This window comes from Pseudomonas sp. SJZ078 (assembly GCF_007828255.1).
GTDB lineage: Bacteria > Pseudomonadota > Gammaproteobacteria > Pseudomonadales > Pseudomonadaceae > Aquipseudomonas.
The window spans coordinates 57,672-173,014 of the sequence record NZ_VIUG01000001.1 but is presented as its reverse complement, the minus strand read 5'-3'; the positions used below and the strand labels follow the sequence as shown (position 1 = coordinate 173,014).

The 115,343-nt window shown below is 60.8% G+C and carries 96 protein-coding genes, 1 tRNA gene and 2 pseudogenes (1 of these 99 only partly in view); 67 read left to right on the top strand and 32 right to left on the bottom strand.

Annotation, left to right across the window (positions count from 1 at the left end):
* The 3 genes from FBY02_RS00740 to FBY02_RS00730 all read left to right on the top strand — a co-directional run.
* A protein-coding gene (locus FBY02_RS00740) for a lipopolysaccharide assembly protein LapB (RefSeq protein WP_144921964.1) crosses the window boundary here: on the top strand, window positions 1-512 show its 3' end. 544 nt of this gene lie to the left of the window's left edge; the window shows 512 of its 1,056 coding nt (coding positions 545-1,056); its start codon lies off the left edge, out of view; the stop codon is at window positions 510-512.
* Between the two features lie 134 nt (window positions 513-646).
* Window positions 647-2,149, top strand: coding sequence for an ATPase domain-containing protein (locus FBY02_RS00735; protein WP_144921961.1), 1,503 nt, complete (start codon window positions 647-649; stop codon window positions 2,147-2,149).
* Complete coding sequence (locus FBY02_RS00730) at window positions 2,146-3,816, top strand: response regulator (protein ID WP_144921958.1); 1,671 nt, start codon at window positions 2,146-2,148, stop codon at window positions 3,814-3,816. The genes FBY02_RS00735 and FBY02_RS00730 overlap by 4 nt, the downstream gene beginning before the upstream one ends.
* Before the next feature lie 253 nt (window positions 3,817-4,069).
* Here FBY02_RS00730 and FBY02_RS00725 read toward each other — a convergent pair whose 3' ends face one another.
* From FBY02_RS00725 to FBY02_RS00705, 5 genes are read right to left on the bottom strand one after another with little or no spacing between them, the layout of a single operon-like run.
* Window positions 4,070-4,447 (bottom strand): response regulator, encoded by a 378-nt coding sequence (locus FBY02_RS00725; protein WP_144921953.1) that lies wholly within the window; start codon window positions 4,445-4,447, stop codon window positions 4,070-4,072.
* Window positions 4,440-5,720 (bottom strand): hybrid sensor histidine kinase/response regulator, encoded by a 1,281-nt coding sequence (locus FBY02_RS00720; RefSeq protein ID WP_144921946.1) that lies wholly within the window; start codon window positions 5,718-5,720, stop codon window positions 4,440-4,442. The genes FBY02_RS00725 and FBY02_RS00720 overlap by 8 nt, the downstream gene beginning before the upstream one ends.
* Window positions 5,721-5,725: 5 nt before the next feature.
* Window positions 5,726-6,313, bottom strand: coding sequence for a chemotaxis protein CheB (locus FBY02_RS00715; protein WP_144921939.1), 588 nt, complete (start codon window positions 6,311-6,313; stop codon window positions 5,726-5,728).
* Window positions 6,310-7,125 carry a protein-glutamate O-methyltransferase CheR gene (locus FBY02_RS00710; RefSeq protein ID WP_144921933.1) on the bottom strand — a complete coding sequence of 272 codons (816 nt, stop codon included), beginning with the start codon at window positions 7,123-7,125 and terminating at the stop codon, window positions 6,310-6,312. The genes FBY02_RS00715 and FBY02_RS00710 overlap by 4 nt, the downstream gene beginning before the upstream one ends.
* Window positions 7,125-10,613, bottom strand: coding sequence for a response regulator (locus tag FBY02_RS00705; protein WP_144921927.1), 3,489 nt, complete (start codon window positions 10,611-10,613; stop codon window positions 7,125-7,127). The genes FBY02_RS00710 and FBY02_RS00705 overlap by 1 nt, the downstream gene beginning before the upstream one ends.
* Before the next feature lie 254 nt (window positions 10,614-10,867).
* Here FBY02_RS00705 and FBY02_RS00700 point away from each other — a divergent pair, with 254 nt between their 5' ends.
* The 11 genes from FBY02_RS00700 (at window position 10,868) to FBY02_RS00650 (ending at window position 22,759) form a co-directional block, all read left to right on the top strand.
* Complete coding sequence (locus FBY02_RS00700; RefSeq protein ID WP_144921920.1) at window positions 10,868-11,239, top strand: response regulator; 372 nt, start codon at window positions 10,868-10,870, stop codon at window positions 11,237-11,239.
* Window positions 11,240-11,317: 78 nt separating this feature from the next.
* Window positions 11,318-12,619 carry a glycosyltransferase gene (locus FBY02_RS00695; RefSeq protein ID WP_144921915.1) on the top strand — a complete coding sequence of 434 codons (1,302 nt, stop codon included), beginning with the start codon at window positions 11,318-11,320 and terminating at the stop codon, window positions 12,617-12,619.
* Window positions 12,620-12,734: 115 nt separating this feature from the next.
* On the top strand, window positions 12,735-13,640 hold the full coding sequence (locus tag FBY02_RS00690; protein WP_047703227.1) for an AraC family transcriptional regulator: 906 nt from the start codon (window positions 12,735-12,737) through the stop codon (window positions 13,638-13,640).
* A 223-nt stretch (window positions 13,641-13,863) separates the two neighbouring features.
* Window positions 13,864-15,174 carry a sugar ABC transporter substrate-binding protein gene (locus FBY02_RS00685; RefSeq protein ID WP_144921908.1) on the top strand — a complete coding sequence of 437 codons (1,311 nt, stop codon included), beginning with the start codon at window positions 13,864-13,866 and terminating at the stop codon, window positions 15,172-15,174.
* Between the two features lie 150 nt (window positions 15,175-15,324).
* Window positions 15,325-16,260 (top strand): carbohydrate ABC transporter permease, encoded by a 936-nt coding sequence (locus tag FBY02_RS00680; protein WP_144921903.1) that lies wholly within the window; start codon window positions 15,325-15,327, stop codon window positions 16,258-16,260.
* 10 nt (window positions 16,261-16,270) lie between these two features.
* Window positions 16,271-17,101 carry a carbohydrate ABC transporter permease gene (locus tag FBY02_RS00675; protein ID WP_144921896.1) on the top strand — a complete coding sequence of 277 codons (831 nt, stop codon included), beginning with the start codon at window positions 16,271-16,273 and terminating at the stop codon, window positions 17,099-17,101.
* A 39-nt stretch (window positions 17,102-17,140) separates the two neighbouring features.
* Window positions 17,141-18,244, top strand: coding sequence for an ABC transporter ATP-binding protein (locus FBY02_RS00670; protein WP_144921889.1), 1,104 nt, complete (start codon window positions 17,141-17,143; stop codon window positions 18,242-18,244).
* A 15-nt stretch (window positions 18,245-18,259) separates the two neighbouring features.
* The gene (locus tag FBY02_RS00665; RefSeq protein ID WP_144921882.1) at window positions 18,260-19,735 is read left to right on the top strand and encodes a mannitol dehydrogenase family protein; all 1,476 of its coding nucleotides are present in this window, start codon (window positions 18,260-18,262) and stop codon (window positions 19,733-19,735) included.
* 129 nt (window positions 19,736-19,864) lie between these two features.
* On the top strand, window positions 19,865-21,352 hold the full coding sequence (gene xylB, locus FBY02_RS00660; RefSeq protein ID WP_144921875.1) for a xylulokinase: 1,488 nt from the start codon (window positions 19,865-19,867) through the stop codon (window positions 21,350-21,352).
* 12 nt (window positions 21,353-21,364) lie between these two features.
* A complete protein-coding gene (locus tag FBY02_RS00655) occupies window positions 21,365-22,303 on the top strand; it encodes a carbohydrate kinase (RefSeq protein WP_144921868.1) in 939 nt (312 codons plus the stop codon).
* A gap of 192 nt (window positions 22,304-22,495) precedes the next feature.
* The gene (locus FBY02_RS00650; protein ID WP_144921860.1) at window positions 22,496-22,759 is read left to right on the top strand and encodes a DUF2790 domain-containing protein; all 264 of its coding nucleotides are present in this window, start codon (window positions 22,496-22,498) and stop codon (window positions 22,757-22,759) included.
* Window positions 22,760-22,841: 82 nt separating this feature from the next.
* Here FBY02_RS00650 and FBY02_RS00645 read toward each other — a convergent pair whose 3' ends face one another.
* The 3 genes from FBY02_RS00645 to FBY02_RS00635 form a co-directional block, all read right to left on the bottom strand.
* Window positions 22,842-23,123: a DUF1652 domain-containing protein gene (locus FBY02_RS00645; protein WP_144921857.1), complete on the bottom strand. Its 282-nt coding sequence runs from the start codon at window positions 23,121-23,123 to the stop codon at window positions 22,842-22,844.
* 385 nt (window positions 23,124-23,508) lie between these two features.
* The gene (gene ilvA / locus FBY02_RS00640; RefSeq protein ID WP_144921855.1) at window positions 23,509-24,516 is read right to left on the bottom strand and encodes a threonine ammonia-lyase, biosynthetic; all 1,008 of its coding nucleotides are present in this window, start codon (window positions 24,514-24,516) and stop codon (window positions 23,509-23,511) included.
* Window positions 24,517-24,759: 243 nt separating this feature from the next.
* The gene (locus FBY02_RS00635) at window positions 24,760-25,881 is read right to left on the bottom strand and encodes a TetR family transcriptional regulator (protein WP_178115343.1); all 1,122 of its coding nucleotides are present in this window, start codon (window positions 25,879-25,881) and stop codon (window positions 24,760-24,762) included.
* 151 nt (window positions 25,882-26,032) lie between these two features.
* On the opposite strand from FBY02_RS00635, the gene FBY02_RS00630 reads away from it, so the two are divergent.
* Together FBY02_RS00630 and FBY02_RS00625 are read left to right on the top strand one after the other, a co-directional pair.
* Window positions 26,033-27,244 (top strand): multidrug effflux MFS transporter, encoded by a 1,212-nt coding sequence (locus FBY02_RS00630; protein WP_144921850.1) that lies wholly within the window; start codon window positions 26,033-26,035, stop codon window positions 27,242-27,244.
* 59 nt (window positions 27,245-27,303) lie between these two features.
* Window positions 27,304-28,008, top strand: coding sequence for an SDR family oxidoreductase (locus FBY02_RS00625; RefSeq protein ID WP_144921847.1), 705 nt, complete (start codon window positions 27,304-27,306; stop codon window positions 28,006-28,008).
* A 133-nt stretch (window positions 28,009-28,141) separates the two neighbouring features.
* On the opposite strand, the gene FBY02_RS00620 is transcribed toward FBY02_RS00625, so the two are convergent.
* Window positions 28,142-29,290 (bottom strand): PQQ-dependent sugar dehydrogenase, encoded by a 1,149-nt coding sequence (locus FBY02_RS00620; RefSeq protein WP_144921844.1) that lies wholly within the window; start codon window positions 29,288-29,290, stop codon window positions 28,142-28,144.
* 32 nt (window positions 29,291-29,322) lie between these two features.
* Window positions 29,323-29,664: a hypothetical protein gene (locus FBY02_RS00615; RefSeq protein WP_144921841.1), complete on the bottom strand. Its 342-nt coding sequence runs from the start codon at window positions 29,662-29,664 to the stop codon at window positions 29,323-29,325.
* 223 nt (window positions 29,665-29,887) lie between these two features.
* Between FBY02_RS00615 and FBY02_RS00610 the strand changes: the two genes are divergently transcribed.
* Both FBY02_RS00610 and ligD read left to right on the top strand, forming a co-directional pair.
* Window positions 29,888-30,778, top strand: a complete 891-nt coding sequence (locus FBY02_RS00610; protein ID WP_144921837.1) for a Ku protein — start codon at window positions 29,888-29,890, stop codon at window positions 30,776-30,778.
* A 33-nt stretch (window positions 30,779-30,811) separates the two neighbouring features.
* Window positions 30,812-32,770: a DNA ligase D gene (ligD, locus tag FBY02_RS00605; RefSeq protein WP_144921833.1), complete on the top strand. Its 1,959-nt coding sequence runs from the start codon at window positions 30,812-30,814 to the stop codon at window positions 32,768-32,770.
* A gap of 33 nt (window positions 32,771-32,803) precedes the next feature.
* Here the strand turns inward: ligD and lpxO are convergent, their stop codons facing one another.
* Complete coding sequence (gene lpxO / locus FBY02_RS00600) at window positions 32,804-33,703, bottom strand: lipid A hydroxylase LpxO (RefSeq protein WP_144921830.1); 900 nt, start codon at window positions 33,701-33,703, stop codon at window positions 32,804-32,806.
* Between the two features lie 399 nt (window positions 33,704-34,102).
* Between lpxO and FBY02_RS00595 the strand changes: the two genes are divergently transcribed.
* The gene (locus FBY02_RS00595; RefSeq protein ID WP_024781069.1) at window positions 34,103-35,689 is read left to right on the top strand and encodes an ABC-F family ATPase; all 1,587 of its coding nucleotides are present in this window, start codon (window positions 34,103-34,105) and stop codon (window positions 35,687-35,689) included.
* Window positions 35,690-35,980: 291 nt separating this feature from the next.
* Window positions 35,981-37,174, top strand: a complete 1,194-nt coding sequence (locus tag FBY02_RS00590; RefSeq protein WP_144921827.1) for an MFS transporter — start codon at window positions 35,981-35,983, stop codon at window positions 37,172-37,174.
* Here FBY02_RS00590 and FBY02_RS00585 read toward each other — a convergent pair.
* Both FBY02_RS00585 and FBY02_RS00575 read right to left on the bottom strand, forming a co-directional pair.
* Window positions 37,168-38,205 (bottom strand): dienelactone hydrolase, encoded by a 1,038-nt coding sequence (locus tag FBY02_RS00585; RefSeq protein WP_144921823.1) that lies wholly within the window; start codon window positions 38,203-38,205, stop codon window positions 37,168-37,170. The genes FBY02_RS00590 and FBY02_RS00585 overlap by 7 nt on opposite strands.
* 289 nt (window positions 38,206-38,494) lie before the next feature.
* Entirely contained in the window at window positions 38,495-39,103 is a 609-nt protein-coding gene (locus FBY02_RS00575) for an FMN-dependent NADH-azoreductase (protein WP_144921816.1), read from the bottom strand.
* A gap of 128 nt (window positions 39,104-39,231) precedes the next feature.
* On the opposite strand from FBY02_RS00575, the gene FBY02_RS00570 reads away from it, so the two are divergent.
* Both FBY02_RS00570 and FBY02_RS00565 read left to right on the top strand, forming a co-directional pair.
* Complete coding sequence (locus tag FBY02_RS00570; RefSeq protein WP_144921813.1) at window positions 39,232-40,140, top strand: LysR substrate-binding domain-containing protein; 909 nt, start codon at window positions 39,232-39,234, stop codon at window positions 40,138-40,140.
* Window positions 40,137-40,490 carry an MmcQ/YjbR family DNA-binding protein gene (locus tag FBY02_RS00565; RefSeq protein WP_144921810.1) on the top strand — a complete coding sequence of 118 codons (354 nt, stop codon included), beginning with the start codon at window positions 40,137-40,139 and terminating at the stop codon, window positions 40,488-40,490. Before FBY02_RS00570 ends, FBY02_RS00565 begins: the two co-directional genes overlap by 4 nt.
* 2 nt (window positions 40,491-40,492) lie before the next feature.
* Here the strand turns inward: FBY02_RS00565 and FBY02_RS00560 are convergent, their stop codons facing one another.
* On the bottom strand, window positions 40,493-40,921 hold the full coding sequence (locus FBY02_RS00560) for a DUF1294 domain-containing protein (RefSeq protein ID WP_144921807.1): 429 nt from the start codon (window positions 40,919-40,921) through the stop codon (window positions 40,493-40,495).
* Window positions 40,918-41,748, bottom strand: a complete 831-nt coding sequence (locus tag FBY02_RS00555; RefSeq protein ID WP_144921805.1) for an undecaprenyl-diphosphate phosphatase — start codon at window positions 41,746-41,748, stop codon at window positions 40,918-40,920. The genes FBY02_RS00560 and FBY02_RS00555 overlap by 4 nt, the downstream gene beginning before the upstream one ends.
* Before the next feature lie 249 nt (window positions 41,749-41,997).
* On the opposite strand from FBY02_RS00555, the gene FBY02_RS00550 reads away from it, so the two are divergent.
* From FBY02_RS00550 to FBY02_RS00510, 9 genes are all read left to right on the top strand, one after another.
* Window positions 41,998-43,632 (top strand): methyl-accepting chemotaxis protein, encoded by a 1,635-nt coding sequence (locus FBY02_RS00550; RefSeq protein ID WP_144921802.1) that lies wholly within the window; start codon window positions 41,998-42,000, stop codon window positions 43,630-43,632.
* A gap of 181 nt (window positions 43,633-43,813) precedes the next feature.
* On the top strand, window positions 43,814-44,377 hold the full coding sequence (gene pnuC, locus FBY02_RS00545) for a nicotinamide riboside transporter PnuC (protein WP_144921799.1): 564 nt from the start codon (window positions 43,814-43,816) through the stop codon (window positions 44,375-44,377).
* The gene (locus FBY02_RS00540) at window positions 44,374-44,898 is read left to right on the top strand and encodes an AAA family ATPase (RefSeq protein WP_144922602.1); all 525 of its coding nucleotides are present in this window, start codon (window positions 44,374-44,376) and stop codon (window positions 44,896-44,898) included. Before pnuC ends, FBY02_RS00540 begins: the two co-directional genes overlap by 4 nt.
* 348 nt (window positions 44,899-45,246) lie before the next feature.
* Window positions 45,247-45,693 (top strand): hypothetical protein, encoded by a 447-nt coding sequence (locus FBY02_RS00535; RefSeq protein WP_144921796.1) that lies wholly within the window; start codon window positions 45,247-45,249, stop codon window positions 45,691-45,693.
* 1 nt (window position 45,694) lies between these two features.
* Window positions 45,695-46,273 (top strand): adhesin, encoded by a 579-nt coding sequence (locus FBY02_RS00530; RefSeq protein WP_144921793.1) that lies wholly within the window; start codon window positions 45,695-45,697, stop codon window positions 46,271-46,273.
* Window positions 46,274-46,338: 65 nt separating this feature from the next.
* Window positions 46,339-47,316, top strand: a complete 978-nt coding sequence (locus FBY02_RS00525) for a heme utilization protein (RefSeq protein ID WP_144921790.1) — start codon at window positions 46,339-46,341, stop codon at window positions 47,314-47,316.
* 66 nt (window positions 47,317-47,382) lie between these two features.
* Window positions 47,383-48,063, top strand: a complete 681-nt coding sequence (locus tag FBY02_RS00520; RefSeq protein ID WP_144921787.1) for a C39 family peptidase — start codon at window positions 47,383-47,385, stop codon at window positions 48,061-48,063.
* 58 nt (window positions 48,064-48,121) lie between these two features.
* Window positions 48,122-48,868 carry a hypothetical protein gene (locus FBY02_RS00515; RefSeq protein ID WP_144921784.1) on the top strand — a complete coding sequence of 249 codons (747 nt, stop codon included), beginning with the start codon at window positions 48,122-48,124 and terminating at the stop codon, window positions 48,866-48,868.
* Window positions 48,869-48,913: 45 nt separating this feature from the next.
* Window positions 48,914-50,197, top strand: a complete 1,284-nt coding sequence (locus FBY02_RS00510) for a transporter (RefSeq protein ID WP_144921781.1) — start codon at window positions 48,914-48,916, stop codon at window positions 50,195-50,197.
* 302 nt (window positions 50,198-50,499) lie between these two features.
* On the opposite strand, the gene FBY02_RS00505 is transcribed toward FBY02_RS00510, so the two are convergent.
* Entirely contained in the window at window positions 50,500-51,825 is a 1,326-nt protein-coding gene (locus tag FBY02_RS00505) for a sigma-54 dependent transcriptional regulator (protein ID WP_144921778.1), read from the bottom strand.
* 340 nt (window positions 51,826-52,165) lie between these two features.
* On the opposite strand from FBY02_RS00505, the gene FBY02_RS00500 reads away from it, so the two are divergent.
* The 3 genes from FBY02_RS00500 to nhaB all read left to right on the top strand — a co-directional run bounded on the left by FBY02_RS00500 (window position 52,166) and on the right by nhaB (window position 55,525).
* On the top strand, window positions 52,166-52,432 hold the full coding sequence (locus FBY02_RS00500; RefSeq protein WP_041023194.1) for a hypothetical protein: 267 nt from the start codon (window positions 52,166-52,168) through the stop codon (window positions 52,430-52,432).
* A gap of 199 nt (window positions 52,433-52,631) precedes the next feature.
* On the top strand, window positions 52,632-53,921 hold the full coding sequence (locus FBY02_RS00495; protein WP_144921776.1) for a hypothetical protein: 1,290 nt from the start codon (window positions 52,632-52,634) through the stop codon (window positions 53,919-53,921).
* Between the two features lie 101 nt (window positions 53,922-54,022).
* Window positions 54,023-55,525: a sodium/proton antiporter NhaB gene (nhaB, locus tag FBY02_RS00490; protein WP_144921773.1), complete on the top strand. Its 1,503-nt coding sequence runs from the start codon at window positions 54,023-54,025 to the stop codon at window positions 55,523-55,525.
* A 127-nt stretch (window positions 55,526-55,652) separates the two neighbouring features.
* Here the strand turns inward: nhaB and FBY02_RS00485 are convergent, their stop codons facing one another.
* The 3 genes from FBY02_RS00485 to gnd are packed head-to-tail and all read right to left on the bottom strand — an operon-like array spanning window position 55,653 to window position 58,992.
* Window positions 55,653-56,474: an HAD family hydrolase gene (locus FBY02_RS00485; RefSeq protein ID WP_144921770.1), complete on the bottom strand. Its 822-nt coding sequence runs from the start codon at window positions 56,472-56,474 to the stop codon at window positions 55,653-55,655.
* Complete coding sequence (gene zwf / locus FBY02_RS00480) at window positions 56,471-57,991, bottom strand: glucose-6-phosphate dehydrogenase (protein WP_144921767.1); 1,521 nt, start codon at window positions 57,989-57,991, stop codon at window positions 56,471-56,473. Before zwf ends, FBY02_RS00485 begins: the two co-directional genes overlap by 4 nt.
* Complete coding sequence (gene gnd, locus FBY02_RS00475; RefSeq protein WP_256662457.1) at window positions 57,988-58,992, bottom strand: phosphogluconate dehydrogenase (NAD(+)-dependent, decarboxylating); 1,005 nt, start codon at window positions 58,990-58,992, stop codon at window positions 57,988-57,990. The genes zwf and gnd overlap by 4 nt, the downstream gene beginning before the upstream one ends.
* Window positions 58,993-59,292: 300 nt before the next feature.
* On the opposite strand from gnd, the gene FBY02_RS28025 reads away from it, so the two are divergent.
* Together FBY02_RS28025 and FBY02_RS00470 are read left to right on the top strand one after the other, a co-directional pair.
* On the top strand, window positions 59,293-59,466 hold the full coding sequence (locus tag FBY02_RS28025) for a DUF6026 family protein (RefSeq protein WP_178111855.1): 174 nt from the start codon (window positions 59,293-59,295) through the stop codon (window positions 59,464-59,466).
* 259 nt (window positions 59,467-59,725) lie between these two features.
* Complete coding sequence (locus tag FBY02_RS00470) at window positions 59,726-61,465, top strand: phosphoethanolamine transferase CptA (RefSeq protein WP_144921761.1); 1,740 nt, start codon at window positions 59,726-59,728, stop codon at window positions 61,463-61,465.
* Between the two features lie 134 nt (window positions 61,466-61,599).
* On the opposite strand, the gene FBY02_RS00465 is transcribed toward FBY02_RS00470, so the two are convergent.
* From FBY02_RS00465 to FBY02_RS00450, 4 genes are all read right to left on the bottom strand, one after another.
* Window positions 61,600-62,094, bottom strand: coding sequence for a GNAT family N-acetyltransferase (locus FBY02_RS00465; RefSeq protein WP_144921758.1), 495 nt, complete (start codon window positions 62,092-62,094; stop codon window positions 61,600-61,602).
* A 67-nt stretch (window positions 62,095-62,161) separates the two neighbouring features.
* Window positions 62,162-63,283, bottom strand: coding sequence for a cell division protein ZapE (gene zapE / locus FBY02_RS00460; protein ID WP_144921755.1), 1,122 nt, complete (start codon window positions 63,281-63,283; stop codon window positions 62,162-62,164).
* 123 nt (window positions 63,284-63,406) lie between these two features.
* Entirely contained in the window at window positions 63,407-63,748 is a 342-nt protein-coding gene (locus FBY02_RS00455; RefSeq protein WP_144921752.1) for a nuclear transport factor 2 family protein, read from the bottom strand.
* A gap of 51 nt (window positions 63,749-63,799) precedes the next feature.
* Entirely contained in the window at window positions 63,800-64,516 is a 717-nt protein-coding gene (locus FBY02_RS00450) for a YafY family protein (RefSeq protein ID WP_144921749.1), read from the bottom strand.
* A 192-nt stretch (window positions 64,517-64,708) separates the two neighbouring features.
* Here FBY02_RS00450 and FBY02_RS00445 point away from each other — a divergent pair, with 192 nt between their 5' ends.
* A complete protein-coding gene (locus FBY02_RS00445) occupies window positions 64,709-65,179 on the top strand; it encodes an LEA type 2 family protein (protein WP_144921746.1) in 471 nt (156 codons plus the stop codon).
* Window position 65,180: 1 nt separating this feature from the next.
* Here the strand turns inward: FBY02_RS00445 and FBY02_RS00440 are convergent, their stop codons facing one another.
* Window positions 65,181-66,104, bottom strand: a complete 924-nt coding sequence (locus FBY02_RS00440) for a carbon-nitrogen hydrolase family protein (RefSeq protein WP_144921743.1) — start codon at window positions 66,102-66,104, stop codon at window positions 65,181-65,183.
* Between the two features lie 86 nt (window positions 66,105-66,190).
* On the opposite strand from FBY02_RS00440, the gene FBY02_RS00435 reads away from it, so the two are divergent.
* The gene (locus FBY02_RS00435) at window positions 66,191-67,099 is read left to right on the top strand and encodes a LysR family transcriptional regulator (RefSeq protein WP_144921740.1); all 909 of its coding nucleotides are present in this window, start codon (window positions 66,191-66,193) and stop codon (window positions 67,097-67,099) included.
* A 3-nt stretch (window positions 67,100-67,102) separates the two neighbouring features.
* Here FBY02_RS00435 and FBY02_RS00430 read toward each other — a convergent pair whose 3' ends face one another.
* Window positions 67,103-67,357, bottom strand: coding sequence for a hypothetical protein (locus FBY02_RS00430; protein WP_003181187.1), 255 nt, complete (start codon window positions 67,355-67,357; stop codon window positions 67,103-67,105).
* 163 nt (window positions 67,358-67,520) lie between these two features.
* Between FBY02_RS00430 and FBY02_RS00425 the strand changes: the two genes are divergently transcribed.
* On the top strand, window positions 67,521-67,838 hold the full coding sequence (locus tag FBY02_RS00425) for a YqjD family protein (protein WP_144921737.1): 318 nt from the start codon (window positions 67,521-67,523) through the stop codon (window positions 67,836-67,838).
* 123 nt (window positions 67,839-67,961) lie between these two features.
* On the opposite strand, the gene FBY02_RS00420 is transcribed toward FBY02_RS00425, so the two are convergent.
* Entirely contained in the window at window positions 67,962-68,993 is a 1,032-nt protein-coding gene (locus FBY02_RS00420) for an Ldh family oxidoreductase (RefSeq protein WP_144921734.1), read from the bottom strand.
* A 244-nt stretch (window positions 68,994-69,237) separates the two neighbouring features.
* Here FBY02_RS00420 and FBY02_RS00415 point away from each other — a divergent pair, with 244 nt between their 5' ends.
* From FBY02_RS00415 to FBY02_RS00410, 3 genes are read left to right on the top strand one after another with little or no spacing between them, the layout of a single operon-like run.
* Window positions 69,238-74,052, top strand: a complete 4,815-nt coding sequence (locus FBY02_RS00415) for a dermonecrotic toxin domain-containing protein (RefSeq protein WP_144921731.1) — start codon at window positions 69,238-69,240, stop codon at window positions 74,050-74,052.
* The gene (locus FBY02_RS28255; RefSeq protein ID WP_256662443.1) at window positions 74,049-74,174 is read left to right on the top strand and encodes a hypothetical protein; all 126 of its coding nucleotides are present in this window, start codon (window positions 74,049-74,051) and stop codon (window positions 74,172-74,174) included. Before FBY02_RS00415 ends, FBY02_RS28255 begins: the two co-directional genes overlap by 4 nt.
* A gap of 34 nt (window positions 74,175-74,208) precedes the next feature.
* Window positions 74,209-74,589 carry a fe2+ zn2+ uptake regulation protein gene (locus FBY02_RS00410; RefSeq protein ID WP_144921729.1) on the top strand — a complete coding sequence of 127 codons (381 nt, stop codon included), beginning with the start codon at window positions 74,209-74,211 and terminating at the stop codon, window positions 74,587-74,589.
* A 3-nt stretch (window positions 74,590-74,592) separates the two neighbouring features.
* On the opposite strand, the gene FBY02_RS00405 is transcribed toward FBY02_RS00410, so the two are convergent.
* On the bottom strand, window positions 74,593-74,781 hold the full coding sequence (locus tag FBY02_RS00405; RefSeq protein WP_144921726.1) for a hypothetical protein: 189 nt from the start codon (window positions 74,779-74,781) through the stop codon (window positions 74,593-74,595).
* A 539-nt stretch (window positions 74,782-75,320) separates the two neighbouring features.
* Here FBY02_RS00405 and FBY02_RS00400 point away from each other — a divergent pair.
* The 21 genes and pseudogenes from FBY02_RS00400 (at window position 75,321) to FBY02_RS00305 (ending at window position 106,555) form a co-directional block, all read left to right on the top strand.
* The gene (locus tag FBY02_RS00400) at window positions 75,321-76,547 is read left to right on the top strand and encodes an MFS transporter (protein WP_144921723.1); all 1,227 of its coding nucleotides are present in this window, start codon (window positions 75,321-75,323) and stop codon (window positions 76,545-76,547) included.
* Between the two features lie 29 nt (window positions 76,548-76,576).
* The gene (locus FBY02_RS00395; protein WP_144921720.1) at window positions 76,577-77,704 is read left to right on the top strand and encodes an acyl-protein synthase; all 1,128 of its coding nucleotides are present in this window, start codon (window positions 76,577-76,579) and stop codon (window positions 77,702-77,704) included.
* 1 nt (window position 77,705) lies between these two features.
* Complete coding sequence (locus FBY02_RS00390; RefSeq protein ID WP_144921717.1) at window positions 77,706-80,114, top strand: aldehyde dehydrogenase family protein; 2,409 nt, start codon at window positions 77,706-77,708, stop codon at window positions 80,112-80,114.
* A gap of 52 nt (window positions 80,115-80,166) precedes the next feature.
* Window positions 80,167-81,441 carry a phenylacetate--CoA ligase family protein gene (locus FBY02_RS00385; protein ID WP_144921714.1) on the top strand — a complete coding sequence of 425 codons (1,275 nt, stop codon included), beginning with the start codon at window positions 80,167-80,169 and terminating at the stop codon, window positions 81,439-81,441.
* Window positions 81,438-82,382, top strand: coding sequence for a GNAT family N-acetyltransferase (locus FBY02_RS00380; RefSeq protein WP_144921709.1), 945 nt, complete (start codon window positions 81,438-81,440; stop codon window positions 82,380-82,382). The genes FBY02_RS00385 and FBY02_RS00380 overlap by 4 nt, the downstream gene beginning before the upstream one ends.
* A gap of 39 nt (window positions 82,383-82,421) precedes the next feature.
* A pseudogene (locus FBY02_RS28625) lies at window positions 82,422-83,639 on the top strand (cache domain-containing protein); the annotation flags it as partial.
* A 333-nt stretch (window positions 83,640-83,972) separates the two neighbouring features.
* A pseudogene (locus FBY02_RS28620) lies at window positions 83,973-84,500 on the top strand (methyl-accepting chemotaxis protein); the annotation flags it as partial.
* Between the two features lie 199 nt (window positions 84,501-84,699).
* Window positions 84,700-85,146: a DUF411 domain-containing protein gene (locus tag FBY02_RS00370; protein ID WP_144921701.1), complete on the top strand. Its 447-nt coding sequence runs from the start codon at window positions 84,700-84,702 to the stop codon at window positions 85,144-85,146.
* Between the two features lie 135 nt (window positions 85,147-85,281).
* On the top strand, window positions 85,282-86,313 hold the full coding sequence (locus FBY02_RS00365; protein WP_144921696.1) for an alpha/beta fold hydrolase: 1,032 nt from the start codon (window positions 85,282-85,284) through the stop codon (window positions 86,311-86,313).
* Between the two features lie 11 nt (window positions 86,314-86,324).
* On the top strand, window positions 86,325-87,287 hold the full coding sequence (locus FBY02_RS00360) for a D-2-hydroxyacid dehydrogenase family protein (protein WP_144921690.1): 963 nt from the start codon (window positions 86,325-86,327) through the stop codon (window positions 87,285-87,287).
* Between the two features lie 549 nt (window positions 87,288-87,836).
* Window positions 87,837-89,408 (top strand): glycogen synthase GlgA, encoded by a 1,572-nt coding sequence (glgA, locus tag FBY02_RS00355; protein WP_144921687.1) that lies wholly within the window; start codon window positions 87,837-87,839, stop codon window positions 89,406-89,408.
* A gap of 8 nt (window positions 89,409-89,416) precedes the next feature.
* Window positions 89,417-91,219: a malto-oligosyltrehalose trehalohydrolase gene (treZ, locus tag FBY02_RS00350; protein WP_144921683.1), complete on the top strand. Its 1,803-nt coding sequence runs from the start codon at window positions 89,417-89,419 to the stop codon at window positions 91,217-91,219.
* Complete coding sequence (gene malQ / locus FBY02_RS00345; protein WP_144921676.1) at window positions 91,216-93,294, top strand: 4-alpha-glucanotransferase; 2,079 nt, start codon at window positions 91,216-91,218, stop codon at window positions 93,292-93,294. The genes treZ and malQ overlap by 4 nt, the downstream gene beginning before the upstream one ends.
* Window positions 93,291-96,077: a malto-oligosyltrehalose synthase gene (locus tag FBY02_RS00340; RefSeq protein WP_144921673.1), complete on the top strand. Its 2,787-nt coding sequence runs from the start codon at window positions 93,291-93,293 to the stop codon at window positions 96,075-96,077. The genes malQ and FBY02_RS00340 overlap by 4 nt, the downstream gene beginning before the upstream one ends.
* Before the next feature lie 20 nt (window positions 96,078-96,097).
* Window positions 96,098-96,439: a DUF2934 domain-containing protein gene (locus tag FBY02_RS00335; protein ID WP_144921670.1), complete on the top strand. Its 342-nt coding sequence runs from the start codon at window positions 96,098-96,100 to the stop codon at window positions 96,437-96,439.
* A 212-nt stretch (window positions 96,440-96,651) separates the two neighbouring features.
* Complete coding sequence (glgX, locus tag FBY02_RS00330) at window positions 96,652-98,805, top strand: glycogen debranching protein GlgX (protein ID WP_144921667.1); 2,154 nt, start codon at window positions 96,652-96,654, stop codon at window positions 98,803-98,805.
* A gap of 269 nt (window positions 98,806-99,074) precedes the next feature.
* Window positions 99,075-99,839 carry a PIG-L deacetylase family protein gene (locus FBY02_RS00325; protein WP_144921664.1) on the top strand — a complete coding sequence of 255 codons (765 nt, stop codon included), beginning with the start codon at window positions 99,075-99,077 and terminating at the stop codon, window positions 99,837-99,839.
* A gap of 273 nt (window positions 99,840-100,112) precedes the next feature.
* On the top strand, window positions 100,113-100,913 hold the full coding sequence (locus tag FBY02_RS00320; RefSeq protein WP_144921660.1) for an endonuclease/exonuclease/phosphatase family protein: 801 nt from the start codon (window positions 100,113-100,115) through the stop codon (window positions 100,911-100,913).
* 180 nt (window positions 100,914-101,093) lie between these two features.
* Window positions 101,094-103,517: an autotransporter outer membrane beta-barrel domain-containing protein gene (locus FBY02_RS00315; protein ID WP_144921657.1), complete on the top strand. Its 2,424-nt coding sequence runs from the start codon at window positions 101,094-101,096 to the stop codon at window positions 103,515-103,517.
* A gap of 300 nt (window positions 103,518-103,817) precedes the next feature.
* A complete protein-coding gene (locus FBY02_RS00310) occupies window positions 103,818-104,723 on the top strand; it encodes an autotransporter outer membrane beta-barrel domain-containing protein (RefSeq protein ID WP_144921653.1) in 906 nt (301 codons plus the stop codon).
* Window positions 104,724-104,929: 206 nt separating this feature from the next.
* Complete coding sequence (locus FBY02_RS00305) at window positions 104,930-106,555, top strand: NADP-dependent glyceraldehyde-3-phosphate dehydrogenase (RefSeq protein ID WP_144921650.1); 1,626 nt, start codon at window positions 104,930-104,932, stop codon at window positions 106,553-106,555.
* A gap of 6 nt (window positions 106,556-106,561) precedes the next feature.
* Here the strand turns inward: FBY02_RS00305 and FBY02_RS00300 are convergent, their stop codons facing one another.
* A complete protein-coding gene (locus FBY02_RS00300; RefSeq protein WP_055128325.1) occupies window positions 106,562-107,455 on the bottom strand; it encodes a DMT family transporter in 894 nt (297 codons plus the stop codon).
* Window positions 107,456-107,588: 133 nt separating this feature from the next.
* Here FBY02_RS00300 and FBY02_RS00295 point away from each other — a divergent pair, with 133 nt between their 5' ends.
* Window positions 107,589-108,026 (top strand): Lrp/AsnC family transcriptional regulator, encoded by a 438-nt coding sequence (locus FBY02_RS00295; protein ID WP_144921647.1) that lies wholly within the window; start codon window positions 107,589-107,591, stop codon window positions 108,024-108,026.
* Between the two features lie 41 nt (window positions 108,027-108,067).
* On the opposite strand, the gene FBY02_RS00290 is transcribed toward FBY02_RS00295, so the two are convergent.
* Together FBY02_RS00290 and FBY02_RS00285 are read right to left on the bottom strand one after the other, a co-directional pair.
* The gene (locus FBY02_RS00290) at window positions 108,068-109,408 is read right to left on the bottom strand and encodes a hypothetical protein (RefSeq protein WP_144921643.1); all 1,341 of its coding nucleotides are present in this window, start codon (window positions 109,406-109,408) and stop codon (window positions 108,068-108,070) included.
* Between the two features lie 393 nt (window positions 109,409-109,801).
* Window positions 109,802-110,473 carry a Bax inhibitor-1/YccA family protein gene (locus FBY02_RS00285; RefSeq protein WP_041022045.1) on the bottom strand — a complete coding sequence of 224 codons (672 nt, stop codon included), beginning with the start codon at window positions 110,471-110,473 and terminating at the stop codon, window positions 109,802-109,804.
* Between the two features lie 123 nt (window positions 110,474-110,596).
* Here FBY02_RS00285 and FBY02_RS00280 point away from each other — a divergent pair.
* The 3 genes from FBY02_RS00280 to FBY02_RS00270 all read left to right on the top strand — a co-directional run bounded on the left by FBY02_RS00280 (window position 110,597) and on the right by FBY02_RS00270 (window position 113,730).
* A tRNA-Ser gene (locus tag FBY02_RS00280) sits at window positions 110,597-110,684 on the top strand.
* A 124-nt stretch (window positions 110,685-110,808) separates the two neighbouring features.
* On the top strand, window positions 110,809-111,663 hold the full coding sequence (locus FBY02_RS00275) for a prohibitin family protein (protein ID WP_047698608.1): 855 nt from the start codon (window positions 110,809-110,811) through the stop codon (window positions 111,661-111,663).
* 273 nt (window positions 111,664-111,936) lie between these two features.
* On the top strand, window positions 111,937-113,730 hold the full coding sequence (locus FBY02_RS00270; protein WP_144921640.1) for a DAHL domain-containing protein: 1,794 nt from the start codon (window positions 111,937-111,939) through the stop codon (window positions 113,728-113,730).
* Window positions 113,731-113,950: 220 nt separating this feature from the next.
* Here the strand turns inward: FBY02_RS00270 and FBY02_RS00265 are convergent, their stop codons facing one another.
* Both FBY02_RS00265 and FBY02_RS00260 read right to left on the bottom strand, forming a co-directional pair.
* Window positions 113,951-114,142 (bottom strand): DUF2188 domain-containing protein, encoded by a 192-nt coding sequence (locus tag FBY02_RS00265; protein ID WP_144921637.1) that lies wholly within the window; start codon window positions 114,140-114,142, stop codon window positions 113,951-113,953.
* 89 nt (window positions 114,143-114,231) lie between these two features.
* Window positions 114,232-115,131, bottom strand: a complete 900-nt coding sequence (locus FBY02_RS00260) for a polysaccharide deacetylase family protein (RefSeq protein ID WP_144921634.1) — start codon at window positions 115,129-115,131, stop codon at window positions 114,232-114,234.
* Window positions 115,132-115,343 lie beyond the last annotated feature (212 nt).

The following is a 115,343-nucleotide window of genomic DNA, read 5'->3' as shown; positions in this document are numbered from 1 at the left end:
CCCGCCTGTACCTGCACAACGCCGAGCTGAAAAAAGCTCAGCAAGCACTGGAACAAGCCTTGCGCCTGCAACCCAACAACTTGCCGGCGGTGGTCATGCAGATCGAGGTACTCGACAAACAGGGCCAGGGCGAAGCCGCGCGACAATTACTCGCAAGACAGTTGCAAAGCCAGCCCCAGTCAGCTTACCTGCAACATGCGCTGGGCATGTGGTTGCTGCAGCACGGCCAGAGTGAGTACGCGGTGCTCGGCCTGGCAAAAGCCGTGGAGCTCGAGCCCGACAATCGTCATTACCGTTACGACCTGGCAACCACCCTGCATGCCGAGCAGGAATTGGAAGCCGCGCAGAAGCAGTTGCAGGAAATTGTCCAGCGCTACCCCGCCGACCGTAAGGCGCGGGTGCTGCTGATCAATTACTGGAAGGAAACCGGACAACTGCAGAATGTGCAGATATTGTTGGCGAAACTGGAGCAGCTGAACCCGGACGACCCGGCGTTGCAGCAGGGGTTGTAGAAAGCCCTGGTCGCTCCGAAAGCTGTGCAACTTCACAGGTTTTGTGCCGGGAGTGGAACCGCTATCACCGCCAAGGGTCAAGTATTCAGACACTTCAACCTGCTTTACTTCCTTGGCCATTGAGGGGGCTATTTTTGTCTACATTGAACGAGTTGATCGACGCCAAAGCCGCCACCGGTATCGAAGGGCTGGACAATATCCTCTCCGGTGGCTTGTCCCGCGGCCATGTGTTCCTGTTGGAAGGGGAACCCGGCACCGGCAAGACCACGGTCGCGTTGCATTTCTTGCTGGCCGGCGCCAAAGCCGGCGAGCGCTCGTTGTACATCACGCTCTCGGAAACCGAGCGTGAATTGCGCCAAGGCGCGGCCTCCCACGGGTGGACCCTGGATGACCACATCCACATTTTCGAACTGACGCCGCCTGAAAGCCTGCTCAATGCCGAGCATCAGCAAAGCCTGCTGTACTCATCGGACCTGGAGCTGGGGGAGGCGACGCGACAGATCTTCGAGGTGGTCGAACAGGTCAAGCCTACCCGGGTCGTACTCGACAGCCTGTCGGAGATCCGCCTGCTGGCGCAGAGCTCCCTGCGCTATCGGCGGCAGATCCTGGCGATCAAGCACTACTTCGTGCGCTACGACGCCACCGTCCTGCTGCTCGATGACCTGACTACCGAATCCCTGGACAAGACCGTGCACAGTGTCGCCCACGGGGTGATTCGCCTAGAAGAGCTGACGCCCAATTATGGTGCCGAGCGGCGACGGATCCGGGTGGTCAAGTATCGCGGGCAGAAATACCGTGGCGGCTTCCACGACTTCACCATCATGGGGGACGGTCTTCATGTCTTCCCACGCCTTGTGGCGGCCGAGCACCGCGGGCAATACCTGCGTCTACAACTCTCCAGTGGCATTGCGGAAATGGATGCCCTGCTGGGTGGCGGTATCGAAACCGGTTCAAGCACCTTGATCCTCGGGCCGGCCGGTACCGGGAAGTCGCTGATTTCGATGATCTTCGCCGCAGCGGCCGTGCATCGGGGGGAAAAGGCAGCACTGTTCATTTTCGACGAAGAGCTTGGCCTGCTGCTCGAACGCATGAAAAATATCGGTATCGACCTCCAGGCACTGCAAAAAACCGGCAACCTGCTGATCGAACAGGTGGACGCCGCCGAGCTGTCCCCCGGTGAGTTCTCCCATCGGGTACGCCGTTGCGTCGATGACGGTGATATCAAGACCGTGGTGATCGACAGCATCAACGGCTATCAGGCTGCCATGCCAGAAGAAAACGCGCTGGTGCTGCACATGCATGAGCTGTTGCTGTACCTCAATCGCAAGGGAGCAGCGACCTTCATGACCGTCGCGCAACATGGCCTGGTAGGCGACATGCAGGCACCGGTGGACATTACCTATCTTGCCGACACCGTGATTCTGTTGCGGTATTTCGAGGCTCTGGGCAAGGTCCGCCGAGCGATCTCCATTATCAAGAAACGCACCGGCAGCCACGAATCGACGATCCGCGAGTACCGCATCAGCGGGCAAGGCATGACGATCGGTGAGCCACTTGAAGCCTTCCAGGGTGTCTTGCGTGGGGTACCGACCTATATGGGAGCGGACCAACCGCTGCTCAAGGATGAGCCCCGGTGATTTTGGTGGAGCCCCTGTCGGAGCGGGCATTGATCCTCGCGCCGCTGGGACGGGACAGCCGGATCGCCCTGATGATCCTGAATGAAGCCGGATTCACCGGTCTCATTTGTCGCCATCTAGGGCAACTGTGCGACGAGCTCGAGCATGGCGCCGGCCTCTTGGTCATCTCGTCGGAAGCCCTGGTGGGGCCCGACCTGGAAAAATTGTTCCAGCAGATTGAACAACAACCGGCATGGTCGGACCTGCCCATCGTCTTGCTGACCCATCATGGTGGTCCGGAACAGAACCCGGCGGCACGTATCGGCATGCAACTGGGCAACGTAACGTTCCTGGAGCGCCCTTTCCATCCGGTAACCCTGGTCAGCCTGGTCACCACCGCCTTGCGTGGACGACGAAGGCAATACGAGGCCCGGGAACGCCTGATCGATCTCAGCAACAGTGAGTTGCGCCTGCAGAACACCCTCGAAACTCTTGAACAGCAGGTAGAAGAGCGCACCGCTCAGTTGCGCCACAATGAAGAAGCCTTGCGTCAATCGCAGAAAATGGAAGCCGTCGGCCAACTGACGGGGGGTATTGCCCACGACTTCAACAATATGCTGACCGGGATCATCGGTAGCCTCGAGCTGCTGCGCAGGCGCCTGGCCCGGGGTCGCACCGAAGACCTGGACAGCCTGATCGACCTGGGCGTGACCTCGGCCAACCGCGCCGCCGGCCTGACTCATCGCCTGCTGGCGTTCTCCCGACGCCAGTCGCTGGACTCCAAGGCCGTGCAGATGAACACGCTGGTGCTGTCCATGGGGGAACTGTTGCAGCGCAGCCTCAACGAAAGCATCCGACTGGACGTGCAACTGGACGAGCAACTCTGGATCGCCGAGGCCGATCCCAATCAACTGGAAAGCGCCCTGCTCAACCTCGTCCTCAATGCCCGCGATGCCATGCCGGAAGGCGGAATGCTGGTTGTACGCACCTTCAACAAACATCTGGATGCCGGTTTCACCGATGCGTACAGCAACCTGGAGCCCGGCGACTATGTGGTGCTGAGCGTGCAGGACAGCGGGTGCGGCATGCCCGAATCGGTCATCAATCGCGCATTCGATCCATTCTTCACCACCAAGCCCATCGGCCAGGGCACTGGACTGGGCCTGTCGATGATCTATGGGTTCAGCAAGCAGTCACGTGGTCATGTGGCGATCGACAGTGACGTTGGCAAAGGCACGACGGTCAATCTTTATCTGCCGCGTTTCCTGGGCGAAGAAACACCCGAGTCATTGGTCGACAAGCAGCATGCAGCCCCCGCGCAGGCCGGCGAGACCGTGCTGATCGTCGAAGACGATCCGGCAGTGCGGGTACTGGTCAGCTCGGTACTGGGGGAACTGGGCTATACCTTCCTTGAAGCCAGCGATGCCAACGGTGCGGTGCCGATTCTCCAGTCAGGCCAGCGCATCGATCTGTTGATCAGCGACGTGGGATTGCCCGGCATGAATGGCCGGCAGCTGGCGGAAGTTGGCCGGCAGATCCGTCCGGACCTGCGGGTGCTATTCATCACCGGCTACGCTGAGCACGCCGCAGTACGCGGCGGATTCCTCGACCCGGGTATGCAGATGATCACCAAACCGTTCACGTTTGATCTATTGACGGCCAAGGTCCGGGAGATGATCGGGGCTTGAAGCCCGCACCCTGTGGGAGCGGGCTTGCTCGCGAAAGCGGTATGTCTGTCCCAGTGATGCTGAATGTGCCGCCGTCTTCGCGGGCAAGCCCGCTCCCACAGGTTTTGGCATACACAAAGCTGCATACGCCGCAGGACCCAATGTGGGAGCGAGCCTGCTCGCGAAAGCGGTATGTCTGTCCCAGAGATGCTGAATGTGCCGCCGTCTTCGCGGGCGAGCCCGTTCCCACAGGGATCTGTGGTGGATGCAGGCCTCAGGACAACATCGAGCGCATGATGCTCTGCAATTCGTCCAGGTCGAACGGTTTGTCCAGAATCGGCGCCTTGCGGGTGATGGGACTGTCGGTGTCGCGCACTTCCTGGGCGTAACCACTGATGAAGATCACTTTCAGTTCAGGACGCAGCTTGACCGCCGGTTCGGCGATCTGCACCCCGGAAATAACGCCCGGCAGACGGAAGTCGGTGATCATCATGTCCAGGTGGGGCTTGCTTGCGAGGATTTCGAAGGCCTTGTCACTGCTCTCGGCCTCCAGCACCCGATACCCCACTCCTGACAGGTAGGCGGACAATACCGTCATGATTGACGGGTCATCCTCGACGACCAATACAACATCTTGCGCATCTTCACTCATGAGAAGCCTTCGTTCGATCAATAGCTGCTGATACGACCGTAGGACCATTCAGAGGTTGCGTCAACGCAACGTTTTTTGGAAGGACGGCGTCCTGCAAGGGCAGGCAAACGCGGAACAACGCGCCCTCGTTGATACGACTGTTGACCGAGATAGTCCCTCCATGAGCCGTGACGATCTGCTCGGAAATGAACAGGCCCAACCCCAAGCCGGCGGCGACCGCCTTGGAGGTCACCCGCTCGAACTGCTGGAAGATGCGTTTCTGGTTCTCCTCGCTGATACCGATGCCACGATCCTGAACCTCGATGCAAGCATGCTCGGGCGTCTTGTAGACACGCACATCGATCGGACTCTTGCCCCCATAGCGCAGCGCGTTAGTCAGCAGGTTCGACACCACCTGCTCGATCCGAAACTCATCCCAGAGCCCTTCCACCAATGGTTCGGCGGTGTAGTTCAACGCACATTCGGCGGCCAGAATCTGCGGCTGGAAATTGCGCAGCAGGTTTTCCACCAGGGCCGAGAGGTTGAAGCGGGTCGGGCGGATGGACAACTTGCCAGTGCGAATGCGCGACACGTCCAGCATGTCCTCGATCAGCCGGATCAGGCTCTTGATCTGTCGCTCGTCGCGCTCGACCATCGCCTTTACCTTATCCAGGCTGAACGCGGCGGCGTTGTCCCGGGCCAAGTGCATCTTGCGCAGTTGTGTCTCGAGAATCAGGCCGTTGAGAGGCGTGCGGACCTCGTGGGCGACGATCGACATGAAGTCGTCGCGCATCCGCACCGCCTGCTCGAGTTCGCTGCGGGTGGCCTGCAATTGCTGCAGCAGCACTTCCTGTTCCCGACGACTCTGTTCCAGGGCAACGACCTGTTCCTTCACCGCCCTCTTCTGGCGGTGGAGCTCCACGAACACATTGACCTTGCTCTTGACCGCATGGGTGTCCAGTGGCTTGTGCAGGAAGTCCACCGCCCCGTTTTCATAGCCGGTAAAGGCATAGTTGCGTTCGCGGCCGGCGGCGCTGACAAAGATGATCGGGATGCTACGGGTCTTCTCCGTGCCCCGCATCAGCTCGGCCAGTTCGAAACCGTTCATGTCCGGCATCTGTACGTCGATGATGGCCAGGGCAAAGTCATGTTGCAGCAACAGGGACAATGCCTGGTCAGCCGACTGAGCCTTGTAGACCTTGCGGTCGTCACCCTTGATCAGGGCCTCCAGCGCCAACAGATTCTCCGGCAGATCATCGACGATCAGCAGTTTGGCTTGAATATCTCTTGGCATGTGGTTCATTCCAGCCCAGCCAACAATTGGCCGATGCCTTGCAAAGTGAGGATATGGTCGGGCTCGTGCAGGGCCAGCGCGGCTTCCGGCATGGTCGCAACCTGGGCTTCGGCGGGGTCTTGGACGACGGTGATTCCGCCCAGCTCCTTGACCCTGGCCAAGCCTTTGGCGCCGTCGTCGTTGGCCCCGGTCAGGACGATGGCCAGCAGGTTCGGACCATAGACGTCGGCGGCCGATTCGAATAAGACATCGATGGACGGCCGCGAATGGTGCACCGGTTCCTCCAGGCTCAACGACAGGCTGCGATCGGCCTCGACCGACAAATGGTAGCCTGGCGTGGCGACGTAGAGGGTGCCGGGGCGAATGTCCTGTTTATCCCGAGCCTCTTCCACCGGTATCGCCAGACGGTGATCAAGAACCTGGGCCAACTGGCTGAAGCGCTCGTTGGGCAGATGCAGCACCACCAGGACAGGCAAGCGGAAGCCTTTGCGCAGATGACCGAAGAGTCTGAGCAGTGCCTCCACGCCGCCGGCGGATGCACCGACGGCGATGGCTCCTATTGCGGATCCGGACCTGTCCGTTGTCTGGTTCATAACTTGCGATAGATCCGTTCCTGTTTGACCAACGGCTCGAATTGCTTGCCGAACATCGAGAAGTCCAGTGTTTCCTTGCTGCCCAGTACCAGGAAACCACGGTGACAGAGGGACTCATGGAACAGTCCGAATGCGCGATCTTGCAGCTTTTTATTGAAATATATCAATACATTACGACACGAAATTAATTGTGTTTCTGAAAAAACACTGTCCGTCGCCAGGCTGTGATCGGCAAAGGTCACGTTCTCACAAAGGGTCTTGTCGAACATCGCATAATCGTAGGCGGCGGTGTAGTAATCGGCAAACGAGCGTCGCCCCCCCGCCAACTGATAGTTCTGTGTGTAGGCCCGCACGTTCTCCAGGGCAAAAATGCCCTGCTTAGCCTTCTCCAACGACCTGGGGTTGATATCGGTGGCGTAGATGAGCGTGCGGTCCAACAGGCCCTCTTCCCGCAGCAGGATCGCCATGGAATAGACCTCCTCCCCCGTACTGCAACCGGCGATCCAAATCTTGAGCGACGGATAGGTCTTGAGCAGCGGCACCACTTCCTGGCGAATGGCCAGGAAGTGCGAGGGGTCACGGAACATCTCACTGACGGGAATAGTCAGCAGTTGCAACAGCTGCATGAACACGCCCGGGTCATGCAGCACACGCTCCTGGAGCGCCGAGATGGTCCGGCACTCGAACTGGCTCAGCGCGTGGTGAACCCGGCGCTTGATGGAGGCGCCGGAGTAATCCCTGAAATCGTAGCTGTACTTGAGATAGATCGCGTCGATCAGCAAACGCAGTTCAATGTCGGTGTCTCTTTCCACTAAATTCTTTCCATATTCGGCAACCACACGCGAATCAGCGAAAACAGGCGATCGAGGTCGATCGGTTTGGCCAGGTAGTCGTTGGAGCCGGCCGCGATGCAGCGCTCCTGATCGTCCTTCATGGCCTTGGCCGTCACGGCAATGATGGGCAGCTTGCGCCAGCGCGGATCCTTGCGGATGCGCGCGGTGGCTTCGAAACCGTCCATCTCTGGCATCATCACGTCCATCAGCACCAAGTCGATGTCTTCCACTTCATTGAGGCGCTCGATCGCTTCGTAGCCGTTACGGCCGATGACCACGACCGCCCCCTTTGCCTCCAGGGCGCTGGTCAGGGCAAAGATGTTGCGCACATCGTCGTCCACCAGCAGTATCTTGCGCCCTTCGAACACCTTGTCCCGGCTGCGGGCCGTCTTGAGCATCCGTTGCCTTTCATGGGACAACCGGGATTCGACTTTGTGCAAAAAGAGTGTCACCTCGTCCAGCAGGCGTTCTGGCGAGCGGGCGCCCTTGATAATGATCGAGCGCGAATACTTGCGCAGTTCGGCCTCTTCATCGCGGGTCAGGTTGCGCCCGGTGTAGATGATCACTGGCGGGAACGAACAGATCTCCTCGGTGGACATGCGCTTGAGCAGGTCATTGCCCAACATGTCCGGCAACTTCAGGTCGATGACCATGCAGTCGTAGACATTGTTGCGCAGCAGATCCAGAGCCTGCTGGGCCAGGCCAACGGCGGTGATTTCGATGTCCTCGTCGCCGATCAGGCGAGTGATGCTGTCGCGTTGCAGGTCATCGTCCTCCACCAGCAACACCCGCTTGACCTTCTGGGTCAGCTTGGCTTCCAGGCGGGCGAACACCTCCTTGAGTTCCTCACGGGTGGTCGGCTTGACCGCATAGCCGATGGCGCCCATGTGCATCGCGGCTTCGACGCGGTCTTCGACGGAGATCACGTGTACCGGGATATGCCGGGTCTCGGCCTGCTCCTTGAGTCGCTGCAGTACCGTCAGCCCGGAATGATCAGGCAGGCGCATGTCCAGCAGGATGGCATCGGGGCCCAGTTGCGAGGCCAGGTCAAAGCCTTCATCGGCACCATGGGCCACCAGGCATTGGTAGCCCAACTCATGGGCGAGGTCGAACAGGATCCGGGCGAACTTGGGCTCATCCTCGATCACCAGGATGCAACGGCCGTTGAACGGCGCCTTGTCCCGGTCGTCGGCGAAGCTGGCAATGGGCGGCTCTATCTGGGCAACCAGCGATGCCGCAGGGGACGCCGGCATATCGGTCACGGCGGCCGGCACAGCGGCCGTCGGCGTGAAGGTCCGCGGTACCACCGGGGTCTCCCCAGGCTCGACATAACGCTCAGGCAACACCAGCGTGAACAGACTGCCCTGCCCCGGCGCGCTGGACACGGAGATCGAGCCGCCCAGCAAGGTCGCCAGGTCGCGGGAGATCGACAGCCCCAGGCCGGTACCGCCGTAACGGCGATTAGTGGTGCCATCGGCCTGGCGGAATGCCTCGAAGATGCTTTGCTGCTGGTCGGGGGAAATGCCGATGCCCGAATCCCGCACCATGAAGGCAATGCCTGAACCCGGCTGGCCGGCCACGGACAGGCTCACGGTGCCTTGCTCGGTGAACTTGACCGCATTGGATAACAGGTTCTTGAGTATCTGCTCCAGGCGCTGGCGGTCGGTGTATAGCATCGCTGGCGCGTCGGGCAGCACCTGGACTTCGAAGCCCAGGCCCTTGTCGGCCGCCAGTGGCTTGAACATATCGCGCAAGCCCTCTACCAGGCGCGACACGCCGGTGTTTTCCGGACGAACCTGCAGTTTGCCGGCCTCGACCTTGGAAATGTCGAGAATGTCGTTGATCAGGTTGAGCAGGTCGTTGCCGGCGGAGTAGATCGACTCGGCAAACTTGACTTGCTCCTCGCTCAGGTTGTTCTGCGGATTCTCCGCCAACAGCTTGGACAGGATCAGTGAGCTGTTGAGCGGCGTGCGCAGTTCATGGGACATGTTGGCAAGGAACTCGGACTTGTATTTGCTCGAACGCTGCAACTCTTCAGCGCGTTCCTGCAACTGGAGCTGGGCCAGGTTCAGCTCGTTGTTCTTCTGGTCCATGGCGTCGCGTTGCTCGGCCAGTTGCTCGTTGGTCTGTTCCAGTTCCTGCTGTTGGGCTTCCAGGTGAACCTGGGACTCCTTGAGAATCCGCGACTGCTCCTCGAGTTCTTCGTTGGCGGTCTTGAGCTCTTCCTGCTGTACCTGCAGCTCTTCGTTCAACTGCTGGGTTTCCGCCAGCACTTCCTGCAAGCGCTGCCGGTAACGGGCGGCTTCGATGGAGGTGCCGACGTTACCGGCAATCAGCTCCAGCAGCTCGATATCACGCTCGGTCAAGGGCCGCAGGAAACCCAGTTCGATGACACCGTTGACCCGGTCATCGTCGCTGGTCGGTACCACCACCACGCTATTAGGCAAGCCTTGCCCCAGCCCTGAACTGACTTTCAGGTAATCGTCGGGGACATTGTCCAGACGAATAAGACGCCCCTGCTGTACGGCCTGGCCAACGATGCCTTCGCCCGCAACGATCACCTGATGCTGTTCGTCGTCCTCACGGGAAAGACCATAGGTGGCCACCCGCTTGAGCACGCCGTTTTCCTCCCGCGCATACAGCGCAGCGACGGCGGTGTCGAGGTACTTGGCGCAGAACTGCAGGATGTTGCGCCCCAGCAGGTTCAAGGTCAGTTGCCCCAGCACCTGCTCGGCCAATTGGGTCTGGCCATTGCGCAGCCAAGCCTGTTTTTCCAGGTGCGAGGCACTCTCTTGCTGTATCCGGAGGCTGGCGCCGTAGCTGTTGGACAGGCTCAACAGGTCTCGCCGCCCGACATAGGCCAGCAATCCGCTGACAGCGGCAACGAACAGCAAATAAAAGGTAATGCTCCAGACCGTGGTAGAGCGCACCTCTTCGTTACGCGCTGTACGCAATTGCTGCTCGGTTTCGACGATGTCTTCAAAGGTCTTGCGTATTTCGTCCGTCAGGCGCTTGCCGCGTCCGGCCTTCACCGCTCCCCGATAATCGCCGCTGCTGCGTTGCAGGTCGATCATGCTCTGGGCGTAATTGGCCCACTCCGTCTGGAGCGCTTGTACCTTGTGCAGGCGCTCGGTCTGGATGGGGTTGTCGGCTGTCAATTCCAGCAATGTCTCAAGCGCGACGGCAATACGCGGTTTGGCGATCTCATAGGGGTCGAGGAAGTGCTCGTCCCCACTCAAGAGATAGCCGCGCATACCGGTCTCCAGGTCCACGCTCAGCTTGATGGCTTCGTTGGCATTACTGATCACCCTATCGCTGTGCCCGACCCATTGGATCACTGACAGCAGATAGGTGATCAACACGATGAAAAACACCGCGCTGAGAGCGCCCATGCCCAACGGCAGGCTGATATTGCGGCTCAGGAGCTTGCGAAAACTTTGCTCGTCAACCGAAGACGAAAGTGTCATGGAAAAGGCCTTGGCGAACAGTTGGAAACCACGGAGTTTGCCCGAAAGACACGGACTGGATCCACATTTCTGACAAAGTTAAAGGCACAATTCCCACAACGGTCTGCCCGGTAGCAAGGAAGCGACTATCCTTGTCAGCTCTTGTACTATAGATCCTTTCTTGTACAGGATCGGGAACTTGTGCCGCCTCGCTACTTACTCATGCATGAGTCCTTTTTCGCCCTTCCCGATTTTATCTTTTGAGAATAACCACTATGTCCACTTCCACCCCTGTCACTCCCGTCAACGTCCTGGTAGTCGAGGACGACGACATCGTCCGGATGTTGATCGTCGATGTACTGGAAGAACTGGAATATCAGGTGCTCGAGGCGGACGGTTGCGACCAGGCGCTTGATTTCTTGCGCAACCTGGACCAACGGATCGATCTGATGATGACGGACATAGGCCTGCCGGTGATGGACGGCCGCGAACTGGCCAGGCAAGCCCGCCTGGTGCGGCCTGGGCTACCGGTTCTGTTCGCCAGTGGCTATGCCGAAAGCATCGACGTACCGGAAAGCATGGCGGTGATCGGCAAGCCTTTTTCCATCGATCAGTTGCGCGACAAGGTCAGAAGCATTCTTTCTTGAGCCCAAGCGGATTCTTGGTCACTATCGGCGCGCCCCGCGCACCGACTGCGCCTGATCCATCCAAGGAAATGCCTGCCCATGCCTCATCCCGCCGCCCTCAAGGTCCTGGTCATCGGTTACGTCTGGCCCGAGCCGCGTTCATCGGCGGCGGGTGGGCACATCATGCAGATCCTGGAAGCCTTCCTCGGGCAAGGCTGGGACATCACCTTCAGCAGCCCGGCGAAGCCGGGGGAGAACCGCGCGGACCTGATCGAACTGGGCATCCACGAAGTGCCCATCGAACTCAACAACAGCAGTTTCGATGTGTTCGTCGGTGAGCTGGCACCGGATATCGTCCTGTTCGATCAATTCATGATGGAAGAGCAGTTCGGCTGGCGGGTCGAGACGCAATGCCCCGGCGCCTTGCGTGTGCTGGAAACGTCCGATTTGCAAAGCCTGCGCCACGCCCGGCATCAGCGCCTCAAGAACCGCTTGAAAGCTGACGATAGTTCCCAGGACTTCAGCGATCTTTTCGCGCCAAACCTGCCCGAGGAATTCCAGCGGATGGCCGACACCGATATGGCCAAGCGCGAGATCGCCGCCGTGTACCGCTGCGACCTGAACCTGATGGTGTCAGAGGTGGAGATCGAGCTGTTGGTGGAGCAATTCAAGGTGCCGCGCAACCTCCTGCTCTGGTGCCCGTTGATGGTTGATCTGCCAGCCACGCCACCGGTGCCATTCGAGGACCGGGCGCATTTCTTGAGCATCGGCAACTTCCGCCATGCACCGAACTGGGATGCCGTGCTCTGGATGAAGAACGCCATCTGGCCGCTGATCCGTCAGCAATTGCCGGAGGCACAGCTGCATCTGTACGGCGCCTATACCCCGCCGAAAGCTGCCGCGCTGCACAACCCAGCCCAGGGATTCCATATCATGAACTGGGCCGAGGACGCCCTGCAGGTAATGTCGGCGGCGCGTATCTGTCTGGCACCGCTGCGTTTTGGCGCTGGCATCAAGGGCAAGCTGATCGAGGCGATGCTCTGTGGCACGCCAAGCGTCACCACGCCCATCGGCGCCGAAGCCATGCATGGGCAGATGCCGTGGCCTGGAATTATCAGCCAGAGCGCCGAAGCCATCGCCAACGCCGCCGTGCAGTTGTACAACGACCCGGTCCGCTGGAATCAGGCCCGGGATGCCGGCCTGAAGCTGCTGGCGGAGCGGTACCGCACAGAGATTCATGGCCCGGCGCTGATTGAAAGTATCCAGGCGTGCCGTGCCAACCTGGTGCAACGAAGGCGGGACAATTTCACCGGCAGCATGCTGCGCCACCACCAGCACAAGAGCACCCAATACATGTCCCAGTGGATTGAGGAAAAGCACCGCAACAACGCGGCGGTGTAGCTGCCAGCATCACTGATGGCATTTCTCCGGGCGACCATCGGAAGGCTATTCGGGGTGGCACCTGCCCGGCGAAGGGGGCATTATCCAGCGGCGATAACAATAAAAGTGCAGGCCCATGACCCGAACAGCAAGAGTCACCGACCCTTCCTACGAGTTGATGGATGACCATAACGGATTGTCCATCATCTATCGCCAACACGGCTTTCCCTGCCCGCTGGTGCGCTGGCATTTCCATAAGGAATATGAACTGCACCTGATCGTCGCCAGTTCCGGCAAAGTGTTCATTGGCGATTACATCGGCAACTTCTACCCGCAGACGCTGTTTCTCACCGGCCCCAACCTGCCCCATAACTGGATCAGCCAGGTGGCCGAAGACGAAGTGGTGCCCAAGCGCGACATGCTGGTGAATTTCACCGACGAGTTGTTCGAAAGCGGAAATCAGGTCTTTGCCGAACTCAAGACCATCGCGCCGCTGCTCGAACGGGCCCGCTACGGCATCGAGTTCCGCTGCAAGCGAACCATCCGCCAGGCGATGATCCTGATGCAACGCATTGCCGACTCCCAAGGCATGAGCCGCCTGGGGTATTTCTTCATCCTGATGGAATTGCTGGCCACCACGGATGACTATCAGGTGCTCTCCGGCGGCGCCTCTTCGCAGATGACCGATGAGCACAGCATCGACCGTACCAACCGGGCCGTGGACTATATTTTTGCCCATTACGCTCGGGAGCTGCCCCTGGAGGAAGTCGCCGAGCACCTGGGCATGAAACCGACCTACTTCAGCCGTGTGTTCAAACAGGCCACCGGTCGCTGTTTCATCGAATTCGTCAACCGCCTGCGCATCAGCAAATCCTGCGAATTGCTGGCCGACGGCGACAAGCCGGTCACGGATGTCTGTTTCGAGTCGGGCTTCAATAACATCTCGAACTTCAACCGGCGCTTCCAGCAACTCAAGGGCATGACCCCTTCCCATTACCGGCGGCTGGCGGTGCAGCGGTTGACCGAGCAGAACCAGGGCTGAGACTTTGCTCGCCTGTGGCGAGGGGATTTATCCCCTCGCCACAGGTTAATCCTTTCACTCACCATCTTCGCCCAGTGCAAAAAAGTATCAGCACCAGTGCGACGGATGATTTGTCACGACGTCCATTGAAGGCTGTAATCAGCGCACATTCTTCCCTTCATCCGGAAGACAAAAAACAATAACTGTCCTTCCGCCGCCTTCCGGCACGGAAAAGGAGTGCGCGATGAAACCTTCGGTAAAAGCTCTGCTTGTCTCCATCTGCATGACCCTCAGCAGCGTCAGTTTCGGCGCACAGACCCTCACCATTGCCACTGTCAACAACAGCGACATGATCCGCATGCAGAAGCTCTCGAAGACCTTCGAGTCGGAGCATCCGGACATCAAGCTGAACTGGGTGGTGCTGGAAGAAAACGTCCTGCGCCAACGCCTGACCACCGACATCGCCACTCAGGGCGGACAGTTCGATGTGCTGACCATCGGCATGTACGAAGCTGCACTCTGGGGCGCCAAGGGCTGGCTGGAGCCGATGAAGGACCTGCCGGCCTCCTACGACCTGGACGACGTCTTCCCTTCCGTGCGTGACGGCCTGTCGGTCAAGGGCTCGTTGTATGCCCTGCCGTTCTACGCCGAAAGCTCGATCACCTACTACCGCACCGACTTGTTCAAGGACGCCGGGCTGACCATGCCCGAACACCCGACCTGGACCCAGATCGGCGAGTTTGCGGAAAAACTCACCGACAAGAGCAAGGAACAATATGGCCTGTGCCTGCGGGGCAAGGCCGGCTGGGGCGAGAACATGGCGCTAATCACCACCCTGGCCAACGGCTACGGAGCGCGCTGGTTCGATGAGAAGTGGCAAGCGCAGTTCAATAGTCCCGAGTGGAAAGACGCGCTGACCTTCTACGTCGACAACATGAAGAAATCCGGCCCGCCAGGTGCGTCGAGCAACGGCTTCAACGAGAACCTGGCCCTGTTCAACAGCGGCAAATGCGCGATCTGGGTCGATGCCAGCGTTGCCGGCTCGTTCGTGACTGACAAGACCCAGAGCAAGGTGTCCGATCATGTCGGCTTCACCTTCGCTCCCCACGAAAAAACCGATAAGGGCACCTCCTGGCTGTACTCCTGGTCACTGGCAATCCCGACCAGCTCCAAGGCCAAGGAAGCCGCCAAGGTCTTTACCAGTTGGGCGACCTCCAAGGAATACAGCCAACTGGTCGCCAAGACCGATGGCATCGCCAACGTACCGCCAGGCACCCGCACCTCGACCTACAGCGACGAGTACATGAAGGCCGCGCCGTTCGCCAAGGTGACCCTGGAATCGTTGAAAGTCGCCGATCCGAAAGCGCCGACCCTCAAGCCGGTGCCTTATATCGGTATCCAGTTGGTGACCATTCCCGAATTCCAGGCCATCGGCACCCAGGTGGGCAAGTTCTTCTCCGGCGCACTGACCGGTCAGCAGAGCGTGGACCAGGCGCTGACCGCCGCGCAGTCCACCACCGAGCGCGAGATGAAGCGTGCCGGGTATCCCAAGTAACCCGAGCCACCGCTCTGTCTTTTGTGGGAGCGGGCTTGCTCGCGAAAGCGATCTGTCAGTCACATTGATGTTGGATGTGCTGCCCTATTCGCGAGCAAGCCCGCTCCCACAAGGGATTCTTGTAGACCTGCACAAAATCGGTTCAATGCCATGAATAGCTCAACTACAACCGCCAAAGCCCCCCTCGAGATTGCCCCGCCGCCGGCGCGCAAGATCCGCCTGGCGAACCCCGGCTGGTTCCTGGTCAGTCCATCGGTCGCCCTGTTGCTGCTGTGGATGATCGTGCCCCTGGGCATGACCGTCTACTTCTCGATGATCCGCTACAACCTGCTCTACCCCGGTGAAAACGAGTTCGTCGGGCTGGAGAACTTCACGTATTTCCTTACCGATTCTGGCTTCATGCCCGGTGCCACCAATACTTTATTGCTGGTAGGCAGCGTGCTGCTGATCAGTATCGTGTTCGGGGTGTTGATCAGTGCATTGCTGGAGGCCAGCGAATTCTTTGGCCGCGGCATCGTCCGGGTCCTGCTGATCTCGCCGTTCTTCATCATGCCCACGGTGGGCGCGCTGATCTGGAAGAACCTGATATTCCACCCGGTCTCCGGGATCCTCGCCTCAGTGTGGAAACTGTTCGGCGCACAGCCGGTGGACTGGCTGGCCCACTACCCGCTGCTGTCGATCATCATCATTGTCAGCTGGCAGTGGCTGCCCTTCGCGATCCTGATCCTGATGACGGCCATGCAGTCCCTCGACCAAGAGCAGAAGGAAGCCGCCCGCCTGGACGGTGCCGGTCCGATCGCGATTTTCTGGCACCTGACCTTGCCGCACCTGGCCCGGCCGATCGCCGTCGTGGTGATGATCGAAACCATCTTCCTGTTGTCGGTATTCGCCGAAATCTTCACCACCACCAACGGCGGCCCCGGCTACGCCTCGACCAACCTCGCCTACCTGATCTACAACCAGGCGCTGGTGCAGTTCGACGTCGGCATGGCTTCGGCCGGTGGCCTGATAGCCGTGGTCATTGCCAATATCGCCGCCATCCTCCTGGTGCGGATGATCGGCAAAAACCTGACTGACAAGAACTGAGGCCGCCGCCATGACACTCCAACAATCCCGTCGGCTGCAAAGCCTGCTACTGGGCACGCTGGCCTGGGCCATCGCGATCCTGATTTTCTTCCCGATCTTCTGGATGGTACTGACCAGCTTCAAGACCGAAATCGACGCATTCGCCACGCCGCCGCAGTTCATTTTCGCGCCAACGCTGGAGAACTACCTGCACATCAACGAACGCAGCGACTACTTCACGTTCGCCTGGAACTCGGTAGTGATTTCCTTCAGCGCCACGGCCTTGTGCCTGCTGATCGCGGTACCGGCGGCCTACTCCATGGCGTTCTACGAAACCCAGCGCACCAAAGGCACCTTGCTGTGGATGCTCTCCACCAAGATGCTGCCGCCGGTGGGCGTGCTGATGCCGATCTACCTGCTGGCCAAGAGCTTTGGCCTGTTGGATACCCGTACTGCGCTGATCGTCATCTACACGCTGATCAACCTGCCGATCGTGGTCTGGATGATTTACACCTACTTCAAGGACATTCCCCGGGACATCCTCGAAGCCGCGCGCCTGGACGGCGCCACCCTGTGGCAGGAGATGGTTCGCGTATTGCTGCCGATTGCCAAGGGCGGCCTGGCCTCCACTGTGCTGCTGTCATTGATCCTGTGCTGGAACGAGGCCTTCTGGTCGTTGAACCTCACCTCATCCAAAGCCGCGCCGCTGACGGCCCTGATCGCTTCCTACTCCAGCCCTGAAGGTTTGTTCTGGGCCAAATTGTCCGCCGTCTCGACCCTGGCCTGCGCGCCGATCCTGATCTTCGGCTGGATCAGCCAGAAGCAATTGGTCCGCGGCTTGTCCTTTGGCGCCGTGAAGTAACGCGCCCTACACCCTAATCAGACGTGGAGGCCCATCATCATGGCCAACCTGAAAATCAAGAATCTGCAAAAAGGCTTCGAAGGTTTTTCCATCATCAAAGGTATCGACCTCGAGGTGAACGACCGTGAGTTCGTGGTCTTCGTCGGTCCGTCGGGCTGCGGCAAATCCACCTTGCTGCGGCTGATCGCCGGTCTGGAAGAAGTCAGCGACGGCACCATCGAGCTGGACGGGCGTGACATCACCGAGGTCAGCCCGGCCAAGCGCGACCTGGCGATGGTGTTCCAGACCTATGCCTTGTACCCACACATGAGCGTGCGCAAAAACATGTCCTTCGCCTTGGATCTGGCGGGCGTGCCCAAGGCCGACATCGAGAAGAAGGTCAACGAAGCCGCACGCATCCTCGAATTGGGACCGATGCTCGAACGCAAGCCCAAACAACTGTCCGGCGGCCAGCGCCAGCGGGTTGCAATCGGCCGGGCCATCGTGCGCAATCCGAAAATCTTCCTGTTCGACGAGCCGCTGTCCAACCTCGACGCCGCCTTGCGGGTACAGATGCGCCTGGAGCTGGCGCGGCTGCACAAGGAACTGCAGGCGACCATGATCTACGTCACCCACGATCAGGTCGAAGCCATGACCCTGGCCGACAAAGTGGTGGTGCTCAACGGCGGGCGCATCGAGCAGGTCGGCTCGCCCCTGGAGCTATACCACCAGCCGGCCAACCTGTTTGTCGCCGGGTTCCTCGGTACGCCGAAAATGGGTTTTCTCAAAGGTAAGGTCAGCGCACTCAACGGCCAGGGTTGCGAAGTTCAGCTGGACGCCGGCACGCGTATCCAACTGCCGGTGAACGGGGCGAGTCTCAGCGTCGGCAGCCCCGTCACCCTGGGCATCCGTCCGGAGCACTTGAACCTGGCGCAGCCCGGCGAGTGCACGCTGCAGGTAATCGCCGATGTCAGCGAGCGCCTGGGCAGCGACACTTTCTGTCACGTCAATACCGCGTCCGGGGAAGCCCTGACCATGCGGGTTCACGGCGACCTGGCGAGCCGGTTCGGCGAACAACTGAACCTGCACCTGGACGCCCAACACTGCCATTTGTTCGATGCCGATGGCGTAGCAGTCACCCGTGTACTGCGCGCCGCCGCCTGATTACCGAGACTCGTGATGAAACTCAACCGCCAGAACCTGCATAACCTCAAACCGGAAGTTGCCCTGCCCGCCTATCCCTTGGGCGATCTCCGCCAAGGCATCGCCCACATCGGTGTCGGCGGCTTCCATCGGGCTCACCAGGCCTACTACACCGACGCGCTGATGAACACTGGCGCCGACCTGGAGTGGGCCATTTGCGGCGTTGGGTTGCGGGCCGAAGACCGCCGCGCCCGGGATGACCTGGCCAGCCAGGATTATCTGTTTACCCTGTACGAACTGGGTGACACTGACGACACCGAAGTCCGCGTGATTGGCGCCATCAACGACATGTTGCTGGCCGAAGACGGCGCCCAGGTGCTGATCGACAAACTGGCGGATCCGCAGATCCGCATCGTTTCGCTGACCATTACCGAAGGCGGCTACTGCATCGACGACAGCAACGGCGAGTTCATGGCCCATCTGCCGCAGATCCAGCACGACCTGGCCCACCCGGCTGCTCCGACCACGGTGTTCGGCTTTCTCTGCGCCGCCCTGGCCAAACGCCGCGCCGCCGGGACGCCGGCGTTTACCCTGATGTCCTGCGATAACCTGCCCCACAACGGCGCTGTGACCCGCAAGGCATTGCTGGCCTTCGCCACGCTGCACGACGCCGGACTGGCGCAGTGGATCGACCACAACGTGAGCTTTCCCAACGCCATGGTCGACCGCATCACCCCCATGACCAGCGTCGCCCATCGCCTGCAACTGCACGACGAGCACGGGATCGACGATGCCTGGCCGGTGGTCTGCGAGCCGTTCGTGCAGTGGGTGCTGGAAGACAAATTCGTCAACGGACGCCCGGCCTGGGAAAAGGTCGGCGTGCAGTTCACCGATGACGTCTCCCCCTATGAGGAAATGAAGATCAAGCTGCTCAACGGCAGCCATCTGGCCCTGACCTACCTGGGGTTTCTCAAGGGCTACCGCTTTGTCCACGAGACCATGAACGACCCGTTGTTCGTGCGTTACATCCGTGCCTATATGGACCTGGATGTGACACCGCAACTGGCCCCCGTGCCGGGCATCGATCTGGACGACTACAAGGACACCCTGGTGGAGCGTTTCTCCAACCAGGCCATCGCCGACCAACTGGAACGGGTGTGCTCGGACGGTTCGTCGAAGTTTCCGAAATTCACCGTGCCGACCATCAACCGCTTGATTGCCGACGGTGGCGAAACCCGCCGCGCGGCGCTGGTAGTCGCGGCCTGGGCCGTGTACCTCAAGGGCGTGGACGAAAACGGCGTGAGTTATAAGATTCCTGACCCGCGTGCGGGATTCTGCCAGGCACTGGTGGCCGACGATGCGCTGGTAACCCAGCGGATGCTGGAGGTCGAGGAGATTTTCGGCACGGCGATCCCGCGCTCGGCGGAGTTCGTCGCGGCCTTCGAATGGTGCTGCAATAGCTTGCGCGAACATGGAGTGACCCGGACACTTGAGCGGGTGTTGGAGGGTTAGGTTGATCGTTCCCACGCTCTGCGTGGGAATGTAGCCAGGGACGCTCTGCGCCCCAAAAGCCGAACGCGGAGCGTCCGTTGAGGCATCCCCACGCAGAGCGTGGGAACGATCTGTCACATGAGGATTTTTATGGCAAATCAACAGTTGTTCCTGGGCATCGACTGCGGCACCCAAGGCACCAAGGCCTTGATCCTGGATGCAAACAGCGGCCAGGTCCTGGGCCAGGGGGCCGCCGCCCACACCATGATCAGCGGTGCCAATGGCCGGCGTGAACAAGACCCGGGCCAATGGATAGATGCGTTCACCCAGGCCACTCACCAGGCTTTGACAGACGCCGGTGTCGATGGCCAGGCGATTCTTGGCATTGGCGTCTCCGGCCAGCAGCATGGCCTGGTGTTGCTCGATGAACAGGATCAGGTGCTGCGCCCGGCCAAGCTCTGGTGCGACACCGAAAGCGCCCCGCAAAACGATCAGCTGTTGGCGCACCTGGGCGGCGAAAACGGGGCCCTGGAGCGCCTGGGAGTGGTCATCGCCCCCGGCTACACGGTGTCCAAGCTGTTGTGGACCCGGGAACACCATCCGCAGATTTTTGCCCGCATCGCTCACATCCTGTTGCCCCATGACTTCCTGAACCACTGGCTCACCGGCCGTCATTGCAGCGAATACGGTGATGCCTCGGGTACCGGTTATTTCAACGTGCGCACTCGCCAATGGGACCTGCAGCTGTTGCAGCACATCGACCCCAGCGGCCGGTTGCAAGCGGCGCTGCCGGAGCTGATCGAAGCCCATCAGCCGGTGGGGCGCATCCTGCCGGACATTGCCGCACGCCTGGGCATCAACCCCGAGGCCGTCGTGGCAAGCGGTGGCGGCGACAACATGATGGGCGCCATCGGCACCGGCAATATCCAGCCCGGCGTGATCACCATGAGCCTCGGCTCCTCCGGCACGGTGTATGCCTATGCCAGTGAGCCCGCGGTCAGCCCCGAGGCCTCGGTAGCGGCTTTCTGCTCATCCAGCGGCGGCTGGCTGCCGCTGATCTGCACCATGAACCTGACCAACGCTACCAGTGCGATACGCGAACTGTTCGAGCTGGACATCGAGACCTTCAACGCCCTGGTGGCCCAGGCCCCGATCGGCGCCGAAGGGGTCTGCATGCTGCCATTCCTCAACGGTGAGCGGGTTCCCGCCCTGCCCCATGCCACCGCCAGCCTGCTGGGCCTGACGACCACCAACCTGAACCGGCCCAACTTGTGCCGGGCCGTGGTCGAAGGCACCACCTTCGGCTTGCGCTATGGCCTGGACCTGCTGCGCGCTACCGGACTCGAAGCACGGAGCATCCGTCTGATCGGCGGCGGGTCGAAGAGCCCGGTATGGCGGCAGATCGTTGCCGACATCATGAATACCACGGTCATCTGCACAGAACAGAGCGAAGCGGCTGCCCTGGGTGCGGCGATCCAGGCGGCGTGGTGTCAGTCTGGATCGCAACAAAGCCTGGCCGAACTCTGCGAGCGTTGCGTCAAACTCGACACGGCCAGCGAAACCCGGCCGGTCGCCGAACATGTCGCGGCCGCCCAACAAGCCTATGCAACCTATCGACAACACGTCGCAACCCTTTGAGAGCAGACATTCATGTATCTGGTGTGTGGTGAAGCACTGTTTGATTTCTTCAGTGGTGAAGAAGAAGGTAGCCGGGCCTCGCAGGTCAATTTCAAGGCCATCGCCGGCGGTTCGCCGTTCAACGTGGCTGTCGGGCTGCGTCGCCTGGGCGTGGAGTCGGCGCTGTTTGCCGGACTGTCCACCGATTTCCTTGGCCGGCGCTTGCAACAGGTCCTGCTCAACGAAGGTGTCAGCACACGATATCTGCAGGACTTCGATGCGCCGACCACCCTGGCGATGGTCGCCGTGGGTGCAAACGGCTCGCCCCATTACAGTTTTCGCGGCGAAGGCTGCGCGGACCGGCAACTGAGCCTGCAGCACCTGCCAGAATTGGGCCCTGAAGTGACTGGCCTGCATTTCGGCTCGTTCTGCCTGGTGGTGCAACCGATCGGTGACACCCTGTTGGCGTTGGTGCAACGGGAGAGCGGCAAGCGCCTGATCAGCCTGGACCCGAACGTGCGACTCAACCCGCAGCCGGACATCGAACTGTGGCGCTCACGGATTGCAACGTTGGTGGCGTACGCCGACCTGATCAAGGTCAGCGACGAAGACTTGAGCCTGCTCTATCCCGAACAAGATCCCCAAATGGTGATCGAAGGCTGGCTGGAACATCGTTGTCAATTGGTGTTCCTGACCCGCGGTGGCCAGGGCGCAACCGTGTTCAGCCGTCGCCATGGCACCTGGTCGATGCCGGCCTGCCCGGTGAAAATCGCCGACACCGTGGGCGCAGGCGATACGTTCCAGGCAGCCTTGATTACCTGGTTGATCGAACAGCAATTGGACTCGGTAGAGGGACTACTGACTCTGACCCGGGACCAGATCGGCGCCATGCTCGACTTCGCCATGCGTGCAGCCGCACTGACCTGCGGGAAGACCGGGCCGGACCTGCCCTATCGCCAGCAGTTGAACTGACCACTCACCCCAGCGGCTGCCGCTTCGTCTGGCATTGCGGCAGCCTGGGCCTAGCCAGGTGTTTCACTTAACCCGCTTTTAATTCCGCGATCCGACACTGACCCGGACCGCGCCCTCCCTGACAGAGTCGCCGCGCGGCAGATCTCGATGCCAAGGCATCAGGTCGACCTCTCTCTGAAGCGGAGTTTTGACATGAATACCTGTGCGCTAGTCGCTACTGCATCGTTACTGGGCCTGATCGGTATCACCGGTGTGGCTCAGGCGGACGATACCCCACAGCCCACGTCCTATCACTATGGCATGCCATTGGAAATCAAGAAGGTATTGTCATTGACGGAACCGTCCACACCCTATTGCGAAGTCATCACTGCGCGGATGGTGTACATCGATAAGGCGGGACAAACCCGAGACGTGTCCTACCGCAAGCTTTCGGATGCTTGTACGAACGACAGCTGAATACCATCGTCGCATTGAAACTGGACGCCGGGTTCGGTTACCGGCCGGACCCGGGCGTCAGATTACCGAGACCAGGCCGTGATCAGCGCCCGGTCATGCGATGGTGTTGCTGATGAAAGTAGTTCCCGTTGCCGTGGCTGTGGTCGAGCTCGGTACGCAGCTCGGCAATCAGGTCGTTGATCGCCCGACAGCCGGTGAGTTTGTTGGCGTCGATATTGGACTTGATCAAGGCCACGCGGTCGGTTTCATGATCGTCGAAAATCTTGATCGTCATCGTCAAGTCGGGCGACAAAGTGCATTGCGAGCGCTTGGGCAACAAACTGCTTTCAATGATATTGCGCATTTCGAGGGCAGATAAAAACATGGCAACTCTCTCCTGTTGAGGCGACCAATTTATGTTTACAACACCGGTATTTCGTCCGTTTCTTCCCTGCGGACTGAGACTACGAATACCGTGTCGTATGTTCATTTCTTGGCGTTCTGATCAATGAGCCCGGGAAGCGAACTCCTGAATCATTGCGCAAAGAACATGCCTGCATTTGCCACATTTTTGTTTGATGTAAATCAACTACTTAGTGAGCCGGCGCGCCGAACATTCCGTGCAAAATGCAAGAGAACGGCGCTTTCCTTCTTGCAAACTGCATGCAGACCGCAATCACTTATTGCTGTCGAAGGCTAGAGTAGCCCCATTTTGCAAAGGCAACCCCGGGCATCCGTCGGGTATTTGAAAAAAGCGATGACAGGTCATTTCATACCATTTCGACGGCGGCGCGCTCAGCCACATGGCGCAAACTGTCGAAATTGATGTTGGCCCCGGAGTCAATGGCGATCAAAGTCTGCCCCCTTACACCGGTACGAGCGACGTACTGTTTGATGCCCGCTACGGCCAGGGCACCGGATGGTTCGGTGATGGAACGGGTATCGTCATAGATATCCTTGATCGCAGTACAAAGCTGGTCGTCACTGACGGTTATCACCTCGTCGACACAGAAGCGGCAGACTTCGAAGCCATGGGCGCCGATCTGCGCCACGGCGACACCATCGGCGAAGGTGCCCACGGCAGGGAGGATGACTCGCTCTCTGGCGGCCAGCGCCGCCTGCAGGCAAGCGGAATGCTGCGATTCCACACCGATGATGCGGACTTCCGGACGCAGGTATTTAACGTAGGCTGCAACCCCAGCTATCAGTCCGCCACCGCCGACCGGGACGAAGATGGCCTCCAGCGCACCGGCGTGCTGGCGCAGTATTTCCATGGCGACCGTGCCTTGGCCGGCGATGACATCCGGGTCATCGAACGGTGAAACGAACTCTCTACCGGTCTGCCGGGCCAGCTCCAGAGCATGTGCCAGGGCGAACGGAAAACTCTCGCCATGCAGCAGCGCCTCGGCGCCCCGGTTGCGTACGCCCAGCACTTTCAGTTGTGGCGTGGTCACCGGCATGACGATGCAGGCCGAGATCCCCAACTCCCGTGCCGCCAGTGCGACCCCTTGGGCGTGGTTGCCGGCCGAAGCGGTGATAACCCCACGGGCCCGTTGCTCCGGCGTCAACTGCACGAGCTTGTTGTAGGCGCCGCGGATCTTGAAGGAAAAAGTCGGCTGCAGGTCCTCGCGCTTGAGCAGGATCCGGTTTCCCAGGGCTTCGGACAGCGCAGGAGCCGCTTGCAGCGGTGTACGTATGGCCAACTCGTACACCGGCGCGGCGAGGATCTTCTTAACGTAATGCTCTAGCAACGTTTGCTCGGGGCGGGAAGCGTTCATGGCGGTCTCCTTGTTCGAATCGGGCCCAGGAGACAGAAAGAAAAAACCCGCCTCAAGGGCGGGTTGGGTGCAGCCGTCAGCTAGCCCGCCAGATAGGAATGGCGGTAATAATGCTTGGCTGGCTGCACAATACGGTAGAAGTCATGGCCGGAAATTAGCCGGGCGCTGCTGGCAAGTCAATGGTGAATTGTTCTTGCCCAGTAATAATCCCTGTGGGAGCGAGCCTGCTCGCGAGGCGGTTTATCAGCCAACATCCTGGTTGCCAGAGACATCGTCGTCCCAAATGGGCCGCGCGACCGCACCCAACGTATCGCGAAGGGCTTCACAGCTGTCGCCGGGGATCCCGCAGGCCGCTTTAATTTTCTCGGAGACCGCCCAGAGCGGCTCCCGCAGTGCTTCTCCGGCGTCGGTCAGGGCTATCAACACCCGCCGTTCATCATCCCGGTCACGGGTCCGGGTCACCTTGCCCGATGCCTCCAGACGCTTGAGCAAGGGCGTAATCGTCCCGGTGTCCATGGCGAGCCTGGCACCCAGATCACCCACACTCCTGGGCGCTTCACTGAACAGCTCGAGCATGACCAGGTACTGCGGGAAGGTCAGCCCCAGGGGATCCAGTAAGGGCTTGTGCAGGCGAATCATGCGATTGGAGGCACTGTACAAGGCAAAGGACAATTGATTCCCGGCTTCGGGGGACGCATCCTGCAGCGCGCTATTATCTAGCACACTAGGTAATAGCAAGTCCGATCGCACAGTTTCAGCAGCGCCCTGCACTGCAGGAATTGCCACCCCCTCGCCTCGCCGATCGGCTTCGAGCAGCGAGTCCCGTGCCGCACGCAGGATCCGGCCGGACAGTGGCTGATCGTCGACCGCCCGGGCAAGCACCATCGCCCCCACCATCGTCGCGATGAAACCAATGGCCTGATCCTCACGGGACCGTCCACGCCGCCAGGGCAGGCTGGACCTGAATGACGCGACCATCCTGGCAACCCGATGGGTAAAGGAGCGACGCAGCCCCGGCTCGCGCGCTACCTCGATGGCCAGCGCAGATATGGCACAGCCCGCTTCTGGATGATCGCGGTGCCGCTCACTGAGATACAGGTCCAGGACGGCCTCCTTCGGAGCATCGCTGCCGGCGATAGTCTCATCGAGCTTCAGCGCCAACTGGTCCATCGCACGCTCGAGACTGGCGCAAGCCAGCGCATCCTTGGATTCGAAATGGGCGTAGAAAGCCCCATGGGTAAGGCCTGAAGCCTTCATCACCTCGGCGATGCTTGCTCCGGCGATGCCCCGGGCGCGAAAGAGCCGGGATGCCTCTTCCAGGATGGTCTGGTAACGCTCTGCGGTCAGGCCTGGGGAATATCTCATGGCGAATCCTGAATGATAGGGCTTGACGAATTGCATGACGATCATCATGCTTGATCAAAAATATGACAAGCATCATATATGACGGTAGAAATATCGGCCCATTTTATTAACCGCTGATTTGCGGCTACTCCACCTTTAAAGGCGCTACACCATGACCACCGCTCTCGCGAACGACGCTACACAGACGCTCAAGCCGCTGACCGGGCGAGTCGTGGCATTACTGGCCGGCCTGGCTGCCATCGGCATGCTTTCCACGAACATCATTCTCCCGGCGTTCCCGATCATCGGTGAAGACCTGGGCGTGAGTGCACGGGAACTGGGCCTGACGCTGTCGAGCTTTTTCATCACTTTCGCGTTGGGCCAGTTGGTCGTCGGGCCGTTGGCCGATCGTTATGGACGGCAGAAACTGGTGCTGGGCGGGTTGCTGATTTTCGTGGCCGGCACGGTTATCGGAGGCCTTGCCACCAACCTTGATGTGCTGATCGCCGGCCGCGTCGTCCAGGCGCTGGGTGTTTGCGCCACCTCGGTGTTGTCGCGGGCCATTGCCCGGGATCTGTTCGAGGGAGAAACCCTTGCCCGCGCCTTGTCCCTGACCATGATCGCCACCGCTGCTGCACCTGGTTTTTCCCCCCTGGCGGGCAGCGTGCTGTCGGCGGCACTCGGGTGGCGTGCCATCTTCATTCTGGTGGGGCTGGCGGCTGTTGCGCTCGCGCTTTTCTACCTTCGCGGCCTGGGAGAAACCCATCCAGCCGATCGCCGGGCACCGCTCTCGGCCATGCGCGTGATTCGCGCCTATCGCCGGTTGGCACTGGATAAGCGGTTCATCCTGCCGGCCGCTTCGATGAGCCTCCTGATGAGCGGGTTGTTTGCTTCATTCGCCGCGGCCCCCGCCATCCTGATGAAAGGGATCGGCCTGACGTCATTGCAAACCGGGCTGTACTTCGCCGCTACGGTATTCGTCGTATTCGCCGCCGGCATGGCGGCCCCCCGCCTCGCCCATCGCCATGGCCCTCGCATCATCACCCTCCTGGGCATTGCTTGCGCCATGGCCGGCGGGGGCATGCTCCTCGCGGGTCCGGCCGATCCAAGCCTCGGGCGCTACGCCCTGTCGATGGTCACGTTCCTCTGGGGTATGGGACTGGCCAATCCGCTGGGCACCGCCATCACCATGGGACCTTTCGGCAAAGAGGCCGGAATGGCCTCCGCACTGCTCGGCTTCATCTCTATGGGCGCTGCCGCACTGAGCACCTGGCTGGCCTCGGTCTTGCCTTTCGCACCGGTCACGGCCCTGGGTGGCATCCAGGCCCTGGCCTGCATGATTGCGCTGGTCTTGTTCGTTCTGCGAGGCAGTCCCGCCAAGTAAACCCGCCAAGGCGCTGGTGCGCCGCTTTGTTCCTTTTCGTCAACAACTGGAGACTCAACATGCAAATCAAAGGCAGCGTGGCGCTGGTAACCGGCGCCAACCGTGGTTTAGGCAAGGCTTTCGTACAGGCACTCCTGGCGGCCGGTGCGGCCAAGGTCTATGCCGCTGCACGGGACCCGGCGACAATCGAAGCCCAACCCAACGTGATTCCCATCAGACTCGACGTCACCCGCCCCGAAGACATCGCGGCCGCCGTCGCAAAAGCGCCAGACCTGACGCTCCTGATCAACAACGCAGGCGTAAGCGGAATGGAAGGCCAGCAACGAGGCATCAGCCTGGAAACCCTGCGCCATGAATTCGAGATCAATGCCGTTGCGCCCCTGGCGACCAGCCAGGCCTTTGCGCCGATCCTGGCGGCGAACGGCGGTGGCGCCATCGTCAACATGCACTCGGTCCTGAGCTGGATCAACCTACCCGATACCGTCACCTATTCGGCAAGCAAAGCGGCTGCCTGGTCGTTGACCAACGGCCTGCGCCTGCACCTGGCCGCTCAGGGCACATTGGTAGTGGGTGTGCATGTCGCATTCGTGGACACCGATATGACGCGACGCATCGAAGGCGTGCCAAAGGCATCGCCGCATGATGTGGTCCAACGGGTGCTGGAGGGCGTGATCAACGATCAGCCGGAAGTGTTGGCTGACGACACGAGCCACCAGCTCAAGCAGAACCTGAGCAATGGCGTCTACTTGCGGCCGATTTCGTAACAACTTCGGAACCATACCCTGTGGGAGCGAGCCTGCTCGCGATGGCGGTGTATCAGTTGATAAAAATACCGACTGACACACTGCTCTCGCGAGCAGGCTCGCTTCCACAATTATAATCTTCCTTCTGGATGGGTCATTTGAGCCCGACTTTATACAGCGCACCGTCGTCTTCATCCGTCAGCACATACAGGTACCCATCCGGCCCCTGACGCACATCGCGGATCCGCTCCTGGAGATCGCCCAACAGACGCTCTTCGTGCACGACCTTGTCCCCTTCCATCTGCAGGCGGATCAGGTTGCGGGACACCAACGCACCAATGAAGACGTTGTGCTGCCAAGGCTTGAAACGCTCGTTGTCATAGAACGCCATGCCACTGAGGCCCGGCGAGACTTGCCAGACATGGTGCGGGCCAAGCGTGCCCTCGGCGCTCTTGCCCTTGGCTTCGGGAATCGGCGCACCTGAGTAGTTGATGCCGTGGGTCGCCAGCGGCCAGCCATAATTCTTGCCGCGCTCGATGATATTCAGTTCATCGCCGCCCTTGGGCCCATGCTCGTTCTCCCACAATGTGCCGCTCCAAGGGTTGAGTGCGGCCCCTTGGGGATTGCGAAGGCCATAGGACCAGATCTCGGGACGGACATTCTTCTGACCGACAAAGGGGTTGTCATCCGGCACCTTGCCATCCGGGTAGATGCGCACGACTTTGCCTTGCAGCTTGTCAAGATCCTGGGCCGTCGGGCGGTCGTTGTTCTCCCCCAGGGTGATGAACAGATAACCCTCGCGGTCGAAGACCAGCCGCGAGCCGAAGTGATTACCCGTGGAAAGCTTGGGCTGCTGACGGAAAATCACATCGAAGTTCTCCAGGCTTTTCAAATCTTCGGAGAGCTGCCCGCGCCCCACGGCGGTACCGGCCTTGCCGTCTTTGCCAGCCTCGGCGTAGGAAAGGTATACGGTGCGATCCTGCTTGAAATCCGGCGACAACACCACGTCCAGCAAGCCGCCCTGGCCGTTGGCCCATACCTCAGGTACACCGCTCAGTGGCGCCGACAGCTGACCATCGGGGCTCACCAGGCGCAGATTGCCCGGTCGCTCCGTGACCAGCATGCCCCGCTGCCCCGGCAGGAATGCCACGGACCAGGGATGCTCCAGGCCCCTGACCACGGTGGTCACCTCCACGGTGCCCTCTTCGCTCTTCAATACCTGGGTTTGCGCGGCCCCGGCCGGCGCGGCAAGGATCAGGATGGCGCTGGCGCAGAATGCGGCCCGGAGTGTTTTACGCAACATGCACGCTTCCTTCTGTGATGGGAACAAGACGACTAGCGATTGCTGCCATTCGGATTCCTGGGTGGCGTACCGGATTCAATGGTAGGCCTGGGCGAACCCACCGGCGGCCCCGAACGTGGATAGCCGTTGCCGATGCCGCCGTTTTCCAGGGTCGGCCGAGGAGGCACCGGCACCGTCGGGTTGTTGTGGATCGTCGGTACGTTGGGCTGGGTTCCCTGCATGCTGTTGGGATTGGCCCGACGGATGGGATTGTTATAGGGGTTATTGTTGCCCGGCAGGTTCTGGGCCACGATCACAGGGCCCTGGCCAGGTGTCGCGGCCTGAGCGACGGCGCTCAACAACAGCGTGGTGATGGCGAGTACGAGCCTGTTCATCGGTACCTCCTGCTTCGCGGAAATCGCTCAGGGATATCGAAAACACGCTACCGCGCAGGTTCACGCTTGTTAAGCGAAATATCCGGTTGAAGATGTAACGAGGCTTCTCCGAGAGAGAACCGCTGGTACGCCTTGGCCCCGTCGCCAGCCGGCGCCCGATGGAAACTTTTTCAAAGGCAGGAAGGTCACCAGAGAGAACCCTTCACGGCAAGGAAACTGCTCCATGGCACGGGCAATCTGGAAAGGCGCAATCAGTTTCGGGCTGGTCCACATCCCCGTGGCGCTGGTCTCGGCGACGTCGTCCCAAGGTGTGGATTTCGACTGGTTGGACAAGCGCAGCATGGATCCGGTGGGCTACAAGCGGGTCAACAAGGTCACGGGCAAGGAGGTGGCCAAGGAAGACATCGTCAAGGGCGTCGAGTACCAGAAAGGCCAATACGTGCTGCTCAGCGAAGAGGAAATCCGCTCTGCCCACCCCAAGTCCACCCAGACCATCGATATCTTTTCCTTCGTCGACAGCGAGAAGATCCCGCTGCAGAACATCGATACGCCCTACTTCCTCGCCCCCGACAAACGTGGCGGCAAAGTCTACGCGTTGCTTCGCGAAACCCTGATCAAGACCAACAAGGTGGCCCTGGCCCACGTCGTGCTGCATACACGCCAACACCTGGCGGCGCTGATGCCCCTGGAGTCGGCCCTGGTACTGGTGATGCTGCGCTGGCCGGCAGAGGTGCGCGGGTTGGACATTCTGGAACTGGGTGAAGAGGTCACCAAACCGAACCTGGTCAAAGGCGAGCTGGAAATGGCCAAGCGTCTGGTGCAAGACATGAGCGCCGACTGGGAACCCCAGGACTATCGGGACAGTTTCCAGGACAAGATCATGGAGCTGGTGGAGAAGAAGGCCAACGAGGGCCGGCTCGAAGCGGTGGAAACCGACCCGGGCGAAGAACAGCGCAAGACGGCCGACGTCATCGACCTTACCGAACTGCTCAAGCGCAGCCTGGGCAGCAAGGGCAAGCCAGCCGACAAGCCCGCCACAAAAACACCTGCAAAAACTGCAAAGACCAATAAATCCGCTCCAGCCAAAAAAGCCACCAAGGCCTCCCGGGGCTGAACCACGGACGTTAGTGATACAAGGGAATCTGTCATGGCCAAGGCCGATCGTGAATCTGCCCCTACTTCCGAAAAAACCGAGAACAGCCGCCCCCAACCGGGTCGCAGAGAACGCCTCCCCGAGCGACTGCCGCCGCAACTGGCAACGCCCGTGGAGCAACCGCCCTCCGGCGAATGGCGCTATGAAGTCAAATTCGACGGCTATCGGCTGCTGACCCGCATCGAGGATGGCGAAGTCCGCCTGTTCAGCCGCGACCACGAGGACTGGACCGAACGCCTCAAACTGCATGCCCAGGCCCTGGCCGAGCTGAACCTGGGAGACAGTTGGCTGGACGGCGACCTGGTTCTGCTCGACGAAACCGGCCAGTCCGACATGGGCGCCCTGCGCGACGCCTTTGAAATCGGCCGTACCGTGGACATGATCTACGTGCTGTTCGACGCCCCCTTTCTCAACGGCGAGGACTTGCGTCAGACCCCCGTGGAAGAGCGACGGTTAGCCTTGAGAAAAGTCCTCAAGCATCACGGCGGCAAGCGATTGCGCTTCTCCGAAGCCTTTTCCGCCAGCGAGGATGAGATCCTGGAAAGCGCCAGCGCCCTCTCGCTGGACCGTGTGGTCGGCAAGCGCCAGGGCAGCCCTTATGTGTCACGGCGCAGCAGTGACTGGGTCAATCTGAAGTGCCGGCTGCGCCAGGCCTTCGTGATCGTCGGGTTCACCCGGCCGCAAGACAAGCGCAACGGCTTCGGAGCCTTGTTGCTCGCAGTCAACGAACCTACGGGCCTGGTGTATGCCGGCCGGGTCAGCAGCGGGCTCAGCCGGGATGAAGTCAAACGCTTGCAGGAGCGACTCTCCGAACAGGATGCTTCGCCCCTGGCCAAACCAGTCAACCCGACCCAGCGGCGCGGCGTGCAGTGGGTCGAGCCTGACCTGGTCTGTGAGATCGAGTTCACCGAATGGACCACCAGCGGCCTTGTACGCCAAGCCGCCGTCGTGGCGCTGCTCGAAGATATGCCAGCGAACAAGATTGTCCGCGAGCACCCGCTGCCGAAAAAAACCAGGACGCCGGAACCCAAGCGCGGTGGCAAGAAACGCGAGGTAGACGTCGGCGGTGTGAAAATCACCCATCCCGAGCGCGTCATCGACAGCGTCAGTGGCGTGCAGAAAGTCGAACTGGCGCAGTATTACGCAGACATCGCCCCGTGGATCCTGCCCCACCTGAAACAGCGCCCTGTCGCGCTGTTGCGCGCACCGGACGGAATCGGCGAAGAACAGTTCTTTCAGAAACACGCCGATCGCCTGGAGATACCCCATATCAAGCAGTTGGATCCGGGATTGGACCCGGGCCATGCCGCGCTGATGGAAATCGACAGTCTCCAGGCGCTCATCAGCGCGGCGCAGATGGGCACGGTGGAACTGCATACCTGGACCGCCACCCACGACCGGATCGAGACGCCGGACTTGTTTGTCCTGGACCTGGACCCCGATCCGTCGCTGCCCTGGAGCGCCATGCTCGAGGCCACCCGCATGACCCTGTCGCTGCTCGATGAGCTGGGCCTGCAGGCGTTCCTCAAGACCAGCGGCGGCAAAGGCATGCACATCGTCGTGCCGCTGGCGCGCAGCGAAGGCTGGGACGCCACCAAGGCCTTCGCAAAAGCGATCTCACAGTTCATGACCCGCCAGATGCCCAAGCAGATCACCGCGACCATGGGGCCCAAGAATCGGGTCGGAAAGGTATTCGTTGATTACCTGCGTAATGCCCGGGGCGCCAGCACGGTCGCCGCGTATTCGGTACGCGCCCGACCGGGCTTGCCGGTATCGGTTCCGATCGCCAGGGCCGAACTCGGCAGCTTGCGTAACGCCCAGCAATGGGATGTCCAGACAGTCCTTGAACGAGTCAGGGGCCTGGGAGCCGATCCATGGGAAGGTTACAGCCATCGCCAACGGATCACCGCCAGGATGTGGGAGCAGCTGGACGCAGAAAAGCCCGGTGAGTGACACATGCCAGCTCCTACCGGGCCAGACAGAGCCTCAGATCCAGATGAACACAGCCAACAGGCCACCGAAGAATGCCCACTTCTGGAGGTAATACAGTTTTCGGTTGCGCTTCTTCAGCGCCTTGCCCTGCAAGCGAATCTTGTAGAGCCTGGAGAACGCCCGATTCAATCCGCCCGTCTTGTCACCGGCATCGTTTGGTGCACCGGCCGCCGCCATCACGGTACGGCTGAACCAGCGATTGAACGCGGTCGCCCAGCGAAACCGCATTGGTCGCTCGACGTCGCAAAACAGAATGATGCGGTTCTGGGAAGTGGTGTTTTCGGCGTAATGGATGAAGGTTTCGTCAAAGATCACCGCCTCGCCATCGCGCCAATGGTATGACTCGCCATCGACGTTGATATAGCAACCGGCATCGTTGGGGGTTTCCAGGCCCAGATGGTACCGATACGACCCGGCGTAGGGATCGCGGTGTCGAACCAGCCTGGAACCTGGCGGCAGCTCGGCGAACATCGCCGCCTTGATCGAACCGATGCTCTGCACCAGCTCGGTGGTGCGTGGACACAGCTTCATGGCCGAGGGGTGGCTGTCGCCGTACCATTTCAGGTAAAAGCGCTTCCAGCCCGTCTTGAAGAACGAATTGAAACCCACATCATCGTATTGATTTGACCGCTTGATCGCCCCCGCTTGCAACAGGCCCTGGCCCTCGGCGCGAATCTCTTCCCAGTGGGCCTGCAAGGGGCTCAGGTCAGGGAAGTCCATCGGGCTCAGGTATGGCTTGTTGGGCAGTTTCGAACATAGGTACAGCAGGCAATTGACGGGCGCCAGGAAGGACGAATGGTCGCTTAGCTGGCGTCCGAGCTTGTGTCGCACGCGTCCGCGCAGGTGCACATAGCCGATGGACAGGATGTAGATCGCAGCAATGATGAGTTTCACGGAGTCCGTCACACAACAGGGGTGATCAGTTCGCGTCCCTTGGCCAACCAAACGGCAGAAGAGACACATCAAGAAAGATGGCATTTTAGTCACATGCTGTAACTGAAAGTTATCCTCATTTGTGAAAAACTGTCTTGCCCGGGCAATACCCTATCGTTAACGCGGCCAGATCAGTACAATCGCCGCCAACTATGCGCCCCCCTTTTGGCCGACACCGTGAACCGGTTTCGCGCACATCCATTCGGGCTCGGCGCTTCGTATGCTGCTGTCCTCTTATGCCGGATGGACCCTTGCGCCTGTGACCGCACTGCCTTTGCACGGTTGCGGATCGGCGCAGACAGGTACTGAACAGGTACTGCCGCACCCTTAGCTACTCTGAATGTTCCGCAGGATAAACCTTTGATCTCTACAGCTAACATCACGATGCAGTTCGGCGCCAAGCCGCTGTTCGAAAACGTCTCTGTCAAATTCGGCGCGGGCAACCGCTACGGCTTGATCGGCGCCAACGGTTGCGGCAAGTCGACCTTCATGAAGATCCTCGGCGGCGACCTCGAGCCGTCCGGCGGCCAGGTCATGCTCGAGCCGAACGTGCGCCTGGGTAAACTGCGCCAGGACCAGTTCGCCTACGAGCAATTCACCGTCATCGACACCGTGATCATGGGTCACGAAGAGCTGTGGAAGGTCAAGGCCGAGCGCGATCGCATCTACTCGCTGCCGGAAATGACCGAAGAAGACGGCATGGCCGTGGCCGAGCTGGAAACCGAGTTCGCTGAAATGGACGGCTACACCGCCGAATCCCGCGCCGGTGAGCTGTTGCTGGGCCTGGGTATTCCGTTGGAGCAGCATTTCGGCCCGATGACCGAAGTCGCACCAGGCTGGAAACTGCGGGTATTGCTCGCCCAGGCGCTGTTCTCCGATCCGGAAGTGTTGTTGCTCGACGAACCGACCAACCACCTGGACATCAACACCATCCGCTGGCTGGAAAACATTCTCACGGCGCGTAACAGCACCATGATCATCATTTCCCACGACCGGCACTTCCTGAACAGCGTCTGCACCCACATGGCCGACCTGGACTACGGCGAGCTGCGCCTGTTCCCTGGCAACTACGACGAATACATGATCGCGGCGACCCAGTCCCGCGAGCAGTTGCTGTCGGACAATGCCAAGAAGAAAGCCCAGATCGCTGAACTGCAGACCTTCGTCAGCCGCTTCTCGGCCAACGCCTCGAAAGCCAAGCAAGCCACCTCCCGCGCCAAGCAGATCGACAAGATCCAGCTCGCCGAGGTCAAGCCATCGAGCCGCGTAAGCCCGTTCATCCGCTTCGAGCAAAACAAGAAACTGCACCGCCAGGCGGTAACCATCGAGCGCATGTCCAAGGGCTTCGATGGCAAGACCCTGTTCAAAAACTTCAGCTTCACCGTCGAAGCCGGCGAGCGCGTGGCGATCATCGGCCCCAACGGCATCGGCAAGACCACCCTGCTGCGCACCCTTATGGGCGAGCTGGCCCCGGATGCCGGCTCGGTGAAGTGGACCGAGAGCGCGGAACTGGGCTACTACGCCCAGGACCACGCCCATGATTTCGCCGACGATGTCAGCCTGTTCGACTGGATGGGCCAGTGGACACAGGGTGAACAGATGATCCGTGGCACCTTGGGCCGCATGCTGTTTTCCAACGACGAGATCCTCAAGTCGGTCAAGGTCATTTCCGGTGGTGAACAGGGCCGCATGCTGTTTGGCAAGCTGATCCTGCAGAAACCGAACGTACTGGTGATGGACGAACCGACCAACCACCTGGACATGGAATCCATCGAAGCACTGAACCTGGCGCTGGAGAACTACCCGGGCACGCTGATCTTCGTCAGCCACGACCGTGAGTTCGTTTCGTCCCTGGCCACCCGCATCATCGAACTGAGCGCGGACGGTGTGGTCGACTTCAGCGGTACTTATGACGACTACCTGCGCAGCCAGGGTGTGATGTTCTAAGAGCAGCACTGAGCTGCAAGCTGCAAGTGAAAAGCCCTGTCCAATGTGACGGGGCTTTTTCATTCAGGCGATCAAGATGCCCTTGTGGGAGCGGGCTTGTTCGCGAAAGCGGTCCGTCAGCCAACATTTTATAAACTGACACACCGTCTTCGCGAGCAAGCCCGCTCCCACAAGGGATTTGTGGTGACCTTCAGTTCGCCACTGCCATCCGCACATTTAGTTAGCCAGCTTTCTTTTCTTCTCACCCCGGGCCATGATGAAGCTCTTCTGCCGCCGCCCGCGAACGAGCCCATGTCTAAGTCGCAAGCCACTCCCAGCTCCCTGTCGATCACCCTGCAGATCGTCTCCATCGTGTTCTACACCTTCATCGCCTTCCTCTGCATTGGCCTGCCGATTGCCGTGTTGCCGGGGTACGTCCATGAGCAACTGGGCTTCAGTGCCGTAGTGGCCGGCCTGACCATCGGTTCACAGTACCTGGCGACCCTGCTCAGCCGCCCCATGGCCGGGCGAGTCTCGGACAGCGTCGGGACCAAGCGGGCGATCGTATACGGCTTGTCGGGCATTGTGCTCAGCGGCGTGCTGACGTTGATTTCCACCTTGCTGCAAAGCCTGCCAATGCCGAGCCTGGTGATCCTGATCGTCGGCCGCTTGTTGCTTGGCGTGGCCCAGGGCTTGATCGGCGTTGGCACCATCAGTTGGTGCATGGGCCAGGTCGGCGTGGAACATACGGCCCGCTCGATCTCCTGGAACGGCATTGCCTCCTACGGCGCCATTGCCATCGGCGCCCCGCTGGGGGTGGTGATGGTGGGCGACCTGGGCTTCGCCAGCCTGGGGATCGCGCTGTCACTGCTGGCCGGTGCGGCGCTGCTGTTGATCCGCAACAAACCTTCGGTGCCGGTGGTCCGCGGCGAACGCCTGCCCTTCCGGGCGGTATTCGGACGTATTGCGCCATACGGGGCCAGCCTGAGCCTTGCCTCGATCGGCTACGGCACCCTCACCACATTCATTACCCTGTTTTATGTCAGTCGTGGCTGGATCGGCGCCGCGTGGTGCCTGACGGTATTCGGCATCTGCTTCATTCTTTCGCGCTTGCTGTTCATTTCCAGTATTGCCCGCTTCGGTGGCTTCAACTCGGCTATCGCGTGCATGAGCATCGAGACGTTGGGGCTGGTGCTGCTCTGGCTGGCGCCTTCCCCTGCGTTCGCGTTGGTGGGTGCCGGGCTGGCGGGTTTCGGGTTGTCGCTGGTGTATCCGGCGCTCGGGGTAGAAGCCATCAAGCAGGTGCCGAACACCAGCCGTGGCGCGGGGTTGAGTGCCTATGCGGTGTTCTTCGATCTGGCCCTGGCGATTGCCGGGCCTTTGATGGGAGCGGTGGCGTTGAACCTGGGTTATTCGTCGATCTTTTTCTGCGCCGCCTTGCTGTCGATCGCCGGGCTGGGGCTGACCCTGCTGCTGCGCCAACGCGCAGAAAAAACCGCTTACTGATCGGCGGTACGCATACCCGCGCGGGTCGGCTTGCCCAGGACCTGGCTGAAGAAACGCCCCGCTTCGGAGATCATGGTGCGGTGGATATCCTTGCGATCGACGCCATCGGCATCGGTGCACAGCGCAGGCATCGCGGCAATCTGCTCCTCGGTGCATGGCGCCAGGAAGACAAAATGCCCTGCCCCGGCCAGGGTCTTGAAATCCGGCGCGGTGGGCAGCTTGCGGGCCAGCGCGGCGGCATTCTTGTCGAAGGCCACCAGTTTGTCGCCATCGCCGCTGTACAGCAGCACCGGCACATGGACGTCGGCCAGGGTATGGCGACCGAACTTGAGGCTCAACGGCGCCATCAGCAGCAAGGCCCGGACCCTGGGGTCGGCCATCGGTTGCAGATCGTCGCGGTCGGCAATCAATTCGCCTTGGGTGTTGCAGGCATCACGGTCGTCCGGCCGCTGCTGGCAATACCGGCGCAGGCGATTGAGGTCCGGCGTGGCGCCGGACAGGATCAGTGCGGTTTCCCCACCGGCGGAATAGCCGATCACCCCCACCTGCCCGGCATTGACGAACGGCGACAGCATTGGATCGTTCAGCGTCGCGGTGATGGCCTCGGAAATCTGGATCGGCCGCCCGTAGAGGTTGCTCAGGGTACCCAGGCGGCTATGGTCCTGGGCATTGTCGCCAGGGTGGATCACCGCGACCACGACGAACCCCTTGCGCGCCAGTGAGGTCGCCAGGTCGTGCAGGGCCAGCGGTGTACCTGTGTTGCCATGGGACAACATCAACATCGGGAAGCGGCCGATGGCAATCTGGGCATCCGGTGCGGCGTCGATCTGATAGCCGCCCAGTTGGGTGGTCTGCTCCCTGGCGGGGGACGGATAGAACGCAATGGCGTGCATTGGCTGCTGATCCAGCGGATCGAGAAAACTCAGCTCATGGAAGCCGGCACTCCAATGGGGGTGCAACGCTGGTGCCGCCTGCACCGTAACCAGGCTGCCGAGCAGACAAAGCAATATCCCTGCACCAAGACGTCTCATCGAATCATCCACCTTCACCAGCGGACAGGAAGGCCCCGTCGCTCGCTGCCTGGACTTGCATGACCTGCGCCAGAAGCCCGATGAGCAGAATACAGCGTTTTACGAAGGTTTCGATATTCATCAATGTGAAAGGGGGTGACGCAACTTTCACCGCCCCCAAAAACCAATGTGGGAGCGAGCCTGCTCGCGAAAGCGGTGGGTCAGTCAGCATTGATGGGACTGATATACCGCTATCGCGAGCAGGCTCGCTCCCACAGGGATTTCAGAGCCTGATGGATCTGTGCGGGCCTTACGCTGCAGCGAACTGTTCGCCGATCTGCGCCTTGGCTTCGCTCATGGCCTTGTTGCGCATGTCATCACCGTAGGCCAGGCCCTCGGCGCGGACGATTTCGATGTCGGTGATGCCGAGGAAACCGAACATATGTTGCAGGTAATCCTCATGGGCCACGCCACTGGGCTTACCGGCGTGCAGGCCGCCAGCCGTGGAAACAATCACCAGCTTCTTGCCACCGCACAGGCCTTGTGGACCGGCCTCGGTGTAGCTGAACGTCTTGCCGGCGACGGCAATCCGGTCGATCCAGGCCTTGAGCTGGGTCGGGATGGTGAAGTTGTACATCGGTGCCGCGATCACGACCGCGTCCGCCGCGAGGAACTCAGCCAGCGCAGCGGCGCTGAGGTCGGCTTCGTGCTGCAGCGCGGCGTCACGCAATTCGGCGCTGGTGCCGGCGGCAACCAGCGTCTGTGCGGAAAAGTGACTGATCGCATCGGCGGCCAGGTCGCGATAGGTCACCACCACGTCCGTTTCGGCGGCTTTCCAGGCCTCGACCACCTCACGGCTCAATTGGCGGGAAGCGGAGTTGTCACCGAGGATGCTCGAATCGATGTGCAGAAGTTTCATATGAGTGCTCTCCAATGAGGATCGCTACCGGGCGATCGAATGGAGACCATCCTACCGATGAAACCAATGGCCGATTAGCCAGCAATGATGCGATAGTTCGTTCCACTGACAGGACAATCGAGCCCGACATGCAAGACCTTAACGATCTCTATTACTTCGCCAAAGTCGTCGAAGCCGGTGGCTTCGCGGCAGCCGGACGGACCCTGGGCATCCCCAAGTCGCGGCTGTCCCGACGTATTGCCGAACTGGAAGACCGCCTCGACGCCCGCCTGCTGCAACGCACCACCCGCCAATTGAAACTGACAGCGGTGGGCGAACGTTACCTGCGCCATTGCCAGGCCATGTTGCTGGAGGCGGAAATGGCCGACGAAGCGGTGGCAAGCATGTCCAGCGCGCCCCGTGGCCGGCTTCGGGTTTCCAGTCCGGTGGGGCTGGCCCACGAAATCCTGGCCGGGGTGGTGGCCGATTTCCTGGAAAAATATCCTCAGGTCCAACTGGAGATGATCCTGGTCAATCGCCGCGTCGACCTGGTGAGTGAAGGCATTGACGTAGCGTTGCGCGTGCGTGACCTGGGTGACGAAGATCCGTTGTTGATGACTCGCCGCTTGCGTCAGGCACGGTTGATCATGGTCGCCAGCCCGGCCTTCGTCGAAGGGCGGCGGATCGAGACCCCCGAGGATCTCAAGCAGGTCCCGGTGCTCGGCGCCCTTGAAAGCGACCGCCTGGTGCACCTGCGCCTGCATAGCGCCGGCGGACAGGTTGCCGAACTGGCCCTGGAGGCTCGCCTGGGCATTGACGATTTTATCGTGCGACGCGCCTGCGTCCTCGCCGGCCTGGGCTTTACCTTGTTGCCGAGCATGTATTGCGAGCAAGAGTTGAAGGACGGCACACTGGTGGAATTGCTACCGGGATGGTCGCTGCCCGATGGCTGGTTGCAGGCGGTCTATCCCCATCGACGCGGCATGTTGCCGGCGGTACGCGCATGGCTCGACCATCTGGTGGAGGCCTTCAACCTTTGTGGAGAAAGGACGATATGAGTTTGAGCGAAGAGGATGTCGCACGGTTTTGCCTGGGCCTGCCTGGCGCCAGGGAAGATTACAAATGGGGTGGCGTGCGGGTGTTTTCCATCGCCGGGAACAAGATGTTCGCCCTGCAGGGCCTGCGCAGCGACTCATTGGCGTTCAAGGTCGACAAGGACCTGTTCCTGGGACATTGCGACCGCCCCGGCATTCATCCTGCCCCGTACCTGGCGCGAGCCCAATGGATCATCATGCACACGCCCTACCCCCTGGGCGCCGAAGAACTGCACAACTTGCTGCGACGCTCCCACCAACTGGTGGTCAGCAGATTGCCCAAGCGCACCCAGGTCGGCTTGTTACTGCCGTGACGTCAAACCCAGGCCAGCAGATGGCCGCCCAGGAACAACTGGTCGACCCAGAACGCTTGGTGCAGCAGCACGATGAACCAGAACACCACCTGGAACGACACCTTGCGGGTCTTGTGTCGAAAGACCTGTTGGGCCAGCAACGCCCCCGGCCAGCCGCCGGCCAGCTCCACGGCGTGCAGTACGTTCTCGGGGGTGCGCCAGGCGTCGGAGCGCGCCTTGCGCTTGTCACTCCAGTACAGCAGGAATGCCACGACGCTGACGACTCCATAGGCCGTCAACGGCACCCATGACGCTTCCTGCAGCCCTAGCAGCAGCGAGCCCGTCAACGGCAGCGCGCACAGCAGCGCGAACACGATCAACTTGAGCCGCAGGTTCTGCACCACCCCTCCGGTATGGCGAGCGGCGTGCCTGCGAGTGCCGGAATCGTTCATGGCCGGGCGGTCGCCCAATCGACCCAACCGAATTGCCAGGTCGCCAGGATCAACAAGCCGAACACGATCCGATACCAGGCGAACACCGCATAGCTGTGGCTGGCGATGAACCGCAGCAGTCCCCTGACCGCGATCATGGCGAAGATGAACGCGGTGACGAAACCGATGGCGAACACCGGGAAATCCGCCGGTACGAAGAGCGCACGGTACTTGTAGCCCGAATACACAGCCGCACCCACCATGGTCGGCATGGCCAGGAAGAAAGAGAACTCGGTCGCGGTCTTGCGCGAGAGGCCGAACAGCAACCCGCCGATGATGGTCGAGCCGGAACGGGAGGTGCCGGGAATCATCGCCAGGCACTGGGCCATACCAACCTTGAGTGCATCCTTCCAAGTGATCTCGTCCACCGTTTCGGCGTGTACTTCATGCTGGCGCTGCTCGGCCCACAGCATGATGAAACCACCCACCACCAGCGCGGCGGCCACGGTGATCGGGTTGAACAGGTATTCGTGAATCAGATCGGCAAACAGCACGCCCAGCACCACGGCAGGCAGGAAGGCGATCAACAGGTTGGCGGTAAACCGCCGGGCCCCGGGCTGGGTGGGCAGACCCAACACCACAGCGAAGATCTTGCGCCGGAACTCCCAGACCACCGCCAGGATCGCGCCCAACTGGATGATGATGTTGAACGCCATGGCCCGTTCCCCGCCGAACCCGAGCAAGTCGGCGGCGATGATCTGGTGCCCCGTGCTGGATATCGGCAGGAATTCCGTCAGCCCTTCTACAATGCCAAGAATCAGTGCCTGAAAGGCCGTCCACAAATCCATTCATCCCCCAAAAGAGCCCCGTCGGACAGGCTCTCATCGATAATCAAAGTGTTATGCCATGATGCACGGCGGGTGCACGATACCCGCGCCCTTCCCCAGAAAACCAATGAAAAATCCAAGGCAGGCTCAGGTTTTGCGTTGCGAGGCCGAAATCCTATCAGACAAGCCCTCATAACACTGCCGCGTTATGACCCAGGGGGCAATCCACCGGCCGTGGATGACAAGAACAAGAAACTGGAGTGACAGCGTATGAATAGCTTGCGCAATGTGTCGATCAGCCGACGCTTGTGGCTCATCCTCGTCGTGGCCATCCTGATGGTATTCACCTTGGGCGCCCTGATGCTGAAACAGATCCACAGCGATCTCTATCAGGCCAAGGTGCAGAAAACCCAACATGTGGTCCAGACCGCCAGTGGCGTGCTGAGCTATTACCACGGCCTGGAAACCGCCGGCACCCTGACCCGCGAAGCCGCCCAGAAGCAGGCCCTCAGCGCCGTGCGAGGCTTGCGCTACAACGAGACGGATTATTTCTGGATCAATGACCTGACACCGGTCATGGTCATGCACCCCACCAACCCGAAGCTCGAAGGCCAGAATCTCTCGGCGATCCGCGACCCGAACGGCTTCGCGCTGTTCAACGAAATGGTCAGCATCGCCAAGGCCAAGGGTGCCGGGATGGTGAACTATCTGTGGCCGAAGCCGGGTGCCGAGGCACCGGTTGGGAAAACTTCCTACGTCAAACTGTTCGAGCCCTGGGGCTGGATCATCGGTTCGGGGGTGTACGTGGATGACGTACAGGCCGAGTTCCAGGCTCAACTGATCAAGGCCTCGTTGATCGGCCTGTCGATCGTATTGATCATGAGTCTGCTGCTGACCCTGATCGTGCGCAGCATCGTGCGGCCCCTGCAGGAAACGGTGAATGCCATGGCCAATATTGCCAGCGGTGAAAGCGACCTGACCCGCACCCTCGACACCCACGGTCAGGATGAAGTCACCCAACTGGCCCGACACTTCAACGCGTTTACCACCAAGTTGCGCCAAGTAGTAGGTCAGTTGCAGGATTCAGCCAGCGCGCTGGGACAGTCGTCCAATGAGCTGGGGAGCGACGCCGCCCAGGCCCAGGAACGCAGCCAGCAGCAATCGCAGCAGATGGAACTGGTTGCCACGGCGATCAACGAAGTGACCTACGGTGTGCAGGACGTGGCCAAGAACGCCGAACACGCCGCCAGTGAAATGCGCGACGCCGAATCCCAGGCCCAGCAGGGCCAGGTCAATATCGACGGCAGCTTGCAGCAGATCGACCGTCTTTCCCAGACCATCGACCAGGCGGTAGAGGTGATTCGTACCCTGGCCAGCGAAAGCACCCAGATCGGCAGCGTGCTGGAGGTGATCCGCTCCATTGCCGAGCAGACCAACTTGTTAGCCCTCAACGCGGCGATCGAGGCCGCTCGCGCCGGGGAACAGGGCCGGGGCTTTGCCGTGGTGGCCGATGAGGTGAGGTTGCTGGCCCAGCGCACGCAGAAATCCACCGCCGAGATCCAGGGGATGATCGAGCGTCTGCAAACTCACTCCGAAGCCGCGGTGAAAGTCATCGGCGACAGCAGCCGTGCCTCGCAACTGACCATCGAACAAGCAGGCCTGGCGGGCGCCAGCCTCAACGCCATTGGCCAGGCCCTGCGTAATCTCAACAGCCTGAACGCCTCCATCGCCAGCGCCACCTTGCAACAGGCCCACGTGGTAGAGGACATCAACCAGAACGTCACCCAGGCCGCCGGCCTCTCCCACAGCACCGCCCTGGCAGCGGAGCAGTCGAGCCTGGCAAGTGCACGCCTCAAGGCGCTGAGCGAACAGCTGAACAGCCTGCTCAAACAGTTCCGGGTTTGAAGCTGACCCGCCGCCATCGCGAGCAGGCTCGCTCCCACAGGGGTCTGCTGGCGACCAACCCGGAAATCTTGTGGGAGCGAGCCTGCTCGCGATAACGCCGGCACGCCCAACATTGATGTTGGAGCTGCCCCCACCATACCGTTTACAATCGCCCCCCTTTTCCATTCCCCAAGGAACCGCCATGTCCGGGCTTGAACTGTTTGCCGCAGCCCTCGGCGTGATCGCTGTCTGGTTGACCGTCAAACAGAACCCCTGGTGCTGGCCGATCGGCCTGGTCATGGTGTTGCTGTACAGCTGGATTTTCTACGACGTGAAGCTGTATTCGGACATGCTGCTGCAAGTGGTCTACGCCGCACTGCAACTGTACGGCTGGTGGCAGTGGACCCGTGCCGGCCAGCGTCACGACGGACGCCAGGTCACACGCCTGGGCGGACCGTCGGTGCTGCTTGGCCTCGCGGTCGGCGCAGCGGGCAGTCTGGTGCTGGGCGCTGCCATGGCGCACTGGACCGACGCCGCCCAACCCTGGCTCGATGCGGCGCTCACCGGCTTCAGCCTCGTGGCCCAGTGGTGGATGGCGCAGAAACGCGTGCAATGCTGGCCTTTATGGATCGCCCTGGACGTGATCTTCGTCGGCCTGTTCATCTACAAGGGCCTGCACCTGACCGCCGCGCTCTACGCCTTGTTCACCCTCCTGGCCGTGCAGGGCTGGCGGGAATGGCGCGCCGACCCGGCCCTGCGCGCATGAAGGTGGTGGTCTTGACCGGCCCCGAGTCTGCCGGCAAGAGCTGGCTGGCGACGCAGTTGCAGGAACGCTTCGGTGGCTTGCGGGTGGATGAATATGTCCGCCACTTCATGGAGCAATACCCCCGCGACACCTGTCTGGATGACATCACCGAGATCGCCAACGGACAATTGGCCTGGGAAGACGCAGCCCGTGCCCGGCTGCCGGCGCTACTGATCCTCGACACCCACCTGTTGAGCAATATTCTCTGGAGCCGGACCCTGTTCGGCGATTGCCCGGACTGGCTGGAGCCGGCCTTGCTGAGCCGTCATTACGACCTCCATCTGTTGTTGAGCCCCGAGCAGGTCGAATGGACTGGCGACGGTCTGCGCTGCCAGCCTGAGCTGGCGCAACGCCTGCAATTTTTCGCGGCCATCGAGGATTGGCTGGTCCGGCACCAGCAACCTTTCCAGGTGATCGAAGGCGATTGGGCGCAGCGCCAACGCCAGGTGTTCGAAGCCGTGAGCCAACTGCTCCAGGACTGAACAGTCGCCCGCCGGGCGGAATGCCGGCACAGCGCCATCCTGTTCCATTCCTGAAACATTGTCGTCGCGGCAAACCCGGACCCAACGCTGTTTCAGCGGTTTGCCATCCTGACTGTCAAGTCACTGAAACACCCCGTCAAGCGCCTGGATCCAGAGCCATTTGACAGCAGCTGGCCAGTTGACCTTCATGCGGCCTGTCTCAGTCTTGAAACAACTCGGGCACCAGCCGGTGCGCCGCAATAACCAACCCATTGAATCAAAAGATTTTTTACAAACCGGCACGGCATCTGCTCTATCCCCTTCGCAACGCTGGACCAAGGCCAGCCCACCGAAGAAGGAATCGATGCCGTGGGAACTTTCGATAGAAGTTTGACCGTCCTGTGGTTGATCGGCTGCGTCGCCAGCGCAACCCTCAGCCTGCCGGTACAGGCCGAAGGCAACGGCGTCATTGTCCTCAACCGTGACGTACAGCCGGTCCATATCGGTCGCAACGGTGGCAAGGACCCCTACCCGACCACCGTCAATGCCAACCCTTCCGATCGAATCAGCCAAGCGACCACCAGCACCGAACTGAGCGACGGCGAATTTGCCAGCGTCGCCAGCGGCTCGGCGATCCGTAACACCCTCAACACGAATTCCGGCGTGCAGGGTTTGAATGTCGTCACCAACCCCAGCGGCATGCCCGGCATGAGCGCTGGCCATGGCGGCGGCAGCGGGGGGGCGATTTCCGGCACCATCAATCGCTCGCTGAGTTCCGGCCTGGCCCCGCTGGGTCGTCTGGCGGGAGGTCAATGACATGAGACCGGTCCTGTTCCTGCTCGCCCTGCTCGGCTCGACCACGGCATTCGCCGATTCAGGCGTGGCGATGGTCAGCAGCGCCACCTTGCAGGATTCCGGCAGCCGTTATACCGGTAACTTCAACGTCAACCAGGCGGCGGGCGACCGCACCCAGCAGACCAACACCCGGGCCATCGCGATCGGCACCGAGGCACAGGCCACCACCATCGTGCGTCAGCAGCTGGACACCCCCGCCGATCCTTCCATGAACGCAACCGCCCGCATCGGCGGCAGCTCTTTCAGCAACGGCAACGGTGTGCTGGGCGTCAACCAGTCCGCCGGGGCCAACAACCAGATGGCCAATGTCATGCGGGTGGGTATCAGTGCCCAGCCGCAGAGCATTGACGACAGCGCGCTTTCTCAACAGAACGTGGCGCTATTACCGAACTCAGGCGCAACTGGCACCCCAACCGGCAGCCGCCAGGTCGTTACCAGCGACCAGGCCTTCACCGGCAGCCGAGGGGTCATCCAGGTGAACCAGAGTGCCGGGGTGGGGAACCGCATGGCCAACACCCTGAGCATCCGGGTCGCAGACTGACCCGGGCTGTAAAACCATAAGAAAGTACCGACACACTTAACCAACGACACGCAAGGAGAAACACCATGAAACCGACAATGGCACTCAAACCATTGGTTTTCGCTCTCGCCGCTGTCATGGCAATGGCCGCACAGGCCGGTGGCAACAATAACAACCACGGTCACGGTCATGGCGGTCATGACCACCAAGGGCCGACGCTGGATCAACTGCTCTCCATCAGCGCCGGTGCTGGGGCTACGGTGCTGGATGAGCAGAACAGCGACGGTAACGTAGTGACCAACCAGGCCACCAGGAACACCGCTGAAGCCAAGGACTCGCTCAATGGCAGCAACGGTAACATGGGCGCCAACGTCGCGGCCGGCGACGGTAACCAGCAAGACAACGCCGCCGCCCTGGCCACTGCGGACGAAAGCTTCATCTTCGGTTCGGCTCTCTCCATGTCCAGCGCCACCCAGGTCAATAACAATAACTACGTCAAAAACAACTCGACCCAAAACAACGCGTCGCTCACCAACGCGGGCAACAACGGCTCCGGCAACATCGGCATCAACGTGACCGCCGGCAACTTCAACCAACAGAAAAACAACCTGGCCATCGCCGTATCGGGTGGCCGTGTGGCACAAGCCTCGGCCGCAGCCGACCAGACCTCCACCGGCCTGGTGGTGGACAACAAAGGCGTGAAGACCTACAAGACCGACACCCTCACCAGCACCTATGAAGCCTCCGGCACGTTCAAGGCCAAAGGCACCGGTACCGCCGAAGACAACGACCATGGCGGCTGGGGCAACAAAGGTGGCTATGGCGGCGGTCATGATGACGACAAGTTCAAGTTCTCCGCCGTGGGCACTTTCGAGCTGGCCGGCAGCAATACTCAACAAGTGCTGACCCGCGATGGCTGGAAAAACCCTGTCATCAACAACGCCACCATGAACAACTCCATGAACGGCTTCTCCGGCAACGGCGGCGCCAACGTGTCGGCGGGCGTGGGCAACCAACAGAGCAACTCGCTGTCCATCGCTGCCGGCTGCAAAGCCTGCATGTAGCTACGTGTGAAATGGGGCCCCGGCAACGGGGCTTCTTTTCCAGGGTTTCCACAAGGCGTATCGATCATGCGTGCGACTGCCCTTTCCCTGCTGCTTTGCATGGCTTGTGTCACTGAAGCTGCGCAAATGCCGGTCGCCGCCCTGCCCGGCGGCATGCTGGTCTACAAACCGGTGCAAAGCGTGCGCGAGCGCAAGTTCAGCAACATCGTCGAACAGAAAACCGATTTCAGCTGCGGTGCCGCCGCACTGGCCACGGTGCTGCGCCAGGCCTACTGGCTGGACGTCGATGAAGAGCATGTCATCAAAGGCATGCTGGTCAATGCCGACCAGGACCTCGTACGCACCCAGGGCTTCTCCATGCTGGACATGAAACGCTACGTGGAAGTCATCGGCATGCGCGCCCGAGGCTACCGGATACCGGCGCAAAAGCTCGAAGCCGTGACGATTCCGGTCGTGGTGTTGATGGAAATACGTGGCTACAAGCACTTCGTGGTGTTGCAGCGGGCCGACAAGCAGTGGGTCTACATCGCCGACCCGGTGCTAGGGCACAAGCGCTACGCCCACGACGACTTCGTCAAGGGCTGGAACGGCATCGTCTTTGCCATCGTCGGTCCCGGCTACGACAAGACCAATGCACTACGCAGCCCGCCGCAACCGTTGACGGCACGTAACAAGCTGGATGGATTCAACCCGGTCAAGGATGCGGAATTGATGGATTTCGGTTTCATACAGAGCGACTTTTTTTAATCGCCGACCAACTGCCAACGATAAATACAAAAGGAGCAGGATGCTCCGGGAGCGGTACATGAAAACTTCATACTGGCTGTCGCTGGCCTGCCTGGCCGCGACCGCGTCGGGCTATGCCCATGCCGGATTCAAACCCATAGAGGTCAAGGACCAGGAACTCGCCGAGCTGCGCGGTCGGTATGTTATGCCCGGGCGGGTCATCAGCTTCGGCATCGTCATGAGCAGTACCTGGCGCAACGCCAGCGGCGATCTGATCGGCGCGACCAGCTCCATGCAGATCCAGGCCTCCACCGTCAAGCCCGAGTTCTACGTCTCCACCATCAAGCAGACCGGCAATGGCAGCACTCCGGAACAGGGCAGCGGCAACATTACCGGTGGAGCAGGCCTCGGGACCGGCCAGGGCGTCACCCAGAGCGTCCGGGCCGCCGGCGATGGCAATACCGCCTATAACAATGTCAGCATCAATGTGAAAGAAAGCAACCAGCCCCCCGCCCTCGCCCCCTCCCAAGGCCAGCTGTTGACCAGTGGCCAGACCATCAGCGGCAGCAACGCCGCCGGCAGCGTCGCGGTAACCGCCACCGGCAGCGGTGTGCAGATGGCGATCCAGGCCAGCCATAACCAGGGCAGCACCCTGCAACAAGTCGCCCAGGGAGGTCTTTTGCAAAATACCCGCCTGCTGGGCAACAGCAACATGGTCAACAACATGACCCAGCTCAACGTGGTGCTGAACAACAACGGCCCCAGTGCCGGGGCGCTGGACTGCAATCTGACGCAGCTGCGCGGCCTACGCAATCTCGGGTATTGAACTACGCTGCCTTTCGACCACTGGGCAAATAGGGACGGCATTTTCATGTATCGATCCGTATCGTTGCGCGCTGTAATGTGTCTGAGCACGTTGTTCCCGGCGACCTTGCTGCAAGCAGCACCGGATGCGGACATCGAGGCATTGAAGCAGGAGCTGCTCGAGCTCCGGCAACGATACGAGGTCCAGCAAAAAGCCCTGGCGGTACTCGAACAACGGGTGCGCCAGGTAGAAGACCAGCCTGCCGCCCCACCGCCCAAGCGCCTGGTCAAATCCCCGGCCGATATGAAAGGCAACCAGAACGTGGCCGGCAGCGGCGCGGCAACGGCTGGCGGCAGCGGCTACGGACAATCCCTGGCCGACGATTCGCAACCGGCCCAGAGCGTCTCCAACCTCTATGACGAGGCCAGCGGCTTCTTCGGTGGCGGCAAATTCAGCTTCGAAACCGGGGTGACCTATTCGCGTTACGACACCCGGCAACTGATCCTCAATGGCTTCCTGGCCCTGGATTCGATTTTCCTGGGCAATATCAACCTGGATCGGATCAAGGCCGACACCTGGACGCTGGACCTCACCGGCCGTTACAACTTCGACAATCGCTGGCAGTTCGACCTCAATGTACCGGTGGTCTACCGCGAATCCACGTACCAGTCCGGCGGCGCCAATAACGGCGCAGCCGGTGTCACCAGCGAAGAAACCGTCACCCGCGACCCCACTATCGGCGATGTCAATTTCGGCATTGCCTACAAGTTCATGGACGAATCGATCAATACCCCTGACGCGGTGGTGACCCTGCGCGTCAAGGCCCCGACCGGCAAGGATCCATTTGGCATCAAGCTGCGCCAGTCCCCGAGCAATACCAACCTGTTCGTACCGGAGGATTTACCCACCGGCAACGGCGTCTGGTCGATCACCCCCGGGCTTTCCCTGGTCAAGACGTTCGACCCGGCCGTGCTGTTCGGCACCCTGGCCTACACCCACAACTTCGAAGAGTCGTTCGACGACATCAGTTCCACCGTCAACCAGAAAGTGCCGGGCAAGGTACAGATCGGCGACAGCTTTCAGATCGGCGCAGGCTTGGCCTTTGCGCTGAACGAGAAAATGAGCATGTCGTTCTCGATATCGGACCTGATCCAGAAAAAGAGCAAGCTCAAGCAGGACGGCGGGGATTGGGAGTCAGTGGTCTCCAGTGATGCCAATGCCGGCTACTTCAATATCGGCATGACCATCGCCGCCTCCGACAACCTCACCATCGTGCCCAACCTGTCCATCGGGCTGACCGACGATGCGCCGGATTTCAGCTTCAGTCTCAAGTTTCCGTATTATTTCTAGCGCAGGCCAGGCTCACACAGGTTTTGCTGGCGACCACAGCTTGCCTGTTCAACTCAGAACCCTTGTGGGAGCGGGGGTGGGGGGGGGGGGGGGGGGGGGGGGGCCCCCCCCCCCGGGGGCCCCCGCCCGGCCCCCCCGGGCGGGGAGCGGAAGCGACGGCCGGGAAGTTGGGGGGTCCACAGGGCGGTGTGTTGGGGGGGGGGTTTGTCTGTCTTTGGGGGTTTTCCCCCCCCCCCCCGGCCCCCCCCCCCCCCCCCCCCCCCCCCCACCCCCGCTCCCACAGGGTCCATACAGGAGATCACTCAGCGGATCTGATGCTTGTGCAGCAGGCGATAGAACGTTGGTCGGGACACACCCAGGACCCGGGCCGCGACGCTCAGGTTGTCACTGTGACGGTTGAGCACATCGCTCAATGCCTGGCGCTCGGCACGGGTCTTGTAGTCTTCAAGGGTGCCCATCGGTGCTACGACCCCATGAGGGCTGGCCAGGCCAAGGTCCCGGGCTTCGATCTGCCGCCCCTCGGCCAGCACCAGGCCGCGGCGGACACGGTTGGCCAGTTCCCGGATATTGCCCGGCCAGTCGTGCATGCCCATCGCCACCAGCGCATCCTCGCTGAAGCTACGGGGCCGACGACCGGTTTCCTGGCTGTAGAGATGAGAAAAGTGACTGGCGAGCATCGATAGGTCGCCGTGGCGTTCCCGCAGCGGCGCCATCACCACTTGCAACACGTTCAGGCGATAGTACAGGTCTTCACGAAACAGCCGATGCTCAATGGCCGCCTCCAGGTCCACGTGGGTGGCCGCCAGTACCCGGACATCGACGGCAATCGGCTGGCTGCCACCGACTCGCTCAATGTGTTTTTCCTGCAGGAATCGCAGTAGATTGGCCTGCAACTCCAGCGGCAGGTCGCCAATCTCGTCCAGAAACAGTGTCCCGCCGTGGGCCGCTTCGATGCGACCGATCTTGCGCTGGTGAGCCCCAGTGAACGCGCCTTTCTCATGGCCGAACAATTCGGATTGAATCAAGTGTTCAGGGATCGCGCCACAGTTGATGGCAATGAACGGCTTATTGCGCCGCAAGGACTGTGAATGCAGGGTGCGCGCCACCAGTTCCTTGCCAGTACCGCTCTCGCCACGGATCAATACCGGCGACTCGGTGGGCGCCAGTTTGCTCAACAACTTGCGCAATTCGCGAATCGGCTTGCTGTCGCCCAGCAGTTCATGCTCGGGGAGTTGGACATGAACCGAGCCCTGCCCGCGCAGCCGCGCCATGCCAAACGCCCGGCCCAGTGTCACCTGGACCCGTGAGACATCGAAGGGCAGCGTATGGAAATCAAAAAACCATTCGCAGACAAAATCGCCCACATTCTTCAGGCGCAGCACTTCCTGGTTAAGCACGGCGATCCACTCGGTACCGCTGCGGCTGATCAACTCCTTGACCGCTTCCGGACGCTCCAGGTGAAAAGGCTGCAACCTCAAAAGCCCCACGTCGCACGCTCGATCAGCGGCATGTTCGAGAGAGCAACTCTCTACCGCCCAACCCACGGTGCGTAGGCCCGGTAACAGGCGATGGCAATCATCGCAGGGATCAACCACGAGCAGACGACGTGACGTACTGGCTTCGATCATGACTGATCCTTGGCGCCAAAAATAAGAAATATTATTAGAAACAGTCGTTTGGCGAACCTGCATGTAACAGTAGCAAGAAGTTGACGCACCCTTGTATCAATTGATTATTGAAACCTCTTAAAAGTGGTTATAAGCGAGCGTTTCGTTAGTTACCGTATCGGAAATCTTTCAGGGCGCTTTCAAACAAAAGGCTTTTGAGCGGGTCTGAAAGAAAATCGAAATTTATTCAAGGAATGTGTGACCTGATCCACGGTTCGGAACATCAGTACAAGTAACCCGCCGCACGGTCCGCCCAACCGACGGCACATCATCTGATTGGGCACTTTTATGAGAGAACGCCATGAACGCCCCGCTCCGTATCAACGAAGCTCTTTTGATTGCCGACCGCGCATTTAAACCTTTCCAGTGCGTGGCCTGGGCTCCACAGGATGGTAACGGCGAATTGAGCCTGACCGTCGTCGACCGCACCAATACCCATATTGGCCGCACTCAGATTCCAAGCAGCGCTTATACCGATCCAGCCCAACTGGCCAAGCTGTTGAAACAGGCCCGCGCCGAATTGAGCCAGGAAGGTTACAAGTTGCAATCCTGGTCCATGCCGGAATAAACACGCTCTTTTTCGTATGCAGTCCAGAGCCTGTTTCGATAGCAGGCTTGGCACTGAGTCGAAAAGTCATTGCTCTGGCACGAATCGCAGCTATTTGTGCAGAGACTGACAGTTGTGCACTGTCACATTCAGGGATTGAATGTTGCCCTCATGCAGTCATCGCCCCTCCGGGCCGGTCGACGCGCAAGGAGAGGCATGCATGCTCAATCAATTCGCGCCTGAACTCCCAATGGCGGCGGTACACGCCGGCCAACTGGACGCTGGCTTTGCCAACAACGGCAAGGCGGTGGTTCATTTTTCCGGCAGCAGTTCCAGCCGGACCACCGGGTTGACCCTCGACCGAACCGGAAGAATCCTGGTGGCGGCCAAGCTAGAGACGCCACATGGCTGCCGGTTCGGGCTCGCACGGCTCAACCACGATGGTTTGGCCGATCCGGGCTTTGGAGCCGGTGGCTGTGTAACCGGTTCTTTTGAGCAAGGCTTCGAAGCAACGGCAGGCAAAGTCACCGAGTTAGCCGACGGAAAGATCCTGTTATCCGGCCTGCATTACGAAAGCACCCAGCGTACCCTCCCCGCCTTGGCTCTGTTCGATCAACAAGGCCACCCCGTTCCCGGTTTCGGCAACGCCGGACGACAAGTCATTCGGATCGAAGGCAATCTGTCCCAAGGTCTGCGCGACCCCTGGCTGCCACCTGGCCTGCCAGGCCTGGAAGCCTGCGACGTGCGCGTGCAGGCTGACGGTCGGATTCTGTTGCTGGCCAATCATCATTACCAACTGTCCGACCATGTCGGCATCCTGATCCGAGTACTAGCGGACGGCACACTGGACAGCTCATTCAACAGAGGCGGTTTTGTCATGGTCCGGCGCCTGCTGAAGAACACCTGGCTGAGCTGCCTCGCCCTCCAGGCCGACGGCAACATCGTGGTGGGTGGCGCCATCGATCTGCCCCAGCAAGGCTTGATGGTCCGTTATGACCCCAGCGGCAGACTCGATGACAGCTTCGGCGAGAACGGTTTCCTGTCCATCGCCGCCAAGGAGCGCGGTGTGATGATCAACCAGATCGTTCAACACCAGAACGGTGATCTGCAAGCATTCGGCAGCAGTCGCGACCCGATGCATTGCCTGTCCCTGAAGGTGCACCGGGACGGCAAACCGGATCAACACTGCAACCAGGGACCGTGCCGGCTCCTGGAGATCGGGCGCGCTGCCAGCCAGTGGACCGCCGCCCAGGCTCAACCCGATGGAAAACTGGTCACCGCCGGAGCCACCATCGGTGGCATCGAGGCCGACTTCGTTCTGGCCCGGCATCTGCCGGACGCCAACCTCGACCCGATGTTCGGCCAGGGCAAAGGCTGGGTTCGTACGCGGCTCGGCTATAGCCTGGACACCGCCACCTCCCTCGCGATACAGGCCAATGGAAAAATCCTGGTGGGAGGCCATTCCCTCCACGGGACCTACCGAGCCGTGGTGACACGATATCGGGCCTGACCCGAAAAGCACCGACCGCTGATGAGCGGTATGAATTCCTACGCTTGATATTCCTCATTGCTTACGGCAAGTTGCGCGCTTCTAAATAAAAGGAGCAGCCGATGTCCGGTTCAATGGCCCAGGCTTTCGCCCACAACTTCCTTGGGCACTCTCCACGCTGGTACAAGGCGTGCATCGTCACCTTCCTGATCGTCAACGCCCTGGTATTGTGGACCCTCGGTCCGGTGGCAGCGGGCTGGATGCTGGTCATCGAGTTTATCTTCACCCTCGCCATGGCCCTCAAGTGCTATCCATTGATGCCCGGCGGCCTGCTGCTGATCGAAGCCCTGGCGCTGGGCATGACCACCCCCAAGGCGCTGTACGACGAGTTGCTGCACAACTTCCCGGTGATCCTGCTGCTGATGTTCATGGTCGCCGGGATCTACTTCATGAAGGACCTGCTGCTCTTCCTGTTCTCTCGCCTGCTACTGGGCGTAAGCTCCAAGGCATTGCTGGCTCTGATGTTCTGCTTTCTCTCGGCATTCCTGTCGGCTTTTCTCGATGCGTTGACCGTCACGGCGGTGATCATCAGCGCCGCCGTGGGCTTCTATTCGGTTTACCACCGCGTCGCTTCGGGGAATGATCCACGCCAGGACAGCAACGTCGATGAAGACCACGACCTGCCGGCCTTGCACCACGGGGACCTGGATCAGTTCCGGGCGTTTTTGCGCAGTCTGCTGATGCACGGCGTCGTCGGCACCGCGCTGGGTGGCGTATGCACCTTGGTGGGTGAGCCACAGAACCTGCTGATCGGCCATGAAATGGGCTGGCATTTCGCGGGCTTCTTCCTGAAGGTCGCCCCCGTATCGCTGCCGGTGCTGGTGGCCGGGCTGGTGACCTGCGTGGCGTTGGAAAAGCTGCGCTGGTTCGGTTACGGCACGCTGCTGCCGGAAAACGTTCGTACCGTGCTGGCCGACTATGCCGAGCAGGACAACCGCGAGCGCACCTCACGGCAACGCGCGGCCCTGATCGTCCAGGGTATTGCCGCACTGATCCTGATCGTGGCCCTGGCCTTGCATATCGCCGAAGTCGGACTGATCGGCCTGACGGTGATCGTGCTGATCACCGCGTTCACCGGCATCACCGATGAGCACCGCCTGGGCAATGCGTTCAAGGACGCGATGCCGTTCACCTCGCTGCTGGTGGTGTTCTTTGCGGTGGTGGCGGTGATTCACGATCAGCAGTTGTTCACACCACTGATCCAATGGGTATTGGCCCTGCCCGCCGATCAGCAGCCCGGCATGCTGTTTATTGCCAATGGTCTGCTGTCGGCCATCAGCGACAACGTATTCGTGGCCACCATCTACATCACCGAAGTGAAGCAGGCCTTCATCTCCGGCCTCATGAGCCGCGAACAGTTCGAGACCCTGGCGGTGGCGATCAATACCGGCACCAACCTGCCCAGCGTCGCCACGCCCAACGGCCAGGCTGCCTTCCTGTTCCTGCTGACCTCAGCCATTGCGCCACTGATTCGCCTGTCGTATGGCCGGATGGTGTGGATGGCCCTGCCCTATACCGTGGTCATGGGTGGCTTGGGGTGGTTTGCGGTGACGTATTGGCTGTAATTGAATAACCAGAGTTCTGCGCAAAACCTGTGGGAGCGGGCTTGCTCGCGAAAACGGAGTGTCAGTCGACCTTTAGATTGACCCACCGCTTTCGCGAGCAAGCCCGCTCCCACAAAAGTATGCGAAGTCACCGGGGCAGGATGTACCGTTCGATCGCCAGCGCCGCGCCGTCCTCGATAACGGATGCGGTAATCACATCGGCCTGGCGCCTGATCGCCTCTTCCGCCTGCCCCATGGCGATCGACAGGCCCGCGCGATGGAACATCGCCGGATCATTGCCACCGTCGCCCATGGCCGCCGTCTGCTCCAGCGGTACCCCCAGGAATGCCGCCAGGGTCGACAGCGCCTCCCCCTTGTTGGCTTGTATTGCCGTAACGTCCAGGTAGATCGGTTGCGAACGCGACACTTGGGCCTGGCCCTTGAGCAACGGATGCAGGCGGGCCTCCAGCTCGACCAACAGATCCGTATTGGCGCTGGTGGCGACGATCTTGTCGATACGCTCCAGGTAGGGCTCGAAACTCTCGACTTCAACAGGCGGATAGCCCAGGCCGCGGGTTTCCACCGGCACCATCGGCCCGTGGGCGTCACGCACCAGCCAATGGCCATCGGCAAACACCCAGACCTCGATGCCAGGCTGATCGGCGTACAGCGCCAGGGTCATCAACGCCACCTCGGGCGGCAGGTAGTGCACGGCGAGGAAGCTGCCGTCCGGATGAACCAGGGTACCGCCGTTGAACGCCGCCGTTGGCAAATCGACACCCAGGGCTTCGATCTGCTGCAACATTGCCCGAGGTGGCCGTCCGGTGGCGAGGCTGAACAACACACCGGCCTCGCGCAGGGAACGAACGGCCTCGATGGTGCGCTGGTTGAGGCTGTGGTCGGGCAGCAGCAGCGTGCCGTCCATGTCACTGAGCAGAAAACGGATGGGACGTTTCAATTGATCACTCATCCTAGGTCATGCCAGGCGCGAGCATCGCGTGTCAGCAGGTCATCGGCGGCGGATGGGCCATCTTCTCCGGCCTTGTAGGGCTGGACGGTCGCGTCCTGCTGCCAGGCATCGAGAAACGGCTGCACGGCACGCCAGCCATTTTCGATGTTGTCGGCACGCTGGAACAACGTCTGATCGCCGGTCAGGCAATCGTAGATCAGGGTTTCGTAACCCGTGGATGGCTGCATTTCGAAGAAATCCTTGTAGGCGAAACCCAGTTCTATATTCGCCATGTCGAGCGTCGGTCCCGGCCGCTTGGCCAGCAGATCGAACCACATGCCTTCGTTGGGCTGGATCTGTATCTTCAGGTAGGTCGGTTGCAACTTCTCGACTTCGGTATCGCGAAACTGCGCGTAGGGCGCCGGCTTGAAGCAGATGACGATTTCCGTGTCCCGCACGCTCATGCGCTTGCCGGTACGCAGATAAAACGGCACCCCTACCCAACGCCAGTTGTCGATCATGACCTTCAGGGCGACGTAGGTTTCGGTGCCGCTGTCGGCCGCCACGTTGGCTTCCTCGCGGTAACCATTCACCGGCTTGCCGTCGATGGTGCCAGCGACGTACTGGCCGCGCACCGAATTGGCGCGAGCCTGTTCCACCGACCAGGGGCGGATAGCCCCAACCACCTTGGCTTTCTCCCCTCGGACCGCGTCGGCACCGAAGGCGGCCGGCGGTTCCATGGCCACCATCGCCAGCAACTGGAACAGATGGTTGGGCACCATGTCCCGCAGGGCGCCGGTATGCTCGTAAAAACTGCCACGGGTTTCCACCCCCACCGTTTCAGCGGCGGTGATTTGCACGTGGTCGATGTAATGATTGTTCCAGAACGCTTCGAAGAAACTGTTGGAGAAACGGCTGACCAAGATGTTCTGTACGGTTTCCTTGCCCAGGTAATGGTCGATCCGATAGATCTGCTTCTCGCTCATGACCTTGAGCAAGCAGGCATTGAGTGCTTCGGCGGTGTGCAGATCCGAGCCGAACGGCTTTTCGATCACCACCCGCCGGAACGCACCAGCCTGTTCCTCAAGCAACCCGGCCGCCCCCAGACGGCGGACCACCTCACTGAAAAAGCGCGGCGCGGTCGCCAGGTAGAACACCGCATTACCAGTACCGCTGGCGGCGATCTTCGCTGCCAACGCTACATAGGTGCTGTCGTCGAGGAAGTCACCCTGTACGTAGCTGATGCCCTTGGCCAAGCGGGCCCACAGCACCGGATCGAGCGCGCGGCCGGCATCGCCGCCCTTGCTCGCCGCTTCGTGGCGGATGAAATCCTCGAGTTTCCTGGCGAAGTCCACGTCGCTGATGGCGTTGTGATCAACGCCGATGATCTGCAGTCCATCTCCCAGCAACCCGTCACGGCTGAGGTGGTACAGCGCCGGCATCAGCAGGCGCTTGACCAGATCACCATGGGCACCGAACAGGAACAGCGTGGTCGGTGGCGCGGGCTCTGCCTTGGATTTCCTGCCGGTCGCGGTCATTTTTTCGGCGTCTCCACATGGCCGCCGAAGCCGAAGCGCATGGCGGACAGCATTTTGTCACCGTAGGTGCTCTGCTGGCGGGAACGGAAACGGGCGAACAGCGAACTGGACAGCACTGGAACCGGCACCGCTTGCTCAATGGCCGCCTCGATAGTCCAGCGTCCTTCGCCGCTGTCAGCCACCTCACCGGAAAAGCCATCCAGTTTCGGATCGCGGGCCAGGGCATCGGCTGTCAGATCCAGCAACCAGGACGACACCACACTGCCACGTCGCCAGACTTCGGCAATATCGGCCAGGTTCAAGTCGAAACGCTGTTCCGGCGGCAGGCTTTCGCTGGACTTGGTCTTGAGGATGTCGAAGCCTTCGGCAAAGGCCTGCATCATGCCGTACTCGATGCCGTTATGGATCATCTTCACGAAATGCCCGGCACCGGCGGGGCCGGCATGGATATAGCCGCGCTCGGCGCGATCGTCGTCGGACTTACGGTCGCGGGTGCGGGGAATATCGCCCATGCCCGGTGCCAGACTGGCGAACAGCGGGTCCAGGCGCGTGACCACGGCGGCATCGCCGCCGATCATCATGCAATAACCGCGCTCCAGGCCCCAGACGCCGCCGGAGGTGCCCACATCCATGTAGCTCAAGCCCTTTTCCAACAGTGCCTGGGCGCGACGGATGTCGTCTTTGTAATACGTGTTACCGCCATCGATGATCACATCACCTGGTTCCAGCAGCTCGCTGAGCGCGTTGATGGTGTCTTCAGTAGGCGCGCCGGCTGGCAGCATGACCCAGACTGCTCGCGGTTTTTCCAGCCCGGCCACCAGCGCCGGCAGATCCGCCACGCCCGTGGCGCCTTCTTGGCGCAGGTTTTCGACGAATGCGCTGTTGCGGTCATAGACCACCGTGGTGTGCCCATCGAGCATCAGGCGCCGCGCAATATTGCCGCCCATGCGGCCCAGTCCAATGATCCCGAGTTGCATGTGCTGATGCTCCCTACTACAAATAAAGGTATGTCAAAGGTTTAGTGGCCTGTGTGGCTAATTCGAGTACAGGCCGCTCGCTTCGAAACGGTTTGGCTGCGACTAGTGGAGGTTAGTCCAGAGCCTTGCTGCATAGTTTCCGGTTAATTCGTGCGATCACAAGGGGGATAACGCTTCAAACCCGGTCGAAGGCACGGCGACCATGAAAAATAAAAAAGTTCCATTCACGAGCAAAAGAAATCAGAATCGGCGCCGATAGTAGTGGTGTCGACCAAAAAGCTGGCGACATCTCTATAGTTGATGTAGCCATTTGCGAGGTGAGCAATGGACCCAGTCGTTACCGCACGTCCTCCTCAAACCCTTTACGTGACCATTCGTCGCGACGAATTGCGCCTTCTCAAGGAAGAACGCGATCTGCTGCTCGATGAAGTGACCCAGCTGCGCATGCAGTTGCAGCATGCCCAACTCTCCCATCAGGGCCAGGCCCTGGTTCGATAACCGCTCCACAGGCGCAACGCAAGGAAGTGACATTGGGGAAACCGGTGTCGCTTCCCACCGTTCCCTGGACAGGTTTGTTCGGCAACTCCTCTGCCACATGTGCGTTCGCACCCAGGCTACCAATCTATAACCGAAAAACTCACGAAGTTTTCACAACGCTCTCGGGATACTAGCGGCCTTTAGGGTGCTCGGCGCATGCCTGCGGTTACCATCCGGTGGCAACAGCTTCGTCGGTGTAGATAAAAGGCTGGAGCGCTTGATGAGTCTGTTCAAACGCAGCAAAACGACTGCGAAAGGTTTCGATTGGGCCGGGTTCGGCTGGCTTTTCCTGTTCTTCTGGTATTTCTCGGGCATTACTCAACTGCTTATTCTGTTGAGCGATACCTCCGGCTTCTCCGGGTTCCGCCAGGCATTCATCATGAGCGCGCTGTGGCTGGCGCCCATGCTGCTATTCCCTGCCCGGACCCGCCTGCTCGCCGCGTTGATCGGTGTAGTGCTGTGGGCCTGTTCCATGGCCAGCCTGGGTTACTTCTTCATCTATCAGCAGGAGTTTTCCCAGAGCGTCATCTTCATCATGTTCGAGTCGAACGTGGCTGAAGCCAGCGAGTACATGACACAGTATTTTGCCTGGTGGATGGTGCCGGCGTTCCTCGCCCATACCGCAGTGGCTTATTTCCTCTGGACGCGCCTGCGTCCGGTGTACCTGCCCCGCGGCCAGGCCCTGGTCGCGGCGGTTGTGATCCTGGGCGCCGTGGTCGGTTACCCGCTCGTCAAGCAAACCCAGCGCGCCGGCAGCCTGGCCGGCGGCCTGGAAAAATTCGAAGACCGCATCGAACCAGCCGTACCTTGGCAGATGTTGGTGGCATACCGTCGTTACGGCGAGCAGTTGGCAAGCATGCAAGGCATGTTACACAGCGCCAGCAAGATCGAGCCATTGCGCAACCTCAAGGACACCATGGCCAACCAACCGGCGACCCTGGTGCTGGTGATCGGCGAGTCCACCAACCGCCAGCGCATGAGCCTGTATGGCTACCCAAGGGAAACCACCCCGGAGCTGGACAAACTCAAGGACCAGCTAGCGGTCTTCGACAATGTGATCACGCCGCGTCCATACACCATCGAAGCCCTGCAACAGGTGCTGACATTCGCCGACGAGCAGAATCCAGACCTGTACCTGACGACCCCTTCGCTGGTCAGCATGATGAAACAGGCGGGCTACAAGACCTTCTGGATCACCAACCAGCAAACCATGACCAAGCGCAACACCATGCTCACTACGTTCTCTCAGCAGGCCGACGAGCAGGTTTACCTGAACAACAACCGTAACCAGAACGCCGCGCAATACGATGGCGACGTGATTGCTCCCTTCAACAAGGCCCTGGCCGATACCGCACCGCGCAAGTTGATCGTGGTACACCTGCTAGGTACTCACATGAGCTACCAGTACCGTTACCCACCGACCTTCAACAAGTTCACTGACCGCCAGGGCGTACCGGCAGGTCTGCGTGACGATCAGGTGCCTACCTACAACAGCTACGACAACGCAGTGCTGTACAACGACTTCGTGGTTTCCAGCCTGATCAAGGACTACGCCAAGAGCGATCCCAACGGTTTTCTGCTGTATCTGTCGGACCACGGTGAAGACGTGTTCGACTCGGTGGGTCACGCCACCCTTGGCCGCAACGAAGGCAAGCCCACCGCGCCGATGTACACCATTCCATTCATCGCCTGGGCTTCGCCCAAGTGGCGCGAAACCCATGACTGGAACTTTGCCGGCGACCTGTCCCGCCCCTACAGCAGTTCTCAGCTGATCCATACCTGGGCAGACCTGGCAGGCTTGAGCTTCGATGAGCTGGACCGCAGCAAGAGCCTGGTCAGCAACGACTTCCTGGCCCGACCGCTGTTGATCGGCAACCCCTATCAACGCCAGCACAAGGCGCTGATCGACTTCAGCCTGATGCAGCCCAAGGCGCCGACGGTCAAGGTGGTGCAGCAGTAACCGCAGAGCCCTGCGCAATTTGTGTGGGAGCGGGCTTGCTCGCGAAGGCGATGGGTCAGCCACTGATTATGGTGACTGACACAGCCCCTTCACGAGCAAGCCCGCTCCCACAGGGTCCGGCACAGTCAGTTTTTTTACAGGGGTTTGGTCCAGAACAGCATGCGGCCGTGAGCCGGATCGAACATGCCGGCGGAGAAGCCGAACTTCGAATAGCTGGCCTGGGCCACGGCATTGCCTTCAAGCACTTCCAGGGTGATCTTGCAGCAACCGCGCTGGCGTGCGATGTCTTCGACTTTCTGCAGCATCTTCTGGCTCAGGCCCAGTCCGCGAAACGCCTTCATGACGACGACATCATGGATATTCACCAGCGGCCGGCAGGCAAAGGTCGAAAAACCTTCGAAACAATTGACCAGCCCCGCCGGCTCGCCGTTGACGAACCCCAGCACGCTGAACGCGTAGGGACGCTTGGCCAGCTCTTCCGGCAGATGCAGCAGGACTTCGGCCGGCAGCGACCGGCCGCCGCCCATGGGGTCCTGCGCATAGCCGTTGAGTACGAGGCAGATCGCTTCGGCGTGAACCGGATTGGTGTAGCTGGCTTGCAGTACGAGAACATCCTTGGCTTCTTCCATGACCTTGCATCTCTCTTCGCGGGTACGGCGGGTAATACCGGCGGATGGGGCCGTCGGCGGGTACGGGTCAGGCGAGCTGACCGAAACGTTGCATCTGCATTTCCTGGAGGCGACTGAGGGTACGGCGAAACGGAAATTGCAGATAGCCCTCGGTATACAGCTGCTCCATAGGCACTTCGGCCGACAGGTACAGCGGCACCTTGCGATCGTAGCATTCGTCGATCAGGGCAATGAAGCGTCGCACACCGTCATCGTGGACCGAAAGTTGCGGCAGCTCGCGATCCCCCGCCTCGACCCGCTCTACACCGTCTTCCGTACCACGGGCGATACGCCCTTCGCGCTGCTCGGCACTCAAGCTGGGCACGTCGCTGAGCAGGATAACCTTGTAGCGGTCACACAGGCCCATGAAATCCAGGGCCGAGAACGGCTGCTCGCACAGATCCCGGTAACGGCTCCAGAGCACCGTGTCGCTGACCTTGACCGGCTCCAGCAAGCGATGGCCGACTTGCACCGGATCACTGCTGGACTGTTGCCCTGCACTCAACCGTTCGAAGACCTCGCCCAATGGCTCGGGTTGCCCGGCGCCTCGTAGCCAATAACGTTGCTGTAGCGCGCCGGGGTGCTGGCGGTGATCCTGCCAGCCGTTCACCGGTACGACTTGCATGTGCTGTTTGATCGCCGTGATGGTCGGCAGGAACCGTTCACGGTTATGGCCGTTGGCGTAGAGTTCCTCGGGAGGCAGGTTCGAGGTGCTCACCACAACCATGCCCAACTCGAACATGACCTGGAACAGGCGCCCGAGGATGATGGCATCGCCGATGTCGGTGACGAACAACTCATCGAAACACAGCACCCGCACTTCCCGGCTCAGCTCCCTGGCCAAGGCCTGCAACGGGTCCGGCGTGCCCGTGAGCTGGAACGAACGCTGGTGCACCCAGGCCATGAAGTGATGGAAATGCTGACGACGGGCCGGAACCCGGAGGCTTTCATGGAAACGGTCCATCAGCCAGGTCTTGCCACGACCTACCGGGCCCCAGAGATACACCCCCTTGATCGACTTGCACCCCTCGTGCAAAGCCTTGTGGCATTGCTCCAAGGTCATGATCGCCAACTCCTGGGCCTCATCCTGGACAAAACCGCGATGTTCGATGGCGTACTGCCAGGCACTCAGGGGGGAGTCGAAAGTCATGCGGCCCGGGTCCGGAAGAGGAAGCGGCTGAGTATGCCATGCCGGACGATGAACGATCACGCCAACCGAGCATGGGATTTGTGGCGAGGGGATTTATCCCCTCGCCACAGGAGCTCACTCCTTTTAAATCGAGATATCCAGCCGGCTGATCTTGCCCTGCTCATCGAGCCGGAAGGTATACCGCAACTCCAGCGGGCTGCCAGGGAAAGCCCCCGAGATCAGGTTGTGCACCAGCACCTTGCCCGTGCGTTGTTGCACGTTGAGCACTTCGACCCGCGGCTGGTAACGGCGGGAAGTGTCTTCCATCCATTGGATGATGTCCTGGGTGCCGGCCCGATGCTGTCCTTCATCGAACACATTGGCATCCTCGGCAAAGAAACGCGTCACCGCCGAGCTGTCACGGGCATTGGCGGCCGCGATGTAACCGGCGATGGCCGGTGCCAGGGAAGAGACGGGATTGGACATGGTAAGGCTCCTTGTTTTATCGAACTGGCACCATGCTAGAACACCCTCATGTCAGTTTCTGTCAGGAGTGAAACGCCCGGTTTCGTCCAGTTTCATCGATTTCATCCAGGCTCGTAGCAAGTCGCTGCGCCTGCCGGGATAGCACTCGCCCTGCTCGGTGGCAGAGGCAATCCGGTCGGTGCGAAAGGTCCGGTAGGCGCCACGCAATTCGCACCAGGCCACTACCACCCGCGCCTCGTTGAAAAACCCCAGGGCCAGGGGCCAGATCAGTCGCTGGCTCGGGGTGTTGTTGACGTCGGCGTAATCGATGTGCAGCTTCGCCTGGACGCGGATGGCCTGGCGATACACGTTCAGTTCCACGGTATTTTGCGGATACCCGTAACCCGGCGGGCCGGGCAACACCGTGGGGTTGCGCAAGGCATCCCGGACATCGGGAGCCAACACCGCGGCGACTTTCGCCAGGGCGTCGGCGGCCGCCTTGCCCAGTACCTCATCGCCGCGCTGATCCACGTAGCGCAAGCCCAGTACAATGGCCTCGATTTCATCGGCGGTGAACATCAGTGGCGGCAGGAACAGGCCGCTGCGCAATACATAGCCGATGCCTGCCTCGCCCTGGATCGGCGCCCCCAGGGCGGTCAGCTCGGCAATGTCGCGGTAGAGCGTGCGCTCGGATACCTTCAACTCTGCCGCCAGGGTCGCGGCGGTGACCGGGCAGCGCTTGCCACGCAAGACTTGCAACAAAGTGAGCAGCCGAGTGGTACGGGACACGGTGGTCGATCCGGATGAAAAAGTTGCTGCAGATTAGCAGAGGCTGTTGTCAGAAACTGTCAGGAGCCCAAACGTCTATTTGGATAGAGATGAAACCTGTGGCGAGGGGATTTATCCCCTCGCCACAGGTTCTTCGCTTGTCTTTGGGATTGTGGGTTATCGTGGCCAAAAATTCACAGTGAGAATACGCCCATGCGCAGAATCCCCGGCCTGTTCCTCCTGCTGACCCTGCTCAGCCTCAGCGCCTGCGCCCTCTTCCCGCATCGCGATCCGCTGAACATCAACGTGGTCGGCATCGAACCCTTGCCCAGCCAGGACCTGGAGATGCGCTTTGCCGTGAAGCTGCGCCTGCAGAACCCCAACGAAACCGCCATCGACTACAACGGCGTGGCGCTGGACCTGGAGGTCAACGACCGCACGCTGGCGACCGGGGTCAGCGACCAGAGCGGCTCCATTGCACGGTACTCCGAAGCGGTCTTGAGCGTCCCCGTGAGCATTTCGGCCTTTTCGGTGTTGCGCCAGACCCTGGGCCTGAGCCAGACACAGGGTCTGGATAACCTGCCCTATGTGCTCAAGGGCAAACTCTCCGGGGGACTGTTCGGCACCATGCGCTTCGTCGACCGCGGAACCCTCGATTTGCCGGCGTCCGCGGCAACCTGGTAACTCACGCGGTGAACCGCACGCCAGGCCGGGCCCGCTCATCCACCACCAGTTCGAACACGTCCGGCCTGGCGTAATGACCGACCACGTCATAGTCATAACGCGCCCGCACCAGGTCATCGGTGTCGATTTCGGCGGTCAATAAACCCGCGGTGTCTTTCAGCGGCCCAGCCAGCACATCCCCCATGGGTCCGATGATTACACTGCCGCCGGCGATCAATGGACGCTCCGCCGGCCAGTGTTCGACATCAATACCCAGCGCCTGAGGCGAGGCCTGGACCTGGCAGGCACTGACCACGAAGCATCGTCCCTCATGGGCAATGTGACGCATGGTCACTTGCCACATCTCCCGTTCATCCACCGTCGGCGCACACCAGACCTCCACTCCCTTGGCATACATCGCGGTGCGCAGCAGCGGCATCATGTTTTCCCAGCACACCGCCGCACCGAGTCGCCCGACCTGGCTGTCGATCACCGCCAACGTCGAACCATCGCCCTTGCCCCAGATCAGCCGCTCGGTGCCGGTGGGCATCAGCTTGCGATGCTTGGCCACCAGCCCCGCATCAGGCTCGAAGTACAAGGCCGTGCAATACAGGGTACTGCCAGCCCGCTCGATGACGCCCAGCACCAGGCTGGCCCCCGTACGCGTCGAAAGCCCGGCCAACGCTTCGGTTTCGACACCCGGTACGTCGATGGCATTGGCGAAGTAGCGGGCGAATGCCTCACGCCCCTCCGGCAGCCGGTAGCCCAGTCGGGTGCCGAAACCTTCGCCCTTGGGATAGCCTCCCAGCAGGGCTTCGGGCATGACCACGAGGCGGGCGCGGGCCTGGCGTATGGCGTCTTCGTAGGAAAGGATTTGCGCCAGAGTCTCCTCCTTGCCGCCCGGCAAGGAACCGATCTGCAGGGCAGCCACAATGGATTTCGGCATGGGTGTTCAACTCCTTAGGTCTCAAGTGTTGCCGATTCTCAGGCGACGACCGATCATGAATAAAGCCCCATACATTGCTAAACGATATGAACATCATGAATATCGCCAACCTCGATCTCAACCTGCTCAAGACCTTCGAAGCCCTGCACGACGAATCCAGCGCCAGCCGCGCCGCATTGCGCCTGGGCGTGACCCAGTCGGCCATCAGCGCGGCACTGCGCAGGCTGCGGGATGTATATGACGATCAACTGTTCGTGCGCACCGGTCGTGGCCTGGCGCCAACGCTGCGGGCCAATCAACTCAAGCCGGTGATCAGCGAGGCCCTGGACAAGTGTCGCCAGAGCCTGGCGATGATCGACCCGCAGACCAGTCATTACGACGGCCGCTCGGTCATCGTCGGCCTGTCCGACGACTTCGAGCTGGCCTATGGGCGCAAGCTGATCGAGGAAGTCGCGCAACGGGCGCCGGGGTTGCGCCTGATCTTTCGCCAGACCCACAGCCAGATCGTCGGCCGCAACTTGATGGAGCGCAATTTCGACCTGGCGATCACGGCGGGTGGCTTCACGGAACGGTTGCTCAGTCGCCAGGTATTGGGTGAAGGCGATTATGCCTGTCTGGTCGACCCGGACAGCCTGGAGGAGAACCAGCAGACCCTCAGCCTGGAGTCGTTCGTGGGTCGCGAACATCTGCTGGTGTCGTCGGGTGGGTTCATCGGCATCACCGACGAAGGACTGGCCGGGCTCGGCTTGAGCCGCAAAGTGTGTGCCTCGACCACGCATTTTGCCGCGTTGCCGTTCCTGCTCCAGGGCAGCCGGGCCGTGGCGACCATTCCGGGGCACGCCGCGAGGGCCATCGCGGCGTTCGGCAGCCTGACGCTGTTGCCCTGCCCTCTCGTCTTGCCACGCTATCCCATCGAGCTGGGATGGCGCACCCACACTCAGATGGATCCGGCCGTGGTCAAGGTTCGCGAGGCCATCGTCGCGACCTTTGCGTGAGGCTTATTTGTTGGCGGCCATCAACCGATTGACCTCACTGCGCACCATGTTGGCGTATTCCGGGGGCGACATGCCGTCCAACTCGGCACGTACCCATTCGGCCCATTTGCCTTTGCGCTTGGAGCGTTCGCCAAACAACCGGGCAGCGTCGCCCTTGGCCTTGCCCAGGTTGTTCTGCCACAACTCGAACAGTCGGGATTTTTCGTCTTCCAGCGCGGCACGCTCGGCCAGCGGCTTGTCAGCCAGATTGAAACTCATGGGAATTACCTGTTGCGTAAATGGGCGACATCTTACACCTTGTGGGGAAACGTCTTAACCATCATTTAGGCTTGGCCATGCTGACACGGCCTGTCCCTCTGCAACTTTTGCCCAAGCGCAACACTCCACTGTTCAGTGGTAATCATCAGCAAGGAGTAACTCGATGGCTCGTAGGCATACCGCGCAAGCGAACGGAGAGCAAATCAAGGATCAAGTGTTCAGTGAACTGAAGGCCTTGATCGAAGAGTCGGAAAAGCTGCTCAAGAGCAGCGACTCGCTGGTCGGTGAAGATGCCGAGAACCTGCGGGGCCAGATCTCCCAGAAACTGCAGCAGGCCCTGGACTCGGTTGCCAGCGCACGGGAGCGTACCCGGCCCATGGTCGACGCCACTGAACTCTACATCGGCGGCCACCCCTGGCAAACCGTGGCGATTTCCGCCGGTTTCGGGCTGGTGGTGGGCTTGTTGCTAGGACGGCGCTGACAACGCTTGCCCGACAAGCGCAACAATGTGGGAGCGGGCTTGCCCGCGAAGGCGTCAGCACAGTCAACATCCTCATCGACTGACCCACCGCTATCGCGAGCAAGCTCGCTCCCACGTTGATTTTCACATCCCTGCCAATTCCCGCAGCTGTTGCAATGTCTGCTCATCCAGCGCAATTCCATGCTGATCGGATTGACTGCGCTCCCGGTGCCGACGATCCCCCGGCAACCGCCGTAACCCCACTTCCTGCATTTGCCTGACCAGCTCCTGGCTGCGCTCGGCAAAGTTCTGTCCGGCGGCCTTGCTCGGGTCGATCACGATCAGCAATTGTCCGGTCCACGGCGTCTTGGCTCCCGGATGCTTGTTCCAATCGAACTCGAACGAGAAATTGCCGCCGGTCAGGGCCGCCGCCAGCAGCTCGACCATCATCGACAACGCCGACCCCTTGTGCCCGCCAAACGGCAGCAGCGCGCCGCCTTCGAGAATCGCCCTTGGGTCGCAGGTCGGTTGGCCGAGGCTGTCCACCCCCATGCCTGGCGGCAACAACTCGCCCTTGCGCGCGGCGATCTGTACGTCGCCATGGGCGATGGCGCTGGTGGCCAGGTCAAATACAATCGGCTCGCCACCGGCCCGTGGCGCGGCGAAGGCAATGGGATTGGTCCCGAACAACGGACGGTCCGCGCCGTGGGGTACCACGCAGGTCATGCTGTTGACCACGCTCAATGCCACCAACCCTTCGTAGGCAAACGGCTCGACGTCCGGCCAAAGGGCGGCGAAGTGATGGGAATTGCGGATAGCCAACACCGCGATACCGGCGCTGCGAGCCTTCTCCACCAATAACGGTCGTGCAGCGGCGAGGGCCGGCTGGGCAAAACCGTTGCCGGCGTCCACCCGGACGAAGCCCGTTGCGACGTCTTCGACCACCGGCACTGCCTGGCCGTCGACCCAGCCGCTGTTCAGCGTCGAGACATAGCCCGGCATACGAAAAACGCCATGGCTGTGAGCACCGTCGCGTTCGGCGCGGGCGCAGTTTTCAGCCAGAGTACGAGCCACCTCGGCGGAGGTGCCGTGCCGCAGGAAAATCTTCTCCAGGAGCCCCACCAAGGCGTCTAAAGAGAGAGGGCCGGAACCGGCTTGATCGGATAGCGCAGACATCTGAAGCTCCAGAATGATTGTTGGAGGTAGCCACAGTGAAGAAGGAACAAAGCCGGATTAAACACTGCTTCAGGCGCGGACTGTCAATCTTTTCACCGCACGCACACCCGGCGCGCCACAGCCTGACAGGTCTGGAGCTTCGCGTGCGGTAACTATGTACCACCTTCGCCCCTTCATCGTTCTCTAGGCTGGCCGCTTCATCCATGCAAGCGCCACCTCATGGCGCCTTGATCGAGACGCGACGATGACCCGTGAAACCACGCCCCTGTTATTTCCCGACGTCCTGGACGCCCAACGCCTGGACGAATTGAGCGCAACCCATGGGTTGACGCAAGCCGACTTCGAGTGGCTGCACCACGCAGCCCTTCCCAGCCACACGCTGCGTACCGCCCAGACGCCGTCGATGTCTGCCGAAAGCATTCTGCTCCAGACCGAGGGACACGCCCCTGTTCCGCTTGCCGGCTGTTTCACCCTGACAACCTTGCCAGACGTCGGCACATCCTCCCCCAAGCCTGCATTCCTCTACACGCCGCAGGGTGGAATCGAGAAATTCGCCAGCCCGCAGGCGCTCGAAACCCGGATCGACCAAATGCTCGCAACCCCTTTCGAGCGTGACGACCTGTTCCAGCTCCTGTCCATCTCCCAACGCGACGAACTGAACACCGGCACCCTTATCGAACAGTCCCGGCAGACCATCGACGGCGATATTTTCAAGGCCCAGATCGACGCCATTGAGCACGCCCAAAGTCTCAACGCGCTGACCATGGTCGATGAGTTGATCAAACTGCCCTCGCTGACCTCAATGCTTGACCACATATTGAAAGAAGTACTGGCGAACCTTGACCACCAACAGACCCGTGTCGCAATCACCGCTGATGCGGGGCTGGGTGACCCGACCATGGGTAAGGTAACCAACAACCTGTCACTGTCCGAAGCGGTCCTGGTGTACTTCCACCATCAGGGCCGGCCCGCCCGGCATGACGTCGATTTCATCCATCCGGACATCACGGTATCGCCTCATAATTCGCAACAGTGGGAAAGCCTGCTACGGGTCACCGCCCAGAACCTGATTCCCAAGCTCACCGATCGCATCAATGCCTATTGGGACGCCACCGGCCCATTTCATACCTCACGCCGAGAGCTGCTGTCGCGGGTCCTCAGCGATGCCCTGCGCGCCACCGTCCTGAGCAAACGGGAGCAAAGGCAGCTGACCGACGCACAAAGCCAGGAACTGCTCCGATTGTTCGGGCCATCGCGCCAGGACGAGACGCCTCTGTTCATCGAAACGGTTCGCCTCTGGGAATATGAGCCGCTCTATGTGGAGCTTGCCGGCTCGCTGATGATCAGCGGCAAAGATCATTACCTCTACAGACCCAGTCATGACCTGCAGAAAGTCGACAACTACCTCGGGTTCAAGGACGCGCTGCTGACGACGCCGACAAGCATTGCACGCAAGGAGGCACTCTATAGCCTGCTGAGCCTGGAAGAACGCAACCGCTTTCTGCGCCTGGACGAACCACAGGTCTCAGGTTACCCCGTGACATTGCCGGTATTCGAATCCCTGGCGAATGCAATCATCGGCAAGCAGATCAGCAACCTTCACTACGCACTGGAGATGTCCCGCCAGGGCACCGTGAACATCCACGCCCTGGTCGACAAGGCATTGGATATTCGCTCCTTGATCAACAAAAACCTGCTGGCGCATGGAACCGATGGGCACTGGGGCACCCTGCCGGCTTTTTATGGCGCCTCGCGGCCTTCCAACTTCATGGCTGATCAACTGACGAGAAAGATCAAGAGCTATACCACCGTCGAAGAGGCTTTCAACACGCTGTTCACCCAGCTGCCACTCTCCAATGCAATCTCACTGCACGCTAAACTGAAAAGCCTGCTACCTGAACTGAGCAATGTTTTTTCCCTCGGCATACGTGCCGAAGCCGAGCTTAGAAAACTCGACGGGACCCTGCCGCCCGCCGCGGATGATCTCATCAACTGTGTTTTTTCCTACGACGCCGACTATCCGAATCGCGAGCAGCGCGCAGCGCTCAAAGGCTTTCGACCCGATGCCTATTCACTGAAGCTTGCGTATACCAACGAGGGCAGCACCGCCTCCTTCTCCCTGGCCAATTGTTTTTTCCTGACTGAGCGCGGAGGGCTGGACACGCCTTATTCAGGCCTGGGAATCCTCTGGACGCCCACCGACGGCCTGCAGGTTTTCCCCTCCGTCGATGTCGCGACGACACAATTGAACCGAAACCTGCTCGACTCCCGCAAACGCTTTGGCCTGCTGGCCAACCTGCCCCCTGAGCAACGCAAGCCCCACGGGCGTTATCAGCTTGAGGCCTTTGAGTTGATCGAAGACAACGTGTTGCTCGATCGGATGACCTCGTTCATCAGGTTGTTCGAGATCGAGTACGGCTATCTGAAAACGTTGAAAACCCGGAACTGGCAATTGACCGGGACCGCATTGGTGAAAAGCCTTGAAGCGTTGCGGAACAAAGGCGCCCCCACCAATCTGATCCGTGCCAGACGCATCGCCCAGGCAGGCTGGTGGCAACAGAAGCTGCCTGCCTGGCTCGGCATGGCTTCTCTTGAAGAACAGCGCCTGCATATCGAGCTGCTTGAGCAATATCGGAACAGCGTGACCGACGGCAAAGACTACCTGGACGGTATCGAGCCCTTGCAGGCCTATACGAATAAAAAACTGAAAGCGCTGCTGGACGCGCGCTTTACCGAAAAAGACCTGGATCCGGCGAGCATTCTGATTACACCGAACCTCGCGTTGGCGGGGCCTCCGAGTTCCCTGGACGAGTTCGCGCTGAATCATATCGATGTCACTCAAAAAACCGGATTCAAGGTCTCCTCGACGTCCAGGCGCAAGCTGCCTGACAGCTTGAACGAGGCGGCGGTCAAACAGCTGCTGCTGTCATTGGATATCTCCACCTCGTATAAACGCCATGTGGTGGACAAGCTGTCCGGCACGACAGAAGACGTTCAACAGAGAAAACAACGATTCCGCCAACAACTCCCCTGGCAACTGTTGCAATACGCTCACGCACGGTACCTGCAGCAGTACCTCTCCCCTGCAGCCTTCGATTTGATTCGCCAGGTACTGGACATGCCGGACGCCATAGCCCGCCAGGCGGTGAAAGGCGCCAGCGCGCTGATTCGTCCGTTAGAGCTGATCACAACCGATGGCGCAGCGGCGATCAAGGCACTGGGGTTATATCTGATCGGATCGAGCACCGATGCGAAGGCGCCTCACGTTCTGTACGCCCCCTATCATACGGGCCCGTGCTTCACCGAATTCAAGGACGAAGCGGGTGTCGTGGCCGCCTTCAACCAGACAGGGCCGCTACAAGACCTGTTGATCAATCGACTGCCCGCCAACCAGCGAAGCACGTTCAAAAACCTGTTCGTCGCCACCGCGGGACAGCTATCGGAAATCACCTTGGCCTCCAATCCGGTCCAGACGAACATCCTCGATACATTGTTCAATGACAATATCCAACTGGTATCGAACCTGCTGACCACTCAAGCAAACAGGCAACGTCAGTTCGACTGGGAAACCGTGCGGCATCTACTCAGTGTCGGCGCCAGGTTCGTGGGCAGACAGCTACCGGGCAAACTGACTTTTTTCGAAACGCTGTGGGACAGCTATCAGGACTTCAAGTCCTCTTCCGAAGCGTTGCAGCAGCACGACTGGAAAACCGGCCTGCATGATTTCATTGCCGGGGCCGCGGAAATGGTATCAATCGGGTTTCTGAATCGCGAGGATACGTTCGGGCTGCTCGACCCCATCGGCCCTTCCCCGCAGAACACCTCCGCGGCCCAGGTCCACTGGAAGGACGTCAATTCTACAGCCCCGATCCGCACCCACCTGCAAGCCTTCGAAGCCACGGGCGTAAGCCTTGAGAATCTGCAAAGGAACCTCGTTGACGGGACCTACAAGGCCGCAGGCTCCGGCAAGCGCTATGTCAGCGTCGTCGGCAAAGTCTTTCAGGTGGCGAAGGTCAACCAGGTCTGGCGCGTGGTCCACGACAAGGGAGAGGGACCGATACTCAAAAGACTGCCTGAAAGCCAGGAGTGGGCAATCGACTCACAACGACAGACCATTCGCTACGGCAAGGTGTTGTCGACCCTGGCGAACGCGTACAGCGACCACAAGGCCGCAGATACACTGAATATCGAAGCCCGCGGCATGGTTGAGATACGCAGGAAATACCCCCACCATGCGAACGTCATTGTGCAGGCGCTGGAGACGGCCAGGTATTACGCCCTCAATGCGCTTCTTAATCTCGATCAAGCTAGGCAGCGGGTCTCACCGGGCTCCCGACTGGATACTTACCTCAAGACCTTTTTCGGCATCGAACAGGTCGATGCCAACCTGATCACAAGCATACATGCCATTGTTGCGCCGATATGCCAGGTGTTGGCGGATCCCTCCTGGGAACTGCAAAACGAGAAACGCATCGTGATCGGCAATCTCAAGAGCGCCAACGACACGGCCACGGCATTCGTGCTCGAACCCAATGCACGCGGAAAAATCTATCTCACGCAATTTTTCTTCGACGTCGGGCTGGACGCATACAAAGCCATCGTTCCCGAGTCCTTCAATGTCGACGCGCACGCCCAGGGAGCGACCCTCATCCACGAACTGACCCATCAGCTGCTCGATACACATGACATCGCATATCTGGACGCGCTATTGCCGTTTACCGACCTGATTTCGCAAGTCACCTATGACGGACGAGCCCGGTATGAGGCTCAGCAAGACCAGCAACGCAATGGGCTCTCGCTGACCACGCCACGTTCAAAGTTGTTCATGGGATGGGATACCGCAGCGAGCATGTTCAAGAGCCTGGAGTTGCTTCCCGAGCACAAGGCTACCGTCAAGGAAATCCTCAAGGTGACCGGCGCCAGGACCCTGAACGAGGCGCGTGATGTCTTTCTGAACCCCAGCTCGGCGGACAAGCGCATCGACGTGATCCTTCGAAACGCCGACTCGCTGACCCTGCTCATCTGTGAGTTGGGACGCCAGCTCGACTCGCCCTCATGAACGCGCTCACCCCAGATGCAGAAAAATCGCCTGGACAATCACAAGGCTTTAACGACATCCCGGCGATTTTTTCACATCGCGGCCCGCATGATTGGACGTTCCTGTTGAAGAAACACGTATGACTATTTCCTGATCAGGCTGGTAAGGACCTTTTGCATGCAAAACGCGCAACTGCCTATGGAGAATAAGCCGGCTTCGAGCGGCGTCCCGATGGCGACGTCGAATAACGTGCTCGCCAAAGCGACAGAACGAGGTAACAACGATCACATCAGGGGTCTGCTCAAGAGCTTCGGGCTCAGGACCAGCCTGATTCGCCTCAAGATCATCGACATATTGCGCACCTCTACCATGGAGAACCGCTGCCTGGGCGCACGGGGCGTGCACAGCCAGCTGTTGGAAGCGGACATTCCCTTGTCCTTTCTCAGCGTCCGCGAGGTATTGAAGCGCCTGTGCAGCGTGGGTCTGGTGACACTCAATCCCGATAAGAGCTACAGCCTGCACCCCAAGGCCATGGCCATGCTCGCGGCAGGGGAATGATGCTCAGGGCTTGACCTTGCGCCGCATCACCCCGTTGACCACCACCACGATCACCGCCACGGCAATGGCGATGTATTGAAACAGCTGTTCGCTGATCATGCCTTTGTTCTGCATCCACGACAGTCCCAGCATGATCGCCAGGACTACGAGGACAATCAGAATCGAGTATTTCAAACGTTGCGAATGAGTCATTGCCAGTTCCTGAATGTATCCGTTCTGTAGCCGTTCGCTTGCCAAGTGCCTACCCGGTTCCAGGGACAAGCGGCAGCCAACAGGGTCCCATGGTACAGCCGAAGGAGCGCCGTCGCGCAACCACGGTGTTCAGCCATGAGGATTTTATTTATGTTTCGTCGCATGTCACTGCTGCTGCCGCTGTTGTCGATGTTGTCGCTGAGCGGCTGTCTCTTTTTTCCTCCTGGCCACGGTCATGGGGAAGGACCTGGATATTCGGTGGATCCTGGTTTCGCCCAGCACCGCTAGGACCTTCCCCGGGCGTCCTGGTTGAGGCGTCTGTAGCGAGCCCTCGATGCTACGCCCCCTTCTACCTTATCAACCCGTAAATTTCTGACTTTAACGGGGAATAAATGTCCGCTTCTGTGGACATTTTTCTTACGTCCGCCAAGCACTTTTCCTCCGTAAACACCGGGAAACTCTGTCTTTCAAGCCTTATCGCCCCCCACGTATTCTCGAATAAGAGGCACTCACCTCTTTACTCAAAATAAACGTTGGGAATGCCAAACTTGCTGACAACTTTCTCGCCTAAACGATTGACAGGTTTCTGCCTGGCTATCGCGCTCTTTGAATTATTAACGTACATGGCCAGCGATCTGATCATGCCCGCCATGCTCGCCGTCACCGAAGAACTCGGAGCGGCTTCGGATCAGATTCCCTACGCGTTCAATCTCTATCTGCTGGGTGGCATCCTGCTGCCCTGGTTGATCGGGCCATTATCGGATAGTCATGGACGTCGACCGTTCATGCTTGCCGGTTGCGCCGGGTTCGTACTGGCCTGTGCGGCCGCCACCCAGGTCACCCAGATGCTGGGGTTCAATGGCCTGCGCCTGATCCAGGGCATGGGCCTGGGCTTCGTGATCGCTGTCAGCTATCCCGCTATCCAGGACCTGTTCAACGAGTCGGATGCCGTGAAAATCATGGCGCTGCTGGGCAACCTGGCCCTCTTGTCGCCCTTGCTGGGCCCCTTGCTGGGAGGGTTGCTGCTGCAATGGCTGTCGTGGCGCGAGCTGTTTCTGCTGCTGGCCGGCCTTGGCGCAGTGAGCTGGCTGGCGCTCTGGGGATTCATGCCGCGCCACCCGAGGCCAGGCAGCCAGCGGCCCCCCCCCGTTCCTTTCGAACTGCGTGCGCTGATCAAACGCTATGGCGCCTTGCTCAGCGATCCCCGATTCATGGCGGCCAGCGTCGCGCTGGGACTGATGAGCCTGCCACTGATCGCCTGGATCGGCCTGTCGCCTCTGCTGCTGATACAGGGACAGGGCGTTACTCCACTGGTGTATGGGCTCTGGCAGATCCCGGTGTTCGCCGCGGTGATCCTCGGCAATCTCCTGCTCAATGCCTGGGTGGAACGGATCGGCGTACGCGGCGTGCTCCTTTACAGCCTCTGGCCCCTGTGCGCCGGTCTGCTCGCCTTGGTCATCGCCAGTCGATTCGCCCTTTCCCTGCCTGCGCTGGTCGGAGGTCTTTCGCTGTATGCCCTTGGCCTCGGCCTGGGTAATGCGGCGCTGTATCGACTGGCGTTGTTTGCCAGCGACGACAGCAAAGGGTTGGTCTCGGCCATGGTCGGGATGATCTCCATCGCCGTGATGAGCGCTGCCGGTACGCTCCTGGCGTTGTTGGGGGCCGGCAACAGCCTGGAATCCTTTGCCTTGATGGCCGGTATCGCCGGACTCAGTTGTCCTGTTGCGCTGTGCCTGTTCAGGTCGCGACCGGTCGCTCCCGTTTGAATTGTTCCGCTCCCGAGGAAAGCTATCCGATGATCCATTTTCCCCACGCCGATGCGCTGTGTGCATTGCCCCAGCCCTATAGCCCCGAGTCGATCCCCTCCGGGCTGTTCGATCGGGCCATGGCCGAGATCAGCCTGTTCCATAGCCACCACACGCCCGGCTACGCAGACTGGCTCAACGCCAACGGGCTCGCCGTCGAGGACCTGGAACACCTGACGGACTGGTCGCGCCTGCCCCCCATCTACGCCAACTACTTCAAGCAACGCTTGCTGGTCAGCCCGACGGGCGAGGAGGCCCTGGAGCTCACGTCCTCCGGTACCGGAGGCCAGAAAAGCCGCATGCGCTATGACGAGCGCAGCATGGCCGCGGCACAGGCCATGGTGGCGCGCATCTTCGATCATTACGGTTGGTCCACGCCGGACACGCCCTGCAACTATTTGTTGCTCAGCCATGAACCCGAACCGGACAACCGCCTCGGTACAGCCTATACCGATCAGTTCCTGTGTCGTTTCGCCCCGGTCAATAGCCTGACCTACGCCTTGCGACACACCGGCAACGGTCATGAGTTCGACGTTTTCGGCGTCATCCGAGCCCTGCAGGCATTCGCCGAACAAGGTTTGCCGGTGAGGATCTTCGGCTTTCCGGCGCTGCTCTGGCACGTACTCGAACGCATGCGCGAGAGCGGCGTCCCGGACCTGACGCTGGCGCCTGACTCCCTGGTGTTCCTGGGGGGCGGCTGGAAGAAACAGGCTGCCCAGGAAATGCCCCGCCATCAGGTCTATGAGCGCATCACCCGGCAATTGGGCATCGAAGCCCATCGCTGCCGCGACGGTTATGGTGCCGTCGAGCATGCCGTGCCCTACATCGAATGTGCCCGGCATCGATTTCATGTACCGGTCTATTCGAAAGTCTTCATCCGTCACCCTTCGAATTTCGAAGTGCAGCCGTTCGGCGAAGCTGGATTGCTGTCGTTCGTTTCGCCCTATATCTCCTCCAGCCCCGCCCATGCCGTGGTGATGAGCGACCTGGCGACGCTGCACCCTGCCACCTGTGAATGCGGTTCGAGCACCCAATGGTTCGAATTGCATGGCCGTGCCGGCACCAGCGCCAGCCGAAGCTGTGCCATGGCGGCCGCTGAACTGATCAAGGAGCATTGATATGTACCTCATCAACGGCCAACTGCACACGAGCCTGACACTCGACCAGGCCCTCGAACGCCTGCAAGCGCAACTGCCGGCCCTCCTGGCCTCGGCGCCCTCGAACGACTGCGTGCTCGACTGCGCCGAGACATTCGCCCAGGGACTGCGTGCCGGACGGGAAGCGTTCCTCGACGAGGACCAACGCCAGGCACTGATCGCATTCTGCGGGCGCGAGCACCTGAGCTTGAAACTGGCACGGGAGCTGGGCCCCGATCCTCGCTCGCTGCGGCGCATCGACTACAGCGAAGGGCCCTTCGAAAGCTGGCAGCCCTTGGGCCTGGTGGTGCATGTCACGCCGAGCAATGCACCATTGCTGGCGTTCTGCGCGGCCCTGGAAAGCCTGCTGGCGGGCAACATCAACTGGATACGCCCAAGCACACAGGATGGGACATTGACGGCGCGCCTGTTGGCGGCTTTTCTGGCCTGCGACAGCAGTGGCCGGCTCAGCGGTTACCTGGCGGTACTGCCGGTTCCCCACCACGACAGCCAGCGTCTTTTCGCCCTGGCACAAGGTGTCAGCGCCTGGGGCGGCGAGACAGCGCTCAAGGCTTTGCGCGAGCAGGTCCCGAGCGGGTGCCGCTGGATCGACTGGGGGCATCGCATCAGCTTCGCCTATGTCACGCCTCACGCCGCCACCCCCCAGGCAATGGATGCTCTGGTAGATGAAATCTGCCGTCTCGACCAGCAAGCCTGTTCCAGTCCGCAATGGCTGCTGGTCGACACTGACCAGCCCGTCGTGATGGAGCAAGTGGGGAGCGCCCTGGCCGCCGCATTCGAGCGAAGGGCCGTACGCTGGCCGGCTCTGAAGCTCACCACGGCCGAAGCCTGCGAGATCACTACCCGAACGGCACTCGCCCGACTGGACCACAGCTTCGCGGGGCACGCAGGCCAGGTCTGGGCCGGTGATGGCTGGCGCATTCTCTGGGAACACCATCGCGACCTGTCGCCGTCGCCGCTGTTCCGCACGCTGCTGCTGCGGCCCGTCCCTCAAGCATGGTTGACCGAGACGCTGCTGCCCTGGCGAAACGTATTGCAGAGCTGCGCACTCATTTGTGAGCCGGAGCAGGCACCAGGGCTGACCCGTCGCTTGCTGGCTGCCGGCGTTTCCCGCGTCTCGGCGACCCGTGAGATTCAAGAGGGCTATGCCGGCGAGCCCCACGACGGCGTCTACGCGCTGCAACGCTTGAGCAGGCGGGTGTCGGTCGGCCTTGAACCCCATATCGCGAGTCATCGTGTCACCCTGGACACCTCTCCAGCGCCAATAACAATGAGTCCTTCAACGCCGATCATGGACAAGGCTGATTTCATGGCCCTTCCCATCGCCCCCCAGGCACAACTGTTCTTCCGTTCCGGTGGCAGCAGCGGCGCGCCCGTGCTGTCGTGCTACAGCCATCGCGATTTCGACCGTCACATGCGTGCCGCCGCCGACGGCCTGCGTGCGGCCGGCCTAGACCCCGCGCAAGACCGGGTGATGAACCTGTTCTATGGCGGCAACCTCTACGGCGGTTTTTTCAGTTTCTCGAAAATACTCGAACAGATGAACGTCGTGCATTACCCCATGGGCGCACCGACGGACGATGCATTCGACGAAATCGCCCGGATGATTGTCGCCCATGGCATCAATACGTTGATCGGCATGCCGAGCACACTGCACCGTCTGTTTTCCAGCCAGAAAAGCCTCCTTCAAGACTACGGCGGTGTGCGCAAAATCCTCTTGGGCGGCGAGCACCTGGGACAAACCAGCCGGCAATTGTTCCAGGCTTGCGGCGTCACGCGCATTCGCTCGGCCCTGTATGGCAGCGTGGATGCAGGCCCTCTCGGCCATGCCTGCGCCGCCAGCGACGATGGCGTGTTTCACTTGATGGACGCTCTTCAGCATCTGGAGATCGTCGAGCTGGATCGCGATGTTCCAGTCACGCCGGGGGACATCGGGCGCTTGCTATTCACTTCCCGACAGCGCCAGGCGCAGCCTCTACAGCGCTACGATGTCGGTGATTGCGGACGCTGGTTGCCGGGGTCCTGCCCTTGTGGCCTGGAATCACCCAGGTTCGAGCTGGGGCAACGCCATGGCCGCGTGCTACGCGTCGCCACGGAATCCATCAATAGCCAGGAGCTGGCCGAACTGGCTCAGGTGGCCATTCAAATCGTCCTCGATCACCACAGCAGCGGCTGCGAGCGCATCCTGATCCGCGCCGACGGCGACGCCGAAACGGTACGGCGCAGGGTCCTGGCACTGCAACCGCTGTGTGCATCCGTCGATGCCGCACTGCTGATCTTGGAGGTCCAGCGCTGTACGCCCGAATGTTTCGAACATAACAGACACAGCGGCAAAGTACCGCTGGTGATCGATGGCAGAAGCTCCGGCTGACAGCCCTTCGTCCATGCACTACCCAGCGATCTTCATAGCCCGAGAGCCCCTGATGAACCCTTCCTGCCCATTTGAACAATGGCTTGCCCATGTGCGCCTGCATTCAAAGTATTACCAGAAACACTGGAGACATTTACCCGAGCAAGGCTGCGCTTTCGAGGACCTGCCGATCGTCGATGCCAACGATTACTGGAGTGGCAGCCATGACCTGGACACTTGGGAGGTGCTGACCGGTCCCGTCACGGACGCACTGATCTATAAAACCGGCGGCACCACCAGTCAGGGGAAGCTGTCGGTGTACACCCATGGGGAATGGCAGCGGATGCTCGATGGCTTCGCAGGCAGCCTGTCCGCCCAGCTTGAAACAGGCGATCGAATTGCCAATCTGTTCTTCTCGGGGGACCTGTATGCGAGTTTCCTGTTCATTCATGGTGCCCTTTGCCAGGTTGACCTGCCGATTACCGAGTTTCCCTTCACCGGTTCGATCGATCCCGATGTGCTGGCCGATGCCGTCACGGCACACCGCGTCAATGTGCTGGCGGGTGTACCGGCCCATCTACTGGCCATTGCCAGCCATTTGGGCCGGCAGGGTCGGACGCTGCCCGGAATCACCGCCGTGCTGTTCGGCGGTGAGCACCTGTTCGAGCGTCAACTTCCGATGTTGAGACAAGCCTTTCCCCAGGCACGCTTCGCGTCCATCGGTTATGCCAGCGTGGACGCCGGACTGGTGGGGGCCAGCGCCGCTGATTGCCTGCTCGGCGAGCACCGCGTATTCGACGAACAGACGCGGCTGGAGATCGTCGATGAAGTGAGCGGCGAGGTCATCGAGGCCTGTGACCGCCCCGGCAACCTGGTGGTGACCAACTTCACCCGGACCCTGATGCCGATGGTGCGCTATCCCGTGGGGGACCGGGCCTGCTGGCGGGAGCCTGTCGGCACTCCACGACGCAAGTTCGAACTGGCGGGACGTAGCGCACAGAGCCAGCGGGTACGGGTCGGCGTGGTTTCGCTGTTCCCGCAACGGATCAACGAGATCATCCGCAGCCTCGGCGGTGAGTTTCAATGGCAACTGATCATCGAGCCCATCGAAAACAATGATCGTGCGGTACTCAAATGGGTGCCCGACAAGCCGTCGAGCATCTGCGGGTCGCTGTCCCAGGCGCTGGAACTCGCGCTGATCCAGCAGCATCCGGGTATCGATCAACTCGTTCTGCATGTCCAGGCGTGCCAGGCGCAGGACCTGGAGCGTCACCCACGCTCCGGCAAACATCTGCAAATCATCGATCGTCGGGGCTATGGCCCGATGGCAACGAGGCACGCCGGATGAGTGCCTTGGTCATCAGGATGTTCAGGCCCGCCGATGCCATCGGAATCAGCGAACTGTTTCGCCGGGTGTATGGCGATCACTACGTTTCGCCGGACGTCTACGTGCCCCATATGATTTGCCAGCACCACCAGCATCGACACTGGTTTTCCATGGTCGCCGTGATGGACGAACAGGTGGTTGGCCACGCCGCGTTGTGCCGACCTGCGGCGAACCGGAAGGATGCCGAACTGGCGCTGGTGGCAGTGGATCCGGCGCTGCAAGGCAGTCAGATCGCCACCCGCCTGGGCCGGCAACTGTTGGACAGCTGTGAGGATCTCGGGCTCGTCAGGCTGTCCATCAAACAAGTCACCAGCCACCCCTACAGCCAGCGGCTGGCACAACGGCTCGGTTTTCATGACACAGGGCTGATGCCCGACCATGTGCCCTCGCCGTTCGCCCCGGCCCAGACCGAGACCATCGTGGTCGGCTGCCAGATCATGGGTGCCCATCACCGGCCGTTGCCGCACGTGCAATGGCCTGCCCCGTGCCAATGGCTGATGGCCCCCTTGACTGCACAATTTGGCACCACGTTCGACGCCGCACCCGCCTCGATGCAGCCGCTGCAGATCATTTCGTTACCCGGGCGTATCGACGTAGTAGCCGGGCACATGAGCCGGCATCTGGCCAGGCAACTGCAGCGCTTGCCGGCCCACTGGTCGATCGCGATACGACTCGGACTGCGCCGACAGTTCCCCGAGGATTACCAACGGCTGATGGCTGCCGGATTCATTTTTACCGGCATGGTGCCCGCCGAAGGCGAGCTGAACTGGCAGGCGCTGTTTCATCGTGGCGCGCTGGCTCGCCAACTGAACTTGCAGGCAGCGCCGATGCAACGACTGCACGATGAGCTGCAGAGCCACACGCGGAACTGGAGAGGCACGCAGTCCGACACGGCAGCATGACAGGACCACATTGGCGACGAACGGTACCCCTCACCAAGCATGGGACATTCAAGGGCAACGACCAGGAGCCGATATAGACATGTCTACCGTCCCGAAAGATGCCTTCGAGCAAGGAACTGTCCAATGCCCTCATTCCGCACCATTCAGACTCGCTACACGCTGTTCCTCATCTTATTCATCCTGGTGTTGTCGATCCTCACCGTTGTGGGCATCAGCTATCTGGTCGCGCCCAAGCTGCGCCAGACCGAGGAGCAGGTGGCACTCAATCGCATCGGCGAAGTCGCGGAGCAGATCCAGGGCGAGCTGAACAAAGTGCAGGCCCAGCAACGCAGCATCACCCAGACCATTCCGTTGCTCGACAGCGATGCCATCGACAAGGTACTCCCGGGCCTGGTGGACCAATATGGCGAACCGAAGGTCTTCGGTGGCGGAATCTGGCCGTTGCCCAACCAGCGCGCCGAAGGACGCAACAAGTTCAGCACCTTCTGGCACCGCGACAGCTCCGGCAAACTGGTGGTCAATACGTTCTGGAACAGCGACGCCGCGCCGAACTATTACGAGCAGCCCTGGCACAAGGGCGGCATGGCCACACCACCCGGCAAATGCGCCTGGGCCGCCGCCTATAAAGATGACGCCAGCGCCGAACCGCGCACCAACTGCGCCATGGCCATCCAGAAGAACGGCGTGCCCTATGGGGTCTCCACCATCGACGTGACCCTGGGCTTCTTCAATGACCTGGTGGCACGCAAGGAAGCCGACCTGAACGCCGAAATGCTGATTGTCGAAGGCGACGGCAAGATCATCAGCAACAGCTCGCGCATCAGCGGTCCGATCGTGCTGAAGAACATCAGCGAACTGGCAGCCACTTCGCCGTTTGCCGCTCAGGTCAAGGCAGGCCTGGCTCAGCGCGACCAGCCACTGCAACGGGTCGAGTTCGACAACAAGGGCGAAGCCAGCACGTTCTTCATGCGCCCCATCGAAGGCACGCCCTGGTTTCTCGCCACCGCCTTGCCAACCCGCCTGATCACCGCTCAGCGCGATGACGTGCTGAACACCCTCAGCCTGCTGCAGATCCCGATGGTCATCCTGCTGGTGCTGATGCAGTTGTACGCAATCCGCCAACTGACCGGCCGCATGAAGGTACTCAAGGGCAACATCGATGCGCTGTCCACCGGCGATGCCGACCTGACCCGACGCATCACCATCCGCGCCGAGGATGAACTGGGTGCGATTGGCCATTCGGTCAACCGCTTCATCGTTTACCTTCAAGACATGATCAGTGAAGTTACCCAGGCCACTGGTGCCATGGCATCGAGCCTGGACAACCTGCAACGGACTTCGGCCCATACCAGCGAAATCCTGATGCGCCATGCCTCGGAAACCGACCAGACCGTGACCGCCATTACCCAGATGAGCTCCACGGCCGAGAGCGTGGCCAATAACGCCGCCGAAACGGCCGCGTTCACCCAGCGCGCCAACGAACACGCCGATCGTTCTCGTGTCGTGGTGGGCGAAGCCTCCGATAGCGTGGTGGCCTTGATCGATGAAGTCGCCAGCGCCACTCGCAAGGTCGAGAGCATGCAGCAGGATGCGCAACGCATCACCGAAATCCTCGGGGTGATCGGCGCCATCGCCGGACAGACCAACCTGCTGGCACTCAACGCCGCTATCGAAGCAGCCCGGGCCGGCGAACAGGGTCGCGGATTTGCAGTGGTAGCCGACGAGGTACGTGCCCTCGCCGCCCGCACCCAAGCCAGCACCTCGGAAATCAACGAAATGCTGACCCGCCTGACCCAAGGCGTGAGTTCGTCGGTTTCGGCGATGGAAAATACCCAGGCCAGTTGCCAGTCGGCTGCCGACGCGACCTCCCGGGTCAACAGCGGCCTGGATGAAATGGCCGGCTCCGTCGCGCAGATCAACAGCCTGAGCACCCAAATCGCCACCGCCGCCGAACAACAGAGCGCCGTGACCGAAGAAATCAACCGCAGCATGGTGCAGATCCGCCATATGGTTGAGGAACTGGTGGAAGGCGGACTGGCCAGTGAAAACAACACCCGACAATTGCTGGAAGCCAACAGTCGGGTGAATGCGATCATGGGGCGGTTCAAGCTTCGCTGAGAATGATTGCCACCCTGCAAGCCCGCTCCCACAGGGTTTCATGGTGTCAGTTGGGTTGATGTCTGGCACAGATCCCATGTGGGAGCGAGTGCCAGCCACCTCACCTGACAATTCTGTCATCTACCCCTCAGCAACCCGTCAGTTGGCAACCGCTACTCTGGTATCCTCCCGCCAACCCGCTCCACACGAGACTGCTTCCATGGCCAATCCCCTGCACCTGCTCGCCCTGAGCGCCCTGTTCGTCACTACCCTGGCCCAAGCGGCCACACCAACTACCATCGATGTGCATCGCGATGCCAACTGCGGCTGCTGCAAAAAATGGATCGCTCACCTTCAGGAGAACGGCTTCAAGGTCAACGATCATGTGGAAACCGATATGAGTTCGGTCAAGCAACGCCTGGGCGTGGCACCCAACATGCGTTCATGCCATACCGCCGAGATCAACGGCAAATTCGTCGAGGGCCACGTCCCTGCCGATCAGGTACGGGCGTTGAGCCAGCGTGATGACTTGCTCGGCGTGGCCGCGCCCGGCATGCCCATGGGGTCGCCCGGCATGGAAATGGACGGCATGAGCGATGCCTACCAGGTGATCGGCCTGAAAAAAGACGGGACGCAAACCGTGGTGGCGGATTACCCGGCTCACTGACCGGGATCGCTGGGCTGCGTCATGGCGCATTTCCCCCCGGCTGGGTTGAACATTCCGGCCTGTTGATTGCCTGTGGTTAATGTCGCCATAACCGGACCGCCCCAGGATCGTCCGGCTGCCACAAGGAGATCGACCATGCCGCGCGCCACTCTTCGCTGGTTACCCAGCCTGTTCCTGACCGCTGTCCTGCCGCTGCTCGCCCATGCCGAAATTCCCCCGGAAGGGCCGGCCTACGGGGCGGAACTCCAAGGTTTCGAATACCCATACACCCTCAAGCACTTCGCCTTCCAGTCCCAGGGCAAGTCCCTGCAGATGGGCTACATGGACGTACCGGCCCAAGGCAAGGTCAATGGCCGCAGTATCGTGCTGATGCACGGCAAGAACTTCTGCGCCGCCACCTGGGGCGACTCGATCAAGGTCCTCAGCCAGGCTGGTTACCGGGTAATTGCGGCGGACCAGATCGGCTTCTGCACATCCAGCAAACCGGACCACTATCAGTACAGCTTCCAACAACTGGCGAACAACACCCAGGCACTGCTCAAGGCCCTTGGCATCCAGAAAGCCGTTATCCTGGGACACTCCACCGGCGGTATGCTCGCCACCCGTTATGCCTTGCAGTTTCCCGATCAGGTAGAGCGCCTGGCGATGGTCAACCCTATCGGCCTGGAGGATTGGAAGGCCCTCGGCGTGCCCTACCGCACTGTCGATCAATGGTATGAGCGAGAGCTGAAGCTCAACGCTGACGGTATTCGCAATTATGAGCGCATGACCTACTATGGCGGCCGCTGGAAACCGGAGTTCGAGCGCTGGGTGGACATGCTCGCCGGCTTGAACAAAGGGCCCGGACACACGCAGGTCGCGTGGAACTCGGCGCTGATCTACGACATGATCTTCACCCAGCCGGTCTACTACGAATTCAAGGACCTGAAGATGCCGACCCTGTTGCTGATCGGCACCGCCGATACCACGGCCATCGGTAGCGACATCGCCCCGCCGGCAGTGAAAGCCAGGCTCGGCCGATACGAGGTGTTGGGCAAACAGGCCGCCCAACTCATCCCGCGCTCGACCCTGGTGGAGTTCCCTCATCTGGGGCACGCTCCACAAATGGAGGAGCCGGACCGTTTCCACGAAGCGTTGCTGAGCTGGCTGAACAAACCCATTCCCTGACGAGGTGCTCCATGGCGGTGCAAATAGCGGTCATCGACGATTGGCAAGATGTGGCGCGAGACGTGGTGGACTGGTCGGCCCTGGACAGCATCGGCCAGGTCACGTTCCTGCATGACTACCCTGCCGACCGCGACACCCTCGCCGAACGCCTGGCACCCTTCGAGGTGATTTGCGTGATGCGCGAACGCACTTCATTCGACGCAGGCCTGCTGCGTCGCCTGCCGAATCTCAAGCTGCTGCTCACCGGCGGCATGCGCAATGCCGCTCTCGACCTCCAGACCGCCGCCGGGCTGGGCATCCAGGTGTGCGGCACCGAAAGCTACAAGCACGCCGCCCCCGAACTGACCTGGGCGCTGGTAATGGCCTTGAGCCGCAACCTTGTCCAGGAAGCCAATGCCCTGCGTGCGGGACTATGGCAGCAGGGCCTCGGTGGCGACCTGCACGGCAAGACCCTGGCCATCCTCGGCCTGGGCAGCATCGGCAAACGAGTAGCGCAGTTCGGCCAGGTGTTCGGCATGCGGGTAACCGCCTGGAGCCAGAACCTCACCGCCGAACAGGCTGCCGAGGTGGGCGTGACCTACGTGAGCAAACAGCAATTGTTCGAGCAGGCGGACATTCTCTCGATCCATCTGGTGTTGGGTGAGCGTACCCGAGGCCTGGTGGACGCCCAGGCGCTGGGGTGGATGAAGCCCGAGGCGCTGCTGGTCAACACCGCCCGGGGGCCCATCGTCGATGAAAACGCGCTGATCGATGCCCTGCGCCACAAACGCCTGGCCGGCGCCGCCCTGGATGTATTCGCCCAGGAACCCTTGCCTGTCGATCACCCGTTCCGCACGCTGGAAAACGTACTGGCCACGCCGCATGTGGGTTATGTCAGCCGGCAGAACTATAGGCAGTTCTATTCGCAGATGATCGAGGACCTGCAAGCGTGGGCCGGCGGGGCACCGATCCGCTTACTGACCCCGACTGCATAGTCGAAAGATCGCTATCGCGAGCAGGCTCGCTCCCACAAAAAGACTGTACTTCCCTGATCGGCAGAGCCATCAAAACGCCTCCATTCCCAGCGCACTCCGATGGTGCATCCCGTCACCCGATCGCGCACGCGGATGAAACCACCCCTGCCCCTTACCGCACTTTTGTTTCAGGCATGTGCACTTCGTCGGCGCGTATCTCCCGTCGTTATGTAAGACATTGCCGACAAAAAACGTGATTGTCCGACAAATCGACGAAGCGCACCGCACCGCTCTAGGTTCTGACCTAGACTGCCGATCCGAGGGGAAAACCGACCGGTCATCCCGACGAAAAAAAGTCGAAACTTTTCGCAACGGCGACGGGTCAGGTTAGAGGTAGGGCAACAGCGGCTGGTGCAGTCCTTGCACAGCCCCATTACCTGATTCGCTTCGCCGCATTGGGCAGCGCTTTGCTCTCCTTGCTTAGCGCTTGTGCGCCTGGCCGCAGGATTCGGCCAATGAAACAACAGCTCTGGCGCGTGCCGGAAACAGATCGAGATACAGGAGATACTTATGATCAGTGCTGCCTTGGAACCCCAGCAAGTCCGTTCACAACTACCGCCGGCGGCCGAATCGCCGACGGCACCGGTGCTGTCCACCGGAGGCAAGGCACTGCTCCCCGTCGTCCGCCAGAACCCCAACCGCAAGAAAGTCCTGTTCGTCACCTCGGAAATCGCCGACCTGGTAAAAACCGGTGGCCTGGGCGACGTCTCGTCCGCCCTGCCTCGGGCGATGGCCGGCTTGCATGATGTCCGGGTGCTGATCCCCGGTTATCCGCAGGTGATGAACAGCGGCAACCCGATCCACATCGTTGGTGAACTCGGCGGCCATGCAGCGCTGCCACCCTGCAAGATCGGGCGCATGGACATGGCTGACGGCCTGGTGATCTACGTACTGATCTGCCCCGAACTGTTTGCCCGGGAAGGCTCGCCCTACGGCGCCAACAATGGCCGCGACTGGCCGGACAATCACATCCGCTTCGCACGCCTGGGCCTGGCCGCGGCGGACATCGCCGCCAACCTGGCGCAGATCCACTGGTGCCCAGACCTGGTCCATGCCCATGACTGGCCGGCCGGGCTGGCGCCCGCCTACATGCACTGGCGCGGACAGCGCACCCCGACTCTGTTCACCATTCATAACCTGGCGTACCAGGGCGTCGTCAGCCTGGCCTCCTGCCCTGAACTGGGCATCCCCGAGCACGCGCTGCAGCAGGAAGGCATGGAGTTCTACGGCAAGTTGTCGTTCCTCAAGGCAGGCATGGCCTATTCCAGCCACATCACCACAGTCAGCGCCACCTATGCCCAGGAAATCACCACGCCGACATTCGGCTGCGGGCTCGATGGTTTCCTCGCGGCCAAGACCCAACAAGGCTTGCTCAGCGGGATCCCCAATGGCATCGACGAAAGCTGGGATTCGGCCACCGACACGCACCTGTTCCGCAAATTCGCCATTGGCGACTGGGAGGGCAAAGCGGTGAACGCCGACCACGTGCGTCAACTGTTCGGCCTCGATGAGTCCAAGGGCCCGTTGTTCGCCGTGGTATCGCGCCTGGTGTACCAGAAAGGCCTGGACCTGACCGAAGCCGTGGCGGAATTCATCGTCGAGTCCGGCGGACAGATCGCCATTATCGGCCGTGGCGAACCGGAAGAAGAACAGGCCATGCGCGAACTGGCGCTGCGTTTCCCCGGTCGGATCGGCGTGCGCATCGGCTTCAACGAAACCGATGCACGGCGGATGTTCGCCGGCAGTGACTTCCTGCTGATGCCATCGCGCTATGAACCCTGCGGCTTGAGCCAGATGTACGCCCAACGCTTCGGCTCACTGCCGGTGGCGCGCAATACCGGCGGCCTGGCGGACACCATTGAAGACGGCATCACCGGTTTTCTGTTCGCCGAATCCACCGTGGACAGCTACAAGCAGGCACTGAGCCGGGCCTTCAAGGTGTTCGCCTTCCCTGAACTGCTTAACGCCATGCGCTGCCGGGCGATGTCGGCACCTTTCAACTGGAGCAAGGCAGTCGAACCCTACGCCGAACTCTACGAACAACTGGTGGCTCAATCCCTGGGTAAATCGGCCAGACAATGAGGTGATCGATGCCGTCAAGGACGCCTGACACCTGGACCCACGGCGCGACCCTGCTTGATGCCGAGCACACTCGCTTCGCCCTGTGGGCCCCGGATGCGTTTTACGTCAGTGTCGAATTCGACACTGGCGAGTCAATACCGCTGCTGCCCCAAGCCAACGGCTGGTTCATGATCCAGACCCGCTGCCCCGCCGGCACCCGCTATCGCTATAACATCGATGGAGAATTGGAAGTCCCCGACCCCGCTTCCCGTGCCCAGGCCGGAGACATCGACCGCCCCAGCGTGGTGGTCGACCCCCACGCTTATCAATGGCGCCACACCCAATGGTCCGGTCGCCCCTGGTATGAAGCAGTGATCTACGAGTTGCATGTCGGCACCCTCGGTGGCTTCGAAGGCGTCGAACAGCAACTGGCACGCCTGGCCGGGCTGGGTGTCACCGCCATCGAACTGATGCCCCTGGCGCAGTTCCCCGGTGATCGCAACTGGGGCTACGACGGAGTCCTGCCCTATGCGCCCCAGGCGTCCTATGGCACGCCGGAACAGCTCAAGCACCTGATCGACAGCGCCCATGGTCATGGGCTCGCGGTGATCCTGGATGTGGTCTACAACCACTTCGGCCCCGATGGCAATTACCTGCACCGCTACGCCAAGGGCTTCTTTCGCGAAGACAAGCACACCCCCTGGGGCGCGGCCATCGATTTTCGCCGCCGCGAGGTACGGGACTTCTTCATCGACAATGCGCTCATGTGGTTGCTGGAATACCGCTTCGACGGCCTGCGCCTGGATGCCGTGCACGCGATTGAAGACCCGGATTTTCTCCAGGAGCTGGCCGCCAGGGTGCGTCAACAGGTCGACCCGGCGCGGCATGTCTGGCTGACCGTGGAGAACGAACACAACCAGGCCAGCCTGCTCGAGCAGGGCTACGACGCCCAGTGGAACGACGACGGCCATAACGCCCTGCACGTGTTGCTCACCGGGGAAACCGACGCCTATTACGCCGACTACGCCGAACAGCCCACGGAAAAACTGGCACGCTGCCTTAGCCAGGGTTTCGTGTTCCAGGGCCATCTCAACCGTCACGGCGAGCCCCGGGGCGAACCCAGCGGTCATTTGCCCGCCAACGCGTTCGTACTGTTCCTGCAGAATCACGACCAGATCGGCAACCGGGCCTTGGGCGAGCGCCTGCACCAATTGACTCCACCACAGGCCCTGCAGGCGGCAACGGCGCTTCTTCTATTGAGCCCGATGATTCCGTTGCTGTTCATGGGCGACGAAGTGCTGGCCGAACAGCCGTTCCTGTTTTTTACCAGCCACCACGGTGAGCTGGCGGAGCTGGTCCGCGAGGGGCGGCGCAACGAGTTCAAGGCTTTCAGTGCCTTTGCCGACCCCGAGAAACGCAAGCGGATTCCCGATCCCAATGCGGCCGCCACGTTCGACGCCTCGCGACCGAATCTGGAATCCCGTGGGCCGGAGCAACAAGCCAGCGAGGCGCTATACCGTCAATTGCTGAAAATCCGCCGCGAAGAAATCGTTCCGCGCTTGCCCGCGATCCAGGCATTGGGGGCCGACGTGCTCGGCCACGGCGCGATCAGTGCACGCTGGCGGATGGAGGACGGCAGTGTGCTGCGCATCGACCTGAACCTCAGCGAGCGGCCGATTGAACATAGCGCCCCGGAGCAAGCGCGCATTCTTTTCGAACATCCGCAGCAAGCCATGGGTCTGTTGGAACAGGGTGTTCTTGCACCCTACAGCGCGCTGGTCACTCTGACGCACGCAGCAACGTTGCCCAACATTACTGGAGAGCGCCCATGAGCGATGCGCAACTGGAAATCCTCGCCGGCCGCGCGGGCCTGGCGGTGGACTGGATCGACGCGAATGGCCGGGCCCGGAAAGTCTCGCCAGCGGTATTGCGCTCGGTCCTGACGGGCCTGGGCCATCCGGCCGGCAGTGCTCAGGAAATCGACGCCAGTCTTTTGCAATTGCAGGAAGAGCAACAGAATCATCGTCTGCCCCCCTTGATCACCGCCGACGTCGGTGCCAGCGTCGACCTGAGCCGCTATTTCGAAGGCTCGATGCCCTGCGAGATCCGGCTCGAGGACGGCGCGACGCTGAACCTGAAACTCGACGCCGATGCGAAGCTGCCGGGAATGGTCCCGGTGGGCTACCAGCAGGTCCGCATCGAGGACCAGCATTTTACCCTGGCCGTCGCGCCCGCCCGCTGCTACAGCGTGGCCGAGGCCGTGGACGACCCGACGCCCAGGGCCTGGGGTTTGAGCGCGCAGCTATATGCGCTGCGTCGCCCCGGTGATGGCGGCTTCGGCGATACCCAGGCGCTCGAAGAACTGGCTCGGGTGGCCGGCGAGCGCGGTGCCTACGCCCTGGCCATCAGCCCGATACACGCGATGTTCAGCAACGACACCAGTCGTTATAGCCCCTACTCGCCATCGAGCCGGCTGTTCCTCAACAGCCTGTATGCCGCGCCGGGCACGATCCTGGGGGAGCGGGCCTTGCGCATGGCGATCGACGCCACGGGCCTGGTCAATCAACTGCGCCACCTCGAAGAACAGCCCTTGGTGGACTGGCCGGTGGCGGCCGAGGCCAAGCAGAAAATCCTTCGCGCCCTGTACGATGGCTTCAGCCAGGGCGAGCACCCGTTGCATGAAGACTTCAGCAGCTTCCGCCACTCCAGCGGCGAAGCCTTGGAAAACCACTGCCGCTTCGAGGCCCTGCAAGCGGAACGCGCCGCCCGCGGCGAAAGCCTCGATTGGCGCCAGTGGCCCGAGGAGTGGCGCCACCCGCGCAATGCGGCACTGGCACGTTTCGCTGAGGAAAACGCCGACGAAATCGGCTACTACGCCTTTTGCCAATGGCTGATTGCCCGATGCCTGGAACGGGCCCAGAGCGCCGCCAGATCCAGCGGCATGGGCATCGGCCTGATCGCCGACCTGGCGGTGGGTGCCGACGGCGCCGGCAGCCAGGCCTGGAGCCGCCAGGATGAATTACTGGCCTCGCTGACCGTGGGCGCGCCACCGGACATCCTCAATCGTTCCGGCCAGGGCTGGGGCATCTCGGCGTTTTCACCGCAAGGCCTGGTGCGCAACGGCTTTCGTGCCTTCATTGAAATGCTGCGGGCCAACTTTGCCCATGCCGGCGGCTTGCGCATCGATCACGTCATGGGCCTGCAACGGCTGTGGGTGATCCCCAACGACGCGCCGCCCTCCGATGGCGCCTATCTCTATTATCCTGTAGACGACTTGCTGCGCCTGCTGGCCCTCGAATCCCATCGTCATCAGGCCATAGTGCTCGGCGAAGACCTCGGCACCGTGCCCGACGGCCTGCGGGAGAAGCTCAGCGCCCGCTCGATCCTGGGCATGCGGGTACTGTTGTTCGAACAGGACAACACCCGCTTCAAGCCCATTCTCGATTGGCCCGACAATGCCCTGGCGACCACCAGCACCCATGACCTGCCGACCCTCAATGGTTGGTGGCACGGTCATGACATCGACTGGAACGCCCGCCTGGATCTGATCGACGCCCATACCGAAACGGACTGGCGCCGGCATCGCGAGCGTGAGCGCGAGGGCCTGCGGGACGTGTTGAACCAGGACCCGCAGAACTTTCGCGAGGAACATCGCGAGACTGATCAGGTGCTGGACGCCAGCGTGCGCTTCCTTGGCCATACCCGCGCGCCACTGGTGCTGCTGCCACTCGAAGACGCCCTGGGCATCGACGAGCAGGCCAACCTGCCTGGTACTACCGACACTCACCCCAATTGGCGCAGGCGCCTGCCCGACGAGAGCCAGGCGCTGCTGGATGGCCCGGACGCCGCCCGGCGTCTGGAAATACTCGCCTGCGCGAGGCTTCAGGCGAACGAGCGTGACCAATGAAACAGACGTCGACCCAACCTCTGCGGGCAACCTTGCGCCTGCAGTTTCATAAAGGCTTCACCCTGGATGACGCAGCACCGCTGGTGCCGTACTTCGCCTCGCTGGGCATCAGCCACGTGTATGCCTCGCCCCTGCTCAAGGCCCGGGCCGGCTCGATGCACGGCTACGACGTGGTCGACCCGACCCTGATCAACCCCGAGCTGGGGGGCGAAACCGCGCTCAAGCGCCTGGTGGCAACCTTGCGCGAGCATCGGATGGGCCTGATCCTCGACATCGTCTCCAATCACATGGCGGTCGGCGGTAACGATAACCCCTGGTGGCTGGACCTGCTGGAATGGGGACGCTTGAGCCCCTATGGCGAGTTCTTCGATATCCAGTGGCACTCTCCCGATCCGCTGATGGAAGGCCAATTGCTGCTGCCATTCCTGGGCAGCGACTACGGCGTGGCGTTGCAGGAAGGAACGCTGAAGCTGCGCTTCGATCCTGCCTTGGGCCGCTTCTACGTCGAGCATTACGAGCATCACTTTCCCATCTGTCCGATGCAGTATGGCGAGCTGCTCAGACCCGCCGATACCTTGCCAGCCGAACAGGCCGAACCGCTCAAGGCCCTCGCGGAGCGCTTCACCACGCTGAACTACCAGACCGACGCCCATAGCCTCGCCCGCCCTCTCCAGCAGGAGTTGAGCGAATTGGCCACGCAGGCGCACATCCTGAGCGCCATCGAAGACAACCTGGGCGGTTACGATTCCGAGAAACCTGAAGGTTTCGAGCGCCTGCACCAACTGCTGGAGCGCCAGAGCTATCGCCTCGCCAGTTGGCGCACGGCGGCGGATGACATCAACTGGCGGCGGTTTTTCGATGTCAACGAGCTCGGTGGCCTGCGGGTCGAACGCCCGGCGGTGTTCGAAGCGACCCACGCGAAGATTTTCGAATTGATCGAAGAAGGGCTGGTGGACGGCTTGCGGATCGATCACATCGACGGCCTGGCCGACCCTCGCGGTTACTGTCGCAAATTGCGCAGGCGTGTCGATGGGCTGTCGCCGTCGCGACACCTGCCGATCTTCGTCGAGAAAATCCTCGGCGATGGCGAGACGCTGCGCCGGGACTGGAACATCGATGGCAGCACCGGCTACGAATTCATGAATCAGATTTCGCTGCTGCAGCATGATCCGAGCGGTGCCGCCCCCCTCGCCGAGTTCTGGAGCCGCCACAGCGAACGACCGGCGCACTTCATCGAAGAAGCCCGCCTGGCCCGCCAGCAGATTCTCAACGGATCCCTGGCCGGGGACTTCGAAAGTGTTGCCCAGGCCCTGCTACAGGTCGCCCGGGACGACGTGATGACCCGCGACCTGACCCTCGGAGCAATTCGCCGGGCGCTGCAGGAACTCATCGTGCACTTCCCGGTGTACCGCACCTATATCAGCCCTTTGGGCCGTAGCGCGGAAGACGAGGGATTTTTCCACCAGGCCCTGGAAGGCGCAAGGCAGACCCTCAGTGAAGCCGACTGGCCGGTACTTGACTGCCTGGCCGACTGGCTCGGTGGCATGACCTGGCGGCAACGCCCGCGAGGAAGCCAGCGCAAACGGCTGCGCCATGCCTGTGTGCGCTTCCAGCAGCTGACCTCGCCCGCTGCCGCCAAGGCCGTGGAGGATACCGCCCTGTATCGCTCGGCGGTCCTGCTGTCGCGCAATGACGTGGGCTACAACACCGAACGCTTCAGCGCTGCGCCACAGGAATTCCATGAGGCTTGTCTGGAACGGCAGGCGCATTTTCCAGACAACCTGCTCACGACGGCCACCCACGACCACAAGCGTGGCGAAGACACCCGGGCGCGGCTGGCGGTGCTCAGCGAACGCGCTGACTGGTACACCGCCTGCGTCGAACAATGGCGGATTCTCTCCCCGTCGCTGCACAGCGATCCCGCCGCACCCTCGGCCGGCGATGAGCTGATCATGTACCAGGCGTTGCTCGGGAGCTGGCCGCTGGACCTCGATCTCAACGATCACAAGGCCCTCTCGGACTACAACGAACGCTTGTGGCAGTGGCAGCGCAAGGCGTTGCGTGAAGCCAAGCTGCAAAGTAGCTGGGCGGCCGTCAACGATGCCTATGAACAGGCGACCCAGATGTTCCTGGAACGACTGTTGCTGGGCAATGAAGGACTGCCGCTGCGCAGCGCCATCGCCGAGGCTGTCCAGGCCATCGCTCCTGCGGGCGCCCTCAACAGCCTGGCGCAGACCCTGTTGCGCATGACAGTACCCGGTGTTCCGGACCTGTACCAGGGCGCCGAGTTCTGGGATTTCAGCCTGGTGGATCCGGACAACCGTCGCCCGGTGGACTTCGACGCGCGCCGGCAGGCACTACAGAGCGACAGCCCGCCTGCCGAGCTGATACACAACTGGCGCGATGGCCGGGTCAAACAAGCCCTGATCGCCAGAACGCTGGCCTTGCGGGCCGAATACCCGGAGTTGTTCCGCCAGGGCAGCTACCAGCCATTACCAGTGGCCGGCGAACACGCGGACCGGGTCCTGGCCTTCATGCGTGAGTACGAGCAACAGCGGGCCATCGTGGTGGTACCGATCCACGCTGCCGGCCTGCTGGGCAACGGTACCGAACCCTGGGTGACCGCTGCGAACTGGGGCGATACCCGCGTTTCGCTACCGTTCGCCGTGGAGGATGGAAAACTGAAGGGACTTTTTACACACACAACAGTCACACCCCAAGGGGAGTTGATGGTCAACACCGCACTGGGGGATTTCCCGGTCAACGTCTTTATCCCATCTTGAGTCATGTCAGGAGCATTGCGATGAGTACCGACGATAAACGCATTCGTGAATTTGCCTATCAGATCTGGGAATCCGAAGGTAAGCCTGCCGGGCAGGAAAAGCGTCATTGGGAGATGGCGCGCAAACTGGCCGAGGCCGAAGCGCTGGCGCCGAGCAAGCCAGCCAAGGCCGCCGCCAAACCAGCCGCCGGCAAGGCCGATGGCATCAAGTCTGTGGCAGCCAAGAGCACCCCGGCCAAGGCGCCGGCAAAAAGCGCGGCGCCCAAGGCCAAGCCTGCGGCTAAACCCGCTGCGGCAGCGCCAGCGGCTGGCAAGCCGGCCGACAAAAAACCACGAGCGGCCCGCAAGCCTCCGGCGGTTTGACTCACCCGATGCGCCTGCCGGCCGCTTTTTGTGGCGAGGGAGCTTGCTCCCGCTGGGCTACGTAGTAGCCCCGAACAGGGCCGCTTCGCGCCCCAACGGGAGCAAGCTCCCTCGCCACAGGAACTCCCCGCCAAGGGGGGCTATACCCTGGAACCAATGATTTCTGAACCACCCGCTTTGCCGTATCTGTCTGTCTTTTGCAGGAGCAACCCATGACCCGTCCAAAGAAAACCACCCCGCCGCCTGTTATCGAGGCCTCGCGGATTCGCGAAGGGCTGCCGTTCCCGCTCGGCGCGACCTGGGATGGCCTGGGGGTCAACTTCGCGTTGTTCTCAGCCAACGCCACCAAGGTCGAACTGTGCATTTTCGATGACACTGGCGAGATCGAGCTCGAACGCATCGAACTGCCGGAGTACACCGACGAGATCTACCACGGCTATCTGCCTGATGCCCATCCGGGGTTGATCTATGGCTACCGCGTTTATGGTCCCTACGATCCGGAGAACGGTCATCGCTTCAATCCCAATAAGCTACTGATCGATCCCTACGCCAAACAACTGGTCGGCCAATTGAAATGGTCCGAGGCACTGTTCGGCTATACCATCGGCCACCCCGATGGCGACCTCAGCTTCGATGAGCGCGACAGCGCCCCGTTCGTGCCTAAGTGCAAAGTCATCGACCCTGCCCACACCTGGGGCCATGACCATCGGGTCAGCGTGCCTTGGGACAAGACCATCCTGTACGAGACCCATGTGCGCGGCATCAGCATGCGCCACCCCGCCGTACCGGAGAACCTGCGCGGGACCTTCGCCGGGCTGATGGTCGACGACGTGCTCGAACACATTCGCAAACTGGGTGTGTCGTCGGTCGAGCTCTTGCCCATCCATGCGTTCGTCAACGACCAGCATCTGTTGCACAAAGGCATGACCAACTACTGGGGCTACAACAGCATCGCGTTCTTTGCACCGGACCCGCGCTACCTGGCCAGCGGCAAGATCGCCGAGTTCAAGGAAATGGTCGCGCACCTGCACGATGCCAACCTGGAAGTGATTCTCGACGTGGTCTACAACCATACCGCCGAAGGCAACGAGCAAGGCCCGACCCTGTCGATGCGCGGTATCGACAATGCCTCCTACTACCGGCTGATGCCCGACGACAAACGCTACTACATCAACGATTCGGGCACCGGTAACACTCTGGACCTGAGCCATCCATGCGTGCTGCAAATGGTCACCGACTCGCTGCGCTACTGGGCCACGGAGATGCACGTCGACGGGTTCCGCTTCGACCTTGCCACCATCCTGGGCCGGTATCACGACGGTTTCGATGAGCGCCACAGTTTCCTTGTTGCCTGCCGCCAGGACCCGGTGCTGCGCCAGGTCAAAATGATTGCCGAGCCCTGGGACTGCGGCCCCGGTGGCTATCAGGTAGGACGCTTCCCGCCAGGCTGGGTCGAGTGGAACGACAAGTTCCGCGACACCGTGCGCGCCTTCTGGAAAGGCGACGACGGCCAACTGGCCGACTTCGCCAGTCGCATGACCGCCTCGGGCGAGATGTTCAATCAGCGCGGGCGCCGCCCCTATGCCTCGGTGAACTTCGTCACCGCCCACGACGGTTTTACCCTGCACGACCTGGTGTCCTATAACGACAAGCACAACGAAGCCAACGACGAAAACAACCAGGATGGCAGCAACAACAACCTGTCCTGGAACCATGGTGTCGAAGGCCCAACGGATGATCCGCAGATCAACGCCCTGCGCCATCGACAGATGCGCAACTTCTTCGCGACCCTGCTGTTGGCCCAGGGCACGCCGATGATCGTCGCCGGGGACGAGTTCGCCCGCACCCAGCATGGCAACAACAACGCCTATTGCCAGGACAGCGAAATCGGCTGGGTCAACTGGGATCTGAGCGAAGACGGCGCGGCATTGCTCGAGTTCGTCAAGCGCCTGATCAAGTTGCGCCTGGCCTATCCGATCCTGCGCCGTGGACGGTTCCTGGTGGGTAACTACAACGAGGACATCGGCGTCAAGGACGTGACCTGGCTAGCACCGGACGGTGGCGAGATGACCATTGAACAGTGGCAGGACGGCCATGGTCGCTGCCTGGGGATGCTGATGGACGGCCGCGCCCAGGAAACAGGCATCCGCCGCAAGGGCGGTGACGCGACGTTGTTGTTGGTGGTCAACGCGCACCATGACGTCGTCAACTTCCGCTTGCCGGAAGTGCCTGAAGGCAGTTTCTGGACTTGCATGGTAGATACCAACCAGCCCAAGGTGCGGGGCCAGGAGCGTTTCGATTTCGATTCCGAATACTCCGTCACGGGCCGCTCCTTGCTATTGTTCGAGTTGCAGCGCGACGAGTAAAACTGGCGCGGTGACAAACGGTTACAGACAATCGGGTGCCGCAAGGACGCGGCCCTGAAGCCGTGTCACCGGCTTGTACAGCCCAGTTCGAATAAGAAACTACAGTTCAGATACACAAGTGACGCGACGAATCGAACGTCATGGTCAATACTTCGCAGGCGGTATTCCAGGATTCGGAGCACTGCGGATCGCAGCCAGCCCCTTTCGGGGCATCCGGGCAGTCGGCCCGATGCGTGGCTGAAAGATTGAATACAACAAGGACGTACCTCATGAAACTTGCCTCTCGCTTGCAAGGCCGGCAGCACCCGCAAATCTGGAACAGCTCCCCCCAGCTGGCCGACATTCCCATCATCAGCACCCAGACACTCATCCCCGCCGGCGCCCGTGCCGTCATTCTCTCCCCGCACCCTGGCGATGAGATCGGGGCCTGTGGCGGCTTGCTGCAGTTGCTCAGCAACCTGAATTATCCGATGTTGCTGATTTCGGTGACCGACGGTGACCTCAACCACCCTGCTTCGCAGTTGTGGACCGATGAGCGTTTGCGCATCTATCGGCCCCACCCCCAGGAAAGTGTGGATGCCCTGCATCGCCTGGGCGTATCGACTCACAGTTTGGAGTGGGTACGCGGCGGCTTCCCGGAAAAAGCCCTGACCGAACATGAGGCACAACTGACCGCCTTCATCGGCCATTACCTGCGTCCCGGCGACGTGGTGTTCGGCACTTGGCGCAAGGACGGCGACAGCGATCATGAAACAGTCGGCCGCGCCGGTGCCCTGGCGGCCGAAAGCGTGGGCGCGACTTTCAACGAATTACCCGTGTGGGCCTGGCACTGGCCGGTTCGCGAGCAGAACAAGATCCCTTGGCACCGTGCGCGAAAACTGCGCCTGGACGTCTGGACCACCGCCCGCAAACGCCACGCCATGCACGCCTACGCCAGCCAGCTCAATGGCGAACCCGCCAGCGGCATCGCCCCGCTGGTGCCGCGGGTCATCCTGGATCGCATGGGATTGCCATACGAGATCGTGTTCATCTGAACCTCGACCGCCACAGCCGATGCTCTGAACAACAGTGATCCCCTGTGGGAGAGGGCTTGCTCGCGAAAGCGGTATGGCAGTCACAAGGATGTGGAATATGCAGACGCCTTCGCGGGCAAGCCCGCCCCCACAGGTTTCAGCGTGGTCCGGGATATTGTGAGTATCCATTTTTCTCGTTGAACACGAGCCTGCCGCGAAAGCGCAGTAAATATCCGGAACTGCCAATGCCCCCCGTCAGTCGCATGAACAGGTACCTTTGATTCAGGAGTGAATGTGACTCGTGATCCCGACTGGCGGGCTGTCGAATCGGTGCCATTGGACTCGCCCGCGGCGGTCCATCGGCTGCGGGTGCTGACGGTCAATACCCATAAGGGCTTCACCGCCCTCAACCGCCGTTTCATCCTGCCGGAGCTCCGTGAAGCGGTGCGCAGTACCGGCGCCGACCTGGTTTTCCTGCAGGAAGTACTGGGCGAGCACGACCGTCATGCCTCGCGCTACGACAACTGGCCGCAGACGTCCCAGTACGAGTTCCTTGCCGACAGCATGTGGAGCGACTTCGCCTATGGCCGTAACGCGGTGTACCCCGACGGCCATCACGGCAACGCACTGCTGTCCAAATACCCGATCCGCCAGTTCCGCAACCTCGACGTTTCAATTACCGGCCCGGAGCGACGTGGCTTGCTGCATTGCGTACTGGACGTGCCGGGGCATGCCGAAGTCCACGGCATCTGCGTGCATCTGAGCCTGTTGGAAAGCCATCGCCAACTGCAACTCAAACTACTCTGCCAATTGCTCGAATCCCTGCCCGAGGACGCACCGGTGATCATCGCCGGCGACTTCAACGACTGGCAGCTGCGCGGCAACGTCACCCTCGCCCAGCGACAATATCTGCACGAAGCCTTCGAGCATCACCACGGCCGCCCGGCCAGGACCTACCCGGCTCGTTTCCCGCTGCTGCGCCTGGACCGCATCTACTTGCGCAACGCCACCAGCCATGCCCCGAAAATCCTCGGCAGCAAACCCTGGACGCACCTGAGCGACCACCTGCCGCTATCGGTGGAAGTGCATCTGTGAAACCGGCGACGGAGCGCTGATGACAACGTGCCACCTGTAAGTTCTGACAGTAGCGACGTATATCGTTCATTGTTACGGTGCCATCCCATACAGCGAGCGTTGCCAGGCCCTGTGTGCCAGCTGTCGTGCAGCCGATGCTGAAACCGGCGTTCCCCGAATGCCGATGCAGAGGGATAGCATATGAGCTTGCACGATCATGGTTTCAAGCGGCTGTTCAACGCCTTGTGGGTTTCGACACCCTTTCTGTTACCCTTTCCCACCGCCATGGCTGCCTGTACGCTGACGCCAACCGCCGGTAATGACAGCTATGTCTGCGACAGCGGCACCAGCCCCGGGCTGACGGACCTTTCCGGCAACAACAGTCTGACCCTGCCTGCCAATGGCAGTGGCATCATTCAGGGCGACGTCACGTTTGACGAAGGCGTCGATCGCATCGAAATCCACGCAAACGGCGTGATCGATGGTGACGTGAGCCAAGGCTCGGAGGCCGACGATTTTCTCATGACCGGCGGCCGTATCCTGTCGCTGTCTCAGGGTGATGGCCTCGATACGTTCACGATGTCCGGCGGCACCATTGTCGACGCGTTCGAAGACGGCGATATCGCGCACATGAGCGGCGGTACAATCGGCCGGGTCGATATGAAGCTCGACGACAACCTTTTCGACATGTCGGGCGGCCAGATCATCGGTAACCTGGTGACCGGCTTCGGCCAGGACACCATTATCCTGTCTGCGGGACGCATCGGCGGCAACGTCAGCGTCAGTGGCGGCAACGACAGCATTACCATCAGCGGTGGCGAAATCATCGGTGAGGTCCGTACCAGTGCCGGCAATGACCAACTGCAGTGGAGCGGTGGTCTGATCCACTCTGCCATTCTGATGGGTGACGGCAATGACACGGCACTGTTGAGCGGCCTCGATGAAACCGCGCTCGCCGTCACCCCAAGCCTGAATGGCGGTTTGGGCCAGGACATCCTGACCCTTGAAGGCAGCACTTCCAGCACGGGCGCTCGTTACGTCAACTGGGAGAACGTCAACCTTACCCAGGGTTCGCGCCTGGACCTGAATGACACCCTGGTCCTGGGCGACAGCGCCACGTCCACGGGCACCCTCACCCTCGACAGCAACAGCGTGTTGACCTCGACCCAGGGTAGCCTCACACCATTCACCGCCGGCCAGTTGGCCACCCTCAACAACGGTGGAACGGTGGACCTCACCCGGGACAATACCCGCACCAACGACACCCTCACCGTGCAGGGTAACTACGTCGGTACCAACGGTCAGCTACGCCTGCAATCTGTTCTGGGAGCCGATGACTCGCCCAGTGACAAGCTGGTGGTCAATGGAGGAACGCTCACGGGAACCACCGCCATCACCGTCACGAATGTGGGGGGCGCGGGGGCGCTGACCACGCAAAACGGTATCGAGCTGATCCAGGCCCAAGGCGGCGCGATCAGCGACAGCGGCGCGTTTTCGCTGGCCAATGCAGTGTCGGCCGGCGCTTTCGATTACCGCTTGTTCAAGGGCGGCGTGAACGGCAATGACAACAACTGGTATCTGCGCTCGACCGTGGTCGCCGGACCGGTGGCGGCCCCCAGCCCGAGTTTGCCTGCGTTGCCCGCAGCGGTGCCGGGCGCCGCGCCCATTCCCTTGTATCGTCCGGAAGTGCCCACCTGGTCGGTGTTGCCCCCCGCAGCGGCGCAACTGACCCTGCTGGCCCTGGGCACCTTCCATGACCGCCAGGGCGATCAGCGCCTGCTCACCGAAACCGGTGCATTCGGCGCGGGTTGGGGGCGAGTCTATGGCAAGGATCTGGACCAGACCTGGGCCGGCACGGTCTCGCCTCGGTTCGACGGCTCCATCAAAGGCTTCCAGGTGGGCAACGACCTGTACAGCTCGCCGATGTCCGGCGGCCAGACCCAGCGCATCGGTTTCTTCGTCGGCCACACCGAACTGAACGGTAACGTCGATGGCTTCAACCTGGGCTTCCAGGGCCGGCGCGCCGGCAAAATAGAACTCGACGGCGACAGCTACGGGCTCTACTGGACGCTCACCGATCCCACCGGCGGTTACGTCGACGCGGTCGTGATGGGCACCCGGCTGAACGGTGACAACCGCTCCGACCGCGGTCTCAAGATCGACAACCGTGGACACGCGCTGACTCTCTCTGCAGAGGCCGGTTACCCATTCGCCGTGGCCACTGATTGGGTCCTGGAGCCCCAGGTCCAGGTCATCCACCAGAAAATCTCCCTGGACACCCAGGATGACGGGGTCTCCAGGGTCGAATTCGATTCCGACGGTGCCTGGACCGGCCGTCTCGGTGCCCGGCTCAAGGGCCGCTATCAAGTCAGTGGCATGCCCGTCGAGCCGTATCTGCGGGCGAATCTGTGGCACACCTTTTCCGGCACCGACTCGGTGACATTCGACAACACCGAGCGGGTCGAAACCCAACAGCGTGCGTCCACCGGCGATCTGGGGATCGGCGTGATCGTGAGCCTGGCCCCCTCGGTCAGCGTCTACGCCAGCGCGGATTACAGCAACAACCTGGACAGCAACCAGCAACGCAGCGTGGCGGGCAATCTGGGTATGCGGGTCAGTTGGTGACCCCATCGCGACCTCTTCCGACGGTGATTTGACGCCAATCAGGCCCATCGATAACTGAAAATAATCAGTTATTTATCGGGCCTGATTTCATATCGCCATTCATCGCACAGTTTCTTGACGCGACGGCATCGGTCTTCTTGACTACACCGTACTACCCCCGGAAATACAGTCAGGGGCAGGCCTCCGGAACCCGTTGCGGCGGGCTGCCCGAGACTTGCCTCAATCCATTCGGTCGCCCCTCATTCGGGGTAGGAGAGACGCCCTAAGCGAGAAACGCATGCGATTGCAAGGCAGCCCCCCATGAGAACTTCCCCCCGCCCACAAGAAATCACGACCACTTTTTACACTGTGTCGACTTCGTTGTTGCTGTGCTCATCCATGGAGGTCATGGCCTGGCCAGCCGAACAATCCTGGTATGGCCGAACGCCCTCCGACAACCCGAATGCCACCCTCTTCAACGCCGACCCCGTATCCGCCAAAGGCCCCGCCTTGTTCACGATTCGCAACGACAACGGCCATACCCAGCGCGTGGGCCTGATCGGTGGCCAGAGCCAGATCATCGCCAACGTCGGCGGCGTGTTGGTCAGCCCGGCCATGGCCGAACCGGGTAAAGACGCGCTGAGCTTGCAAGGCACGAACCTGGGCGCTTACTGGAGCCTGACCGGTCCCGCCGGCTGGCACGTGGACCTGAGTGCCAGCGGCGGCCGGGTCAACGGCTACAGCCGTACCGAACAAGGTCAGCGCCAGGCGGCCGAAGGCAACACCGTCACGCTGTCGGTCGAAGGCGGCTTTCCCATCGGCATCAGTGATAATTGGGTGGTCGAACCCCAGGCTCAACTGGTCAACCAGCGTGTGACGTTAGATACCGGTAACGCCGAGGACGGCAACAGCAGTGCACTGAGTACCTGGAGCGGGCGTGTGGGGGCACGGCTCAAAGGTACTTACGAAGTCAACGGCCTGGGCGTGGAGCCCTACGTGCGGACCAACCTGTGGCACACCGTCCAGAACGCAGACACCCTTTCCCTGGACAAGGTCGACAAGATCAGCAGCAGCCGCAAATCCTCCACCGTCGAACTGGGTCTGGGCCTGGTGGCGCGGGTCACGCCCGTGGTGAGCCTGTATGTCAGCGCCGATTACAGCAGCGATGTCGACGACAACGACCTCAATGGCGTGATTGCCAGCCTGGGGGTACGGATGCGCTGGTAAAACACCGAACTGTGGCGAGGGGATTTTATTCCCTCGCCACAGCGAACTGCGCAAGTCTCAAGTGAGCAGCATTGCGCATCCGGGTCGGCAAAAACGCAGTTGCCGGCCCATGCCACTTAAAAACTCCCCCCATTAAGGCGTATAACCCTGGAAGCGAAGACGACGGCTAGTCGTCCCGGGGTTCATTTCTTTGATGGAGTAACGACATGACCACAGCCAACCTTCTCGCCAATCTGTTTCCCAGTGCCGCCGATATCCCCCAGGCCTATCGCCTCGAAGAGCGGATCGAGCAGCGTGAATACCTGGTCGATGGCGTGCTGAAGACCTGGCCGGGACCGCTGGCTGTCGTGCGCAGCCCGGTGTACCTGGCCGGTGAACAAGGCGACGAACAGGTAGTGCTGGGCAGTACGCCGCTGCTGGATGCCGAAACCGCCCTCACCGCCCTCGACGCCGCCGTCCGGGCTTACGACCGTGGCCAGGGCCTGTGGCCGACGATGCGGGTGGCCGAACGCATCCGTCACGTGGAAACTTTCCTGGCCCGCATGCGCGAGCAGCGCGAGACCGTCGTCAAGCTGCTGATGTGGGAGATCGGCAAGAACCTCAAGGACTCCCAGAAGGAGTTCGACCGCACCTGCGATTACATCGTCGACACCATCAATGCCCTCAAGGAACTCGACCGACGCTCCAGCCGTTTCGAGCTGGAACAGGACACCCTTGGGCAAATCCGTCGCGTGCCCCTGGGCGTGGCCCTGTGCATGGGCCCCTATAACTATCCGCTGAACGAGACCTTCACCACTCTGATTCCCGCCTTGATCATGGGCAACACTGTGGTGTTCAAGCCGGCCAAGCTCGGCGTCCTGCTGGTGCGTCCGCTGCTGGAAGCCTTTCGCGACAGTTTCCCGGCGGGGGTGATCAACGTGATTTACGGCAGCGGCCGGGAAACCGTCAGCGCCTTGATGGCCAGCGGCAAGATCGACATCTTCGCCTTCATCGGCACCAACAAGGCTGCCAGCGACCTGAAGAAACTCCACCCGCGCCCACACCGCCTGCGTGCCGCCCTGGGGCTGGATGCGAAAAACCCGGGATTGGTGCTGCCGGACGTCGATCTCGACAACGCCGTCAGCGAAGCGCTGACCGGCTCGCTGTCATTCAACGGCCAGCGCTGCACGGCGTTGAAGATCCTCTTCGTCCATGAGGACGTGGCACCCGCATTCATCGAGAAATTCAACGCCAGGCTCGCCACCCTCAAGCCGGGCATGCCCTGGGACGACGGTGTGGCGCTGACGCCGCTGCCCGAGGCGGGCAAGATCGATTACCTGCGTTCGCTGGTGGACGACGCGGTGGCCAAGGGTGCAGCGGTGACCAACGCACACGGCGGCGAATCCCGCAGCTCATTCTTCTACCCCGCCGTGCTCTATCCGGTAAACACCGCGATGCGGGTCTATCACGAGGAACAGTTCGGTCCGGTCGTACCCATCGTGCCGTATCGCGACCTCAATACCGTGATCGACTACGTGCTGGAGTCCGACTTCGGCCAGCAACTGAGCATCTTCGGCACTCACCCGGCCGAAGTCGGCAAGCTGGTGGACACGTTCGCCAACCAGGTCGGACGCATCAACATCAATGCCCAGTGCCAGCGCGGGCCGGATACCTTCCCGTTCAACGGCCGGAAAAACTCGGCCGAGGGCACCTTGTCCGTGCACGATGCGTTGCGTACCTTTTCGATCCGCACCCTGGTGGCGACCAAGTTCCAGGAGAGCAACAAAGCGCTGATCAGCGACATCATCCGCGAGCGGGACTCGAACTTCCTGACCACCGACTACATCTTCTGACCCGCATTACAGCAGGGCTGGACGGCGTGCCTTGATGCCCCAGCCTTGCTGCATCCCGGCGGCCGCCAGCAGGATCGCCGCCACCCCCAGCCATTGCAGCGGTTCGAGGCGATGGCCGAAGGCGAACCAGTCGACGAAGATCGCGGCGATCGGATAGATGAATGACAGTGCGCCAGTGATTGCGGTCGGCAGGCGCTGGATCGCGCTGTACAGCAACACATACATGACCCCGGTGTGGACCATGCCGAGGGTAACGAGGCTGGCCCAGCCCGCGGGCTGTTGCGGCAAGGCCGAGAAGTTTGCCCAGGGTGCCAGCAGCAATACTCCGGTGCTGACCTGCACCAGCGCAATCAAGTGCGGCGGTGTGCCGGTCAAGCGCTTGATGATCAGCGCGGCAATGGCATACAGCAGCGCCGCCCCGAGTGCCAGGGCGATGCCCGCCAGGTACTCGCCACTGCCCTGCCCTTGTTCACCGTGGGCGCTGACAATTGCCAACATCCCGAGAAACGACACCATCAGCCAGAACAGCTTTTGCGCGGTGATTTTCTCCCCCAGGAACAACGCCGCCAACCCCACCAGCATGAACGGCTGGACGTTGTACACCGCGGTGCCAATGGCAATCGAGGCCCGTGAGTAGGAAGCGAACAGCAACACCCAGTTGCCAACGATCGCCACCCCACTGAGCACCGCCAGCAGAAATGTCGTGCGGGTCAGGATGTCCCGGCGTAAAAAACCAAAACCGGCGCAAATCAACAACAAGGTGGCCGCGCCGAACACACAGCGCCAGAACACCACATCCAGCACCGGCAGGCCGGAAACCAGCACGAACCAGCCTATGGTTCCGGAAATCAGCATGGCGGCGGTCATTTCCAGCGAACCGCGACGTAAGGTCTTGTCCATCATCAAGCTCCTTCAGCAAGTGGGCACAGTATGACAAGCCGGCGAAGGGGTTCTCCATAGGCCGAAAAAGGCTAAACTGCGGTTCGACCTTTTTTATCAAGGCAATTTTTGACATTCGCCTAACGGAGTCGAAATGACGGACGATATTGACCAGATTCTCATCAGTGCGCTGATGGAAGATTCCCGGCGCTCGCTCAAGGCCCTGGCAAACCTGAGCGGCCTCTCCTCGCCCAGCGTGGCGGAGCGTTTGCGGCGGCTTGAAGAACGCGGCGTGCTCAGGGCCTATACCGTTGAGGTGGACCCTAAGTGCTTCGGCTACCAGCTCCAGGCCATTGTCCGCATCCGCCCGCTACCGGGGCAATTGCATGAGGTGGAACGGCAAATCCAGGCCATCCCCGAATTTACCGAATGTGACAAGGTGACCGGCGACGATTGCTTCATCGCCCGGCTGCACGTGCGCTCGATGGAACAGTTGGACACCCTGCTGGACAAACTCAACGTCCTTGCCGAAACCAGCACCGCCATCGTCAAGAAGACCCCGGTCAAGCGGCGTCTGCCACCAATGACCTGAGCCGGATCCGGCCTCGGCGATGGACCGAGGCCGGGCTCACGTCATTCCGGTTCCGGGCTACGTTGTACCTTGTGCACCTGCTCCTGGGGCACGTTGCTCTCTTTCATCAACGTGAGGGGCTGAGCCTTGTCGCAGGCATTCCTGTTGTCCGCATAAACACCACTGAGGTTGCATTTCCAGTTATAGAAATTGGCCAGGGCACCGGACAATTGCAAGCTGTAATCCGTGCTTTGTGTACCCGGTGTGAACGGCTGTCCGGCCGGAATATTCTGGAACCATTGCATCCAGACATCCCCTCCGACTGGCGGCGGATTGGCCTGGAACGTCGGGTTCATCAGCGCCCTCTGCTGGTATTCCGCGGTCATGTGACAGCTCGTACAGGACGCCTGGGGATTGTCCACCGGACCATTGAGACGCCCGTTCCAACCCAGGTGAGTCGGCGGCAGTTCCTTGGTATTGGCATTGATGGCGGTCTGCTTCAACGCCGGGTTGATTTTGGTTTCTGTTGGCGTCGGGTTGGTAAACGCATGGCCGTTATCCTGAGGATCGTTACCCCACATGATCCCCACCGGCACCAGATTGTCCCAATTCGCTTTACCGGTGATGGCGCCGTTGTATTGGAAAGTGCCGAAGAGCCAGCCGGTATCGCTCACCCGGGTGTCGCGCACTGCGATATCCATCTGGATCAGCGCAACATTGGTCACGGCACGGCTTGTCGAGGTGAAGGTCTTGGCGGTGTAAGCCTTCCAGAGCAACGGATTGGCCAGGAACGGCACCGTACTGACGTCGATATCGGCAAACAGCGCCTTACACACGACCGTGCCGTTGCCGAAACCCTTGGGTTTGGAGGTGTAGCTCGGATCGGGGTTTTGTGGGTCTTTCCAGACTTGGCCAATGGTGTAGGCGCCTATGTCGTTGTAGATGCCCACCGCGTAGGTCTGGCCACTGCCGGTTTGCGTACTCGCCAACTGTTGGGGCTGGATCGGCGCCTCCTTGGTAAGCCCGTGGATACCCTCGCGACCGTTGAGCCCGTAATGCTGCCAAGGCATGTGATACCACTGGCGAACCTTGTTCTTCTGCACATTCCAGCCAATCCCGGTATTGCCCTCCAGGCAGTATTTCTTCGCCTCGTTCATATAGGGGCGCCAGGTTTCAAAGTCGTTGGAGAATGTCTTGGGGAGCTGCTTGAAGAACGCCGGCATCGAAGAAGCGCCCGGCGCCACGGTAGGGTAGTTCTGGCTGAGCTGGAAAAGCTCTCCCGCATAATCACTTTTTGGTGGCGCATAGCCAAAATCAGGGAAGGTCCCGGCCTTGGCACTGGTCACGGACATCGCGCCCGCCAGAATCAGAAATGCAACGACTTTTCCTTGGGGATGGTTCATCGAATATCTCCTTATAGGGAGGTGCGCTCTCATCGGCTTCCTCGCCGATGCGCAGGACCTCCTTCTGTCTTCAGGCGGCACGGTGCCAAGCCTGTCACGGTCCACTTTCTAAAGTGCGAATGACCTCCTTCGGCTCACAGCCGGGCACGATCAGGGTCCCGGCTCGGTCGACGAACACAAGGTGCTTGAGGGGTTGATGCGAGACTTCGCATGGCAAGCGATTCATTCCATGCCTTCCTGGCGATACCGCTCCCTTGCCCATAGGTGTAGATCATTTATTCAAAGTCGCCATCACATAGCGGCACTTTTAAGGCAATTAGCCACACACCAAATCGCGGGCGAAAAAAAACCCGCCGAAGCGGGCTTTTTCAATCATCGAGCGTGGGATGCAAGTCAGTCGTCACGGCCCATCAGGCCAAACAGCTGCAGCAGGCTGACGAACAGGTTGTAGATCGATACATACAGGCTGATGGTCGCCATGATGTAGTTGCGCTCGCCGCCATGGATGATCGCGCTGGTCTGGTACAGGATCATCAGCGCGGAGAACAGTACGACACCGGCGCTGATTGCCAATTGCAGGCCACTGATCTGGAAGAAGAAGCTGACCAGCATCGCCCCCACCAGCACGAAGAACCCGGCGGTGAGGAAACCGCCCAGGAAGCTCATGTCCTTGCGGGTGATCAGCACATAGGCCGACAGCCCACCGAACACCAGTGCGGTCATGGCGAAGGCCGAGCTGACCAGTTCAGCACCGCCCTGCATCTTGAGGTACAGGTTGAGGATCGGTCCGAGTATGAAACCCATGAAGCCGGTCAGAGCGAACGCCGAGACCAGGCCCCAGCCCGAATCACGAAGCTTGTTGGTCAGGAAGAAAAGCCCATAGAAACCGATCAGCACCACGAACACGTTCGGGTAGCCGACATGCATCTGCTGGGCGACATAGGCCATCACACCGCTGAAAGCCAGCGTGAGTGCCAGCAGGCCATAAGTGTTGCGCAGGACACGGCTAACCTCTAGCTGCTCGGCCTGCACGCTGTTGTTCACTGCGTAATCCTGTTCGCGCATGGCGACACTCCTCCGGTTTGAAACATTCAGTGGCAAGGATCATAACAGACGCCCTGTAACAAGCTACGTAGAGAGTTTGACAGTGTGTTTCATTCGGGTATTATGGCGCCCGCAACGCAATACGGAGGTGTGGCCGAGTGGTTTAAGGCAACGGTCTTGAAAACCGTCGACTGTAACAGGTCCATGAGTTCGAATCCCATCGCCTCCGCCATATTTATACGTTAAAGCCCTGATCATTCAGGGCTTTTTCGTGTCTGGCGTTCAGAAAACGGCTACCGATTTCAGTGCCGGATCCGGTACATCGCAACCCCAGTCCACTCTCAAAGGAAAGAACAGTGACCAGCAAAACCATCGGCTCTCTTGTTGCAGCAATCGTGGGCGTCGTCCTGCTCTGCGTATTCTTTGGCAGTTGGTACACCGTCGACGAAACCGAACGCGGCGTGCTGCTGCGCAACGGCGCGCTGGTCGGGGTCGTGGAGCCGGGATTGTCGTTCAAGACGCCCTTCATCGAGTCCGTGCGACTGATCAGCGTACAAAGCCAGGTCACTTCCTATGAAGACCTTCAGGCCTACAGCAAGGATCAGCAATCCGCCCAGCTCAAGGTGTCGGTGTCCTGGCACATTGCGCCGGCGGACGTGGCGAAGGTCTACAGCCAGTTCAAGGATATCGAAGGTATTCGCGACCGGATGATCAGCCGGCAGGTACCGACCCAGGTAGAGAACGTGTTCGGCAGATTCAATGCCGTGGCCGCCGTGCAGAACCGCGTCCAGCTGGTCAACGATATTTCCAGCGCCATCAAGTCCACCATCACCGGCCCGGTGATCATCGACAGCGTCCAGGTCGAAAACATCGATTTCAGTGACGCCTACGAAAAAGCGATCGAAGCGCGCATGGCAGCGGAAGTCCAGGTCAAGACCCGCGAGCAACAACTCGCCACCGAGCAGGTCCAGGCACAGATTCGCGTGACCCAGGCCCAGGCCGAAGCCGACTCGCAGATCGCCCAGGCGAAAGCGGATGCACTGGCCACTGAACTGCGTGGCAAGGCCGAAGCCGAGGCGATCAAGGCGCGGGCCCAGGCCCTGGCCAGCAACCAGAACCTGGTGGAACTGACCAAGGCCGAGCGCTGGAACGGAGTCTTGCCGACCACCGTGCTGCCCAATGGCGCCCTGCCCTTCATCGACACCAAGTAATCCCGCTGGCGCGGCCTGCCCTGGCCGCGCCTGTTTCGCAACGTCTGGAGCCATTTCCCTCAGCCAGCATCGCTCCTTCCCGTTAGCGCTACACTGGCCTGAGTGACTGTTCACCGTCAGCAGGGAGCTCAACGTGTACCCAGGCAAACGCAGGCCAGCGCGCCGATCAATCCGCTCAATACAGCCTCAGTCCATCGTTTCCCTCCCTGAAACCCTCGCCCGGCTCGTAAACCCAGCGACTCCGTCGATCAACATCCCGGACAGGAGAACAGCGTGACCACAATTATCCAAAAATATAAGTGGCCTGCCTTGCTGGCCGTCGCACTGGCCGTTTTCTCAGCCTTGATATTCTTCCTGATCAAGTCCTATACCTACGACACCACGACCTATTTCGAGTCCCGCGATTTCATCCGGCAACTCAAGCAGTCCGACGCCAACTGGAACGTCAAGATTCTGAGGAAAAAGATCGGCGTCAATAACAACCTGTCGCTGGTCCCACCGCCGGAAGCAGGCAGTCGATGGGAGCAACTGGAACGGCTCAACAACACCGGCCCTCTGGCCGCCCTTTGGAACTCCAGGCGCCAGGGGTATGTGGATGCGATCAAGAACAAGACCCTGCTGGTAGAAGAGTTCGAACGCCACAATACGATCTTGCGCACGGCCCTGGACGCGTTGCCCACGGCCGAAGATGACATTCAGACCCGGCTCAAGGAATTGCAAATGGGCAGTGCGACGGAGCGCCTGACAGCGGCCTCCAATGTCCTTGAACTGACCTTGACGACCATGGAATACGCCGCCTATGTCACCTCGGACAAAGCCAGGGAAGTAGAGAGTCAATTGAGCGAGCTGGAAAACTACATCCGCCAATTGCCCACCCCCTATCAGCCTCCCTTTGTCACGCTGACGCAGCATGTCCGGTCGATTATCGAGGAGCAGCCGATCGTCAATGATCTGCTTGACCGCATCAACGTGATTCCGGTGGCCCAGGAGCTGGACAACATCAATGAACTGCTGAATGAAACACAGCGCCGGACCGCCGAAACGGATCGTCAATACCATATCTACCTGGCCGTATGCGCCAGTCTCATGGCGTTGCTGATGATCTACCTGGCGGTGCGATTGGTGCGCAGCTACGCCGTTATCAACCTGATCAACCATGAGTTGCAGTCGTCCAATGAACGACTTGAGGAACGGGTCGAGGAGCGCACCCGCGAACTGATGGAGGCCGAGCGCGAACTCGTGGACGCGGCGCGGATGGCGGGCATGGCCGAGATTGCCACGAACGTACTACACAACGTCGGGAACGTGCTCAACAGCGTGAACATTTCCGCCGAGCTCGTTACCCGTAAGTTGAAGAACAGCAAGACACAGGGACTCGGAAAAGCGGTGAAGATGATGAATGAACACACCGAAGACCTCGGCCAGTTCATGACCCACGATGAAAAAGGTAAATTGCTTCCCCGTTACTTCAATGAGCTGGTCGATTCCATCGCCGCCGAGCAGGCACTGCTGATCGATGAACTGGCGCAATTGACCAAAAGCGTCGACCACATCAAGGAAATCGTCACCACCCAACAATCCTATGCCGGAGCGGCCCGGCTGATCGAGCCGCTCAATGTCAGTGACTTGTTCGAGGACGCGTTGCGCATGAACTCGGGCGCACTGAACCGGCACCACGTCACGGTCATCAAGGACTATCAGGACGCACCCAGGATCATGGGCGATAAACACCGACTGCTGCTGGTGTTGATCAACCTGATCAGTAATGCAAAATTCGCGATGTCCCATGTTCCCGGACCACGGGAAATGACCCTGGGTGTACGGATCGTCGACCGCACAACGTTATGCCTGAGCGTCAAGGACCGGGGCGAAGGCATTGCCCCGGATAATCTGGCCCGCATCTTCAACCACGGGTTCACCACTCGCAAGGATGGTCATGGGTTCGGCTTGCACAGCTGCGCCCTGGCAGCGGTCGAAATGAATGGCCGCCTCCACGTCCATAGCGATGGACCTGGTCAAGGCGCCCTCTTCACCCTGGAGATTCCCCTGGAACTGGCGCAGCCTTGAAAACGCGGGTTACAGGGTAAAGCGTTGTGAACATCCCGACGCCATCGCGAGCAGGCTCGCTCCCCCGGTTTTGCTGACAACCACAGATTTTGTGATCAACTCAGAACCCTTGTGGGAGCGGGCTTCTCGCGAAAGCGGTGGCTCAGTAGCGAGGATGTTGACTGACACGCTGCCTTCGCGGGCAAGCCCGCTCCCACAGGACGGTTAGCGTCCGCCGTGATTACTTGGCATTCGCCGCCCGCGCCTCGCGGCTTCTCCTGGCCGGTAACGCCGCCGCGTAAGCCAGCGCTTCTTCACGCGAGGCGAAGGAACCCAACCGGTCAGCCTGGGTACAGACCCGCCATGGGCCGCTGTTTACGCTGAGGACGTCATAACCGTTGATGTGCATTTTCGTCAGCATTGCGGTACTCATCGTCAACCTCCTTCGGTATCGACCAAGGGTTACAGCGTCTACCTTACACTCAGTTGCGCCAGGGTGCCGACCGAACGTCGCAACGTGCATCAGTGAGAATCCGAGTCCCAGAACCAGTCCCACAGGCCGGGCAGGCGCACCGGCTGGCCGCTTTCCTTGACCGTACGCGCCATGGCCGCCCGCGCCAACGCCTGGCGATCGTCATAGAACGGCTTGGCGTCGGTCCTCACGCCCGTGGCCCTGGCGCTGTCGAGCAGGATCTGCAGATATTCCCGGGCGTGTCGTGCGGTATAGCGATTGAGATCGTGGAACGTTACCACCACCGGAATCACGCCATCGACTGCCGGCAATTGCCCGGCAGCGATGCGCTCGCGCACTTCGGAGAGCTGACGGGTCAGGTTGATCCGTCGGCGCGGACTGGCGGTGATCCCCCAGATCTTGCCGTCGTTGGCGCTCAGGTCGGTGAGCAGCACATGCATGCCATGTCGCTGGTAGGCGGCGAAGGTGCGTCGGTCATAACTCCAGAATGGCGGCCTTACCAGGAGGGGCGGCGCACCGGTAATGGCGGCTATGTCGGCCCCACCGTCAGTGAGCGACTGCTCCAGTTCCTCGGGACTCAGGAAGCGATGATTGGTATGCCAATGAGTAGCCGTATGAAAGCCCAACAGATGACCTTCGCTCTGCTCACGATGCATCACCGATCGACCGATATCGCTGTCGCCGGCGCGCCAGGCACGGGTCTGGACAAAGAACACGGCCTTGATCCCGGATTGCACCGGGTTCTGCGCAAGGGCATCCAACACATCAATACTCGGATTCCAGAAGGACGATGCGCTCGGTCCATCATCGAACGTCAGCAGGAAACGGATCGGGGGCTGTTCACGCAAGCGTTGCTCGGTTTGTGCAGCCAATTCGATGGGTGATCCGATGCACCCGGACAAACCGCTGGCGAGGACTGCAATGACCAGCGCCCTGGCGATGTTTTTCATGTTCTGCCTTTATGTAGTACCGCACTGCTACGCCTCCGCTCCCTGGCGCATGATGTTTGAATGCCCACCTTGGAGAAGGTTAACCGGGTTTGGTTCCTGGCGGTGAGCATTGCTTCGTTTCGCTTGTCGTAGACCGGATTCTGGCAGCTGAGGTGTCTATTTCGACCGTCTGGAAATCCGATTGAATTTTCAGAACGCCTCCGCATCCATCC

What these genes read in the sequence shown, in the direction of transcription:
- FBY02_RS00670 (WP_144921889.1), top strand. Translation starts at nt 17,141, where the DNA reads ATGGCCAACCTGAAAATCAAGAATCTGCAAAAAGGCTTCGAAGGTTTT.
- FBY02_RS00515 (WP_144921784.1), top strand. Translation starts at nt 48,122, where the DNA reads ATGAAAACTTCATACTGGCTGTCGCTGGCCTGCCTGGCCGCGACCGCG.
- FBY02_RS00295 (WP_144921647.1), top strand. Translation starts at nt 107,589, where the DNA reads ATGACGGACGATATTGACCAGATTCTCATCAGTGCGCTGATGGAAGAT.
- FBY02_RS00650 (WP_144921860.1), top strand. Translation starts at nt 22,496, where the DNA reads ATGAATACCTGTGCGCTAGTCGCTACTGCATCGTTACTGGGCCTGATC.
- FBY02_RS00620 (WP_144921844.1), bottom strand. Translation starts at nt 29,290, where the DNA reads ATGTTGCGTAAAACACTCCGGGCCGCATTCTGCGCCAGCGCCATCCTG.
- FBY02_RS00360 (WP_144921690.1), top strand. Translation starts at nt 86,325, where the DNA reads ATGGCGGTGCAAATAGCGGTCATCGACGATTGGCAAGATGTGGCGCGA.
- FBY02_RS00510 (WP_144921781.1), top strand. Translation starts at nt 48,914, where the DNA reads ATGTATCGATCCGTATCGTTGCGCGCTGTAATGTGTCTGAGCACGTTG.
- FBY02_RS00630 (WP_144921850.1), top strand. Translation starts at nt 26,033, where the DNA reads ATGACCACCGCTCTCGCGAACGACGCTACACAGACGCTCAAGCCGCTG.
- FBY02_RS00685 (WP_144921908.1), top strand. Translation starts at nt 13,864, where the DNA reads ATGAAACCTTCGGTAAAAGCTCTGCTTGTCTCCATCTGCATGACCCTC.
- FBY02_RS00725 (WP_144921953.1), bottom strand. Translation starts at nt 4,447, where the DNA reads ATGAGTGAAGATGCGCAAGATGTTGTATTGGTCGTCGAGGATGACCCG.
- treZ (WP_144921683.1), top strand. Translation starts at nt 89,417, where the DNA reads ATGCCGTCAAGGACGCCTGACACCTGGACCCACGGCGCGACCCTGCTT.
- FBY02_RS00675 (WP_144921896.1), top strand. Translation starts at nt 16,271, where the DNA reads ATGACACTCCAACAATCCCGTCGGCTGCAAAGCCTGCTACTGGGCACG.
- FBY02_RS00560 (WP_144921807.1), bottom strand. Translation starts at nt 40,921, where the DNA reads ATGAACGATTCCGGCACTCGCAGGCACGCCGCTCGCCATACCGGAGGG.
- zapE (WP_144921755.1), bottom strand. Translation starts at nt 63,283, where the DNA reads ATGACTTTCGACTCCCCCCTGAGTGCCTGGCAGTACGCCATCGAACAT.
- FBY02_RS00390 (WP_144921717.1), top strand. Translation starts at nt 77,706, where the DNA reads ATGTACCTCATCAACGGCCAACTGCACACGAGCCTGACACTCGACCAG.
- FBY02_RS00265 (WP_144921637.1), bottom strand. Translation starts at nt 114,142, where the DNA reads ATGAGTACCGCAATGCTGACGAAAATGCACATCAACGGTTATGACGTC.
- FBY02_RS00395 (WP_144921720.1), top strand. Translation starts at nt 76,577, where the DNA reads ATGATCCATTTTCCCCACGCCGATGCGCTGTGTGCATTGCCCCAGCCC.
- glgA (WP_144921687.1), top strand. Translation starts at nt 87,837, where the DNA reads ATGATCAGTGCTGCCTTGGAACCCCAGCAAGTCCGTTCACAACTACCG.
- FBY02_RS00625 (WP_144921847.1), top strand. Translation starts at nt 27,304, where the DNA reads ATGCAAATCAAAGGCAGCGTGGCGCTGGTAACCGGCGCCAACCGTGGT.
- FBY02_RS00410 (WP_144921729.1), top strand. Translation starts at nt 74,209, where the DNA reads ATGCAAAACGCGCAACTGCCTATGGAGAATAAGCCGGCTTCGAGCGGC.
- FBY02_RS00520 (WP_144921787.1), top strand. Translation starts at nt 47,383, where the DNA reads ATGCGTGCGACTGCCCTTTCCCTGCTGCTTTGCATGGCTTGTGTCACT.
- FBY02_RS00585 (WP_144921823.1), bottom strand. Translation starts at nt 38,205, where the DNA reads ATGAGACGTCTTGGTGCAGGGATATTGCTTTGTCTGCTCGGCAGCCTG.
- FBY02_RS00415 (WP_144921731.1), top strand. Translation starts at nt 69,238, where the DNA reads ATGACCCGTGAAACCACGCCCCTGTTATTTCCCGACGTCCTGGACGCC.
- FBY02_RS00485 (WP_144921770.1), bottom strand. Translation starts at nt 56,474, where the DNA reads ATGAGTGATCAATTGAAACGTCCCATCCGTTTTCTGCTCAGTGACATG.
- FBY02_RS00690 (WP_047703227.1), top strand. Translation starts at nt 12,735, where the DNA reads ATGACCCGAACAGCAAGAGTCACCGACCCTTCCTACGAGTTGATGGAT.
- FBY02_RS00610 (WP_144921837.1), top strand. Translation starts at nt 29,888, where the DNA reads ATGGCACGGGCAATCTGGAAAGGCGCAATCAGTTTCGGGCTGGTCCAC.
- FBY02_RS00695 (WP_144921915.1), top strand. Translation starts at nt 11,318, where the DNA reads ATGCCTCATCCCGCCGCCCTCAAGGTCCTGGTCATCGGTTACGTCTGG.
- FBY02_RS00555 (WP_144921805.1), bottom strand. Translation starts at nt 41,748, where the DNA reads ATGGATTTGTGGACGGCCTTTCAGGCACTGATTCTTGGCATTGTAGAA.
- FBY02_RS00370 (WP_144921701.1), top strand. Translation starts at nt 84,700, where the DNA reads ATGGCCAATCCCCTGCACCTGCTCGCCCTGAGCGCCCTGTTCGTCACT.
- zwf (WP_144921767.1), bottom strand. Translation starts at nt 57,991, where the DNA reads ATGACCGCGACCGGCAGGAAATCCAAGGCAGAGCCCGCGCCACCGACC.
- FBY02_RS00500 (WP_041023194.1), top strand. Translation starts at nt 52,166, where the DNA reads ATGAACGCCCCGCTCCGTATCAACGAAGCTCTTTTGATTGCCGACCGC.
- FBY02_RS00455 (WP_144921752.1), bottom strand. Translation starts at nt 63,748, where the DNA reads ATGTCCAATCCCGTCTCTTCCCTGGCACCGGCCATCGCCGGTTACATC.
- FBY02_RS00340 (WP_144921673.1), top strand. Translation starts at nt 93,291, where the DNA reads ATGAAACAGACGTCGACCCAACCTCTGCGGGCAACCTTGCGCCTGCAG.
- FBY02_RS00570 (WP_144921813.1), top strand. Translation starts at nt 39,232, where the DNA reads ATGCAAGACCTTAACGATCTCTATTACTTCGCCAAAGTCGTCGAAGCC.
- FBY02_RS00420 (WP_144921734.1), bottom strand. Translation starts at nt 68,993, where the DNA reads ATGTCTGCGCTATCCGATCAAGCCGGTTCCGGCCCTCTCTCTTTAGAC.
- FBY02_RS00720 (WP_144921946.1), bottom strand. Translation starts at nt 5,720, where the DNA reads ATGCCAAGAGATATTCAAGCCAAACTGCTGATCGTCGATGATCTGCCG.
- FBY02_RS00680 (WP_144921903.1), top strand. Translation starts at nt 15,325, where the DNA reads ATGAATAGCTCAACTACAACCGCCAAAGCCCCCCTCGAGATTGCCCCG.
- FBY02_RS00540 (WP_144922602.1), top strand. Translation starts at nt 44,374, where the DNA reads ATGAAGGTGGTGGTCTTGACCGGCCCCGAGTCTGCCGGCAAGAGCTGG.
- FBY02_RS00365 (WP_144921696.1), top strand. Translation starts at nt 85,282, where the DNA reads ATGCCGCGCGCCACTCTTCGCTGGTTACCCAGCCTGTTCCTGACCGCT.
- FBY02_RS28025 (WP_178111855.1), top strand. Translation starts at nt 59,293, where the DNA reads ATGGACCCAGTCGTTACCGCACGTCCTCCTCAAACCCTTTACGTGACC.
- FBY02_RS00565 (WP_144921810.1), top strand. Translation starts at nt 40,137, where the DNA reads ATGAGTTTGAGCGAAGAGGATGTCGCACGGTTTTGCCTGGGCCTGCCT.
- FBY02_RS00465 (WP_144921758.1), bottom strand. Translation starts at nt 62,094, where the DNA reads ATGGAAGAAGCCAAGGATGTTCTCGTACTGCAAGCCAGCTACACCAAT.
- FBY02_RS00655 (WP_144921868.1), top strand. Translation starts at nt 21,365, where the DNA reads ATGTATCTGGTGTGTGGTGAAGCACTGTTTGATTTCTTCAGTGGTGAA.
- FBY02_RS00700 (WP_144921920.1), top strand. Translation starts at nt 10,868, where the DNA reads ATGTCCACTTCCACCCCTGTCACTCCCGTCAACGTCCTGGTAGTCGAG.
- FBY02_RS00530 (WP_144921793.1), top strand. Translation starts at nt 45,695, where the DNA reads ATGAGACCGGTCCTGTTCCTGCTCGCCCTGCTCGGCTCGACCACGGCA.
- pnuC (WP_144921799.1), top strand. Translation starts at nt 43,814, where the DNA reads ATGTCCGGGCTTGAACTGTTTGCCGCAGCCCTCGGCGTGATCGCTGTC.
- FBY02_RS00590 (WP_144921827.1), top strand. Translation starts at nt 35,981, where the DNA reads ATGTCTAAGTCGCAAGCCACTCCCAGCTCCCTGTCGATCACCCTGCAG.
- FBY02_RS00715 (WP_144921939.1), bottom strand. Translation starts at nt 6,313, where the DNA reads ATGAACCAGACAACGGACAGGTCCGGATCCGCAATAGGAGCCATCGCC.
- FBY02_RS00430 (WP_003181187.1), bottom strand. Translation starts at nt 67,357, where the DNA reads ATGAGTTTCAATCTGGCTGACAAGCCGCTGGCCGAGCGTGCCGCGCTG.
- FBY02_RS00300 (WP_055128325.1), bottom strand. Translation starts at nt 107,455, where the DNA reads ATGGACAAGACCTTACGTCGCGGTTCGCTGGAAATGACCGCCGCCATG.
- xylB (WP_144921875.1), top strand. Translation starts at nt 19,865, where the DNA reads ATGGCAAATCAACAGTTGTTCCTGGGCATCGACTGCGGCACCCAAGGC.
- FBY02_RS28255 (WP_256662443.1), top strand. Translation starts at nt 74,049, where the DNA reads ATGAACGCGCTCACCCCAGATGCAGAAAAATCGCCTGGACAATCACAA.
- FBY02_RS00445 (WP_144921746.1), top strand. Translation starts at nt 64,709, where the DNA reads ATGCGCAGAATCCCCGGCCTGTTCCTCCTGCTGACCCTGCTCAGCCTC.
- ligD (WP_144921833.1), top strand. Translation starts at nt 30,812, where the DNA reads ATGGCCAAGGCCGATCGTGAATCTGCCCCTACTTCCGAAAAAACCGAG.
- FBY02_RS00440 (WP_144921743.1), bottom strand. Translation starts at nt 66,104, where the DNA reads ATGCCGAAATCCATTGTGGCTGCCCTGCAGATCGGTTCCTTGCCGGGC.
- nhaB (WP_144921773.1), top strand. Translation starts at nt 54,023, where the DNA reads ATGTCCGGTTCAATGGCCCAGGCTTTCGCCCACAACTTCCTTGGGCAC.
- FBY02_RS00425 (WP_144921737.1), top strand. Translation starts at nt 67,521, where the DNA reads ATGGCTCGTAGGCATACCGCGCAAGCGAACGGAGAGCAAATCAAGGAT.
- FBY02_RS00525 (WP_144921790.1), top strand. Translation starts at nt 46,339, where the DNA reads ATGAAACCGACAATGGCACTCAAACCATTGGTTTTCGCTCTCGCCGCT.
- FBY02_RS00405 (WP_144921726.1), bottom strand. Translation starts at nt 74,781, where the DNA reads ATGACTCATTCGCAACGTTTGAAATACTCGATTCTGATTGTCCTCGTA.
- FBY02_RS00315 (WP_144921657.1), top strand. Translation starts at nt 101,094, where the DNA reads ATGAGCTTGCACGATCATGGTTTCAAGCGGCTGTTCAACGCCTTGTGG.
- FBY02_RS00435 (WP_144921740.1), top strand. Translation starts at nt 66,191, where the DNA reads ATGAACATCATGAATATCGCCAACCTCGATCTCAACCTGCTCAAGACC.
- FBY02_RS00635 (WP_178115343.1), bottom strand. Translation starts at nt 25,881, where the DNA reads ATGAGATATTCCCCAGGCCTGACCGCAGAGCGTTACCAGACCATCCTG.
- FBY02_RS00505 (WP_144921778.1), bottom strand. Translation starts at nt 51,825, where the DNA reads ATGATCGAAGCCAGTACGTCACGTCGTCTGCTCGTGGTTGATCCCTGC.
- FBY02_RS00495 (WP_144921776.1), top strand. Translation starts at nt 52,632, where the DNA reads ATGCTCAATCAATTCGCGCCTGAACTCCCAATGGCGGCGGTACACGCC.
- FBY02_RS00615 (WP_144921841.1), bottom strand. Translation starts at nt 29,664, where the DNA reads ATGAACAGGCTCGTACTCGCCATCACCACGCTGTTGTTGAGCGCCGTC.
- FBY02_RS00285 (WP_041022045.1), bottom strand. Translation starts at nt 110,473, where the DNA reads ATGCGCGAACAGGATTACGCAGTGAACAACAGCGTGCAGGCCGAGCAG.
- FBY02_RS00305 (WP_144921650.1), top strand. Translation starts at nt 104,930, where the DNA reads ATGACCACAGCCAACCTTCTCGCCAATCTGTTTCCCAGTGCCGCCGAT.
- FBY02_RS00385 (WP_144921714.1), top strand. Translation starts at nt 80,167, where the DNA reads ATGAACCCTTCCTGCCCATTTGAACAATGGCTTGCCCATGTGCGCCTG.
- glgX (WP_144921667.1), top strand. Translation starts at nt 96,652, where the DNA reads ATGACCCGTCCAAAGAAAACCACCCCGCCGCCTGTTATCGAGGCCTCG.
- FBY02_RS00325 (WP_144921664.1), top strand. Translation starts at nt 99,075, where the DNA reads ATGAAACTTGCCTCTCGCTTGCAAGGCCGGCAGCACCCGCAAATCTGG.
- FBY02_RS00550 (WP_144921802.1), top strand. Translation starts at nt 41,998, where the DNA reads ATGAATAGCTTGCGCAATGTGTCGATCAGCCGACGCTTGTGGCTCATC.
- FBY02_RS00705 (WP_144921927.1), bottom strand. Translation starts at nt 10,613, where the DNA reads ATGACACTTTCGTCTTCGGTTGACGAGCAAAGTTTTCGCAAGCTCCTG.
- FBY02_RS00335 (WP_144921670.1), top strand. Translation starts at nt 96,098, where the DNA reads ATGAGTACCGACGATAAACGCATTCGTGAATTTGCCTATCAGATCTGG.
- FBY02_RS00400 (WP_144921723.1), top strand. Translation starts at nt 75,321, where the DNA reads ATGCCAAACTTGCTGACAACTTTCTCGCCTAAACGATTGACAGGTTTC.
- malQ (WP_144921676.1), top strand. Translation starts at nt 91,216, where the DNA reads ATGAGCGATGCGCAACTGGAAATCCTCGCCGGCCGCGCGGGCCTGGCG.
- ilvA (WP_144921855.1), bottom strand. Translation starts at nt 24,516, where the DNA reads ATGAACGCTTCCCGCCCCGAGCAAACGTTGCTAGAGCATTACGTTAAG.
- FBY02_RS00380 (WP_144921709.1), top strand. Translation starts at nt 81,438, where the DNA reads ATGAGTGCCTTGGTCATCAGGATGTTCAGGCCCGCCGATGCCATCGGA.
- FBY02_RS00470 (WP_144921761.1), top strand. Translation starts at nt 59,726, where the DNA reads ATGAGTCTGTTCAAACGCAGCAAAACGACTGCGAAAGGTTTCGATTGG.
- FBY02_RS00260 (WP_144921634.1), bottom strand. Translation starts at nt 115,131, where the DNA reads ATGAAAAACATCGCCAGGGCGCTGGTCATTGCAGTCCTCGCCAGCGGT.
- FBY02_RS00575 (WP_144921816.1), bottom strand. Translation starts at nt 39,103, where the DNA reads ATGAAACTTCTGCACATCGATTCGAGCATCCTCGGTGACAACTCCGCT.
- FBY02_RS00645 (WP_144921857.1), bottom strand. Translation starts at nt 23,123, where the DNA reads ATGTTTTTATCTGCCCTCGAAATGCGCAATATCATTGAAAGCAGTTTG.
- FBY02_RS00665 (WP_144921882.1), top strand. Translation starts at nt 18,260, where the DNA reads ATGAAACTCAACCGCCAGAACCTGCATAACCTCAAACCGGAAGTTGCC.
- FBY02_RS00310 (WP_144921653.1), top strand. Translation starts at nt 103,818, where the DNA reads ATGAGAACTTCCCCCCGCCCACAAGAAATCACGACCACTTTTTACACT.
- FBY02_RS00290 (WP_144921643.1), bottom strand. Translation starts at nt 109,408, where the DNA reads ATGAACCATCCCCAAGGAAAAGTCGTTGCATTTCTGATTCTGGCGGGC.